Below are 110,994 nucleotides of genomic sequence, written 5' to 3' on the forward strand. Positions count from 1 at the left end.
CGGTGCTGATGCAGAGCCTGCTGTTCGGCTACGCGGTGACCTTCGACCTCAACGACGCGCCCTACGCGCTGCTCGACCAGAGCCACAGCGAATCCTCCCAGCGCCTGGCCAACCGCCTGGACGGCAGCGGCATCTTCCACCGTGTGGCGACCCTGCGCGCGCCGCGCGACATCGCCAGCGTGATCGACGCCGAGAAAGCGCTGCTGGTGATCCAGATTCCCGCCGACTTCGAAACCCGCCTGACCCGCGGCGAGCCGGCGCCGCTGCAAGTGATCCTCGACGGGCGCAACTCCACCACCGCCGGCGCCGCGGCAGCCGGGCTGGCCAGCGTGGTCAGCGACTTCAACCGCGAGCGCGGCCTGGCCCAGGCGCCGCTGAGCGTGGTCACCCGCGCCTGGTACAACCCCAACCTGGAGACGCGCTGGCCGCTGATCCCGGCGCTGATCGCCTCGCTGAGCATGCTGCAGACGCTGCTGCTCTCGGCGCTGTCGGTGGCCCGCGAGCGCGAGCAGGGCACCTTCGACCAGTTGCTGGTCACGCCCTATTCGCCGATGGAAATCATGCTCGGCAAGGCCCTGCCGCCGATCCTCATCGGCCTGACGCAGGCGTCCCTGGTGCTGCTGATGGCGCTGTTCTGGTTCCGCATCCCCATGGCCGGCTCGCTGCTCGACCTCTACGGCGGGCTGCTGATCTTCATGGTTTCCTGCGTCGGCCTGGGCCTGTCGATCTCGGCGGTGTCGCTGAACATGCAGCAGGCGATGCTCTACACCTTCGTGCTGATCATGCCGCTGATGCTGCTCTCGGGCCTGGCCACGCCGGTGCGCAACATGCCCGAGGCGCTGCAGATGGCTACGTACATCAACCCGCTGCGTTTCGCCATCGACCTGATCCAGCGCATCTACCTGGAAGGCGTGGGCCTGTTCGAGGTGGCCCATGACCTGTTGCCGATGCTGGTGGTGGCGAGCGTGACCCTGCCGCTGTCCGCCTGGCTGTTCCGCAATCGACTCGCCTGACCGGAGGCCACCATGCCGTCGTCGCCCAATCCCTACCTCCTCCTGCCGCTGCTGCTGGCGCTGGGCGCCTGCGCGGTGGGGCCGGACTACCAGGCGCCGCAGCCGCAGGCCCCGGCCGACTGGCGCGCGGCCCATGCCGGCGATGCCGCGCTGCTGGGCGCGGGGCAGGGCGGCCAGGCCATCCCGGCGCAGTGGTGGACGCAGTTCTCCGACCCGGCCCTGGACCATCTGCAACGCCGCGCCACGGCGGCCAGCCCGGACCTGCAGAGCGCCGCCCTGCGCTTCGCCCAGGCGCGCATGCAGCGGCAGATGGTCGCCGCCCAGCGCGGGGTGAACGTCGACGGCAGCGCCGACGTGCAGCGCCAACGGCAGAGCGAGCGTGGCGCCAGTGCGCGGATGATCTCCAGCCTGGCGCCGGGCGACAGCGACGAGCTGGTGAAGACCCTGGCCCAGCCCTTCACCCTCTACGAAGCCGGCTTCGACGCCTCCTGGGAAATCGACTTCTGGGGCCGCGTGCGCCGCTCCATCGAGGCCGCCGACGCCCGCGTCGAGCAGCAGCGCGCCCTGCTGGAACAGGCGCGGCTGCTGGTCGCCAGCGAAGTGGCGCGCGGTTACTTCGAGCTGCGCCGGGTGCAGCAGCAGATCGCCGTGACACAGGAAGACCTGCGCGCCACCGAGGAGTCCCTGGAACTGGTGCAGGCCCGCGCCGACGGCGGCCTGGTGGACGACTTCGACCTGGTGCGCCAGCGCAGCCAGCTGGAGGAACTGCGCTCGCGCCTGCCACAACTGCAGGCGGCCGAGAGCCAGGCGATCAACCAGCTCGGCGTGCTGGTCGGCGCGCAGCCGGGCGAACTGCAGGCGCAATTGAAGATGCCGCCCGCACAGCCCGCCGCCTTGCCCGACCTCAGCCCCGGCCTGCCCTCGGAGGTGGCGCGGCGGCGCCCGGACATCCGCGCCGCCGAAGCGCAATTGCACGCCGCCACGGCCAACATCGGGGTGGCGGTGGCCGAGCTGTACCCGAACATCCGCCTGGGCGCCAGCTTCGGCTATTCCTCCTTCGAGAGCGGCGACGTCTCCGACTGGGGCAGCCGCCAGTGGGCGGTGGGGCCGAGCCTGAGCGTACCGATCTTCGACAACGGCCGGCGCCGCTCCCAGGTGACCCTGCGCAAGCTGGAGCAGCAGGAGGCCGCGGTGAACTACCAGCAGACCGTGCTCAAGGCCTGGCAGGAAGTCGACGACGCCCTCAGCGGCTACGGCGCCGAGCGCCAGCGCAATGCCCAGTTGCAGGCACGGCTGGGCAGCGCCGGGCAGGCCTACGACATGGCCAAGGCGCGCTATGCCGGCGGCATGACCGATTTCCTGGTGGAGCTGGACGCCCAGCGCAACTACCTGCAGGCGCGTCGCGACCTGGTGGACAGCGACGGCCAGCTGCGCCTGGACCTGGTGGCGCTGTACAAGGCCCTGGGCGGCGGCGCGCCGCTGGAGGGCGGTGATTCGGTCAACGAACCTTTACCGCCTGGGCAACAGTAAGCCCCGCCGTTTCCGGTAGAATGTGCGCCGCCCGTGCCGGGGCAGGGGAATGGAGGTGGCGCGTTGCGAGGCATCTGGCTGTGCTTGGGGCTGTTGGCGTTGGCCGGTTGCGGCGAGCGTGTCGAGCGCTTCGGCGGCCCGACCATGGGCAGCAGCTATTCCGTGCAGTACCTGCCGACGGCGCAGAGCCCCGCGCCGCAGCGCCTGCAGGCGGAGGTCGAGGGCATTCTCGGCGAGCTCGACCGGCAGTTCTCCACCTACCGCGACGACTCCGAGGTCTCGCGCTTCAACGCCCTGCCGGCCGGCGCCTGCCAGGCCATGCCGATCGAGCTGGTGGAACTGCTGCGCTACGGCAACGAGCTGTCCGAGGCCAGCGCCGGCGCCTTCGACCTCACCGTCGAGCCGCTGATGAACCTCTGGGGCTTCGGCCCGCAGTCCCGTGGCGAGCTGGTGCCGGCGCCCGACGCGCTGGAGCGCGAGCGGGCGCGCGTCGGTTACCGCCATGTGCGGGTGGACGGCAGCCTGGTGTGCAAGGACGTGGCAACGCAGCTGGACTTCGACAGCATCGTCGCCGGCTACGCGGTGGACCGCGTTAGCCAGCGCCTGGTCGAGCTGGGTGTGAAGAATTACCTGGTGGAGATCACCGGCGAACTCAAGGCCGTGGGCCACAAGCCCGACGGCTCGCCCTGGCGGGTGGCGCTGGAAGTGCCCAGCGGCGAACGCGAGCGCAGCGTGGCGCGCTCGCTGGCGGTGGACGGCTACGGGGTCTCGACCTCGGGCGACTACCGCAACTATTTCGAGGAAGGTGGGCAGCGCTACTCGCACACCTTCGACGCGCGCAGCGGCACGCCGGTGCGCCACAGGCTGGCGGCGGTGACCGTGGTCGACCGTTCGACGCTGCACGCCGACGGGTTGTCGACCCTGCTCATGGTGCTGGGCCCGGACGAGGGCTACCGCTACGCCGAGCAGCACGGGCTGGCCGCCTGGTTCGTCGTGCACCAGGGGCAGGGCTTCGCCATGCGCGCCACGCCGCGCTTCGCCGAGCTCTTCCCGGACCCGGCGCGGCCCGGAAAGCCACATGAAATGTAGTGATGGCAAAATTCGCCTACCGCACGACCAAGCGCTAATGTGCAGCAATTTGTCGCGCGGCTAAGCTGCCAACATCGATTCGATCGGCTCCCGGTGCCAGGCGCGCCGGGACTTTGCCGGAAGCGCCACAGGGGCGCCCCGGCCTGTTCTGAAGGAGTACGCATGGCTGTCTACAACTACGACGTGGTGATTCTCGGCACGGGCCCGGCGGGCGAGGGGGCGGCGATGAACGCCTCCAAGTACGGGCGCAAGCTGGCGGTGGTGGACAGCCGTCGCGTGGTCGGCGGCAACTGCACGCACCTGGGCACCATCCCGTCCAAGGCGCTGCGTCACTCGGTGAAGCAGATCATCGAGTTCAACACCAACCCGATGTTCCGGCAGATCGGCGAGCCGCGCTGGTTCTCCTTCCCCGACGTGCTGAAAAGCGCCGAGAAGGTGATCAACAAGCAGGTCTCTTCGCGCACCGGCTACTACGCACGCAACCGCATCGACATGTTCAACGGCACCGCCAGCTTCGTCGATGAGCGTACCGTCGAGGTGGTGACCCCCAGCGGCGCCGTGGAGCGCCTGGTCGCCGACCAGTTCGTCATCGCCACCGGCTCGCGCCCGTACCGTCCGGCGGACATCAACTTCAACCACCCGCGGGTCTACGACAGCGACACCATCCTCTCGCTGAGCCACACCCCACGCCGGCTGATCATCTACGGAGCTGGGGTGATCGGCTGCGAGTACGCCTCGATCTTCAGCGGCCTGGGCGTGATGGTCGACCTGATCGACACCCGTGACCAACTGCTGAGCTTCCTCGACGACGAAATCTCCGACGCCCTGAGCTACCACCTGCGCAACAACAACGTGCTGGTGCGCCACAACGAGGAATACGAGCGCGTCGAGGGCCTGGACAACGGCGTGATCCTGCACCTGAAGTCGGGCAAGAAGATCAAGGCCGACGCCCTGCTGTGGTGCAACGGCCGTACCGGCAACACCGACCGCCTGGGCCTGGAGAACATCGGCATCAAGGTCAACAGCCGCGGCCAGATCGAGGTGGACGAGAACTACCGCACCTCGGTGTCGAACATCTACGCCGCCGGCGACGTGATCGGCTGGCCGAGCCTGGCCAGCGCCGCCTACGATCAGGGCCGCTCGGCTGCCGGCAACATCGTCGAGCAGGACACCTGGCGCTTCGTCAACGACGTGCCCACCGGCATCTACACCATCCCGGAGATCAGCTCCATCGGCAAGAACGAGCACGAGCTGACCGCGGCGAAGATTCCCTACGAAGTGGGCAAGGCGTTCTTCAAGGGCATGGCCCGCGCGCAGATTTCCAACGAGCCGGTGGGCATGCTGAAGATTCTCTTCCACCGCGAGACACTGGAAATCCTCGGCGTGCACTGCTTCGGCGACCAGGCCTCGGAGATCGTCCACATCGGCCAGGCGATCATGAACCAGCCGGGCGAGCTGAACACCCTGAAGTACTTCGTCAACACCACCTTCAACTACCCGACCATGGCCGAAGCCTACCGCGTAGCGGCGTTCGACGGCCTCAACCGGCTTTTCTGAAATACCCCGACCGGCGGCCTGAGCCGGCCGGGGGCGACCCGCTCAGCGATTCCCGAGCGTGGCAGTGGCCAAACCGGGAAAGTCTGTAATCAGGCTGTCCACGCCGAAGTCGGCGAGCCGGCGCATCAGCGCCGGTTCGTTGACCGTCCACACCGACACGTGCAGTCCCTGCTTCTGCGCCTTGAGCAGCCGCTCCGGGGTGCACAGCGTCCAGTTCAGCGCCAGCAGCTCGCAGCCATAGTTCGCCGCCACCTTCAGCGGGTCGAGCCAGGCGTATTCGGCCACCAGCCCGCGCGACAGGTCCGGCGTCAGCTGCTGCAGCGCGCGCAGCACGGTGCGCGAACTGGAGGTCACGGTGATGCGCTCGCGCAGGCCGAAGCGCCCGACCAACTGGTGGATGGCCTGCACGGTACGCGCCGCGCGCTCGCGCGAGGCGCTCTTCACTTCCAGCTGCCAATGCTCGAACTCGCAGCGCTCGAACAGCTCGGCCAGCCGCGGGATGGGGCAGGGGCGCACCCAGCCCGGGCCGCCCTGGCGCGCGTCGTAGGTGACCAGGTCCTCGGCCAGTTGCTCGGACACCTTGCCGCGGCGCCCGGTGGTGCGCTTCAGCGTCGGGTCGTGGATCACCATCAGTTCGCCGTCGCGGGACAGGTGCAGGTCCAGTTCGCAACGCGTCACGCCGTGTTCCAGGCAGCGCTGGAAGCTGGGCAGGGTGTTTTCCGGCGCTTCGCCTTTGGCGCCGCGATGGCCATAGATGAGAGTCACTGGGGCTCCTTGGGAGAGGAAGGGATCGGGTTCTGCGGGCGATGCGCGCGAACCGCGTCGACCACGTGATCGTATTCGAAATAGACGCTGAATTCGCGGTAGTCCCAGCGGGTGATCGGCGGGCTGCCCACGGCCGGGTGCTCCTCGTCGGGCAGGCCGAAGCGCTCCAGCACGGCGCGCCGGCTCTCGCCACGGGCGGGCAGGGCGACGCGGGCGTCGCCCTGGGCGCCGACGGGGATTTCCAGGGTGTCGGCCGCGGCCGGCAGGGCCATGCCCAGGCACAGCAGCAGGAAGAGGATGTACAGGGCCTTCATGAGTCGTTGCGGTCCTTCGCCTGGCGCCGTTCGGCCGCCTGTTTCTGCAGGATGTGCCGGGCCAGCAGCTGGCGCTGTGGCTCCTCGAGGTTCTCGAACAGGGTGCCGATCTCGTATTCGCCCAGCCCGCGCGACTCGCAATGGGTGACCCGCGCGCGCAGGCTCAGGCCCAGGGCCTGGGGCAGCAACACCAGCCTCAGCGCCAGCAGCTGGCCGGCGAGCAGGGGCTCGGGAGCGGTGAAGGCGATGCCGCCCTCGGAGAGGACCACCGGCTGCGCCGGGCCGACCTGCTCCAGCAGCCCCTGGGCGAGGGCGCCGGCCACCAGGTCCAGGCGCTTGTCGAGCAGCTTCAGGTAGCTGGCCAGGGGGCGGTCGCGCTCGGCGATCTGCCGCAGCAGGTGCTGCGCCTCCACCTCCAGCAGGTGCAGGTCGCCGAGCAGGTTGAACAGCGGCGAATCATCCTGTAACGCTTGCGCCACCTGCTCCGCGTCCTCCGCAAGAGGGCGAAATTCCAGTGCGAGGTGATCCTCGATACGGTAGTATTCGCGGCGGTCATCCGCGTCTGGAGTGGACATGGCGAACCCACGGCGGCAGTGATGGTCTGAGTGTAAAGCCGCCCGCCGTAGCTCGCCACAACGGCCTCCGCAAACCCTTGCGCGGTAGCGGACGCCGGCCGGACCGACGCCCCAATCCCCTGACAACGGCCCCACATGTTCAGACCTCTTTCCGTCTATATCGGGACGCGCTACACCCGCGCCAAGCGCCGCAGCCACTTCGTTTCCTTCATCTCCCTGACTTCCATGATCGGCCTGGCGCTCGGCGTCATGGTGATGATCGTGGTGCTCTCGGTGATGAACGGCTTCGACCACGAGATGCGCACCCGGGTGCTGGGCATGGTGCCGCACGCCACCGTCGAGGCCTACCAGCCGATTGACGACTGGCGCGGCCTGGCCACGCAGATCAAGGCGCGGCACCCCAACGTGCTGGAAGTGGCGCCCTTCATCCAGATGCAGGGCCTGCTGAGCAACAACGGCGTGGTGCAGAAGGTGCTGATCAACGCCGTGGACCCGGCCGAGGAAGGCAAGGTCTCGATCATCGGCGACTTCTTCAAGCAAGGCAGCCTGGCCAGCCTCAAGCCCGGTGAGTTCGGCATCATCATCGGCGACAAGGCCGCGGCCAACCTGGGAGTGAAGGTCGGCGACAAGGTCACCTTCGTCGCCCCCGAGGTCTCGGTGACCCCCGCCGGCATCTTCCCGCGCATGAAGCGCTTCACCGTGGCCGGCATCTTCCACGTCGGCGCCGGCGAGCTGGACGGCTACGTGGCCATGACCCACGTCGAGGACGCCGCGCGCATGCAGCGCTTCAAGGACGGCGAGGTCCAGGGCCTGCGCCTGAAGCTCGACGACCTGTTCCAGGCGCCGCGCACCGCCTGGGAAATCGCCCAGACGCTGAAGGGCAACGACTTCTACGCCCGAGACTGGACGCGCACCCACGGCAACCTCTACCAGGCCATCCAGATGGAGAAATCCATGATCGGCCTGCTGCTGCTGCTGATCGTCGCGGTGGCCGCCTTCAACATCATCTCCACCCTGGTCATGGTGGTCACCGACAAGAAGTCGGACATCGCCATCCTCCGCACCCTGGGCGCCACGCCGGGGCAGATCATGGCCATCTTCATGGTCCAGGGCAGCGTGATCGGCGTGATCGGCACCCTGATCGGCGGCGTGCTCGGCGTGCTCGCGGCGCTCAAGGTGAGCGACGCCATCGCCCTGCTGGAGCGGCTGATCGGCCACAAGTTCCTCAGCTCGGACGTCTACTTCATCGATTACCTGCCCTCGCAGCTGATGCGCGAGGACGTGATCCTGGTGTGCGCCGCCGCGCTGATCCTGAGTTTCTTCGCCACCCTGTATCCGGCCTGGCGTGCCGCCCGCACCCAGCCCGCGGAGGCCCTGCGTTATGAGTGACAAGACCGTCCTGAGCTGCCGCAATTTGCGCAAGAGCTACGAGGAGGGCCCGCAGTCGGTCGAGGTGCTGGTCGACGTGCAACTGGAGCTGTTCCCCGGCGAGCGCGTTGCCATCGTCGGCAGCTCCGGCTCCGGCAAGAGCACCCTGCTGAACATGCTCGGCGGCCTCGACATCCCCAGCAGCGGCAGCGTCTGGCTGGCCGGCGAGGAGCTGTCGGCGCTCAACGAGAAGCAGCGCGGCCTGCTGCGCAACCGCGCGCTGGGCTTCGTCTACCAGTTCCACCACCTGCTGCCGGAATTCACCGCCCTGGAGAACGTCTGCATGCCGCTGCTGATCGGCCGCACGCCGATCCCCGAGGCCCGCGAGCGCGCCGCCGCGCTGCTGGAGCGGGTGGGCCTGAAACCGCGCCTGCAGCACAAGCCGTCGGAGCTGTCCGGCGGCGAGCGCCAGCGCGTGGCCATCGCCCGCGCCCTGGTCAACCACCCGCAGCTGGTGCTGCTCGACGAGCCCACAGGCAACCTCGACCAGCACACCGCGCATTCCATCCAGGAGCTGATGCTCGAACTGTCGCAGTCGCTGCAGACGGCCTTCCTGGTGGTGACCCACGACCCGCACCTGGCGCAGCAGATGGACCGCGTGCTGCGCCTGGAGGACGGCCGCCTGATCGCTGCCTGATCGAGCCGCAGACGCCATGTTCAGACCCTTATCGATCTTCGTCGGCACCCGCTACACCCGGGCCAAGAAGCGCAACCACTACATTTCCTTCATCTCCCTGACCTCGATGATCGGCCTGACCCTCGGGGTGCTGGCGATGATCGTGGTGCTCTCGGTGATGAACGGCTTCCAGAAGGAAATGCGCTCGCGCATCCTCGGCATGGTGCCCCACGCCGTACTGCAGAACGCCGACGGCAAGCCGCTGGCTGACTGGCAGGCGGTGGCCGCCGCGGCCTCGAAGCAGCGCGAGGTGGTTGGCGCGGTGCCCTACACCGAGCTGGACGGCATGCTCTCGTTCAAGGGCATGATGCAGCCGATCGAGGTGGACGGCGTCGACCCGGCCCTGGAGCCGAAGGTCTCGATCATCGGCTCGCACATGGTCCAGGGCAGCCTGGACGCGCTGAAGTCCGGCGAGTCCGGGGTGGTGATCGGCCAAATCACCGCGCGGCGCTTCCGCGTCAACGTCGGCGACAGCCTGCTGCTGATCGTCCCCGAGTCCACCTCCGCCGCCGGCGGCGTGACGCCGCGCATGCAGCGGTTGAATGTGGTCGGGGTGTTCAAGGTCGGCGCCGAGCTGGACGGCACCCTGGCGCTGGTCCACGTCGACGACGCCGCGCACCTGCTGCGCTGGGAGCCGGGCCAGGTGCAGAGCGTGCGCATCGCCCTGAAGGACCTGTTCCAGGCGCCGGAAGTGGGACAGCGCATCGCCGCCGACCTGGGGCCGGGCTTCCGTTCGGTGGACTGGACGCACACCCAGGGCAGCCTGTTCGGCGCCATGAAGATGGAGAAGACCATGATCGGCCTGCTGCTGCTGCTGATCGTCGCGGTGGCGGCCTTCAACATCATCGCCACGCTGATCATGGTGGTGGCCGACAAGCGCACCGACATCGCCATCCTCCGCACCCTGGGCGCGACGCCGGGGCAGATCATGACCATCTTCATGGTCCAGGGCACGGTGATCGGGGTGATCGGTACCCTGGTCGGCGGCACCCTGGGCGTGCTGGCGGCGTTCAACGTCACCGCCATCGTCTCGGCCATGGAGAAGGCCCTGGGCACCCACGTGTTCAGCTCCGATGTCTACTTCATCAACTACCTGCCCTCCGACGTCCAGGTGACGGACGTGGTGCTGGTGTGCTGCGCGGCCCTGTTGATGAGCTTCCTCGCCACGCTGTATCCGGCCTGGCGCGCCGCCAGGACGCAGCCGGCCGAAGCGCTGCGCTACGAATGAACGAAGCCGCCCCGAGGGGCGGCTTCTTCGTTCCGTGGGGCACTGTCTTGCCGACTGCGCCGATCTGCTTTTCGTAGGATGGGTTGAGCTTGCGAAACCCATCGGGCCATGGTGATGGGTATCGCTTCGCTCAACCCATCCTACGGGGGCGTGTTTGCCGAAGGGGGTAGGAGCGGGCCCTGCCCGCGAAATCGCGCGCAGGGCGCGCTCCTACAGGGGAATGGCATGGGTGGGGCAGCGTAGGAGCGGATCTCATCCGCGAACCGCGCCGATACCTCCGGCTATCGCGGACAAGGTCCGCTCCTACGGGGAGGAATACCGTGGCTCCCCGCGAACTGTAGGAGCGGACTCCGTCCGCGATTTCACGCGCAGGGCGCGCTCCTACAGGGGAATGGCATGGGTGGGGCGGCGTAGGAGCGGATCTCATCCGCGAACCGCGCCGATACCTCCGGCTATCGCGGACAAGGTCCGCTCCTACAAGGGGCTCACAACCCCCGGCGCAGATTGCGCAACGCCTGGCGTCGTCGCCAGCTGCGGCCTATCCACCAGCGCCAGTAGGCCTGGGTGGCCAGGTAGCCGAGCACGCCCACCAGCAGACCGCAGATGATCGAACCGAGCAGGAACGGCTGCCAGAGCAGCGTCAGTTCGCCGCTGATCCATTCCCAGGTGAGGTTCTCCGGCAGCGTGCGCGCCGGTACGCCCATGACCCAGGCGCCCATCTTGTAGGTGCAATAGAACACCGGCGGCATGGTGATGGGGTTGGTCAGCCAGACCAGCCCCACCGAGATCGGCAGGTTGGCGCGCACCCACACCGCCAGCGTGGCGGCCAGCAGCATCTGCAGGGGAATGGGCACGAAGGCGGCGAACAGGCCCATGCCCATGGCGCGGGATACCGACCTTCGATTCAGGTGCCAGAGGTTGGGCGAGTGCAGCAGGGACCCGAAGCAGCGCAGGGACTTGTGGTTCCTGATCAGCTCGGGGTCCGGCATGTAGCGCTGGAAAAGTCGGCGCGGCATGGGGAAATCTCTGGCAGACGAACACCGGCCATTATGCCTAGCTAGATGACAGCTTCTGTTCACCAACTATGTCCATGTGTAACCGGGCGCGGTGCACCGGACTTCGCTGCCAGGGAGGCAACCCGTGCGCACAGGGATGATGGCGCTGGCCTGCGGCCTGTTGCTGCTGCGTTTCCTGCCCCAGCTGCCACCCTTGGCGGCCCTGCTGCCATTGGTCGGAATGGCGCTGCTGTGTCTGTGTCGGCGACATCACGCGGTGGCGCTTTTCCTGCTCGGCTTTGCCTGGGCCTGCCTGTTCGCCCATGACTCGTGGGAAGGGCGCCTGGCTCCCGAACTGGACGGGCGGACGCTGTGGCTGGAAGGGCAGGTTGCCGGCCTGCCGGCTACCGCGGATGGCATCGTCCGCTTCGAGCTGGAGGACGTCCAGGCGCGCCTGGAACTGCCCGGGTGCATCCGCGTGTCCTGGTATGACGGCCCGGAGGTGCGGGCCGGGGAGCGCTGGCGCCTGGCGGTCACCCTGCGTCGCCCCCATGGCCTGGCCAACGACTTCGGTTTCGACTATGAAGCCTGGCTGGCGGCCGACGGCATAGGCGCCACCGGCAGCGTCAAGGATGGCCGGCGCCTGGCCGAGGCCGCGGGTCCCATGGCCTGGCGCGAGGCCTGGAAGGACCGGCTGCTGGCCGTGGATGCCCGGGGGCGTAACGCCTACCTGGTGGCCCTGGTCCTCGGCGACGGCAGTGGCCTGGGCCGGGAAGACTGGGACATGCTGCAGGACACCGGCACCCTGCACCTGATGGTGATCTCCGGCTCGCACATCTCCCTGCTGGGCGGCTTGCTCTACGCCCTGGTGGCGGGTTTGGCGCGCCTGGGGGCCTGGCCGGCGCGCGTGCCCTGGCTGCCCTGCGCCTGTGCCGTTGCACTGGCTGGCGCCTGGGGCTATGGCTGGATCGCCGGACTGCAGGTGCCGGCGCTGCGTGCCTGCCTGATGCTCAGCATGGTGCTGCTGTGGCGCCTGCACTTTCGTCGCCAGGGCGTCTGGTTACCGCTGCTCGGCGCTCTGCTGGTGGTGCTGCTGGTCGATCCGCTGGTCAGCCTGACGCCCGGCTTCTGGCTGTCCTTCGCCGCCGTGGCGCTGCTCGTCTACGGCTTCGCCGGGCGCCTGGGGCGCGGGGCCGGCTGGCTGGCCTGGGGGCGTGCGCAGTGGCTCATGGCCCTCGGGCTGGCCCCGGTGTTGCTGGCCCTGGGCCTGCCGCTGAGTCCCGCCGGCGCGCTGGCGAACCTGATCGCGGTGCCCTGTGTCGAGTTGCTGGTGGTGCCCCTGGCGCTGGTCGGCAGCCTGCTGCTGTGGCTGCCAGTGGTGGGCGAGGGGCTGCTGTGGCTGGCGGGTGGCGTGCTCGATGTTCTGCTGGGCCTGCTCGGGCGCCTGTCGGCGTACTCGCCGGCCTGGCACCCCATGGCGCCGCCGGCCTGGAGCATCGCCCTGGCCCTATTCGGCGCGCTGCTGTGCCTGGCGCCGGCCGGGCTGCCGCTGCGTCCGTTGGGCCTGGCGTTGCTGTTGCCGATGTTCTGGCCGCATTCCAGTGCGCCGCCCCACGGTCATGCCGAAGTGCGGGTGCTGGACGTGGGCCAGGGGCTGTCCGTGCTGATCCGCACCCGTCACCACGTCTGGCTGTACGACGCCGGACCGCGCCGGGGCGATTTCGACCTCGGCGAGGTGGCGGTGCTGCCGACTCTCCGCGGCCTGGGCGTCGAACGCCTGGACGTGCTGCTGCTCAGCCACGCCGACAATGACCACGCCGGCGGTGCCCGCTCGGTGGCGGCGGCCGTGCCGGTGACGCGAATCATCAGCGGCGAACCCCGGCGTCTGCCGGGCAGCCTGCCTGCCGACCCCTGCGGCAACGAGACATGGCTGCTGGACGGCGTGCGCTTTTCCACCTGGCAGTGGCCCGGCGCGACGGACAGTAACGGCCGCTCCTGCGTGCTGCACGTCGAGGCCGGCGGCGAGAGCCTGCTGCTCACCGGCGACCTGCCGGCCGCAGGCGAGGCCGCCTGGCTGGCCAGCCATCCAGGGCTTGGCGCCGACTGGTTGCTGGCCGGCCACCATGGCAGCCGCAGCGCCTCTTCCGAGTCCTTCGTCAGGCAGCTGGCGCCCCGCGCGGCGCTGATTTCCCGCTCGCGGCACAATGCCCATGGCCATCCGTCCAGCGAGGTGCTGCAACGCTTTGCCGAGCAGGGGACGAAGGTGCACGATGTGGCCCGGGAGGGTGCCCTGCGCCTGCTCCTGGGCCAGCGTGGAGCGCTGCGCGGCGTGCGCGAAAATGCCGGATTCTGGAGGGAAAAATGAGAACGGCGACGGTCGGCGGGGCAGGGGCCCTGTGCTAGAGTGTCGCCACTTTTTTTCAGGGGATTCGCCACTGTGTGGGAACTGGTCAAAGCCGGCGGCTGGATGATGCTGCCGATCATTCTGAGCTCCATCGCCGCCACCGCCATCGTCGCCGAACGACTCTGGACCCTGCGCCGCAGCCGCATCGCCCCGCCGCAGCTGCTGGGCCAGGTGTGGAAGCAGATCAAGGACAAGAAGCTGAACAGCCAGGCGCTCAAGGAGCTCAAGGCGTCTTCCCCGCTGGGCGAGGTGCTCGCCGCCGGCCTGGTCAACTCCAAGCACGGCCGCGAGATCATGAAGGAGTGCATCGAGGAAGCCGCCGGCCGGGTGATCCACGAGATGGAGCGCTACCTCAACGCCCTCGGCACCATCGCCGCCATGGCCCCGCTGCTCGGCCTGCTGGGCACGGTGTTCGGCATGATCCAGATCTTCAGCGCCTTCATGGGCGACGGCATGGCCAACGCACCGCAGCTCGCCGGCGGCATCTCCAAGGCCCTGGTGACCACCGCCTCCGGCCTGATCGTGGCCATCCCGGCGGTGTTCTTCCACCGCTACCTGCTGCGCCGCGTCGATGAGCTGGTGGTGGCCATGGAGCAGGAAGCGATCAAGCTGGTGGAAATGGTTCAGGGCGACCGCGAGGTCGACCTCTCCGAGGATGGCAAAGCGTGAAATTCCGCCGCAGAAACGGCAGCGCCGCCCGCGATGACGTGTTCATCAACCTGGCGTCGCTGATCGACGTGATCTTCGTCCTGCTGCTGTTCTTCGTGGTCACCACCACCTTCAGCCGGCCGACGCAGCTGAAGGTCGAGCTGCCCGAGGCGGTCAGCGGCACGCCGCCGGAAGCCACCGACATCAAGCCGCTGGAGCTGGACATCGACGCCGCCGGCCACTACGCGCTGAACGGCCAGAGCCTGGTCAACGGCGACATCGCCACCCTGATGGCGGCGATGCAGAAGGAATCCGGCGGCGACAGCAACCTGCCGCTGGTGATCACCGCCGACGGCAAGGCCACCCACCAGTCGGTGGTCACCGCCATGGACGCCGCCGGCAAGCTCGGCTTCAGTCACCTGCGCATCACCACCGTCGAGGCGCAGCCGGCGGCCAAGCCCTGATGGCGTTTTCCGAGCGCCTTTTGCAGGCCTGGTACCAGGGCCACCCGGCCCTCGGCCTGCTGCGTCCGCTGGAAGCGCTGTACCGGCGGATCGCCCTGCGCAAGCGCGCCGACTACCTGGAAGGCCGCCGTCAGGCCTACCGCGCGCCGGTGCCGGTCATCGTGGTCGGCAACGTCACCGTCGGCGGCACTGGCAAGACGCCGATGATCCTCTGGCTGATCGAACACTGCCGCGCCCGCGGCCTCAAGGTCGGCGTGGTCAGCCGCGGCTACGGCGCCAAGCCGCCGAGCCTGCCCTGGCGGGTGCGCGCCGAACAGAACGCGGCGCAGGCCGGCGACGAGCCGCTGATGATCGTCCTGCGCAGCGGCGTGCCCCTGGTCATCGACCCGGACCGCCCGGCCGCGGTGCGCGCGCTGCTGGCCGAGGAACCGGTGGACCTGATCCTCTGCGACGACGGCCTGCAGCACTACCGCCTGGCCCGCGACCTGGAACTGGTGCTGATCGACGCCGCGCGCGGCCTGGGCAATCGCCGCTGCCTGCCGGCCGGCCCCCTGCGCGAGCCGGCCGAACGCCTGGAGTCGGTGGACGCGGTGCTCTACAACGGTGCCAGCAGCGATCCGGCCGGCGCCTTTTCCTTCGTCCTGCGGCCGAGCGCGCTGGTCAACCTGCGCAGCGGCGAGCGCGGCGACCTGACGCACTTCCCGCCGGGCCAGCAGGTCCACGCCCTGGCCGGCATCGGCAACCCCCGGCGTTTCTTCGCGACGCTCGAGGCGCTACACTGGCGGCCTGTTCCGCACGCCTTCCCGGACCACGCGGCCTACAGCGCCGAGCAGCTGCAATTCAGCCCGCCGCTGCCGCTGCTGATGACCGAGAAGGACGCGGTGAAATGCCGGGCCTTCGCCGCCGCCGACTGGTGGTACCTCGCGGTCGACGCGCAGCCATCCCCGGCCTTCGTCGCCTGGTTCGACGCCCAGCTCGAGCGTCTGATCGCGCGCTGACGGGTGGCGCTGCCACCCATTGCTTTCCAAGGATTCCGCCATGGACCCGAAACTCCTCGACATCCTCGCCTGCCCGCTGTGCAAGGGGCCGCTGAAGCTCACCGACGACAAGTCCGAACTGATCTGCAAGGCCGACGGCCTGGCCTACCCGGTGCGCGACGGCATCCCGGTGATGCTCGAGGGCGAGGCCCGCACCCTGAACGTCGACGAACGCCTGGACAAGTGACCGAGACCTCGCGATGAGCCAAGCCTTCACCGTCGTCATCCCGGCCCGCTTCGCCTCCACCCGCCTGCCCGGCAAGCCGTTGCAGGACATCTGCGGCAAGCCCATGGTCCAGCACGTCTGGGAGCAGGCGCGCAAGAGCGCCGCCAACCGCGTGGTGATCGCCACCGACGATGCGCACATCCTCGAGGCGGCCAACGTCTTCGGCGCCGAGGCGCTGCTGACCCGCGTCGACCACAACTCCGGCACCGACCGCCTGGCCGAGGTGGCCGATGCCCTGGGCCTGGCCGACGACGCCATCGTGGTCAACGTGCAGGGCGACGAGCCGCTGATCCCGCCGGCCATCATCGACCAGGTGGCGGCCAACCTGGCGGCCCACCCGGAAGCCGGCATCGCCACCCTGGCCGAGCCGATCCACGAGCTGGCCGCGCTGTTCAACCCGAACGTGGTGAAGGTGGTGACCGAGCTCAACGGCCTGGCGCTGACCTTCAGCCGCGCGCCGCTGCCCTGGGCCCGCGACGCCTTCGCCAAGGAGCCGGACGGCTTGCCGCAGGGCGTGCTCTACCGCCGCCACATCGGCATCTACGCCTACCGCGCGCGCTTCCTCCGCGACTTCGTCGCCTGGGGCCCGTGCTGGCTGGAAGACACCGAGTGCCTGGAGCAGCTGCGCGCGCTCTGGCACGGCGTACGCATCCACGTCGCCGACGCCCTGGAGGCGCCGCAGGCCGGGGTGGACACCGCCGAGGACCTGGAGCGCGTCAGGCGCATCCTGGGGGGCTGATGCGGGTTCTCTTCGTCTGCCTGGGCAACATCTGCCGTTCGCCCACCGCCGAGGGCGTGTTCCGCCACAAGCTGCGCGAGGCCGGGCTGGAGGCGCGGGTGACCGTCGACTCTGCCGGCACCGGCGACTGGCACGTGGGCAAGGCGCCGGATGCCCGCACTCGCGTCGCCGCCATGCGCCGTGGCTATGACCTGTCGGCGTTGCGTGCGCGCCAGGTGAGCGCTGCCGATTTCGCCGACTTCGACCTGATCCTGGCCATGGACCTGAGCAACCTGGCCGATCTCGAACGCTTACGTGGCGGTGGTCCCGCCGAGCTGGACCTGTTCCTGCGCCGCTACGCCGGCGTGCTGGACGAGGTGCCCGATCCCTATTACGGCGGCGAGGCCGGTTTCGAGCAGGTGCTGGACCTGCTCGAAACCGCCTGCGACGCCCTGCTGCTGGAAGTGAAGGGGCGCCTGTGAGCCTGGTTTTGCAGAAAGACGTTTCCCTGAAAGCTTTCAATACCTTCGGCATCGAAGCGCGCGCGCAGCTGTTCGCCGAAGCCCGCGACGACCAGGAAGTGATGCAGGGCCTTGCCCTGGCGGTGGAGCATGACCTGCCGCTGCTGGTGCTCGGCGGTGGCAGCAACCTGCTGCTGACCCGCGACGTCGAGGCCCTGGTATTGCGCATGGCCAGCCGTGGCGTGCGCATCCTCGAAGACGACGGTGATCGGGTGCGTATCGAAGCTGAGGCCGGCGAGGTCTGGGACGACCTGGTGCGTTGGAGCCTGGAGCAGGGCTTCGCCGGCCTGGAGAACCTCAGCCTGATCCCCGGCACCGTCGGCGCCGCGCCCATGCAGAACATCGGCGCCTACGGCGTGGAGCTGAAGGACGTGTTCGACAGCCTGGTGGCGCTGGACCGCCACAGTGGTGGCCTGCGCGAATTCCACCTGGACGATTGCGCCTTCGCCTACCGCGAGAGCCTGTTCAAGCGCGAGCCGGGGCGCTGGGTGATCCTGCGCGTGCGCCTGAAGCTCGCGCGCCGGGCCAGCCTGCGCCTCGACTACGGTCCGGTGCGCCAGCGCCTGGCGGAGGAGGGCATAGACGCTCCTGGCCCCGCCGACGTGGCGCGGGTGATCTGCGCCATCCGCCGCGAGAAGCTGCCCGACCCGGCAGTGCTGGGCAATGCCGGCAGCTTCTTCAAGAACCCGCTGGTGTCCGCCGCCGTGGCCGAGCGCTTGCGTGGCGAATACCCGGACCTGGTGGCCTATCCCCAGGCCGACGGCCAGGTCAAGCTGGCCGCCGGCTGGCTGATCGACAAGGCCGACTGGAAGGGCTTCCGCGATGGCGCCGCCGGCGTGCATGCCCAGCAGGCGTTGGTGCTGGTCAACTACGGTGGCGCCAGCGGGGCGCAGATCCAAGCACTGGCCGAGCGCATCCGCGAGGACATTCGGCAGCGATTCGGCGTGGAGCTGGAGATGGAGCCCAACCTCTACTGAGGTTTGCAGGCTTGAAAAAAAGGCGCTTGCCGGCAATGGCAAGCGCCTTTTTTGTCCGTGCTGCTTTTCGTAGGAGCGAGGGGGACGCCTAGTTCTTGCTCGCGAACCGCATGGCACCGCGTTTGTTCGCGAGCAAGCTCGCTCCTACGAAAAGCCATGCTCGCCTGCAACGTTGTCCGCGATAGCCGGGGGTATCGGCGCGATTCGCGGATGAGATCCGCTCCTACACTGCCCCACCACTCCATTCCCCTGTAGGAGCGCGCCCTGCGCGCGAAATCGCGGGCAGGGCCCGCTCCTACAGGTGTCGTGGGGCATGGCGTTTCCCGGTAGGAGGCTCTATCCGCCCTACGCAACCCAGGAACCATAAAAAAAGGGGATGCCTAGGCATCCCCTTTTTCAACACGCGGGCGATCAGCCGTGGTGCTTCTCCACCTCGTCGCGGTGCTGCTCGGCCTTGTCGGCTTCGACTTGCTCCTCGACGGCCTGGATGGCCTGCTCGCCTTCGGCAGCTTCGGCAGCTTCGGCAGCTTCGGCAGCTTCGGCAGCTTCGGCAGCTTCGGCAGCGGGTGCTTCGACGGCTTCGGTGGTGGCAGACGCTTCGACAGTCTCCTGGGCCGCTTCCACGACGCTTTCTTCCGCGGCGACGACGGGTTCCTCGGCGATGGCTTCCACCTCGGCGGCCTGCTCGACCACGGCGGTTTCCACTACGGCCGGAGCGGCAGCGGCGGCTTCCGCGGCTTCACGGGCCAGGCGCTCGGCTTCGCGCTGCAGGCGACGACGCTCGCGCGGATCGTTCAGGGCGCGGCCGCTGGCGTTGGCTGCCGGCTGGGCTTCGTCCTGGCTCGGCGCGGCGACAGCAGGCTCGGCCTCGGCGACCGGGGTTTCGACCACCTGGGGTTCGACGGGGGCACTTTCGACGACCGGAGCGGCCTCGACCACGGCTTCCGCAGCAGGCCGCTCGACCGGTTCGGCGGCGGCCGGGGCGGATTCGCTCGGCTGCAGGCTGAACTCGACGATCTGCTCGCCGGCGCTTTCCTCGCGGGTCTCGGTGACCACGACGGTGTCGGCGCTGGCTTCGACGGCGGCGACCGGCTCGGCGGTTTGCTCGCTGGCGGCTTCGACGACCTGCTCGGCGACCACGGCTACCGCGGCAACGCCGGTTGCGGCCAGGGCCGGGGCGGACGGCGACTCGCTGCCTTGCGGCTGCTCACCGGCCTCCGGGCCTTCCACGCCGACTTCGCGCTGACGCTCGCGGCGGTTGCTGCGGCGGCGCTGGCCACGGGAGCGGCGGCGCGGACGATCGTCATCGCTGCCTTCCTGATCGTCCTGCTCCAGCAGTTCCTCGTTGTTCGGCAGCTCTTCGGCTTCCAGCGCGGCTTCGCGGGCCTGGCGCTCCTCGCGGGGCTGGCGTTCGCCACGTTCGCGACGCTCACCACGCTCTTCGCGCGGCTGGCGTTCTTCACGGGGCTGACGCTCTTCGCCCGGCTGGCGCTCGGCACGTTCTTCGCGCGGCTGACGTTCTTCGCGGGCCGGACGTTCGGCGCGCTCTTCACGCGGCTGACGTTCCTCGCGCGGCTGGCGCTCGGCACGTTCTTCACGCGGTTGACGCTCCTCGCGGGGCTGGCGCTCAGCGCGTTCTTCACGCGGCTGGCGTTCCTCGCGGGGCTGACGCTCGGCACGCTCTTCACGCGGTTGACGTTCCTCGCGCGGCTGGCGCTCGGCACGCTCTTCGCGCGGTTGACGCTCCTCGCGCGGCTGGCGTTCGGCGCGCTCTTCACGGGGCTGGCGTTCTTCGCGGGCCGGACGCTCGGCGCGCTCTTCACGACGGCGTTCGTTGCGCTCGCCACGCTCCTCGCGGGGCTTGCGGTCGTCGTCGCGACGGCCGCCATCACGGCGACGGTTCTGCTGGCGGCCGTTGCGGCGCTCGTCCGGAGTCGAGCTGCGCTCGCTGGCGGGTTTCTCCGCGCTGATGGCCGGCTTGGCCTGTTCTTCCTTGCCGGCGAACAGGCTCACCAGCGACTTGACCAGGCCCTGGAACAGGCTCGGCTGCGGCATCGGCTTGGCGGCTTCCACCGGTTGCGGCACGGCGGCAGCCTGCTCGGCTTGTTGCGGGGCAGGAGTCTGCGGGGAGACGGTCTTCACCGCGGCTTCCTGGCGCACCAGGGTGCGGGTGGCGCTGACCGGCTGGACTTCCTCGTGCTCGACCTGGGCCATCTCGTAGCTGGTGTGGCCGACCAGCAGGTCCGGGTTGTCGTCACGCAGGCGCTGCACTTCGAAGTGCGGGGTTTCCAGATGCTCGTCCGGCAGGATGAAGATGCGCGCGCGGGTGCGCAGCTCGATCTTGGTGATGGCGTTGCGCTTCTCGTTGAGCAGGAAGGCGGCGACCTGGAAGGGCACGCGGGCGCGGACTTCCGCGGTGCGGTCCTTCAGCGCTTCTTCCTCGATCAGACGCAGGATGGCCAGCGACAGGGATTCCACGTCGCGGATGATGCCCTGGCCGTTGCAACGCGGGCAGACGATGCCGCTGGTCTCGCCGAGGGACGGACGCAGGCGCTGGCGGGACATCTCCAGCAGGCCGAAGCGCGAGATGCGCCCGACCTGCACGCGCGCGCGGTCGGCCTCGAGGGCTTCGCGCACGCGTTCTTCCACGGCGCGCTGGTTCTTCGCCGGGGTCATGTCGATGAAGTCGATGACGATCAGGCCGCCGATGTCACGCAGGCGCAGCTGGCGGGCGATTTCCTCGGCCGCTTCCAGGTTGGTCTGCAGGGCGGTTTCCTCGATGTCGCCGCCTTTGGTGGCGCGCGCCGAGTTGATGTCGATGGACACCAGGGCCTCGGTCGGGTCGATGACGATGGAGCCGCCGGAGGGCAGCTTCACTTCGCGCTGGAAGGCAGTCTCGATCTGGCTCTCGATCTGGAAGCGGTTGAACAGCGGAACGCTGTCCTGGTACAGCTTCACCTTGCTGGCGTACTGCGGCATCACCTGGCGGATGAAGTTCAGGGCTTCTTCCTGGGCGTCGATGCTGTCGATCAGCACTTCGCCGATGTCCTGGCGCAGGTAGTCGCGGATGGCGCGGATGATGACGTTGCTTTCCTGGTAGATCAGGAAGGGCGCGCCGCGCTCGCCGGAGGCTTCCTTGATGGCGCCCCACAGTTGCAGCAGGTAGTCCAGGTCCCACTGCAGCTCTTCGGAACTGCGGCCCAGGCCCGCGGTGCGGACGATCAGGCCCATGTCGGCGGGAGCGTTGAGGCCGTTCAGGGCTTCGCGCAGTTCATTGCGCTCTTCGCCCTCGATGCGGCGGGAGATGCCGCCGGCGCGGGGGTTGTTCGGCATCAGCACCAGGTAGCGGCCGGCCAGGCTGATGAAGGTGGTCAGGGCCGCGCCCTTGTTGCCGCGTTCTTCCTTCTCGACCTGGACGATGACTTCCTGGCCTTCGCTGAGCACTTCCTTGATGTTGATGCGCCCTTCGGGGCTCTTCTTGAAGTACTCGCGGGAAATTTCCTTGAGGGGGAGGAAACCGTGGCGCTCGGCGCCGAAGTCGACGAAGGCGGCTTCCAGGCTGGGCTCGACGCGGGTGATGCGGCCCTTGTAGATGTTGGCCTTTTTCTGTTCGCGCGCGCCGGACTCTATGTCCAGATCGAACAGACGCTGGCCATCTACCAGCGCTACACGCAACTCTTCGGGTTGAGTTGCGTTGATCAGCATTCTTTTCATGTAGTACCAATGGTTTCCGGGGCCACCGGAAACGGCAATCGGCACCCACGACTCTCACGGTCGGTGCTCAGGCGCGTACTCAGGAACGGCGGACCATTCCCGTGTCCAGCGACGTCCGGCCAACAACGGGCCGGGTCGCGACTACGTCTCCTGCTTGTCCTGCGAACAAGCAATCAACAGGAGGAGGAATCAGCTGTCGGAGGCGGACGAAAGAGTGCGTCTGAAACAAGGCTGTGCCAGCTACGCGGTCCGACAGTTGTGCATCTCCACCCTGCACGTTTCCTATTGAAGAAGCGGGTGCCGCTCGCAGAATCCGGGAGCGGGTTGGCTTTTCACGGCTACCGAGGCAGCCGTGCGTCATGTCTCAAGGCTCGGGTTCCGAATCGTTGCGGCGAGGGATTCATGGGTCCGTCACGGCAACGCTTCGCAGGACTGCCTCACGTCCGTTCAATGTGCTTGCAGGCAGCGGGGATGGCGATTTCGCTGACATCCGCGGGCCCGGCCACTTTTGGCGGCCTCCCGAATATAGCAGCAATGATTAAGTGCTTCAATTGAATGAAAAATTGCTATGATGAGCGGATGACGACTTCCTCCCCTCCGACTTCCGGCGTCCAGCTGCTTGAAGTCGCGCCGGAATATGCCGGCCAGCGCATCGACAATTTCCTCAGAACTCAGCTCAAAGGCGTACCCAAGACCTTGATCTATCGCATCCTGCGCAAGGGCGAGGTGCGGGTGAACAAGGGGCGGATCAAGCCCGAGTACAAGCTGCAGGCCGGGGACGTGGTGCGTGTGCCGCCGCTGCGCCTGGCCGAGCGCGACGAGCCGGCGCCGCTGGCCCAGGGGCTGCTCGAGCGCCTGGAGGCCGCCATCGTCTACGAAGACAAGGCGCTGATCGTGATCAACAAGCCCGCCGGCATCGCCGTGCACGGCGGCAGCGGCCTCAGCTATGGCGTGATCGAGGCCTTCCGCCAGCTGCGCCCGGAGGCCAAGGACCTGGAGCTGGTGCATCGTCTGGACCGCGACACTTCCGGCCTGCTGATGATCGCCAAGAAGCGCAGCATGCTGCGCCACCTGCATGATGCGCTGCGCAACGAGCACGTGGTGGACAAGCGCTACCACGCCCTGGTGCGCGGCAGCTGGCCGGCGGCGAAGAAGCAGATCCGCGCGCCGCTGCTGAAGAACAACCTGCGTTCCGGCGAGCGCATGGTGGAAGTCAACGTCGAAGGCAAGGACGCGCTCACCGAGTTCAAGGTGCTGCGCCGCTTCGGCGACTTCGCCACCCTGGTGGAGGCGCGGCCGATCACCGGGCGCACCCATCAGATTCGCGTGCATGCCAAGCACGCCGGGCATTCCATCGCCGGCGACGCCAAGTACGGCGACGACGAGTTCTCCCGCGAGATCCGCGAGCTGGGCGGCAAGCGCCTGTTCCTGCATTCCGCGCAGTTGCGTGTGCCCATGCCCGACGGCTCCACCCTGGAGCTGGACGCCGAGGTGGACGACATCTGGCGCAGCACGCTGGAGCGCCTGGATGCCTGAGTACGCGCTGCTGGTCTTCGACTGGGACGGCACCCTGGTCGACTCCGTCGGCCGCATCGTCGAGTCGATGCGGGTGGCGGCCGAGCGTTCCGGCCTGCCGCGGCGCAGCGACGAAGCCATAAAAGGCATCATCGGCCTGGGGCTGCCGGAGGCGATCCAGACGCTGTACCCGGAAGTCGACGACGAGGCGGCGCTGACAGTATTTCGCGGCGATTACGCCGAGCATTATCTGATGCTGGAGGTCGAGCCTTCTCCTTTGTTCCCCGGCGTGGCCGATGCGCTGGAGCATTTCCGCCAGTCCGGCTACCGTCTGGCGGTCGCCACCGGCAAGAGTCGCCGCGGCCTGGACCGGGTGCTGAAGGGGCAGGGCTGGGAAGGTTTCTTCGACATCACCCGCGCCGCCGACGAGTCGGCGAGCAAGCCCGATCCGCGCATGCTGCATGAGATCCTCGCGCATTGCCGGGTCGAGCCGGGTCGTGCGCTGATGGTCGGGGATGCGCCCTTCGACCTGGAGATGGCGCGCCGGGCGGGCATGGATTCGGTGGCGGTGTCCTACGGGGCGCAGCCGCTGTCCGTGTTGCGCGAATACGGCCCGCGCCTGGAAGTCGGGCATTTCAACGAATTGCGCGCCTGGCTGGATGGCCGGGTGCAGGACCTACGGATCGAGGTGAGCGAGCATGTCGGATGAGTGGAAGGCCGAGGAGCCCGGCAAGGAAGACGCGAAGAGCTGGAAACTGCTGGAGAAGGCAGTGCTGGCGGGCGTTCAGGAGCAGCGCCGGGCCCGTCGCTGGGGCATCTTCTTCAAGCTGCTGACCTTCATCTACCTGTTCGGCGCCCTGGCGCTGTTCACCCCCTTGAGCGGCCTGTCCAAGTCCGCCTCGCGCAGCGGCAGCCATACCGCGCTGATCGAGGTGAAGGGCATGATCGCCGACGACGAGCCGGCCAGCGCCGACAATGTCGTCGGGGCGCTGAAGGCGGCCTTCGAGGACAGCGGCACCAAGGGCATCGTTCTGCGCATCAACAGCCCGGGCGGCAGTCCGGTGCAGTCCGGCTATATATATGACGAGATCAAGCGCCAGCGTGGCCTGCACCCGGACGTGAAGGTCTACGCGGTGATCAGCGACCTGGGAGCATCCGGCGCCTACTACATCGCCAGCGCCGCCGATGAGATCTACGCCGACAAGGCCAGCCTGGTCGGCTCCATCGGCGTGACCGCCGCCACCTTCGGCTTCGTCGGCACCATGGAGAAGCTCGGCGTCGATCGCCGCGTCTACACTTCCGGCGAGCACAAGGCCTTCCTCGATCCCTTCCAGCCGCCCAAGGCCGAAGAGACGCAGTTCTGGCAGGACGTACTGGACACCACTCACAAGCAGTTCATCGACAGCGTGAAGAAAGGGCGCGGCGATCGCCTGAAGGACAAGGATCACCCCGAGCTGTTCTCCGGGCTGATCTGGTCTGGCGAGCAGGCGCTGCAGCTCGGCCTGATCGATGGCCTGGGCAGCACCAGCTACGTGGCGCGCGACGTGATCAAGGAAAAGGAAATCGTCGACTACACCGTGCAGGAAACGCCGTTCGACCGCTTCGCCAAGAAGATCGGCGCCAGCGTCGCCGAGCGCCTGGCGCTGTGGATGGGCTGGCAGGGGCCGGCGCTGCGCTGAGGTTCTGGGGTTCGAAACGAGCCGCTGCCTTATATATGAGGCGGCGGCTTTTTCGTTTCCGGGGCGACAGGTATCGGGATGCTCTTCGTGCTCTTCGTGGGAGCGAGCTTGCTCGCGAATAGCCTCGTGGCGGAATCCGTTCGCGAGCAAGCTCGCTCCTGCGAAGAGCTGTGCTTGCCTGCAGCGTAGGAGCGGTCAGGGAATCTGTACGCCTTCCGCCAGCAGCATATCCACCAGGCGAATCAGCGGCAGGCCGACCAGGCTGGTGCCATCCTCGCCCTCTGTCGCGCGGAACAGGCTGACGCCCAGGCCCTCGGCCTTGAAGCTGCCGGCGCAATCGAAGGGTTGTTCGGCTTCCAGGTAGCGGTGGATGCGCGCCTCGTCCAGTTCGCGGAAGTGCACGCGGAAGGGGATGCAATCCACCTGGCAGCGGCCGCTGGCGCTGTCCAGCAGGGCCAGGCCGGTGAGGAAGCTGACGCTGTTGCCGCTGGCGGCCTTGAGCTGCTCCATGGCCCGCTCCAGGGTATGCGGCTTGCCGAGGATCGCCTGGCCCTGGACGGCGGCCTGGTCCGAGCCGATGATCAGGTGCTCGGGAAAGCGCGCCGCCAGCGCCCGCGCCTTGGCTTCGGCGAGGCGGCGCACCAGTTGTTCGGCGCTTTCGCCGGGCAGCGGGCTTTCATCTATATCCGGGCTTGCGCATTCGAAGGGCAGGCGCAGGCGTTGCAGCAATTCGCGGCGGTAGGGCGAGCTTGAGGCGAGAATCAGTGGGCGCATCGGGAGTCTCCTGGGCGAAGTCCGCGATTCTAGCGAAAAGGCTGTCCATACAGCGGTTTATGCCTAATTTCCTTTGACAGGGACGGGGGCATCCCTATAATGGCGCGCTTATGTTGAATGGGCCGATACCACCTCACGTCGATCCGCGCAAATTGGTAGAGCGCGAAGCCACCCTCGAGGGTGTGCTGCCGCTCGCCAGTATGCCGCGGGTTTGCGAACAGCTGACCAGCAGCGAAGGCAACGTCCGGGCGAAGTTCTTCTTCCACCGCGACGAGCAGAAGCTGGCGGTCATGCATGTCGAAGTCGACGCGCAGGTGAGCATGGTATGCCAACGCTGCCTCGAGCCGGCGACCTTCCAGGTCACCAGCGAGTCCGACTTCGCCATCCTCTGGGAAGGCCAGTCTGCCGAAGGGCTGCCGAAGGGGTACGATGCGCTGGAAGTGGGGGAGGAACCCCTCGACCTGCCGCCTCTGGTCGAGGACGAGCTGTTGCTCGCCTTGCCCATCGTTCCGGCCCATGACCCTGAAGAATGCCAGCATCCGGCGGGATTTGCAGCAGCGCCCGAGCCGAGCGAGAACGTGGAAGAACGTCCCAACCCGTTCAGCGTACTGGCGCAGTTGAAGCGTGACCCAAACGTTTAGGAGTTAATCAATCATGGCTGTTCAGCAGAACAAAAAATCCCGTTCCGCTCGTGACATGCGTCGTTCCCACGATGCGCTCGATGCGAACGCTCTGTCCGTGGAAAAGAGCACCGGTGAAGTCCACCTGCGCCACCACGTCTCCCCGGACGGCTTCTATCGCGGCCGCAAGGTCGTAGACAAGGGCTCTGACGAGTAATCCTTGTCCGCACCAATCATCGCGATTGATGCAATGGGTGGGGACTTCGGTCCCCACTGCATTGTTCCGGCCAGCATTTCCTTCCTGGCCCAGCACCCCGCTCTGCAACTGGTCCTCGTCGGCCAGGCACCCCTTCTCGAAGAACTCTGCGCCCGCGTTCCCGCGGTCGACCGCCCGCGCCTGCACATCCAGCACGCCAGCGAAGTCATCGGCATGGACGAACGCCCGTCCCAGGCCCTGCGCAGCAAGCCCGACTCCTCCATGCGCGTCGCCCTGGAACTGGTCCGCGACGGTACGGCCCATGCCTGCGTCAGTGCCGGCAACACCGGCGCGCTGATGGCCCTGTCGCGCTATCTGCTCAAGACCTTGCCGGGCATCGACCGGCCGGCCATGGTCACCGCCGTGCCGACCCAGACCGGGCATTGCCACCTGCTGGACCTGGGGGCGAACGTCGATTGCAGCGCCGAGCACCTCTACCAGTTCGCCGTGATGGGCGCGGTGGCGGCCGAGGCGCTGGGCAAGGCCAACCCGAGGGTGGCGCTGCTCAACGTCGGCACCGAGGAAATCAAGGGCAACCAGCAGGTCAAGCTGGCCTCGACCCTGCTGGAGCAGGCGCGCGGCATCAACTACATCGGCTACATAGAAGGCGACGGCCTGTACCGTGGCCTGGCCGACGTGGTGGTGTGCGACGGCTTCGTTGGCAACATCCTGTTGAAAGCCAGCGAGGGGCTGGCGGCCATGGTGGTCAGCCGCCTGGAGGAGTTATTCGCCTCCAGCCTGTCGGCGAAGGCCATCGGCCTGGTGGCCATGCCGCTGCTGCGCCGTCTGCGCAGCGACCTGACGCCGGCCCGGCACAACGGCGCGAGCTTCCTGGGGCTGCAGGGCATCGTGGTGAAGAGCCACGGCAGCGCGGCCGAGGAGGGCATCCAGAGCGCTCTGCGCCGGGCCCTGGCGGAAATCCGCGAGAACCTGCCGCAGCGGCTCCATGGGCGGCTTGAAAGCCTTCTCTAAGTAGCTGAATAGAAAGGAAATAGAGATTTCTGGCGGTAATGGAAGTATGCTTGCGCACCGCGCTCGCAAGGCCGCCCGGCGAGATGATGTCCTCGCCCTGGCGATGTGACCGCGCGGTCGAGGCCGTCATCCAACTGTCAGTTCCATGCGCCAGGCTGCTGCTGGCGTTACCCTTCGACGAAACAGACACAAGGGACCCGTTGCAATGTCCGCATCCCTCGCATTCGTTTTCCCCGGCCAGGGCTCGCAATCCCTCGGCATGCTGGCCGAGCTGGGCGCGCAGCACGCACTGGTGCGTGACACCTTCGCCGAAGCCTCCGCGGCCCTGGGCTACGACCTCTGGGCGCTGGTGCAGGAAGGCCCGGAAGAGCGCCTGAACCAGACCGACAAGACCCAGCCCGCCATCCTCACCGCCTCCATCGCCCTGTGGCGCCTGTGGCAGGCCGAGGGCGGTGCCGCGCCGGCCTACGTCGCCGGCCACAGCCTGGGCGAGTACTCGGCCCTGGTCGCCGCCGGCAGCCTGGGCTTCGCCGATGCGGTGAAACTGGTCGAGCGCCGCGGCCAATTGATGCAGGAAGCGGTGCCCGCCGGTACCGGCGGCATGGCCGCGATCCTCGGCCTGGAAGACGCCGACGTGCTGGCCGCCTGCGCCGAAGCTGCGCAGGGTGACGTAGTCAGCGCCGTGAACTTCAACGCTCCCGGCCAGGTGGTGATCGCCGGTGCCGCCGCCGCGGTCGAGCGCGCCATCGAGGCTTGCAAGGCGCGTGGCGCCAAGCGCGCCGTGGCGCTGCCGGTCAGCGTGCCGTCGCACTGCGCGCTGATGCGTCCGGCCGCCGAGCGCTTCGCCGAAGCGGTGGAAGCCATCGCCTGGCAGGTTCCGCAGATCGCCCTGGTGCAGAACGTCAGCGCCCAGGTGCCGGCGGACCTCGACACCCTCAAGCGCGACCTTCTGGCGCAGCTGTACAGCCCGGTGCGCTGGGTCGAGACCGTGCAACTGCTCGCCGCCAAGGGCGTGAGCGATCTGGTAGAGTGCGGCCCTGGCAAGGTCCTGGCCGGCCTGAACAAGCGTTGCGCCAAGGGCGTGAACACCCACAATCTGGATTCGGCGGACGCCTTCGCGGCGGCTCGTGCGGCTCTGGCTTGAACAGGAGATAAGAGCATGAGTCTGCAAGGTAAGGTTGCCCTGGTCACCGGCGCGAGCCGCGGCATCGGCCAGGCCATCGCCCTGGAACTGGGCCGCCTGGGCGCCATCGTCATCGGCACCGCCACCAGCGCCTCGGGCGCCGAGAAGATCGCCGAATACCTCAAGGCCAACGGCATCGAAGGCGCCGGCCTGGTCCTGGACGTTTCCAGCGACGAATCCGTCGCCTCCACCCTCGAACACATCCAGCAGCACCTCGGCCAGCCGCTGATCGTGGTCAACAACGCCGGCATCACCCGCGACAACCTGCTGATGCGGATGAAGGACGACGAGTGGTTCGACGTGGTCAACACCAACCTCAACAGCCTCTACCGTCTGTCGAAAGCCGTGCTGCGCGGCATGACCAAGGCTCGCTGGGGTCGCATCATCAACATCGGCTCGGTGGTCGGCGCCATGGGCAATGCCGGGCAGACCAACTATGCCGCGGCGAAGGCCGGCCTAGAGGGCTTCACCCGCGCCCTGGCGCGCGAAGTGGGCTCCCGTGCCATCACCGTCAACGCGGTGGCCCCGGGCTTCATCGACACCGACATGACCCGCGAGCTGCCCGAAGCCCAGCGCGAAGCGCTGCTCGGCCAGATTCCGCTCGGGCGTCTCGGCCAAGCCGAAGAGATCGCCAAGGTGGTAGGATTCCTCGCCTCCGATGGTGCCGCCTATGTGACCGGCGCCACGGTACCGGTGAATGGCGGAATGTACATGAGCTGAATGTGACCTTACTCTTCGCGGATGTGTCATATGCGCTGTCTAAAATCCGTTATATAGATGCAACTGGGTTATAGACAGAACATCGTGGTGGTCGCGAAGGGGCGTCGGCGTTCAGCTTGAAATGCAGAAAACCCTTTCTATACACTTACCCGCAGCCCAGCTGTACGGATTGTCCATAGGAGTGAAAACAAGGTATGAGCACCATCGAAGAACGCGTCAAGAAGATCGTTGCTGAGCAACTCGGCGTTAAGGAAGAAGAAGTCACCAACAGCGCTTCCTTCGTCGAAGACCTGGGCGCCGACTCCCTTGACACCGTTGAGCTGGTGATGGCTCTGGAAGAGGAATTCGAGACCGAAATCCCCGACGAGCAAGCCGAAAAGATCACCACCGTGCAGGAAGCCATCGACTACATCGTTGCCCACCAGCAATAAGTAGCCGTTTCCGACGGAAGAAGCCGCACGGCCTGCAAAGGCGTGCGGCTTTTCTTTAGCATGGCGCTGGACAGCCCTGGTCGCGGTCCGGCGCCTATGCCGTGTATTCGCAAAATGAGGAAGTCGTAGTGTCGCGCAGACGCGTCGTCATCACTGGCATGGGTATGCTCTCGCCGCTGGGCGTGGACGTGCCGAGTTCCTGGCAGGGTATCCTGGCCGGCCGCAGCGGTATCGCCCCGATCGAGCACATGGACCTTTCCGCCTTTTCCACCCGCTTCGGCGGTTCGGTGAGGGGGTTCGACGTCGAGCAGTACATGTCCGCCAAGGAAGCCCGCAAACTCGACCTGTTCATCCAGTACGGCCTGGCCGCCAGCTACCAGGCGGTGCGCGATTCCGGCCTGGAAGTCAGCGACGCCAACCGTGAGCGCATCGGCGTCGCCATCGGCTCCGGCATCGGCGGCCTGACCAACATCGAGAACACCTGCCGTTCTCTGTTCGAGCAGGGGCCGCGGCGCATTTCGCCGTTCTTCGTGCCCGGCTCGGTCATCAACATGGTTTCCGGGTTCCTGTCGATCAACCTCGGTCTGCAGGGCCCCAACTACGCCATCACCACCGCCTGCACCACCGGCACCCACAACATCGGCATGGCCGCGCGCAACATCGCCTACGGCGAGGCTGACGTGATGGTCGCCGGCGGTTCGGAAATGGCCACCTGCGGCCTGGGTATCGGCGGCTTCGGCGCGGCCCGCGCGCTGTCCACCCGCAACGACGAGCCGGCCAGGGCCAGCCGCCCGTGGGACAGGGATCGCGACGGTTTCGTGCTCTCCGACGGCGCCGGCGCCGTGGTGCTGGAAGAGCTGGAACACGCCAAGGCCCGCGGCGCGCGCATCTACGCCGAGCTGGTCGGCTTCGGCATGAGCGGCGACGCCTTCCACATGACCGCGCCGCCGGAAGATGGCGCCGGCGCTGCCCGTTGCATGAAGAACGCCCTGCGCGACGCCGGCCTGAACCCGGAGCAGGTCGACTACATCAACGCCCACGGCACCTCCACCCCGGCCGGCGACATCGCCGAGATCTCCGCGGTGAAGTCGATCTTCGGCGAGCACGCCTACAAGCTATCGATGAGCTCGACCAAGTCCATGACCGGCCACCTGCTCGGTGCCGCCGGCGCGGTGGAAGCCATCTTCTGCATCCTGGCGCTGCGCGACCAGGTGGCGCCGCCGACCATCAACCTGGACAACCCGGACGAAGGCTGCGACCTCGACCTGGTGGCGAACCGGCTCAAGGAGCGCAGCATCGAAGTGGCGGTGTCCAACTCCTTCGGCTTCGGCGGCACCAACGGTTCCCTGGTGTTCCGCCGGTTCAACGGCTGATGTCCGCCTGGGTCGACGGCCAGCCAGCCGAGGCCCTGTCCGTGCGCGATCGCGGGCTGGCCTACGGCGATGGCCTGTTCGAGACCATCGCCGTGCGCGCCGGCCGGCCACGCCTGCTGGCGCGGCACCTGGCGCGCCTGGAAGAGGGCGCGCGGCGCCTGTTCCTGCCGGTGTCGCTGGCCCAGGTCGAGCAGGAACTGCTGGCCTTCGCCGCGCAGCTGGGCGAGGGCGTGGCCAAGCTGATGCTGACCCGCGGCGAAGGCCTGCGCGGTTATGCCGCGCCGGCCGATGCCCAGGTGCGGCGCATCCTTATCGGCTCACCGGCGCCGGCCTACCCGGCGGCCAATTTCGACGAGGGCATCGCCCTTTTCCCCTGCGCCACCCGCCTGGCCGAGCAGCCGTTGCTGGCTGGCCTCAAGCACCTCAACCGCCTGGAGCAGGTCCTGGCCCGCAGCGAATGGAGCGACCCGGCCTTCGCCGAGGGGCTGATGCGCGACCAGGGCGGGCGCGTGGTCGAAGGCGTATTCAGCAACCTGTTCCTGGTCCGCGACGGCCAATTGATCACGCCCGAACTGAGCCGCTGCGGAGTGGCCGGGGTGATGCGCGCCGAACTGCTGGAATGGGCGGTGGGGCAGGGCATTCCCACTGCGGTTCGGGATGTTGCCTACGCCGAACTGTTGCAGGCCGATGAGGTCTTTCTCTGCAACAGCCTCTATGGTGTCTGGCCGGTGCGTCGACTCGAAGCCCATGCCTGGCCGGTCGGGGCGATCACCCGTAAACTGCAAGCCCACTTCCGCGAACGCCTGGATTCCTGACCTGTGATGCGCAAATTGCTGGTGCTGCTGGAAAGCGGCCTGCTGTTGGCCGGGCTGTTGCTCGGCCTGGCCGGCTGGGAGCAGCGCCGGGCCCTGCAGCAGCCGCTGCAGCTGACCGAAGAACGCCTGCTGGACGTCCCTTCCGGCGCCACCCCGGGGGCGCTGCTGACGCGCCTGCAGGACGAGGAAGTGCTGCACGGCGCCTTCTGGTTGCGCCTGTACTGGCGCTTCAACCTGGCCGGGCAGGCCCTGCACAGCGGCGAATACCGGCTCAAGCCGGGGATGCGCGGCGATGACCTGCTGGAACTGTGGCGCGAAGGCGACGTGGTGCAGTACAGCCTGACCCTGGTCGAAGGCTGGACCTTCCACCAGTTCCGCGAGCTGCTGGCGCGCCAGCCCAAGCTAGAGGCCACCCTGGGCGGCCTGAGCGACGAAGAGGTGATGAAGCGCCTGGGCAAGGCCGGCGTCGTGCCCGAGGGGCAGTTCTTCCCGGACACCTACCGCTACGTCCGCGGCATGCGCGACATCGACCTGCTCAAGCTGGCCTACCAGCGCATGGAGCGCATCCTCGATCAGGAGTGGCAGGCCCGCAGCGGCGACCTGCCCTACAAGGACCCGTACCAGGCGCTGATCATGGCTTCGCTGATCGAGAAGGAAACCGGCGTGCCCCAGGAGCGCCAGCAGATCGCCGGGGTCTTCGTGCGCCGCCTGCAGAAGAACATGCTGCTGCAGACCGACCCGACCGTGATCTACGGCATGGGCGAGCGCTACAACGGCAAGATCAGCCGCGCCGACCTGCGCGAGCCCACCCCCTACAACACCTACCTGATCGCCGGCCTGCCGCCGACGCCGATCGCCATGCCCGGGCGCGAGGCGATCCACGCCGCGCTCAACCCGGCCAATGGCCAGAGCTTGTATTTCGTCGCCCGTGGCGATGGCAGCCACGTGTTTTCCGACAACCTCGACGACCACAACAAGGCGGTGCAGGAATACCAGCTGAAGCGGCGCGCGGACTACCGGTCCAGCCCCGCGCCCATTCCCGCACCGGCGCCGGCGGAGGCTCCCGAGCAACCGTCGGAGCAGCAGTAGCACAGACAGAAGGAGAGCCGAGTGAGCGGCCTGTTCGTCACCCTGGAAGGCCCCGAAGGCGCGGGCAAGACCACCAACCGCGAGTACCTGGCCGAGCGCCTGCGCGAACGCGGCGTGGAAGTGCAGCTGACCCGCGAGCCCGGCGGCACGCCGCTGGCCGAGCGCATCCGCGACCTGCTGCTGGCCCCCAGTGACGAGCCGATGGCGGTGGATACCGAGCTGCTGCTGATGTTCGCCGCCCGCGCCCAGCACATCGCCCAGGTCATCCGCCCGGCCCTGGCCCGCGGCGCCGTGGTGCTCTGCGACCGCTTCACCGACGCCACCTACGCCTACCAGGGCGGTGGCCGCGGCCTGCCGGAGTCGCGCATCGCCGAGCTGGAACGCTTCGTCCAGGGCGACCTGCGCCCGGACCTGACGCTGGTCTTCGACCTGCCGGTGGAAGTCGGTCTGGCCCGCGCCGCCGCTCGTGGCCGCCTGGACCGCTTCGAGCAGGAAGGCCGCGAATTCTTCGAGGCGGTGCGCCAGACCTACCTGCGTCGCGCCGCCGACGAGCCGCGGCGCTACCACGTGCTCGACGCCGCGCAGCCGCTGGCGCGCGTGCAGGCCGACATCGAGGCCCTGCTGCCGAACCTGCTGGAGCGCCTGCATGGCTGAGATCTACTCCTGGCAGGCCACGCTCTGGCAGCAGCTCAGCGGCCGCCCGCGGCATGCCCACGCCTACCTGCTGCACGGCCCGGCCGGCATCGGCAAGCGCGCCCTGGCCGACAACCTGGTGGCCCTGCTGCTCTGCCAGCACCCGGCCGGCGGCCGCGCCTGCGGCCAGTGCAAGGGTTGCCAACTGCTGGCCGCCGGCACCCATCCGGACTTCTTCCTGCTGGAGCCGGAAGAGCCGGAGAAGCCCATCCGCGTCGACCAGGTCCGCGAACTGGTGGACTTCGTGGTGCAGACCGCGCAGCTGGGCGGGCGCAAGGTGGTGCTGCTGGAACCGGCCGAGGCGATGAACCTCAACTCCGCCAACGCCCTGCTCAAGAGCCTGGAGGAGCCCTCCGGCGACACCGTGCTGCTGCTGATCAGCCACCAGCCCAGCCGCCTGCTGCCGACCATCAAGAGCCGCTGCGTGCAGCAGGCCTGCCCGCAGCCGAGCGCCGAGCAGAGCCGCGCCTACCTGGCCAGCGTGCTGCCCGGCGAGGACGCCGCCGCGCTCGACGAACTGCTGGTCCTGGCCGGCGGCTCGCCGCTGACCGCCCAGCGCCTGTATGGCCAGGGCGTGCGCGAACAACGCGCGCTGGTGGTGGAGGGAGTGAAGAAGCTGCTCAAGCAGCAGATCGCCCCCGGCCAACTGGCGGAAAGCTGGAACGCCGTGCCGCTGCCGCTGCTGTTCGACTGGTTCTGCGACTGGGCGCTGGGCATCCTGCGCTACCAACTGACCCGCGACGAGGCGGGGCTGGGCCTGGCGGACATGCGCAAGGTGGTGCAGTACCTGGCGGAGAAGTCCACCCAGCCCAAGGTCATGGCGATCCAGGACTGGTTGCTGGAGCACCGGCAGAAAGTCCTGAACAAGGCCAACCTCAACCGTGCCCTGCTTCTCGAAGCCCTGCTCGCGCAGTGGGCAAGCCTGCCGGGGCCGGGCTAGAATCGGCCAATCGGATCATCGCTAGGACAGCCGCATGAGCTTGCCACCGAACCTGGGACCGCGTAACGGTATCCTGTCCCTGACCATCAAGGACAAGTCCGTACTCTATGCCGCGTACATGCCGTTCATCCGCAACGGCGGGCTGTTCATCCCGACCAACAAGACCTACAAGCTGGGCGACGAGGTCTTCATGCTGCTCAACCTGATGGACGAGCCGGAGAAGATCCCGGTGGCCGGCAAGGTGGTCTGGATCACCCCGAAGGGCGCCCAGGGCAACCGCGCCGCGGGTATCGGCGTGCAGTTCAACGACGGCGACAACACCGCGCGCAACAAGATCGAGACCTACCTGGCCGGGGCGCTGAAGTCCGACAGGCCGACCCACACCATGTAATCCGCGGCAGACGTACCATCGAACGCAGGAGGCGCCCGAAGGGGCGCTTCGTCATTTCCGGAGTAGCCTTTCCATGCTCGTCGATTCCCATTGCCACCTCGACCGCCTCGACCTGGCCGCCCACGGCGGCTCGCTCGACGCTGCGCTGGACGCCGCGCGCGCCCGGGGCGTCGGGCAGTTCCTGTGCATCGGCGTCAGCGCCGACAACGCCCGGGCGGTCAAGGACCTGGCCGAGCGCTACGCCGACGTGCACTGCTCGGTGGGCGTCCACCCGCTGGACCTGGAACCCGGCGCAGCCCCGGCCCTGGACTGGCTGCTGGCCGAACTGAACCACCCGCGGGTGGTGGCCATCGGCGAGACCGGCCTGGACTACCACTACGAACCCGAAGCCGCCGAACTGCAGCAGGAAGCCTTCCGCCTGCACCTGGAGGCGGCGAAGCTCACCGGCAAGCCGGTCATCGTCCACACCCGCGAGGCCCGCGCCGACACCCTGGCGCTGCTGCGCGAGGCGGCGCTGCCCCAAGCCGGCGTGCTGCACTGCTTCACCGAGGACTGGGAAATGGCCAAGGCGGCGCTGGACATCGGCTTCTACATCTCGCTGTCGGGCATAGTCACCTTCCGCAACGCCGAAGCCCTGCGCGAAGTGGCCCGCCAGGTACCGGCCGACCGCCTGCTGGTGGAAACCGATTCGCCGTACCTGGCGCCGGTACCGCACCGCGGCAAGCCGAACCTGCCGGAGTATGTGCGCGAGGTGGCTGAGTACCTGGCTGTGCTGCGGGGGGTGAGTTTCGAGGTGTTGGCTGAGCAGACTACGGCTAATTTCAGGCGGTTGTTCCCGTTGGCGGCGTGATGCTCGGTGGTTCGTGCCACCGGCTAGCTCCATGCACGGCGAGCCCAATCGCGGACGGAGTCCGCTCCTACGACCGTGCTTTCCTGGACCCTCTGCGGACGTCTCCGGGGCGCCGAGGCGCTCTTCGTAGGATGGGTTGAGCCTTGGCGAAACCCATGCGGTCGTGGTGATGGGTATCGCTTCGCTCAACCCATCCTACGGGGTGTCATATTTGCCGGAAGGTGTAGGAGCGGACTCCGTCCGCGATTCGGCGGATAACGCCCTACGGCTTTACAGAAAGAGGGCACACAACCCCAATTATTTCACGCACATAAAAAAAACCCGGGTTCTGGGGGATGAATCCGGGTCAAGACCATTAGGAGTGTAACAATAAGGTACGCGATCCTCGGTACCTTCACTGGCGGGGCACTTGGGGGGAGATGCCGCACACCAGTAAGTTGAAGTATTGGCCAAGATGGCAGAGCTTCCACAACCACCCGGCGGTTTTTTAAACAGATTTGGAATACTGCCGCGCCCATGGCCTGCCATTTACCGCTTGCCAGCGGGGCCAGGCCCCCTGGCTCGCGGGTTGCGGCTTATTCCCGGGCCAGGGCCGAGATGATGGCCAGTGTGTCCTCTATCAGGTTTTCCGGCGTGTAGAAGTGCGGCGAGAAGCGCACCCCGGCGCCGCGCTGGATGCATACCACCTGTTCGGCCTTCAGCCGCTCGTGCAGGCGGGCGTTGTCCCAGCCGTCCAGGCTGACGGTCAGGATGCCGGCCCGGCGCTCGGGTTGCAGCGGGCTGTGCAGGCGCGCTCCGGGGATGCGTTGCAGGCCATCCTGCAAGGCCTGTACCCGTTCGGCCAGGGCTGCGCCGACCGCCGGCATGCCGAATTCCTCCAGCAGCCCCAGGCTGGCGTCCAGGGCCACGGCACCGAGCATGTTCGGGCTGCCGCATTCGAAGCGCCGTGCGCTGCGCGCCGGCTGCCAATCGGTCTGGTTGTAGTTGCCGGCGTTCTCCAGCATGTGCCAGCCGTATTCCTGCAACGACAGCAGGTCGCGCTCGGCGGCGCGGCAGTAGAACACCCCCAGGCCCTCGGGGCCGAGCATCCACTTGTGGCCGTCGGCCATGGCGAAGGCGCAGTCGTAGGCCTGGGCGTCGAAGGGCAGGGCGCCCAGTTGCTGGATGGCATCGATGCAGAACAGCACACCACGCTGGCGGCAGCCGGCGCCGAGGCGCTCCAGGTCCATGCGCAGGCCGCTGGCGTACTGCACGGCGCTGATCGACAGCAGGCGCGTGCGCGGCCCGCAGGCGGCCAGCAGGTCGGCCTCGGGATCGGCGCCTTCCAGGCTCACCTGGATGACCTCCACCCCGCGGGGTTTCAGGGCTTCCCAGACGACGCGGTTGGAGGGGAATTCCTGGTCGCTGATCACCACCTGGTCGCCGGGGCGCCAGTCGAGTCCGAAGGCCACGAAGGAAAGGGCTTCGGACGTATTCTTCACCAGGGCGACGTCGCCCGTGGTGGCGGCGCCGACCAGCTGCGCAAGGCGCTGGCGCAGGCGATTCTCCACCTGCAGCCACTGCGGATAGTCGCGCGCGCCCAGGCGGATGTTCTCGCTGGCGAAGGCGGCGACGGCGTCGGCGCTGCGCTTGGGCCAGGGCGCCACGGCGGCGTGGTTCAGGTAGCGCAGGCCGGGTTCCTGGGGAAACTCATGGGAAAGCGGATTCATAGCGGATGTTCCGTGCATTTTGTCGCTGAATAGGCATAATACGCGGCTCCGGATTTTGACTATTTTTGACCGAACAGTCTTTTTATGCAGAAAGAGCCACGCAAGGTTCGCGAATTCCGTCGTCGCGAACAGGAGATCCTCGACACCGCCCTCAAGCTGTTCCTTGAGCAGGGCGAAGACAGTGTCACGGTCGAGATGATCGCCGATGCCGTGGGTATCGGCAAAGGCACCATCTACAAGCACTTCAAGTCGAAGGCGGAGATCTACCTGCGCCTGATGCTCGACTACGAGCGCGACCTGGCGGCGCTGTTCCACTCCGAGGACGTCGCCCGCGACAAGGAACGCCTGTCGCGCGCCTACTTCGAGTTCCGCATGCGCGATCCGCAGCGCTACCGCCTGTTCGACCGCCTGGAAGAGAAGGTGGTGAAGAACAGCCAGGTGCCGGAGATGGTCGAGGAACTGCACAAGATCCGCGAATCCAACTTCGAGCGCTTGAGCCAGCTGATCAAGGAGCGCATCGCCGCCGGCAAGCTGGAAGACGTGCCCGCGTACTTCCACTACTGCGCGGCCTGGGCCCTGGTGCACGGCGCCGTGGCGCTGTACCACTCGCCGTTCTGGCGCGAGGTGCTGGAGGACCAGGAGGGCTTCTTCCAGTTCCTCATGGACATCGGCGTGCGCATGGGCAACAAGCGCAAGCGCGACGGCGACACCCCTGCCGCCTGAGCCAATGCCGGCGGCGCTTTCGGGCCGCCGCCGCGGCCCGGCGGGGATATACTGACAGAACCACTCTCCGCCGGAGTCGATCGATGATCGTCGACCGCCAGGGCAGGCGCTTCCGCAACCTGCGCGTCAGCCTTACCGCCGCCTGCAACTACGCCTGCACCTATTGCGTGCCGGACGGCAAGCGCCTGGTCGCCGCGCAGGACGAGCTGTCCGCGCAGAGCCTGGTGCGCGGCGTGGCCTACCTGATCGAGGCCGCCGGCATCGAACGCCTGCGCGTCACCGGCGGCGAACCCCTGGTCAGCCCCAAGCTCGACGAATTCCTGCATGGCGTCAGCCGCCTGGGCCTGAAGGACATCAGCCTGACCAGCAACGGCCAGCTGCTTTCGCGCAAGCTGCCGCTGCTGCTGGAATGCGGCATCCGCCGGCTGAACGTCTCCCTCGACACCCTGGACGCCGCGGCCTTCCGCGGCATCGCCCGCGGCGGCGACCTGGCCACGGTGCTCAAGGGGCTGGACGAGGCCAGCGCCGCGGGCATGAAGGTCAAGGTCAACATGGTGCCGCTGCGCGGGCAGAACCTCGACCAGGTCGTCCCGCTGCTGGATTACTGCCTGGCGCGCGGCTTCGAACTGCGCTTTATCGAACTGATGCGCATGGGCCACCTGGCCCGCGACGGCAATGCCTTCGCCAGCCAGTTCGTCGGCCTGCGGGAACTGCTCGAACTGATCGGCCGCGACCATCCCTACATCCAGGCCGACGCCCCGGTGGACGCCACCGCGCTGCGCTACGAAGTGCCTGGGCAGGGCTTCTTCGGCGTGATCGCCAACGAAAGCGTACCCTTCTGCCGCACCTGCTCGCGCCTGCGCCTGTCCTCCACCGGCTGGCTGCACGGCTGCCTGTCCTCCAGCAACCGCCATTACGTCGGCGACCTGCTCGACAAGCCGCGCCACCAGGCCCTGCCGGCCCTGCAGCGGCTACTGGTGAAGGCCCTGGCGGACAAGCAGGAAGTGGCCTTCTCCGGCGGCGTCACGGTGATGAAGATCATCGGCGGCTGAAACCCGACATTCCTCAAGCCAAGCGATCCATGCACGACTTCCCCATTTCCTATATCGAACCGGTGTTCCGCCCGCCGAGCGAGGCGCATTCGCTGATCCTGCCGGTGACCAACGGCTGTTCCTGGAACCAGTGCGGGTTCTGCGAGATGTATACGCAGCCGCAGAAGAAATTCCGCGCCCGCGACGAGGCCGAGGTGCTGGAGGAGATCCGCCGCTGCGGCGAGCGCCTGATCGTCCAGCGCGTGTTCCTCGCCGACGGCGATGCCCTGGTGCTGCCGACGCGGCGCCTGCTGAACGTCCTGCGGGCGATCCGCGAGCACCTGCCGGAGGTGCGGCGGGTGTCCAGCTACTGCCTGCCGCGCAACCTGCGCAAGAAATCGGTGGAGGAACTGAAGGAACTGGCCGACGCCGGGCTGGGCATGGCCTACGTCGGCGCCGAGTCCGGCGACGACGAGGTGTTGGCGCGGGTGAACAAGGGCGAGACCTACGCCTCGACCCTCGACGCCCTGGACAAGCTCGGCCAGGCCGGCATCAAGCGCTCGGTGATGATCCTCAACGGCCTCGGCGGCCAGGGGCTGAGCGAGCAGCACGCGGACAACTCGGCGCGGCTGATGAACGCTGCGCAGCCGGAGTTCCTCTCCACCCTGGTGGTCAGCTTCCCCACCGGGGAGCAGCGTTTCCGCGAAGGCTTCCCCGACTTCCAGCCGCTGGGCCAGGCCCAGCTGTTCGCCGAGGTCGAGCGCCTGCTGCAGGGCCTGGAGCTGCGCGACACCGTGTTCCGCAGCGACCATGCCTCCAACTACCTGGTGCTCAAGGGCGTGCTCGGCGCCGACAAGCCGCGCCTGCTGGCCCAGGTGCGCGAGGCCATCGAGCGGCCGCAGCAGGCGAAGCTGCGCCAGGAATGGCAGCGCGGCCTGTGATGGCGCGGAAGCTGCATCCGTCCGGCCAACGCCGGTTTTTCGACGCCGGCCGCGGAGAGATCGAATGCGCTACCTGTTGTTGACCCTGGCCCTGGCTGCGCTGGCCGGCTGCATGAAGCCCAGCGACATGGCCGAACGCACCGGCTACTACATGGGCGATGCCGGCTTCCTCGACCACAGCCACACCCGCCGCACGGGGAACTGGCGGGTGCAGCCGGACTCCTTCATCTACATCGCCCAGGGGCACTTCGTGCCGCCGGGGCATCCCTATGCGCGGCCCAACGTGGTGGCGGAGGAGGCCTTCAAGGGCTTCGTCGAATACTTCCCGCAGGTGCGCCGGGCCAAGGCCCCGGAGGGCCTGGACGAGGCCATGCAGGAGGCGCGGGCGGCCGGCGCCGACTACCTGCTGTACACGCGCTTCGCCCGTGGCGAGGACAATGTGGGAAACTGGGAAGAGTACGAAGACACCGACAATGACGTCGGACGTGACCGCAGCGTGATCCAGGTGATGCTGATCGACACCGGCAACCGCTTCCTGCTGGACAGCGCCACCATCCGCAGCCGCGGCGGTTTCCTGACGTTCTACGACGCCCGGCCCGAGGACCTGATCGGGCCGCCGCTGGAAGACTACGCCCGCAGCCTGCTGGGGGTGAAGGCGACCGAGGAGTTCCAATGACCGATACAGGCAAGGCCGGCGACCTGCTGGCGCAGATTCCCGCCAGCAAGGGCCTGCCGCCCGTGCACCTGTGGAACCCGCCGTTCTGCGGCGACATCGATATGCGCATCGCCCGCGATGGCACCTGGTACTACCTGGGCACGCCCATCGGGCGCAAGCCGATGGTCAGGCTGTTCTCCAGCATCATCCGCCGCGATGGCGACGACTACTTTCTGATCACCCCGGTGGAGAAGTGCGGCATCCGCGTCGACGACGCGCCTTTCGTCGCCGTGACGCTGAGCGTGGAAGGGCAGGGCGAGGCCCAGCAACTGCGCTTCACCAGCAACGTCGAGGACGAGTTCGTCGCCGGCCCCGACCACCCGATCCGCGTCGACATTGACCCGCAGACCCAGGAACCGGCGCCCTACGTGCTGGTGCGTAGCAACCTGGAGGCGCTGATCCACCGCAACGTCTTCTACCAGATGGTCGAACTGGCCGTGCCGCGGCTGATCGATGGCCAGGAATGGCTGGGCGTGTGGAGCGGCGGCGAGTTCTTCGCCATCGGCCCACAGCCGTGACCGGCGGGTCCCGGAGCGGCCGGTAGTTCGCGGAAGGTGTCGCTACAGCGGTGGGGCCTCAAGCCGCTGCGCCCGCACTCCTTGTAGGAGCGCGCCCTGCGCGCGATTCGCGGGCAGGGCCCGCTCCTACAGTCCAGCAACTGTCTTGCCGGCTGCGCCGAGGTGCTCTTCGTAGGAGCGAGCCGTGCTCGCCTGCAATGTAGGAGCGGACTCCGGCCGCGCCAGGTTTGCTCTTACGACAGGCACAAAAAAACGCCGTTTCCTGTGAGGGAAACGGCGTTCTTCATTACACGGCGGCCTTACATGTTGGGATAGTTCGGCCCGCCGGTGCCTTCCGGGGCGATCCAGGTGATGTTCTGCGCCGGATCCTTGATGTCGCAGGTCTTGCAGTGCACGCAGTTCTGCGCGTTGATCTGGAAGCGCTTGCTGCCGTCGTCGTTGCTCACCACTTCGTACACGCCGGCCGGGCAGTAGCGTTGCGCGGGCTCGTCGTAGAGCGGCAGGTTCTTGCTGATCGGCACGCTCGGATCGGTCAGCTTGAGGTGGATCGGCTGGTCTTCCTCGTGGTTGGTGTTGGAGAGGAACACCGAGGAGAGCTTGTCGAAGCTGAGCTTGCCGTCCGGTTTCGGGTAGTCGATCTTCGGCGCTTCGCTGGCCTTCTTCAGGCTGGCGTAGTCCGGGGTGGTGTCGTGCAGGGTGACCGGGATCTTGCCGCCGAAGAAGTTCTGGTCGATGAAGTTGAAGGCGCCGCCGCCGATGGCGCCGAACTTGTGGATGGCCGCGCCGAAGTTGCGGCTGCGGAACAGCTCGTCGTACAGCCAGCTGGCCTTGAAGGCGTCCACGTAGTTGCTCAGCTCGTCGCCACCTTCACGGCCGGCGGCCAGGGCTTCGGCGATGGCCTCGGCGGCCAGCATGCCGGACTTCATGGCGGTGTGGCTGCCCTTGATCTTGGCGAAGTTCAGGGTGCCCAGGTCGCAGCCGATCAGCGCGCCGCCGGGGAAGACCATCTTCGGCAGCGAGTTCAGGCCGCCCTTGCAGATGGCGCGGGCGCCGTAGGCCACGCGCTTGCCGCCTTCGAGGTACTGGGCGATCACCGGGTGGTGCTTGTAGCGCTGGAACTCGTCGAAGGGCGACAGGTGCGGGTTGCTGTAGGACAGGTCGATGATCAGGCCGACCACCACCTGGTTGTTCTCCAGGTGATAGAGGAAGGAGCCGCCCGGGTTGTCGTCGTTCAACGGCCAGCCGGCGGTGTGCACCACCAGGCCCTGGTCGTGCCTGGCCGGGTCGATGTCCCAGATTTCCTTGATGCCGATGCCGTAGTGCTGGGCGTCAGCTTCGCTGTCGAGTTTGTACTTCCTGATCAGTTGCTTGCCGATGTGGCCACGGCAGCCTTCGGCGAACAGGGTGTACTTGGCGCGCAGCTCCATACCCGGGGTGTAGTACCCTTCTTTCGGATTGCCTTCACGGTCGACGCCCAGGTCACCGGTGACGATGCCGCGGACCACGCCGTTCTCGTCGATCAGCGCTTCCTGGGCGGCGAAGCCCGGGTAGATCTCGACGCCCAGGCCCTCGGCCTGCTGGGCCAGCCAGCGGCACAGGTTGCCCAGGGAAATGATGTAGTTGCCCTCGTTGTGCATGGTCTTGGGCACGAAGAAGTTCGGCACCCTGGTGGCGGCCTGGTCGTTCTTCAGGACATAGATGTCGTCGCGCTTGACCGGAGTGTTCAGCGGGGCTTCGAGTTCCTTCCAGTTGGGGAACAGCTCGTTCAGCGCGCGGGGCTCGAACACGGCGCCGGAGAGAATGTGGGCGCCTACTTCGGAACCCTTCTCGACCACGCAGACGCTGATTTCCTGACCCGCGTCGGCGGCCTTCTGCTTCAGTCGGCATGCGGCGGACAGACCGGCGGGGCCGGCGCCGACGATGACGACGTCGAATTCCATGTATTCGCGTTCCACTTCTCGATCTCTCCTAACTCAAGGCTCTACAGGCTATTTGTTGGTATGGGGCCGGGGGCGCTACCCCGGACAGAGCGGGGCGCAATTATAGCGACAGGGCCCAGCATAGTTATACCCCCCGTTTTGGGCAATACAAACGTTTGTTTGAAATGCGCGGAAGCCTGATAGAATCGGCTTCCGCGCCTTATGAACGGGCATTCACGCGTATTGACCCGACAGGGCGATGCGGTCAAGATAGCCACGGTTTTGCGGTCGCGGTCTCGCTGGATGTAGTCGCAGATGGCGTGCACTACCGGCCAGGCCTGTCTGGCGACATTCCTATTCACCGGAGAAAAACGAGGAATCCATGAAGGTTCTTGTAGCTGTCAAACGAGTGGTTGACTATAACGTCAAGGTCCGCGTCAAGGCGGACAACTCCGGCGTCGATCTCGCCAACGTGAAAATGTCCATGAACCCCTTCTGCGAAATCGCCGTGGAAGAGGCCGTGCGTCTGAAGGAAAAAGGCGTCGCCACTGAAATCGTCGCCGTCTCCGTCGGCCCGACCGCGGCCCAGGAACAACTGCGCACCGCCCTGGCTCTGGGCGCCGATCGCGCCATCCTGGTCGAGACCAACGAAGAACTGAGCTCCCTGGCCATCGCCAAGGCGCTGAAAGCCGTGGTCGACAAAGAGCAGCCGCAGCTGGTCATCCTCGGCAAGCAGGCCATCGACAGCGACAACAACCAGACCGGCCAGATGCTCGCCGCGCTGACCGGCTACGCCCAGGGCACCTTCGCCTCCAAGGTCGAAGTGGCTGGCGACAAGGTCAACGTCACCCGTGAAATCGACGGCGGTCTGCAGACCGTTGCGCTGAACCTGCCGGCGATCGTCACCACCGACCTGCGCCTGAACGAGCCGCGCTACGCATCGCTGCCGAACATCATGAAAGCGAAGAAGAAGCCGCTGGACGTGGTGACCCCGGACGCCCTCGGCGTTTCCACCGCTTCCACCGTGAAGACCCTGAAAGTGGAAGCTCCGGCTGCCCGCAGCGCCGGCATCAAGGTCAAGTCCGTGGCTGAACTGGTCGAGAAACTGAAGAACGAGGCGAAAGTAATCTGATGGCTATCCTGGTAATCGCTGAGCACAACAACGGCGTCCTGGGCGCTGCCACCCTGAACACCGTCGCTGCCGCACAGAAGATCGGTGGCGATGTCGCCGTGCTGGTCGCCGGCCAGAACGTCGGCGCCGTGGCCGAAGCCGCCGCCAAGATCGCGGGCGTTGCCAAGGTGCTGGTCGCCGACAACGCCGCCTACGCCCACCAACTGCCGGAGAACGTCGCTCCGCTGGTGGCCGAACTCGGCAAGGGCTACAGCCACATCCTGGCCGCCGCCACCACCAACGGCAAGAACTACCTGCCGCGCGTCGCCGCGCTGCTGGACGTCGACCAGATCTCCGAGATCATCGACGTGGTCAGCGCCGACACCTTCAAGCGCCCGATCTACGCCGGCAACGCCATCGCCACCGTGCAGTCCTCGGCCCCGGTCAAGGTCATCACCGTGCGCACCACCGGCTTCGACGCCGTCGCCGCCGAAGGCGGTTCGGCTGCCGTCGAGCAGGTTTCCGGCCCGGCCGACGCCGGCAAGTCCGCCTTCGTCGGCGAAGAGCTGGCCAAGTCCGACCGTCCGGAACTGACCGCCGCCAAGATCGTGGTCTCCGGTGGCCGCGGCATGGGCAACGGCGACAACTTCAAGATCCTCTACGCCCTGGCCGACAAGCTGGGCGCCGCCGTCGGTGCTTCCCGCGCCGCCGTCGACGCCGGTTTCGTGCCGAACGACATGCAGGTCGGCCAGACCGGCAAGATCGTCGCCCCGCAGCTCTACATCGCCGTGGGCATCTCCGGTGCCATCCAGCACCTGGCGGGCATGAAGGACTCGAAAGTCATCGTGGCCATCAACAAGGACGAAGAGGCGCCGATCTTCCAGGTCGCCGACTACGGCCTGGTTGGCGATCTGTTCGAGCTCGTACCGGAGCTGGAAAAGGCCGTCTGAGCCTGAACCGCTGACGAAGGAACCCGCTCCCAGGAGCGGGTTCTTTCATTTCGGGCCCCGGGTTTCCCGTGTTCGCCGCAGGGGATGACCCACTGGTCACGAATCTTCTCCCGGTTGCGCCCAAGAGAAGGTGTCTCATCTACAATGCGCAACGTCTTCAGTACCTGAACCTGTTCTAACGGCACCTGGCAAACGAGGTTTTCATGATCATCAAACCGCGCGTGCGTGGCTTCATCTGCGTCACTACCCATCCGACCGGCTGCGAAGCCAACGTCAAGGAACAGATCGAGTACGTCGAGGCGCATGGCCCCATCGCCAACGGTCCGAAGAAGGTCCTGGTGATCGGCTCGTCCACCGGCTACGGCCTGGCCGCGCGCATCAGCGCCGCCTTCGGCGCCGGCGCCGCCACCCTGGGCGTGTTCTTCGAGCGCCCGGGCAGCGAGACCAAGGCTGGCACCGCCGGCTGGTACAACTCGGCGGCCTTCGAGAAGTTCGCCCACGCCAAGGGCCTGTACGCCCGCAGCATCAATGGCGACGCCTTCTCCGACGCGGTGAAGAAAGCCACCATCGAAACCATCAAGCAGGACCTGGGCAAGGTCGACCTGGTGGTCTACAGCCTGGCTGCCCCGCGCCGCACCCATCCGAAGACCGGCGAAGTCTTCAACTCGGTGCTCAAGCCGGTGGGCAAGGCCGTGAACTTCCGTGGCCTGGATACCGACAAGGAAGTGATCAAGGAAAGCGTGATGGAGCCGGCGACCCCCGAGGAGATCGCCAACACCGTCGCGGTGATGGGTGGCGAAGACTGGCAGATGTGGATGGACGCGCTGCAGGAGGCCGGCGTACTGGCCGATGGCGTGAAGACCACCGCCTTCACCTACCTGGGCGAAGAGATCACCCACGACCTGTACTGGAACGGCTCCATCGGCGCGGCCAAGAAGGACCTGGACCAGAAGGTCCTGGGCATTCGCGAGAAGCTGGCCGCCACCGGCGGTGACGCCCGCGTGTCGGTGCTCAAGGCCGTGGTCACCCAGGCCAGCTCGGCCATCCCGATGATGCCGCTGTACCTGTCGCTGCTGTTCAAGGTGATGAAGGAGAAGGGCACCCACGAGGGTTGCATCGAGCAGGTCGACGGCCTGTTCCGCGACAGCCTCTACGGCAGCCAGCCGCACCTGGATGCCGACGGCCGCCTGCGCGCCGACTACAAGGAGCTGCAGCCGGACGTGCAGGACAAGGTGAAGACGCTGTGGAACCAGGTGACCAACGAGAACCTGTACCAGCTGACCGACTTCACCGGCTACAAGACCGAGTTTCTGCGCCTGTTCGGCTTCGAGATCGCCGGCGTGGACTACGAGCAGGACGTCAATCCGGACGTGCAGATTCCCGGTCTGATCCAGCTTTAAGCGCTGATCTTCGCTCCGCACAGAACCGGCGCCCAGGCGCCGGTTCTGCATTTGTGTCTCAGCGAGCCGCGGTGCGCTGGGCCTTGGCCTGTTCGAGGAAGTCCAGGTAGTGGCTGGCGGTCTCTTCCGGGCGCTCGATCATCGGCACGTGGCCGCAGTCGCGCAGGATGGCCACGCTGGGATGCCTGAGCAGCGGCTTCATCACCTCGATGCTGGAAACGTCCAGCACGCGGTCGCGGTCGCCCCACAGCAGCAGGGTGGGCGCGGTGATCTTCGGCAGCTCCGGCTCCAGCGGGATGTAGCGCTCGCGCAGCTGGCCGAAGATGTAGGCGTTGAGCTGGCTGCGCTGCACCCCGCGCTCGCCCAGGTACAGTTGCAGGCGCTCGGGCATCGGCGGGCGCTGGTAGAAGACGAAGTCCATCAGCCCGGAAAAGTCCTCGGGGCGGCTCAGTACCAGCGGGTTGGGCTGCCCGCCGAGCAGGCGCCTGAACAGCTCGCTCTGTTGCGGGGCCATGATCCCGGCGTTGTCGAACAGGCCCACGGAGAAGGCCATGTCCGGGTGTCGCGCGGCCATCAGCGCGACTATCTGCCCGCCCATGGAATTGCCCACCAGGTGCAGGCGGCCGATGTCCAGGGCCTTGGCGAAGTCCACCAGGCGCTCGGCCTGGGTGCCGACGTCGTAGCTGATGGCCTGGGGCTGGCTGCTTTCGCCGAAACCGGGCAGGTCGGGGATGAGCACGTGGTAGCGCGAGGTCAGGTAGCGGGCGAAGCGCGGCCAGTTGTCCTTGTCGGCGCCGAAGCCGTGGACCAGCAGGACAGTCTCCGCCTCGCGCGGGCCGCCCTCGTAGTAGCGGATGTCCAGGCCGTCGACGCGCACGCTCTGCTCGTCCAGTCCAGCGCGGGTGCGCTCGACGAACTGGGCGCTGGCCAGCAGGGTGGAAGGGAAGGCGTAGAGCACGCCGGCGCCGGCGGCCAGCAGCAGGACGAGGGCGAGCAGGACTTTCTTCATCGGTGATCCTTGTGACCGGGGTAACGGAAATTCAGAGTCGGGACGGGAACGCGACGGTTCCCGGCATGGCGTATCCACCTGAACAGTGACATGCTGCACTGGCGTCCGAATTCGCCTAGTCTGACCCTTCGCTCAGAACTTTTTCTTACAGAAGCTAGCATGCCGTCGTCATACGCATCGCCCTCCCTTTCGCCGGTTCGCGAGGACCGCGCATGATCAGGCGCAGCCGCGTCCTGCTGGCCATGGTCGGCCTGCTGGCGCTGCATGCCCACGCCCAGAGCAGCCAGTGTTCGGTGCTGGTGGCCAGCGGCAACCCGGAATACCCGCCGTTCCTCTGGCGCGACCCGGCCCAGCCGGAGCGCCTGGTCGGGGCCAGCGCCGAGCTGCTGGAGCAGTTGGGCAAGGCCATGGGCGTGAGCATCCGCGTGCGCTACACCGGCTCCTGGGCCCGCGCCCAGGAAGAGGCGCGCCTGGGCCGCGTCGACCTGCTCGCCGGCGCCTTCCTCACGCCCGAGCGCGAGGCGATCATGGACTACATCCGCCCGGCCTTCCTCAGCACCGACAACGTGGTCTGGGTGCACAAGGGCGAAGGCTTCCCCTACGCCCGCTGGGAAGACCTGCGCGGCCACAAGGGCGGCACCCTGGTGAACAACAGCTTCGGCGCCGCCTTCGACGACTTCGCCGAGCAGCAGCTGACCCTGGAAGAGGTGCCCAGCGTGGCCCAGGCCTTCCAGAAGCTGGCCCTGGGGCGCACCGACTACGTGCTCTACGAGCGCTTCCCCGGCCTGGCCACGGCGGCCCGGCTGGGCCTGCAGCAGCGCCTGCAGCCGCTGGAACCGCCGATCTCCAGCGAAGGGCTGTACCTGACCCTGGCCCACGCCTCGCCCTGCTACGGCCCGGAACTGCGCGGACAACTGCAGGAAAAGATGACAGAATTGATCGCCGCCGGCGTACCGCAGCGCCTGTTGCAGCGCAACCTGCAGCGCTGGCAGGCCGAGCAAGCGCGGTCCGCCGCCTCTCCCACGCAGTAGAGAAGATTTCGTGAGCAAGCCAAGCATGACCCTCCCCGGGCTGTTGCTGTGCGCCCTGGCGGGATGCGCCAACGACCCGCTTCCCAACGAGCAGATGCGCCTCACCGAGCAGGCCCTGGACCAGGCCCGGGCGGTCGGCGCCACGGACGAGGTGGCCGAGTTCAAGCTGGCCGAGGACAAGTACCAGGCTGCCCGCGAAGCCATGGCCGGCGCCGCCAACAAGCGCGCCCGGCAGCTCGCCGAGCAGGCCGAGCTGGACGCGCGCCTGGCCGAGGCCAAGGTGCTGACCGGCAAGAGCGCCGCGCAACTGGCCGAGCAGGGCAAGAGCATCCAGCGCCTGCGCCGCCAGCTGGGGGAGGTGAAATGAGCCTGCGCCAGTTGATGCCGTTCGGCCTCGTCGCCGCCGCCCTGGCCCTGGTGGGCTGCACCCACGGGCAGGTCGCCGAGCAATCCCTGGAGCGCGCGCACAGCGAGTTCCAGGCGGTCAAGGACGACACCGGCGTGCTGCACAGCGCGCCGCGCGACGTGATCCGCGCCGGCGAGTCGCTGGCCCGCGCCGAGCGCCTGTCCAGCTACTGGGGCAGCAACGACGACGTGCTGCAGTACGCCTACCTCAGCCAGCGCTACAGCGAGATCGCCCGCGAGCGCAGCAACCTGACGCTGAACCAGGAGCGCCTGGCCCGCCAGCAGCTCGACCGCGAGCGCCTGCAGCTGGCCCTGCGCGAGGCCAAGCTGGCCAGCGTGCAGGAGCAGAGCAAGTGGCTGGAAGAGCAGATGGTCAGCCTGGCCACCGACCAGACCGAGCGCGGCCTGGTGCTGACCCTCGGCGACGTGCTGTTCGACAGCGGCGAGTCCGACCTCAAGCCCGCCGCCAACCGCACCGTGCTCAAGCTGGTGCAGTTCCTCCAGCTCAACCCGCGGCGGATGATCCGCATCGAGGGCTACACCGACAACCAGGGCGACGAGCAGGAGAACCAGCAGTTGTCCCGGGACCGCGCCCAGGCGGTGGCCGACGTGCTCACCGACCTCGGCGTGGACGCCAAGCGCATCCAGGTGCAGGGCTTCGGCGAGGCCTACCCGGTGGCGGACAACGCCTCGTCCCTGGGCCGCGCGCAGAACCGCCGCGTGGAAATCGTCTTCTCCGACGACAAGGGCCAGCTCGGCGCCCAGCGCTGAGCCCCCGGCGCCGGGCGGGCCGGCCCGGCGCTGCTAACCTGTTGGCAGGGCGGCATCTCGAAGCTGTTCGAGGGTCGCCTTGGCGAAAATACGCCGATGGGACCACCCCACTCCGGGGCGTCCGCCAGCAGGAACCCGCAATGCCCTTCAAACGTGAAACTCTCAAAGCCCTCGTCGCCGATGCCCAGCCGCTGACCGGCTGGGGGTTGCAGCGCTACCTGGCCGACCAGGGCCAGGTGCAGGTGCTGGACTGGGTCACCGATACAGATTCGTTGCTGCGCCAGTTGAGCGAACGCCCCGACCTCGATCTGCTGATCACCGAGATGGCCTTGCCCGGCTCGCGCGGGCGCGATGGCGTGCACTTGCTCGAATGGCTGCAGCGCAACTACCCGCAGCTCAAGGTGCTGGTCTACTCGGTGTCGGGGGCGCCGCTGATGGCGCGGGCCTCGCTCAAGTGCGGCGCCAGCGCCTATGTCTGCAAGCGCAGCCCGTTGTCGGTACTGGACGAGGCGGTGACGCGGATTCGCCAGGGGCTGACCTACACCGACCCCACCCTGCGCCCGCAGCGCCATACCGGCCAGCCGCTGAGCCCCACCGAGATCGACATCCTGCTCCGCCTGTCCCATGGCGCCACGGTAGGCGAGATCGCCGAGCGCACCAGCCGCAGCGTTTCCACCATCAGCACCCACAAGCGCAACGCCATGAGGAAGCTGGGCGTGACCAACGACGCGCAACTGGTGATCGCCGGCATGCTGGACTGGCTCGGCGAGTTCTGAGGCGCTCTGGCGCGCGGCCTGCGCCGATCATCGGCGGCGGGCTGTATCGGTATGTTTCCCTGCTACTGTTCTGGAACAGTTTCGAGTTTTTGGCTACTGTTTCGGTCCAATGCCCGAGGGATCGCCGCCATGAGCAATCTGCTTCTGTACCAACGCATCGCCCAGCAACTCGCCGAGGACATCCGCCGCGGCGTCTACCAGCCGGGCGAGCGCGTGCCCTCGGTACGCAAGCTGAGCACCCAGCTCAACGTCAGCCACGCCACCGTGCTGCAGGCCTACGCCACCCTGGAGGACCAGGGGCTGATCCGCGCGCGCCCGCAGTCCGGCTTCTACGTGCACCACACCCCGGCGCTGACCGCCTCGACCCCGGACATCGCGCGGGTCGAGCGCCCCGGCCTGGTGACCCGCAGCAGCATCATCAACCAGGTGCTGGCCGAGGCGCGCCGCGAGGGCGTGTTCCCCCTGGGCGCGGCGGTGCCGCACGTGGACTACCTGCCGGTGCGCGCGCTGCACCAGCAACTGGCCAAGGTCACCCGCTTCTCCAGCCCGCGGGCCTTCAGCTACATGTTCAGCCCCGGCTACGAGCCGCTGCGCCGCCAGGTGGCGATCCGCATGCGCGACGCCGGCGTGGTGGTCGATCCCAGCCAGGTGACCATCACCCACGGTTGCGTGGACGCCATCCACATGGCGCTGCGGGTGATGACCCGCCCCGGCGACCTGATCGCCACCGAGTCGCCCAGCTACTACGGCCTGCTGCAACTGGCCGACATCCTCGGCCTGAAGGTCATCGAGATCCCCAGCGACCCGCTCACCGGCATCAGCCTGGAAGCCCTGCAGCTGGCCGCCAACCAGTGGCCGATCAAGGCCCTGGTGCTGACCGCGCGGCTGTCCAACCCACTGGGCGGGACCATCCCCGAGGAGCGCCAGAAGCAACTGCTCAAGCTCACTTCCGAGCACAACATCGGGGTGATCGAGGACGACATCTACGGCGAACTGATGTTCGACGAGGGCCAGACCAAGTCACTCAAGGCCCACGACCGCGAGGGCAGGGTGGTGTACTGCTCGAGCTTCTCCAAGACCATCTCGCCGGGGGTGCGCATCGGCTGGATCATCGCCGAGCGCTACCAGGAGGAAATCCGCCGCCTGCAGACCTTCACCACCCACTCGGCGTGCACGGTGACGCAGATGGGCGTGGCCGCCTACCTGGAGAACGGCGGCTACGACCGCCACCTGCGCTACATCCGCCAGGAGTACCGCAAGAACATGACCGCCTACCAGCTGGCGGTGCAGCAGTACTTCCCCGAAGGCACGCAGATGACCCGGCCCAAGGGCGGCTTCATCCTCTGGGTCAGCCTGCCGGCCAAGGTGAACACCAAGGAACTGCACGTGCGCGCGCTGGAGCAGGGCATCAGCATCGCCCCGGGGCTGATCTTCAGCAACACCGAGCAGTTCAACAACTGCCTGCGCCTGACCTGCGGCATCCCGTGGAACCGCGAGGCGGAGCGGGCGATCATGACCCTCGGCATGCTGGCCTGCCAGCTGTGCCAGGAGGAGCAGATCGCTGCCTGATGCACCTGGGGTTGAATAGCGTTGATGTTTAACCCGTTTTGGCTGACGGCCTCGTCTGAAGGTTTGACTCCTTCACCGAGGCCGCCGTCATGTCGTTTCCCGTCACTTCCTTTCGTCCCGTCGCCATCGGCCTGCTGCTGGCCGTGGGCGGCTGTGGCCAGTCCACCCAGCAGCAGGCCGCCCAGCCTTCGATGACGAAACAGGCGCCGCTCGCCGACCTGGCCGCCAAGAGCGAGGCCCGCCGTGCTGCCATGCCGGCCGCCGCGCCGATGCTGGAAAGCTACGCCCTGCCCGTGGCGCCCGAGCCGTTGCCGGCCGGCTATCGCGACCAGGACCGCGAGCAATACCAGAAGCTGGCGCAGAACCCGGTGCACAGCGTCGCCGAGGCGCCGGTGTCGACCTTCAGCATCGACGTGGACACCGGCAGCTACGCCAACGTCCGCCGCCTGCTCAACGAGGGCCGCCTGCCGCCCCAGGGCGCGGTGCGCCTGGAAGAGATGCTCAACTACTTCCCCTATGCCTACGCGCCGCCCAGCGACGACAGCCCCTTCGGCATCACCACCGAGCTGGCGCCCACGCCGTGGAACCCCCACACCCGGCTGCTGCGCATCGGCATCAAGGCTTCCGAGCGCAGCGTCGAGCAACTGCCGCCGGCCAACCTGGTGTTCCTGGTGGACGTCTCCGGCTCCATGGACCGCCGCGAAGGCCTGCCGCTGGTGAAGGGCACCCTCAAGCTGCTGGTGGACCAGTTGCGGCCGCAGGACAAGGTGTCGCTGGTGGTCTATGCCGGCGAATCGCGGGTGGTGCTGGAACCCACTTCCGGCAAGGACAAGGCGAAGATCCGCGCCGCCATCGAGCAATTGCAGGCCGGTGGCTCCACCGCTGGCGCGGCAGGCATCGAACTGGCCTACCGCATGGCGCAGCAGGGCTTCATCGACAAGGGCATCAACCGCATCCTGCTGGCCACCGACGGCGACTTCAACGTCGGCGTCAGCGACTTCGAGACGCTCAAGGCCATGGCCGCCGAGAAGCGCCGCAGCGGGGTGTCGCTGACCACCTTGGGCTTCGGCGTGGACAACTACAACGAGCGCCTGATGGAACAGCTGGCCGACGCCGGCGACGGCAACTACGCCTACATCGACAACCTGCGCGAGGCGCGCAAGGTGCTGGTGGAACAGCTCAGCTCGACCCTCGCGGTGCTGGCGAAGAACGTGAAGCTCCAGCTGGAGTTCAACCCGGCGCAGGTCAGCGAGTACCGCCTGCTGGGCTACGAGAACCGCGCTCTGAAGCGCGAGGATTTCAACAACGACCAGGTCGATGCCGGCGAGATCGGCGCCGGGCATACGGTCACCGCGCTCTACGAGATCGTCCCGAAAGGGCAGAAGGGCTGGCTCGAGCCGCTGCGCTACCAGGCCGAGGCCAAGCCCGCCGGCAAGGGCGACGAACTGGCCTGGCTGCGGGTGCGCTGGCAGAAGCCGGAGGGCGGGCCCAGCCAGCTCGTCGAACGCCCGATAGCTACAACCGGCGCTACCGATCTGGCCCGGGCCAGCGACGACCTGCGCTTCGCCGCGGCGGTGGCGGCCTTCGCCCAGCAACTCGACGGCGCGCGCTACACCGGCGGCTTCGACCTGGGCGATACTCTGGCCCTGGCCCGAAGCGCGCGCGGCGAGGACCCGTTCGGCCTGCGCGGTGAATTCCTCCAGCTCGTCGAGCTGGCGCGCAGCCTGCAAACCCCCTTGGCACGGAACCCCTGACTTGACCACGGACGAAGACGACGCCGCGCTGCTGCGGCGCTACCGCAAAGGCGATGCCGAGGCCTTCGCCACGCTCTACGCGCGCCATCGCCTGGGCCTGTACCGCTTCCTCTGCGGCCTGGGCGGCGACGTCGCGCAGGCCGAGGAAGTGTTCCAGGAAACCTGGCTGAGCCTGATCCGCAGCGACAGCGAGCCCCAGGGCCGGGCCAGCTTCCGCACCTGGCTGTACCGGATCGCCCGCAACCGGCTGATCGACCACTGGCGGCGCAACGGCCGGCGCAGCGCGCAGCACGAGACTTTCGACGAACAGATACATGGCGAAGCGCTGCCCGGCGAGGCCGAGGACCCGCTGCGGCAACTGAGCCTGAGCCGCGACCGCGAGCGCCTGCAGCAGGCCTTGGAGGTATTGCCCGGCGAGCAGCGCGAAGTGTTCCTGCTGCGCGCCCACGGCGACCTGGAGCTGCAGGAGATCGCCGAACTGACCCGCACGCCCGCCGAGACGGTGAAGAGCCGCCTGCGCTACGCGTTGCAGAAACTGCGCCGGTTGCTCGCCGACCCGGCGGCGACCCAGGAGGTATCCCCATGACCCGCCATCCGCAGCGGCCGGACGCCGAGGAAGCCGAGCTGCTCGAGCATTTCCGCCGGCACGGCGGCGAGCAGCCCCCGGCTCAGCTGGACGCCCGCATCCTGGCCGCGGCCCGCGCCGCCGTGCAACCACGCGCGAGTGCCTGGCAGCACCTGGGCCGCTGGCTGTTTGGCCGGCCGCAGCGCTGGTCGGTGGCCCTGGCCGGGGTGGCGACCCTCGGCATCGGCCTGAGCCTGGCCTTGCGCACCTTCGAAGAAGCCCCGCACTACGATGCCGTCGCACCGGCCATGGCCCCGGCGCCCAAGGCCGAATCCATGGCCCGCTCCGCCCGCCAGGCCGCCCCGGCGCTGTACTCGGCGCCGGCCGCCCCCGCCGCGGCGCCGGCTCCGCAGCTGGAGCAACGCAAGCAGATGGCGGAAAGCGCGGTAGCCGCCGACGCGGCCGCGCCCATGGCCAAGCGCAGCGCCGAGCCGGTCCCGGCGGAACCGCAGGCCAGCCTGCGGCGCCTGGCCGAGTTGCAACGGCAGGGCGACCAGGCGGCCGCCAAGAGTCTGCGCGAGGACCTGCAGCGGCGCTATCCGCGACTGGATATCGACGCCGAGCTGCGGCGCCTGGAGGCCCGCCCTTGAGAGCCTGAGCGCGTCTATCGGAATTGCCTTCGGATTGATCTGAGCCTCTTGTCTTACAGATCAACTAAGGCGAGGATGACGCGCCCCTGGCCATTTGCCTGCCCCGTGATGTTGCGACGCTTCGTTCTGCTGACCCTCCTGCCGCTGTTGCTGAGCGCCTGCGGCGATGCCGACAAGACGCCACCGGCCAAGGCCGAGGCGCCCGCGGTGGCGCCTGCCGCCCCGGCGGAAAAGGCCCCGCCGCCCGAACCCGCGGCGCAGCCCAGGCCGGCGCCCGCCGCCAGCGCGAAGCCGGCCGCGCCCAAGGCGGAACTGGGCAAGCCCCTGGCCCCCGAGCGCCTGCCGGTGGCCGACGCCAAGCCGAAGAAAGCCGCCGAACCCAGCGTGAACAAGCCGCTGCCGCCCTCCAAGCTCGACCTGCGCCTGCCCAGGGACGTGCTGCACGGCCTGGAACCGGGCCGCGCCCTGCGCGAGGACCTGGACAAGCCGCTGCTGCCGCCGATGTTCGAGGAGAAGGAGAGCCCGTTCCAGGTGGGTGGCCGGTTGATCCAGCGGGAGCGGGGGGAGCGTAGCGATCCCAGTGATGACAGCTGGCATTCGGAGATTCGTGGGGCGGAGGTGCAGTTTCAGTTTCGCAATTGAGTTGGGGGGCTTTTCGTAGGAGCGAGCTTGCTCGCGAATGGTGTTTCCCGGCGGTTCTGGTGCTGGGCCTGGAGAGCGCCCTCTCCCTAACCCTCTCCCTGTGTATGGACCGGAGACATGGTAGACACCTGTTCGGAGACAAGGTGAACAGATTAGGGAAGCCGTTTGCCAGCGATGCATAGCTGCTCGCGCAGGTCGATCCTGGCAATACGGTGCGTGCTCCAGTACACGTTGTACTGTCCCTCTTCGGTAGTCGGCCGTATCGCGACCGACTCACCGATGAATGCCTTGCCTACCTGGTACGGCCGCCCCTGACAGTAAATTTCACCTTTGCCCTGGACCTTGCGCACCAGGTCCAGCTCATCGTACTGCGGAGCGGGTGGATGCTCCTGATATTCAAGCGGGCTCGGTTGATAACGCTGTTGCGGAACCTGCATGTCCAGTGCCTGGTGCGGACGCTGCTGATTGTAAAGCCCGCGCCAACGATCAAACGCCGCCTGGGCGTGGATCAAGTCATCAAAAACTCGTCCTTGCAGCAATTCGACCTTGAGCGTGCGGTGGAAGCGCTCGTCCTTGCCTTGGGTTTGCGGGTGGTAAGGGCTGGAGTGGCTGGTCCGGATACCCTGGCGCATCAACCAGACCTCCAGGGCCGTGTAATGGGCTTCGGTATCACCCCAGGGGCTGCCATTGTCCATGGTCATACGCCGCGGTAGCCCATAGCGCCTGAAGGTCGCGATGAGGTGGGCCTGCACGGTTTCCCGTCGCTCATCGCTACAACCCTGTAGGCATAGGGCATAGCGGGAGTGGTCATCAAGGATCGTCAGGGGATAGCAACGCCCTTTGGCGAGGGGAAAGTGCCCCTTGAAGTCCATCTGCCACAGATCGTTCGGGGCAACATGTTCGAAGCGTTGCCACGGCTGGCAGCGCTCGCCAGCCTCCGGTTGAATGCAGCCATGGCGGAGCAGGATCGCATGCACAGTGCTTACCGCTGGAGCATCCACCCCCTGATTGAGCAAGAGCTGCCGCAACTTGCGTGCGCCCCAGCTCGGATGCTCCTGGCGCAGAGCCACGACGTGCGCTTCGAGATCTTCCGGCGAACGGCCCGGAGAGCGCTTTGGACGTCGTGAGCGATCCTCCAGCCCCTCGCCCGCCTGACCTCGCTTCAGCCATTTGTAACCGGTATTCGGACTGATTCCGAAGCGCCGGCAAAGCTGGCGGAGGTTGGCACCCGGCGTGCTGGCCAAGGCAACGAATTCCTCGCGTACCTGCATTTTGGACACCTCCTGCCAGGGCATCTCACGCTCCTCATGCGTTTCGATGCCTCAGCATGATGTGTTCGCCATGTCTCCGAACACCTGTTCACCATGTCTCCGGTCCATACACCCTGAAGGGAGAGGGGACCGTTGGGCATAGGCTGACGTTCTGGAGTCAGCCGGCAGCATCGAAAGTTACTGGCTGAAACCTGGCCTCCTCTCGGCACGGACAAGCCCCCTCTCCCTTCAGGGAGAGGGTTGGGGAGAGGGGACGGACTTCGACATCGCTCCGGAGTGGGGCTTGACTCGGTTGTTCGCGAGCAAGCTCGCTCCTACGAAAGAAAGAAAAGCCCGTCAGAACCGATGTTCCCCGCGCTGGATCGCCCCGAACACCTCCTCATCCAGCAGCCGATAATCCACTTCCCCCGGCAACCGCACGAACAGCGCCTCGCCAACCTGCCGCGGATCGAACCCGGCGCTCTTCAGGTCCGCCTTCTTGTACTTGAAGGTCCCCGTGGTCTCCACCTGCTGCAGAAGCCGCAGGAACAGCGGCACGGCGTAGGCCGGCAGCTCGCGGTCCAGGTGTTCGGCCAGGGCCTGGCCGTCCAGCGCCTGGCCGGGCGCCAGGCGTAGTGCGGCCATGCCGCAGCGGCCGTCGGTGCCGGGGATCTCCACGCCGTAGACCACCGCGTCTTCCACGCCGGGGAAGGCGCCGAGGACGTTTTCCACCTCGGTGGTGGAGACGTTCTCGCCCTTCCAGCGGAAGGTGTCGCCCAGGCGGTCGACGAACTGGGTGTGCTTGAAGCCCAGGTCGCGCATCAGGTCGCCGGTGTTGAACCAGGCGTCGCCCTTCTTGAACACGTCGCGGTAGATCACCGCCTGGGTCTTGGCCGGGTCGGTGTAGCCGTCGAACGGCCACTTGTCGCTGATCTCGCTGATCAGCAGGCCCGACTCGCCCTTGCCGACCTTCTCCATGAAGCCCTTGGCATCGCGCAGCGGGCGGTCGTTCTCCAGGTCGTAGCGGACGATGGCGTAGGTGGCCGGGGAGAAGCCCACGGTGTTGTCGAAGTTGAAGACGTTGGTGAAGCCGATGTTGCCTTCGCTGGCGGCATAGAACTCGGTGATGCGCTCGATGCCGAAGCGCGCCTTGAACTCGCCCCAGATGGACGGGCGCAGGCCGTTGCCGATCATGCAGGTCAGGCTGTTGTCGCGCTCTTCCTCGCAGGCCGCCTGGTTGAGCAGGTAGCGGCACAGTTCGCCGATATAGCCGAAGCAGGTCGCGTTGTAATGGCGCACATCCTTCCAGAACGCCTTGGCGGAGAACTTGCGGCGCAGGGCGATGGCTGCGCCGCCGGCCAGCACCGCGCTCCAGCACACGGTGACGGCGTTGTTGTGGTAGCAGGGCAGGGTCAGGTAGAGCACGTCTTCGCGGCCCAGGCCCAGGCCGGAGTGGCCGAAGCCGCCGTAGGCCTTGATCCAGCGCCCGTGGCTCATGATCGAGGCCTTCGGCAGGCCGGTGGTGCCGGAGGTGTAGATGTAGAAGCAGGCGTCCTTCAGGCGCACCTGGGTGGTCTCGGCCAGGTTGTTGGAGGCCTGGGACTGCGCCAGGCGCATCAGGTTGGCCCAGCCCGCCGGGGCCTGGCCGGGGTCGCGCAGGGTATCGTCGTCGGCCACCCAGTACAGGCGTTCGGCGCCGCCCTGCAGGTTGGCGCGGACTTCGTCGAAGGCCTCGCGCAGTTCCTCGCCGACCACGAAGTGGCCGGGGCTGACCAGGTTCAGGCTGTGGGCCAGCACCTGGCCGCGCTGGGTGGTGTTGATCAGCGCGCCCACGGCGCCGAGCTTGGCCAGGGCGGCGAGGGTCACCAGCAGTTCGGCGCGGTTCTCCAGCATCACCGCGACCACGCTGCCGTGCTTCACGCCCTCGGCCTGGAAGGCGCGCGCCAGGCGGTTGGCCCAGCCGTTGAACAGGGCGTAGGACAGGCGCCGCGGGCCTTCCAGCAGGGCCGGGGCGTCCGGGTACAGGCGCGCCGCGCGCTCCAGGGCCCAGCCCAGGGACAGGTTCTTCTCGCGGTTGCGGATGCCGGTGTAGTAGAGCCCGCGCAGCATGCGCGGCACGCGCCCGAGGGTGGCGGGCAGGTGGGCGATGAAGCGGGTGGGGGTGATCAGGTCGGCATGGCTCATTGACGCGGGCCCTTGTTGTCGTTGTTGTCTGGCGTGTGCACGCCCGTTCGACTCTAGGACGCTGGCGAGGCTGGGGCTATGACCTTGGCGCGCGCGCCGCCGGGCAGTTCGGCAAACCGGGCAGGGCTCTTCGTAGGAGCGAGCTTGCTCGCGAACGAGTCCGGCTGCGGAATCGGTTCGCGAGCAAGCTCGCTCCTACAGGGACGGCACGCAGCCTCAATCCAGGAACAGATCGGGCACCAGTGGCCCGCCTTGAGGATCGAAGCGGTATTGCTCGAAGTCGCTCACGCCCTGTTCGCGGAGGATGTCTTCGTCGATCAGCAGGCGCCCGCTGATGCTGCGGCCCGTGCTGTCGAGAATGGCGTGGGCGGCGTCGGCCATGATCGCCGGGGTGCGGGCGCGCTTGAAGGCGTCGCGGCTGCCCAGTTCGAACTCGATGGCGGCGGTGGCGATCATGGTCTTCGGCCACAGGGCGTTGACGCTGATGCCGTACTTCCTGAACTCCTCGTGCATGCCGAGGGTGAGCATGCTCATGCCGTACTTGGTGACGGTGTAGGGGCCGTGCTGGGCGAACCATTTTTCCGCCAGGTTCAGCGGCGGCGACAGGCTGAGGATATGGCCCTGGCTCTGCTTCAGGTAGGGCAGGGCGGCCTGGCTGCAGACCATCACCGCGCGGGTGTTGATCTGGAACATCAGGTCGAAGCGCTTGGGCTCCAGGCGCTCCACGCCCACCAGCTTGATGGCGCCGGCGTTGTTGACCAGCCCGTCGATGCCGCCGAAATGCTCTGCGGCGCGGGCCATGGCCTCGCGCACGGCATTCTCGTCGCGCACGTCCAGTTGCAGGGCCAGGGCCTTGCCGCCGGCGGCCTCGACTTCCTCGGCGACGCTGTGGATGGTGCCGGCCAGCTTGGGATGGGGTTCGGCGCTTTTCGCCGCGATCACGACATTGGCGCCGTCGCGCGCGGCGCGCAGGGCGATCTCGCGGCCGATTCCGCGGCTGGCGCCGGTGATGAAGAGGGTCTTGGCATTCAGGGACATGGTTTGGCTCCGTGTTCTTGTTGTGTTCGGACTGCACCTGTAGGAGCGAGCTTGCTCGCGAATGGGGTTTCCCGGCGGTTCTGGTGCGTTGGGTTGACTCCGTTCCCTCTCCCCAGCCCTCTCCCTGAAGGGAGAGGGGGCTTGTCCGTGCCGAGAGGAGGTGTGGTTTCAGCCGGAAACCAACGGCGCTGCCGGCTGACTCCAGAACACCCAGCCCTGCCCAACGGTCCCCTCTCCCTTCAGGGAGAGGGTTAGGGAGAGGGCGCTCTTCAGGCCCAGCACCGAAGCCACCAGCAGAACCCCCATTCGCGAGTAAGCTCGCTCCTACGAAAAGCGTTTCAGGCCTCCTCGGCCTCGACCTCCACCAGCAGTTGGCGGCTCTTGACCTGTTCGCCCTTGCTCACCTGGATGCGGCGGATAATGCCGTCGACCCCGGCCTTGAGCGGATGTTCCATTTTCATCGCCTCCAGCACGAGCAGCAGCTGACCCTTGCTGACCCGCGCGCCTTCGCTGACCAGCACGTCGACGATGGCGCCGTCCATCGGCGCCTTGACCGTGCCGGACGCCGCGCCGCCCTGGGCGCCGGCGGGCTCGTGGGTGATGTCGCGCAGTTCCAGGTTGCCGCCGGCGCCATACAGCCAGATGCGTTCGCCTTGGGTGTGATGGGCGATGCGCCGGCGGATGCCGTCGATCTCCGCCACGACCCAGCGCTCGTCGATGGCGATCAGCCACAGCGCCACCACCGATTCGCCGATGTAGGCCAGCAGCTTGGGCTGCGCGCCGGGCTCCAGCACATCCAGCTCCACCGCGTGCTTCTGCTCGCCGTCGTGCAACTGGTAGCGCCAGGGCAGGCTGCCGGCGTTGCGCCAGCCGACCAGGCCGCCCTGGTGCGCGCGGGCGCTGGCCGAGGCCTGGTAGAGCAGGGCGGCGGCCAGGGCCAGTTCGCTGGGCTGCGGCGCTTGCGGGCGCAGGCTGGGGTCGTCGGCGAAGTGTTCGGCGATGAATGCCGTGGTGGCGTTGCCGGCGGCGAACTCGGGGTGCCGGAGCAGGTTGGCGAGGAAGCGCTGGTTGGCCTTCACGCCGAGCAGCACGCAATCCTCCACGGCGCGAACCAGCTTGCGCCGGGCCTCGTCGCGGGTGGCGCCATAGGCGATCACCTTGGCCAGCATGGGGTCGTAGAAGGGCGTCACCGCCTGGCCTTCCACCAGGCCGTGGTCGATGCGGATGCCGTCCAGCAGTGGCGGCTCCCAGCGCAGCACTTCGCCGGTCTGCGGCAGGAAGCCGTTGCCGGCGTCCTCGGCGTACAGGCGCACCTCGATGGCGTGGCCGCGCAGCGGGATTTCCTCCTGCTTCAGCGGCAGTGGCCGGCCCTCGGCCACGCGGACCTGCCAGGCCACCAGGTCCTGGCCGGTGACCAGTTCGGTGACCGGGTGCTCGACCTGCAGGCGGGTGTTCATCTCCAGGAAGTAGAAGGCGCCGCTGGCGTCCAGCAGGAACTCCACGGTGCCGGCGCCGACGTAGTTCACCCGCGCCGCCGCCTTCACCGCCGCCTCGCCCATGGCCTGGCGCAGTTCGGCGCCGAGCACCGGGCAGGGCGCTTCTTCGATGACCTTCTGGTGGCGGCGCTGCACCGAGCAGTCGCGCTCGCCGAGGTAGACGAGGTTGCCGTGGCTGTCGCCGAACACCTGGATTTCCACGTGGCGTGGGCGGATCACCGCCTTCTCCAGGATCAGTTCGTCGCTGCCGAAGGCGTTCAGGGCCTCGGAGCGCGCGGTGCGCAGTTGCGCGGCCAGCTCGTCGGCCGCCTGCACCAGGCGCATGCCGCGACCGCCGCCGCCGGCGCTGGCCTTGATCATCAGCGGGTAGCCGATGCGCTCGGCCTCGCGGGCCAGGGTGGCGTCGTCCTGCGCGGCGCCTTCGTAGCCGGGGATGCAGGGCACGCCGGCTTCGAGCATGGCCAGCTTGGACAGGCGCTTGCTGCCCATCAGGTGGATGGCCTCCACGCTGGGGCCGATGAAGACGATGCCGGCGGCCTCGCAGGCGCGGGCGAACTCGGCGTTCTCCGAGAGGAAGCCGTAGCCGGGGTGCACGGCGCCGGCGCCTGTGCGCTGAGCTGCGTCGAGGATGGCCGCGGCCTTCAGGTAGGACTGGCCGACCGGCGCCGGGCCGATGCACACGGCCTCGTCGGCCAGTTGCACGTGGCGCGCCTCGGCGTCGGCCTCGCTGTACACCGCCACCGTGCGGTAGCCCAGGGCCTGGGCGGTGCGGATCACCCGGCAGGCGATCTCGCCGCGGTTGGCGATGAGGATCTTGTCGAAGCTGGGCATGGATGTGCTCCTGCTGGCTTGGGTGCTGGTCGTGGGTTCCCGCGTTCGCGGGAATGACGGAGGCGTTCCGTCATCCTCGCGAACGCGGTGATCCAGCGACTACTGTGCCCAGTTGGGTTTGCGTTTCTGCACGAAGGCCAGGGTGCCTTCGGCGCCTTCCGCGCCGGTCACGGCGGCGGCGAACTGTTTTGCAGCCTCGTCCAGCAACGGGCCCAGGGCCTCGGTCTCGGTGGCCAGCAGCAGCGCCTTGGTCTGCGCATTGGCGCCGGGGGCGCAGCGGCGCACCTGCTCCAGGCATTCCGCCAGGCGCTGGCCGAGCGCATCGGCGCTGGCTTCGCTGAAGTGCACCAGGCCCAGGCGCAGCGCCTCGCGGCCGTCGAAGCGGGCGGCGCTGAGCGCCAGGCGGCGGGCCTGGGTCAGGCCGATGCGCTTGACCACGAAGGGGGCGATCTGCGCCGGCAGGATGCCCAGGCTGGTTTCCGGCAGGCCGAACTGGGCGCCGTCGGCGGCGATGGCGATGTCCGACACGCAGGCCAGGCCGAAGCCGCCGCCGAGCACCGCGCCTTCCAGCACGGCGACCAGCACCTGCGGCTGCGCCTGGGCCTCTTCCAGCAGGCCGCCGAAGGCGCGGTTCAGCGCGGCGTAGGCGTCCGGGCCGGCGGCGCGGGCGCCGGCCATGTCCTTGATGTCGCCGCCGGCGCAGAAGTGCCCGCCGGCGCCGCGCAGGACGATGGCGCGCACTTCGCGTTCATCGCGCACCGCGGCCAGCACCGCGCGCAGTTCGCCGACCATGGCCAGGCTCATGGCGTTGCGGCTGTCCGGGCGGTCGAGGGTGACGTGCAGCACGCCGCCATCGCGTTCCAGCAGCAGGGTTTCGCAGTTCGGCAATTCGCTCATGCCGGAAATCCTCGTCGATTCATCGTCTTTTCTTTTCGTAGGAGCGAGCTTGCTCGCGAACGCTTCCGCAGCGGGGCTGGTTCGCGAGCAAGCTCGCTCCTACGAGGGCGAAAGCGCTCAGCTCTTTTTCTTGCCCGGGAGGGTGCCCATCAGCTTGCAGATGATGCCGAGCATGATCTCGTCGGCGCCGCCGCCGATGGACACCAGGCGGGTGTCGCGGTAGGCGCGGGAGATCGGGTTCTCCCACATGAAGCCCTGGCCGCCCCAGTACTGCAGGCAGGCGTCGGTGACCTCGCGGGCCAGGCGGCCGACCTTGAGCTTGGCCATGGAGGCCAGGCGGGTCACGTCCCTGCCGCGGATGTACTGTTCGGTGGCCTGGTAGGTGAGGGCGCGCAGGCACTCGATCTCGGTCATCAGCTCGGCCATGCGGAAGTGGATGACCTGGTTGTCGATCAACGCCTGGCCGAAGGTCTTGCGCTCCTTGCAGTAGTCGATGGTGGCGTTGACGCAGTACTCCATGCCCTTGATCCCGCTGGCCGCGCCGAACAGGCGCTCCTCCTGGAACTGCAGCATCTGCATCATGAAGCCCGCGCCCTCGGCGCCGATACGGTTGCGCTGCGGCACGCGCACGTCGTCGAAGAACACCTGGGCGGTCTCCGAGCTGCGCATGCCGAGCTTGTCCAGGTGCGGGCTGACGCTGATGCCCTTGCTCTTCATCGGCACCATGATCAGCGACTTGTTGACGTGGGGCTTGTCGTCGGAGGTGTTGGCCAGCAGGCAGATGAAGTCGGCCGACGGCGAGTTGGTGATCCACATCTTGCTGCCGTTGATCACGTAGTCGTCGCCATCCTTGCGCGCGGTGGTCTTCAGCCCGGCCACGTCGGAACCGGCGCCGACCTCGGAGACGCCGATGCAGCCGACCATCTCGCCGGCGATGGCCGGACGCAGGAATTCCTCGCGCAGCTCGTCGGAGCCGAAGCGGGCCAGGGCCGGGGTGCACATGTCGGTCTGCACGCCGATGGACATGGGCACGCCGCCGCAGTGGATGGTGCCGAACTCTTCGGCGGCGACCACCGAGTAGCTGTAGTCCAGGCCCATGCCGCCGAATTTCTCCGGCTTGGAGATGCCCAGCAGGCCGAGGGCGCCGGCTTTCTTGAACACTTCATGGATGGGGAAGCGGCCGTCCTTTTCCCACTGGTCGACGTAGGGGTTGATCTCCTTGTCGACGAAGTTGCGGACGGTGCGGCGGAGTTCTTCGTGTTCCTGGGTGAAGAGCATTTGTTGTTTTCCTCCTGAGCCTTGGGTGTTCACTTCCCTTTCCCCTCTCCCCAACCCTCTCCCTGAAGGGAGAGGGGGCTGTTCGGAGCGGGCGGGAAGTTCGCTTTACGCCGGATCGCTTTGGCACCCTCTCCCTGGGAGAGGGCGCCTGTATCAGAACCTCGCTACCCCGAAACTGTTGCCCTTGAGCGGTCGCACCGCCGCCTCCGCGCAGATGTCCAGCAGATAGCCCAGCAGCCGGCGGCTGTCGCGCGGGTCGATCAGCCCGTCGTCCCACAGGCTGGCCGTGCCGTAGAGCGCGGTGGACTGGGCGTCGAGCTTCTGCGCGGTCATCTGTTCGAGCATGTCGAGCATCTTCGCGTCGGCCTCCTTGCCCTCCTTGGCGTGCTTTTCCTCGGTGACGATGCGCAGCACCTTGCCGGCCTGGGCGCCGCCCATCACCGCGGTGCGGCTGTTCGGCCAGGCGAAGATGAAGCGCGGGTCCAGGCCGCGGCCGCACATGGCGTAGTTGCCGGCGCCGTAGGAGCCGCCGACCACCAGGGTGAGCTTGGGCACCGTGGCGTTGGCCACCGCCTGGATCATCTTCGAGCCGTGCTTGATCACGCCCAGGCGCTCGGACTCGGTGCCGACCATGAAGCCGGTGGTGTTGTGCAGGAACAGGATCGGCGTGTTGCTCTGCTCGCACAGCTGGATGAACTGCGCCGCCTTGGCCGCGCCCTGCGGGGTGATCGGGCCGTTGTTGCCGATCAGGCCGCAGGCGTGGCCTTCGATGTGCAGGTGGCCGCAGACGGTCTGGGCGTCGAATTCGTTCTTGAAGGCGAGGAAGCGCGAACCGTCGGCGATGCGCGCGATGATCTCGCGCACGTCGTAGGGCTTGCGGGCGTCCGCCGGGACCACGCCGAGCAGTTCCTCGGCCGGGTACAGCGGCTCGTCCCACTGCCTTGCCGGGCGCGCCGGCAGCTGGGCGTTCCACGGCAGGGCGGCGAGAATCTCGCGGGCCAGGCGTACGCCGTCGGCGTCGTTCTCGGCCAGGTACTCGGCGGTGCCGGCGACCTGGGCGTGCAGCTCGGCGCCGCCCAGTTCCTCGTCCGTGGCCACCTCGCCGGTGGCGGCCTTGAGCAGCGGCGGGCCGGCGAGGAACATCTTGGCCTTGCCGCGCACCACCACCACGTAGTCCGACAGCCCCGGCTGGTAGGCGCCGCCGGCGGTGCTGGAGCCGTGCACCACGGTGACCTGGGGAATGCCGGCGGCCGACAGCCGCGCCTGGTTGGCGAAGCCACGGGCGCCTTCGACGAAGATTTCCGCCGCGTAGTTGAGGTTGGCGCCGCCGCTCTCGGTGAGGGCGATCAGCGGCAGCTTGTTCTCCAGCGCCACCTGCTGCAGGCGCAGGGTCTTCTTCAGCCCGGTGGGCGAGATGGTGCCGCCCTTGATCGCGCTGTTGCTGGCGCTGACCAGGCAGCGCACCCCGGCCACGTAGCCGATGCCGGAGATGATGCCGCCGCCGGCCTGGGTGCCGTCCTTGTCGTCGTGCAGCTTGTAGCCGGCCAGGGAGCAGAGTTCGAGGAAGGGCGCGCCGGGGTCGAGCAGCAGGTTCAGGCGCTCGCGCGGCAGCAGCTGGCCGCGCTTGTCGAACTTCGGCTTGGCCTCGGCGGCCTTGTCCAGCACCTTCTGCTCGACCTCGCGGAAGCTCGCCACGGCGGCCAGCATGGCCTCGCGGTTGCGGGCGAAGTCCTCGCCCTGGGTGTCGATTTCCGACTGGATCAGCGGCATGGCTTACTCCTGGTCCTTCAGCACGTCGGGCAGGTAGGCGCGGTGGAAGCCGTTGTAGGAACGGCTCTGCCCGGGCTTGCCCTTGCTCAGCGGGAAGGCGCGGCTGCCCTGGCTGGCGGCACCATCGATACGGATCGTGTTGCCGCTGATGAAGGCGGCGCCGGGGGAGAGCAGGAAGACGATGGCGGAGGCCACTTCCGATTCGGTGCCGATGCGCTTGAGCGGCACGTGCTCGCGCAGGGTCGGGATCACCGCCTTGAAGGCGCCCTCGTAGGTGTCCATGCCGCTGGAGGCGATCCAGCCCGGCGCCACCGCGTTGACCCGCACCCCGGCGTGACCCCACTCCACGGCGGCGGTCTTGGTGAAGTTCTCCATGCCCGCGCGGGCGGCGCCGGAGTGGCCCATGCCGGGCATGCCGCCCCACATGTCGGCGAGCATGTTGACGATGCTGCCGCCGTGCTTGCTCATGCTCTGGTTGAACACTTCGCGGGCCATGAGGAAGCCGCCCACCAGGTTGGTGCGCACCACCGCCTCGAAGCCCTTGAGGTTGATCGAGGCCAGCGGCGCGGGGTATTGGCCGCCGGCGTTGTTGACCAGGTGCCGGATCGGCCCGCGCTCGGCGAGCACCTGCGCCACCAGCGCCTTCACCGCCTCCTCGTCGCGGATGTCGCAGCTGTGCCAGCTGGCGCTGCCGCCGTCCTCGACGATCTCGCCGGCGGTCTTCTCCAGCTTCTCGGCCTTGCGCCCGACCAGCACCACGTGGGCGCCCAGGGCCGCCAGCTCATGGGCGGTGCAGCGGCCGATGCCGCTGCCGCCGCCGGTGACGATTACAGTCTGGCCGGCGAACAGGCCGGGCTTGAAGATCGAGTCGTATGCCATTGTTCTTGTCGTCCTGCTCAAGCGTTTGTTCTTGTCGTAGAAGAGCTGAGTTCATCGGCGATGTGTTTTGGCACCGCCACCGGGAATTCCAGCAACTGCTGGGCGAAGGCCTTGCCCTGCGGGTCGATGCGCAGGCTGGCCACGCCGCCGCCGCCCAGGGCGTGCTCCAGCAGGAAGTTCAGGCTGTGGCTGGCCGGCAGGTACCAGCGGCTGACGCGGCCCAGCTGCGGGTCCAGCACGTGCTGCATCCACTCGGCCACCGCGCCTTCGCTCAGCGCCTCGGCGATCCACGGCAGGTATTCGGGCTTGCGCGCCATCACGCCGATGTTGCTGTGGTCGCCCTTGTCGCCGGAGCGCGCCACCGCCAGCTTCACCAGCGCCACGCTGGCCGTGGCCTGGCCGTTGGCGGCAGGGGCTTGCGCGGCCTCGGCCAGGTCCGCCGGGTCGAAGTGCTCCAGCTGCGGCAGGACGACGGCATGGCTGTCCTCGCCGATGCGCACCGCCAGTTGGCAGCGCGCCTTGTCCACCAGGAAGGAGAACAGGCGGATCACCGGGTAAACCGTGGGCCGCCCGCCGACGATGCCGGTCAGGCCCGGGGCCATGCCGGTGGCGGCCTGGGCGATTTCGCGGGAGAACAGCACCAGCGCCTCCTTGCGGGCGTGGCGCACGGCGAGCTTGACCACGATCTCGCGGCTGTCCTGGCGGCGGCCGTGGGGGCCGTAGGTGGCTTCGCTGCCGAGCAGCTCGATGCTCGTTTCGCGGTAGGGGCCCCAGCCGCGTTCGGCGAACATCTCCTCGGTCCTGGCGATGATCGCCCGGCTCACGCGCTCGGCCTTCTTCACTGCGTCGATGCCGGCGATCAGGCAACTGGCGGTGCAGCGGAAGCCGTCGGGGTAGGTGGCGCTGACCTTGTACTGGCCGGTGGGCGGCAGGCCGCGGGCGCCGCTGAGGGCGACGCGGTCGGCGCCGGCCTGGCGCAACTGCACGCCGGTGAAGTCGCAGACCACGTCGGGCAGCAGGTAGGCGCGCGGGTCGCCGATCTCGTAGAGCATCTGCTCGCCGACGCTCAGCGGGGTGACCAGGCCGCCGGTGCCCTGCGGCTTGGTGACCACGAAGTCGCCGCTGGCCTGCACTTCGACGATGGGGAAGCCGATGTGCTCGTAGTCCGGCACGCTTTCCCAGTCGGTGAAGTTGCCGCCGGTGCACTGCGCGCCGCATTCGATGATGTGCCCGGCCAGCGCGGCCTGGGCCAGTTTGTCGTAGTCGTTCCAGGCCCAGCCGAACTCGTGCACCAGGGCGGCGCTGACCACCGCGCTGTCCACCACGCGGCCGGTGATGACGATGTCCGCGCCCAGCGCCAGCGCTTCGACTATGCCGGGCGCGCCCAGGTAGGCGTTCATCGATACGCACATCGGCGGCAGCGGGGCGCCGCTGAACATTTCCACGGTCCCGGCCTTGGCCAGTTCGCCGGCCTGGGGCTGCAGGTTGTCGCCTTCCAGCACGGCGATCTTCAGCTGCACCCCGGCCTTCTCGCAGGCGGCCGCCAGGGCCTTGGCGCAGGCCTGCGGGTTGACCCCGCCGGCATTGCTGATGACGCGGACGCGCTTGCCGGCGATCTCGCCCAGCAGCGGCGCCAGCACTTCGACGAAGTCGGTGGCGTAGCCCGCCTCGGGGTTCTTCAGGCGCGCGCCGGCCATGATCGACAGGGTGATTTCGGCCAGGTAGTCGAACACCAGGTAGTCCAGCTCCGCGCCCTTCACCAGCTGGGCGGCGGCGCTGCAGGTGTCGCCCCAGAAAGCCGAGGCGCAGCCGATGCGTACGGTCTTGGTCATTGTTCTGCCCGTGACGGTCGAGAGGTGTTTCGACATTACCAAGCAAGCGCTTGGTTGAAAAGAGGGCATAAGCGCCAGACAACCCAACCAAGTGATGGCCAAGCGCTTGCTTGGTTGCCGCCGCAGGCATACATTTCACCTGTATGCACAAGTACTTGCGTGGCGATCATGGAATCGCCCTGAACAGTGGCGGCCGGATGGCGGACGAGGGGAGAGCAGAGCGTGGATGACCAGAAAGCGCGCGAAGTGATGCTGGAGCTGGTGGCGAACGGGCAGGTCACCGACCCGGAGAGCGCCCGCGGCAAGCTGCTGCAGACCGCCGCCCACCTGTTCCGCGCCAAGGGCTACGAACGCACCACGGTGCGCGACCTGGCCGGCGCCGTGGGCATCCAGTCCGGCAGCATCTTCCACCACTTCAAGAGCAAGGACGAAATCCTGCGCTCGGTGATGGAGGAGACCATCCTCTACAACACCGCGCTGATGCGCGCCGCCCTGGCCGACGCCGAGGACCTGCGCGAGCGCCTGCTGGCGCTGATCCGCTGCGAGCTGCAATCGATCATGGGCGGCACCGGCGAGGCCATGGCGGTGCTGGTCTACGAGTGGCGCTCGCTGTCGCCGGAGGGCCAGGCCTACATCCTCGGCCTGCGCGACATCTACGAGCAGATGTGGCTGGACGTGCTCGGCGAGGCGCGCGCCGCCGGCTACTGCGAGGGCGACCCGTTCATCCTGCGGCGTTTCCTCACCGGCGCGCTGTCCTGGACCATGACCTGGTTCCGCCAGGACGGCAGCATGACCCTCGACGACCTGGCCGAGCAGGCCCTGCTGCTGGTCTACAAGGCCGCCTGATCAGCCCAGGCCCAGGTGCAGCGGGTAGCTCAGCAGCAGCAGGTGCACGCTGTTGACCACCCCGTGCAGGAGGATGGGCACCAGCATGCGCCCGCTGAAGTGCAGCGCCAGGCCGTAGCCGAGCCCGGCGATGCCGGCCACCACGGCGAACTGGCCGCTGAAGGGCAGGTGCGCCAGGCCGAACAGCAGGCTGCTGACAATGATCCCGGCGGGGGCGCCCAGGCGCTCCACCAGCGAGGTCTGCAGCAGGCCGCGGAAGATCAGTTCCTCGGTCAGGGCGATCACCGCGAAATTCACCAATAGCCAGATCCACAGGCCGTCGGGCCATTTCGGCCGCCACACCACCAGGCCCAGGGCGGTGGCCAGCAGCGGCACGGCGAACAGGGTGGCGACCACGGTGATGCCGGCATAGTCCGGCGAGGCCCCCGCCAGCGGCGGCCGGCGCAGCCACCAGGCGAGCAGGGTGACGCCGGCCAGCGCCTTGTCCCAGGACAGGCGCAGCGCGTAGGCCGGGGCGTCGGCGGAGAGCTGCCGCGGCGGCCAGAGCGTCCACGACTGGGTGCCGGGCAGCAGGTGCGCGGCCAGGGCGAAGCTCGCCAGCAGGCACACCGGCCACCAGAGCAGCCAGGGCAGGCGTTGTTCGCCGTAGAGTGTCCAGGCGACGAAGAGTGCGCCTATCAAGAGCCCCAGGGGTTGGACGAATCCGAGGGCGAAACCGCCGAGCAGGAGCAACCCTGGCAGCAGCGGGAGTAGCTTCCTGAGCATCGTGTCCTCCATCCACCGGCCGCAGTCTAGGCAATTCGCCCAGCCTGATCCATGCCTGCGGCGGTGAATGAGGGAAATGACCTCGGGCGCCGGGGCGGCCGGCGGCGCTCAGCGCTTGTCGTCGCGGGCGTCCTGGGCGTCCATTTCGGCGTTGCGCTGATGGATGCGCTTGAGCTGCTCCTCGGTCAGCGGCAGCTTGCGGGCGCTGTCGCGCAGCAACAACAGGCCGCCGAGGATGGAGCCCAGGGCGAGGACGATGATCAACCAGGCGTACCAGGGCATGGCGTTCTCCTTGGGATGCGAGCTTTCACCATAAACCCGCGCGCCCGGCTTGTCAGTGTGTGGCGGTGGTCGGACGCAGGCTTGTTGCCGGCGTATGACCTTCCCGTGAAGGATGCGTGGCGCGCGACCGTTGTCACATGATGGCAATCTGGACCTGATTGACTGGCGGGCATTTCAGCCAGCGGAGTCCGCCGATGACCACCAGCGCCCTGCACGCACTCCTGCGCGCCGTGGAACCGCTGCAGGCGCAGATGAGCCTCAGCGACGTCGCCGACCGCCTGCTCACCGCCGAGCACCGCGCCTTCCTCTCGCTGCCGGTGGTGGATGGGCAGGGCCGCCCGCTGGGTCTGATCAGCCGCTACATGCTGCAGGACATCTTCATGCAGCGCTTCGGCCGCGACCTCTGGGGCCGCCGCCCGGTCAGCGAGATGATGAACGCAAGCCCGCTGCGGGTGGACATCGAGTGGAGCCTGGAACAGGCGGCGCAGCAGGTCACCGCGCAACTGAAGTACCCGATCACCGAGGACTTCATCCTGGTCGACGGCGAAGGCGCCTACCTGGGCCTGGGCACCGTGCTCGACCTGCTCAAGGCCATGGAGGCGCGCATCGCCCAGCGCAACCGCGTGCTGCGCAGGGCCCTGGTCGACCTGCGGGAATCCCAGGCGCAGCTGGTGCAGTCGGAGAAGATGGCCTCCCTGGGGCAGATGGTCGCCGGCGTCGCCCACGAGCTGAACACCCCGCTGGGCTACGTGCGCAACAACCTGGAGCTGATCCGTGAGCAGTTCCTGCCGCTGCTGCAACTGGCCGAGAGCCAGGCCGAGCTGGCGGACTGCCTGAACGATGCAGCCTGCGACGAGGCGCGCCTGGCCCGCGCCCTGCAAGCCGCTGGGCAGGCCCGTGCGGAGGCGCCCCTGGAGCAACTGCTGGGCGACCTCGACCAGCTGTTCGGCGACACCACCTACGGCCTGGCGCAGATCGGCGAGCTGGTCGGCGGGCTCAAGGACTTCGCCCGCCTGGACCGCGCCATGAGCGAGGAGGTGGACCTCAACGAGTGCGTGAAGAGCGCGCTGCTGATCGCCCGCAACAGCATCAAGGACAAGGCCGAGATCATCCGCCAGCTCGGCGAGCTGCCGCCCATCGCCTGCGCGCCCTCGCAGATCAACCAGGTGCTGCTCAACCTGTTCACCAACGCCGCCCAGGCCATGGACGGCTACGGCCACATCCACGTCAAGACCTGGGCCGACGAGGCGGCGGTGTACGTCTCGGTGCAGGACAACGGCAAGGGCATGCCCGCCGAGGTGCTGGCGCGCATCTTCGACCCCTTCTTCACCACCAAGCCGCCGGGCCAGGGCACCGGCCTGGGCCTGTCGATCAGCTACAAGATCGTCCAGGACCACGGCGGCAGCATCCGCGTCGCCTCCGAGCCGGGGCGCGGCACGCGATTCCTCATCCGCCTGCCGCGCGCGCAGGCCAGCGACCTGAAACGGAGTGCCTGACATGACCCAGCCGCTCAAGGCCCTGCCGCAGTCCGGCCAGGCCCAGCCCACCGGCCTGACCCGCATCCTCTTCGTCGACGACGAGGAGCGCATCCTGCGCAGCCTGGCGATGCAGTTCCGCCGGCACTACGAGGTGTTCACCGAGAGCGACCCGCGGCGCGCCCTGGAGCGCCTGCGCAGCGAGCCGGTGCAGATCCTCGTCAGCGACCAGCGCATGCCGCAGATGAGCGGCGCCGAGCTGCTGGCCCGGGCCCGCGAGATCGCCCCGGACTGCCTGCGCATCCTGCTCACCGGCTATTCCGACCTGGACGCGGCGGTGGAAGCGCTGAACAACGGCGGCATCTTCCGCTACCTGACCAAGCCCTGGGACCCGCAGGAAATGGCCTTCACCCTGCGCCAGGCGGCGGAGATCGCCGGGCGCCAGGCCGCCGCGCCCGACCTGCAGGCCATCAGCCGGCTGGCCGCGCCGCTCAACGTCTTGCTGCTGGACGACGACGCCGACACCCTGGCCAGCGTCGGCGACTTCTGCGCCGCCGGCAACCACCAGCTGCACCGCGCGCGCAACCTGGCCGAGGCGCTGCTGCGGCTGAACGCCGAGCCCATCGACATCCTGGTCAGCGACCTCAAGCTCGCCGGCGAGGACACCGCGCCGCTGCTCAAGTCCCTGGCCCAGGCCCACCCGCGCCTGCTCAGCCTGGTGGTGACGCCGTTCCGCGACACCCAGGACCTGCTGGCGCTGATCAACCAGGCGCAGATCTTCCGTTACCTGCCCAAGCCGATCCGCCGGGGCCTCTTCGAAAAGGGCCTGAAGGCCGCCGCCGAACAGGCCCAGCTGTGGCGCGCGCAACCGCAGCCGCAGGTGGCGCGCCTGGCCGAGGCGCCGCGCGAGGAGCGCGAGCGGGAGAAGGTCGGCAGCCTGCTGGGCATGCTCGGCCGCCTGCGCGAGCGCCTGAGCGTATAGGACGGGCAACGCGTCGCCGGAAGCTGCCGGCGGCGGCGCTTTCTGCGACAATGCGCGGCGTTTTTCAGAATCCCCCCGCGAGAGAGCCCATGTCCGTCTGCCAGACCCCGATCATCGTCGCCCTGGATTTCCCCACCCGCGAGGCCGCCCTGGCGCTGGCCGACCAGCTCGACCCGAAACTGTGCCGGGTGAAGGTGGGCAAGGAACTCTTCACCAGTTGCGCCGCGGGTATCGTCGAGACGCTGAACGGCCGCGGCTTCGAGGTGTTCCTCGACCTGAAATTCCACGACATCCCCAACACCACCGCGATGGCCGTGCGCGCCGCCGCCGAGATGGGCGTGTGGATGGTCAACGTGCACTGCTCCGGCGGCCTGCGCATGATGGCGGCCTGCCGCGAGACCCTCGACGCCTTCGATGGCCCGAAGCCGCTGCTGATCGGCGTGACCGTGCTGACCAGCATGGAGCGCGAGGACCTGGCCGGCATCGGCCTGGACGTCGAGCCCCAGGAGCAGGTGCTGCGCCTGGCCGCTCTGGCGGAGAAGGCCGGCATGGACGGCCTGGTCTGCTCGGCCCAGGAAGCCCCGGCCTTGAAAGCCGCGCACCCGGCCCTGCAACTGGTCACCCCGGGCATCCGCCCGGCCGGCAGCGCCCAGGACGACCAGCGCCGCATCCTCACCCCGCGCCAGGCCCTGGACGCTGGCTCCGACTACCTGGTGATCGGCCGCCCGATCAGCCAGGCCGCCGACCCGGCCGCGGCGCTGGCGGCGATAGTCGCTTCCCTGGCTTGAATGAGGGGGCTGTTCGTGCCACCGGGGTGTCCGGCGTGGTTGATGAACCAATCGCGGACGGAGTCCGCTCCTACGTCCGTGCTTCCCTGAACCCATCCTACGAAAAGCCGAGCTTCCTGGAACCGTAGGAGCGGACTCCGTCCGCGATTCTGACTTCCAGAGAAACCTCCGAGTGCACCGGAGTGCCCCTTCAGAAGGCCGAACGAAACCCCCGCTCAGGAGGTCATGCGACATGGATGTCGCGAGAGCCCCGCGGGCTACAGGGACGTACGCTCGGGGGGGGACGCCTAGTTCGGGCCTCCGTGGCGGGGGAATTCGTGAGGGTAGCCCGACTCTGTCGGGCCCGTATGTTGGGGCAAGCCTTTTTGGTTCCTTTTTGCGGGGGTGGCCTTCCACCGTTTGACAAAAGGGACTCGCCCGAGGGGGCGAAACAAGAAACATCCGAACACTCGGTGCGGCGCGCTACACCAAGCCCCCAAGTCTCTGGGTTCCCGCGTTCGCGGGAATGACGAGGTTGGGAGGATGACGCCTGACCGACACATCGCCCAGGACAGCCCCCTCTCCCTTCAGGGAGAGGGTTGGGGAGAGGGCGCTCTTAACCCCAGCACCACAGCTCCCGGCAACCCCCCCTTCGCGAGCAAGCTCGCTCCTACAAGTGCCAAGTCCCCCCCCTCAACGCACCAAAACCTCCCGCGGTCGCTCCACCCACCGCGCCCGCAGCGCGTCATACCCCCAGTTGAAGGCAATGGTGTACGGCAGGAAAAACAGAATCAGCCCGATATCCAGCACGAACGCCTCCACCAGACCGATACCCAGCCACCAGGCCGCCAGCGGCACCAGCATGAAGATCAACCCCAGCTCGAACAGCGAGGCGTGCAGCACGCGCACCGGCAGGGTGCGGGCGAACTGCAGGCGCCGCTGAGCGCGGTCGAACAGGGTGTTGTAGACCATGTTCCACAGCGTGGCGATCAGCGAAAACATCAGCGTCAGGGCGCCCATGTGGCCCAGCGGCTGGTCCATCAGCCAGGCCAGGGTCGGGGCGCAGATGGCCAGGGCGATGAATTCGAAGAGCAGGGCGTGGAACAGCCTTTCCTTCAGCGTCTTTTGCATGCTCATGGGTTTTCTCCAGATAAAGAGGGGCCCCACCGGGCCGGCTGGCGGCTATTCTCATCGGTTGAAGGGTTGTTTCGAAGTTGGCTAGCATCGGGAAAACCGATGGACGAGGCCCCCCCATGCAATATTCCCCCGAATCCCTCCAGGCCTTCGCCGAGGCCGCCTGCCTGGGTTCCTTCAGCGCCGCCGCGCGCAAGCTGGGCAAGAGCCAGTCCACCGTCAGCGAGGCCATCGCCCGCCTGGAGATCGACCTGGGCCTGGAACTGTTCGACCGCAGCGCGCGCCAGCCGAAACTGACCGAGGCCGGCAAGGCCCTGCTCGGGCGCGTCGAGGAAGTGCTGATGGCCAACGACCGCCTCGGCCAACTGGCCGGGCAGCTCTCGGCGGGGATGGAGCCGCGGCTGACCCTGGCGATGTCCGACACCTACCAGTCCGAACCCTTCGAGAAACGCCTGGCGGAAATCGACCGGCACTTCCCCGACCTCGAGTTCGAATGGCTGATCGCCGAGCACGGCGATGTCATCGACCTGGTCGGCCAGGGCCGCGCTTCCCTCGGCCTGCTCGCCGCGCAGCCGAACTACCCGCCGGACATCGGCTCGGCCACCCTGGGCGAATGCGCCGAGTTCGGCCTGTTCGTCAGCCGCGCGCACCCGCTGGCGCAGTTGGAGAAGGTCGAGCGCAACGACCTGCTGGGCCACCGCAACCTGCGCCTGAACACCTTCATCGACGACGCCGAGCCGCCTCTGGGCGGGCGCTTCTGGTCGGCGCCGACCTACCTGCTGCTGCTGGACATGGCGGTGCTCGGCTTCGGCTGGGTGGAGCTGCCGACCTGGATGAACCAGCGCTTCGCCAACGGCCGCCTGCACCCGCTGCAGGTGCCCGGCTGGCCGCGCAGCGTGGCGGTCGACGTGGTCTGGTCGCGGCAGCGCAGCCTGGGCCCGGCGGCGCGCTGGCTGGTGGAACGGCTGCTGGCCAGTTGAGCCGGCCCCGTCACAGTTTGTGGCGAAGCGGCCTGTTCGCTGCCGCGGCGGGCCAGTAGGATCGGACTTTTCGTCTGCACGGCACGAGGTGAGGATGCGCGGCAAGCTGGAGCAATGCCTGGAAGCGGTGGACCGGATCCTGCTGGGCAAGCAAGTCCAGGTGCGCCTGGCCATGACCTGCCTGCTGGCCCGCGGGCACCTGCTGATCGAAGACCTGCCGGGGATGGGCAAGACCACCCTCAGCCACGCCCTGGCGCGGGTGCTGGGGCTGAGCTTCCAGCGCATCCAGTTCACCTCCGACCTGCTGCCCGGCGACGTGCTCGGCACCTCGGTGTTCGACAAGGACACCGGGCAGTTCGTCTTCCACCCCGGGCCGATCTTCGCCGAGCTGGTGCTGGCTGACGAGATCAACCGCGCCACGCCCAAGGCGCAGAGCGCGCTGCTGGAGGCCATGGAAGAGGGCCAGGTGACCATCGAGGGCGCCACCCGGCCGCTGCCCGAACCCTTCTTCGTGATCGCCACGCAGAACCCGGTGACCCAGGGCGGCACTTTCGCCCTGCCCGAATCCCAGCTCGACCGCTTCCTCATGCGCCTGTCCCTGGGCTACCCGGGGCGCGCGGCGGAGAAGGCCCTGCTGCTGGGCGAGGCGCGCCGCGACCTGCTGCCGCGCCTGGAGCCGATCCTCACCCCCGCCGAGCTGGCGGCGCTGCAGGCCGAAGTCCCCAAGGTCCACGTCAGCGACGCCCTGGTGGACTACGTGCTGCGCCTGGCCGAAGCCACCCGCAGCCAGCCGGCTTTCGCCCTCGGCCTGTCGCCGCGCGGCAGCCTGGCGCTGCTGGCCGCGGCGCGCGCCTGGGCCCTGCTGGCCGGGCGCGACTACGCCATCCCCGAGGACGTCCAGGCGGTGCTGCCGTCGGTGGCCGGGCACCGCCTGCGCGACCAGGCCGACCCTTCCGGGCACGGTGGCGGCGCCCTGGTGCAGTGGCTGCAGCGCGAAGTCCCGGCGCTGTGAGCGGGGCCCGGCCATGCTGGTGAAGGTCCGCCCGCTGTGGCAGAGCTGGATCGCCCGGCGCATCCCGCCATCGCCCTCGCTGCAACTGAACCAGCGGCGCATCTTCATCATCCCCTCGGGGCAGGGCGTGGCCTTCGGCGTCGCCGTGGTCCTGCTGCTGCTCACCGCCATCAACTACCAGAACAGCCTGGCCTACGGCCTGACCTTCCTGCTGCTGTCGCTGTTCATCGTCGCCATCCTGCACACCTACCGTAACCTCGGCGGCCTGCGCCTGACCGCGCTGGGCGCGCTGCCGGTGTTTGTCGGCGAGCAGGTCTGCTTCCGCGTGCGCCTGGAAGGCGAAGGGCGCGAACGCCGGGCCATCGGCCTCGGCTGGTCGGAACAGGCGCTGCAGTACGCCGACGTGCGCGCCAATGGCGCCGAGGAACTGCTGCTGACGTTGCCGGCCGAGCGCCGCGGCTGGCTGCGCCCGGGCCGCCTGCGGGTGGAGAGCCGCTTCCCCCTGGGCCTGCTGGTGGCCTGGAGCTGGCTCGACCTGGACCAGGCCGGCCTGGTCTACCCGCGCCCGCTGCCCGCCGACCTGCCCCTGGAAGGCGGCCGCGCCGACGAGCACGATGAAGGCCTGCGCGCCACTGGCAGCGGCGCCGACGACTTCCAGGGCCTGCGCCCCTACCAGAGCGGCGACTCGCGCCGGCGCCTGCACTGGAAGGCCTACTCCCGCGGCCAGGGCCTGTTGGTGAAGGACTTCGCCGCGCTCAGCGGGCGCGACCTCTGGCTGGACTTCGAGCTGCTCGGCGGCGACGTCGAGACGCGCCTGTCCTGCCTCTGCCACTGGGTGCTGCAGTTGTCCCTGCGCGGCCAGAGCTTCGGCCTGCGCCTGCCCGGCGTGCAGCTGCCGCTGGCCAGCGGCGATGCCCACCGCGGCGCCTGCCTGCGCGAGCTGGCGCTGTTCGGAGTACGGCCGTGAGCCAGCGGCCGATCCCGCGCATCGCCCTGACCTGGCTGCTGGTGGCCCAGGCCCTGGTGATACTGCCGCACCTGGAGCACCTGCCCTTCTGGGTGGTGGGCTTCTGGCTCGGCTGCGCGGCCTGGCGCGTGCAGGTCTACCGCATGCGCGCGCGCTACCCCAACGGCCTGGCCAAGCTGGCCCTGGTGATCGCCGCGGGCATCGGCGTGTGGCTGTCGCGCGGCTCGCTGATCGGCCTGGACGCCGGCGTGGTGCTGCTGATCGCCGCTTTCGTCATCAAGCTGGTGGAGCTGAAGACGCGCCGCGACGCCCTGGTGCTGATCCTGCTCGGCTTCTTCGCCGTGGCCACCAGCTACCTGTTCGACGCCAGCCTGCTGGCCGCGGCCTTCAGCCTGCTGCCGGTCACCGCGCTGCTGGCGGCGCTGATCGGCCTGCAGCAGAGCAGCTTCGCCGAAGGCCCCTGGCGCACCCTGCGCCTGGCCGGCGGCCTGCTGCTGCAGGCGCTGCCGCTGATGCTCCTGCTGTTCCTGCTGTTCCCGCGCCTGGGCCCGCTGTGGTCGCTGCCGCTGCCCGGCGGCCAGGCCACCACCGGGCTCAGCGACTCGATGATGCCCGGCGACTTCGTCGAGCTGAGCCAGTCCACCGAGCTGGCCTTCCGCGTCAAGTTCGACGACGCCGCGCCACCCCAGGAGCAGCTCTACTGGCGCGCCCTGACCCTGGAGAATTTCGACGGCCAGCGCTGGACGCAGTCCTGGCAGGGGCGCAGCGAACGGGCGCCGGACTGGCGCAGGCAGGGGCCATCGCTGAGCTACCAGGTGATCATGCAGCCCAGCTCGCGGCCCTGGCTGTTCACCCTCGACGTCGCCGAGGGCGGCCCGGACGATGCGCGCATGATGAGCGACTTCCGCCTGGAGCGGCGGCGCCCGGTGCAGGACGTGCTGATGTACCGCGCCAGCTCCTGGCCCCGGGCCCTGCGCGAGCCGGACAGCAGCGCCACGGCGCTGCGCCGCGACCTGCAGTTGCCGGCCCGCGGCAACCCGCGCTCGCGCGCCTGGGCCGCAGAGCTGCGCGAGCGCTACCCGCAGCCGGAGGCGCTGGTGCAGGCGGTGCTGCGCCACTTCCACGACCAACCCTACGCCTACACCCTGCGTCCGCCGGCCACCGGCGAGGAGCGCATCGACGGCTTCCTGTTCGACACCCGCCGCGGCTTCTGCGAGCACTACGCCGGGGCCATGACCTTCGTCCTGCGCGCGGCGGGCATCCCGGCGCGGGTGGTCACCGGCTACCAGGGCGGCGAGCTGAACCCGGCCGGCGACTACCTGCTGGTGCACCAGTTCGACGCCCACGCCTGGGTCGAGTACTGGTCGCCGGGCGCGGGTTGGCGCAGCGTCGACCCGACCTTCCAGGTCGCCCCCTCGCGCATCGAGCGCGGCCTGCAGGCGGCGCTGGCGGAGGAGGGCAGCTTCCTCGCCGACTCGCCCTTCGCCCGCCTGCGCTATGGCGGTTTCGGCCTGCTCAGCCAACTGCGCCTGAGCTGGGATAACCTCAACTACGACTGGCAGCGCTGGGTGCTGGGCTACCAGGGCGAGCAGCAGGCGGGCCTGCTGCGGGCCTGGTTCGGCGATCGCGACAGCCTCTGGACCGGCGTGCTGCTGGTGGGCGGCGGGGCGCTGTCGCTGGGCCTGCTGGCGCTGCTGCTGTTCAAGCCCTGGCGGCGGACGCGGGATGTGCAACTGCGCAGCTTCGAGCGCTTCGAACAACTGTTGGCCGGCCAGGGCCTGCAGCGCCACGCCGGCGAAGGGCCGCGCGCGTTCGCCGAGCGGGCGATGGCTGCGCTGCCGGCCCAGGCCGCGAGCATCCAGGCCTACCTGGCGGCGTTCGAACGCCAGCGCTACGCCGGCGCCGGTTCCGCGCCGCAGGAACTGCGCGAGCACCTGGCGCGGCTGCGCCGGCAACTGCCCTGGCGGCTGGCCCGGCGCGGCCGCTGAAATACCATGCGACCATCGGCCACGGGCGGCGGCTTGCCGCCGATGCGCCGCCAGCTAACCTCATAGATTCCAGGCCCCGACGGACGGAGTTCGCCGTGTCATCCTTCAGCGACTATCTGGTTTCCCATGTGATCGAGCAGGAGGTGGCCTTGTTCGCGGCCTCCGAGCGCCTGCGCGCGCGCTCCGACAGCGAGGCGCTGCACGACCTGCGCATCGCCGTGCGGCGCCTGCGCAGCCTGCTGCATCCGGCCCAGGGCATGCCCGGCATCGACGAGATCGAGGCGGCGCTGAGCGAACTGGGCCGCCTGAGCGGGCCGCTGCGCGACCTCGAAGTGCTGCTGCCGGTGCTGGAAGCCGAAGGCCTGGAAAAGGCCGCCGCATTGCGCCGGCCGGCACTGACCTCCGGCTACCTGGCGCTGCTCGCCAGCCCGCAGTGGGACCGGCTGATGCGCCTGCTCGACGGCTGGCCGATGCTCTGGCGCACCGCCGAACGCCACGGCGTGCTCGAAGGCCTGCACGCCCAGGTGCGCAAGCGCCTGGCCAAGCAGTGGCACAAGCTGCGCATCGCCCTGAAGGACCCGGCCCACGACCGCCATCGCCTGCGCCTGCTGATCAAGCGCGTGCGCTACGCCCTGGAGGCCTACCCGAAGGATTCGCCCTTGCCGCAGAAGGTGCTGGCGCCGCTGAAGGAGGCCCAGTCCATCCTGGGCACCTGGCACGACTACGAGCAGTGGCTGATCCGCAGCGAGCGCGAACTCGACCTGATGCCCCTGCAGCCGCACTGGAACGCCCTGCACGACCTGGCCGAGCGGGATGCCGACGAGAGCCTGGAGCGGTTGCTCAAGGCGTTGGGCTGAGCGCCATCCGCCGTTTTCAGCGACGGATAATCGCGGACGGAGTCCGCTCCTACGGTTCAGGGAAGCACGGTCGTAGGAGCGGACTCCGTCCGCGATTGGTTCATCAACCACGCCGGACGCCCCGGTGGCACGGCCGACGGCGTATAGCCGCGAACGGTTATACGCCCTACGCGCCAGGATGACTCCGAACTCCCCATCCGCTCCGGACAGCCCCCTCTCCCTTCAGGGCGGGGCGCGCAGCCGAGGGTTGGGGAGAGGGCGCTCTTAAAGCCCTGCACATATGCCCCACGACCAACCCTACTCCCATGTATGAACGAACATTCGCCCCTTGAGTGGACCCGCGTTCAGCCCTAAGGATGGTTGCCAGCCCCGCCGCCTTTCCCCCTAAGATGCCCCCTGACCCACTCAGCAGGAGGCGACGATGACCTTTCCCGAACTCATCCAGGCGGTGCGCAGTGCACCCACGAGCGTGGTGATCCCGGCGCAGTGGGGCCAGGGGCGCGCCAGCTTCGGCGGCCTGGTGGCGGCCATGGCCTACGAGGCGATGGCCGGCGTCGCCGAGGCCGGGCGGCCATTGCGCTCGCTGGCCGTCACCTTCGTCGGCCCGGTGGAGCCGGAAGTGCCGGTGAGCTTCCAGGCCGAGGTGCTGCGCGAGGGCAAGGCGGTCAGCCAGGTGTTCTGCCGCGCCGTGCAGAACGGCCAGGTGCTGACCCTGGCCCAGGCCAGCTTCGGCCTGCCGCGCGAGTCGGTGGTGCAGGTCGAGGGCCTGCCGGCGCCGGCCTTCAAGGCGGTGGACGACTGCCAGGAGCTGCCTTTCATCCGCAAGCTGATGCCCGAGTTCACCCGCCACATCGCCATGCGCTGGGCTGTGGGCGGCATGCCCTTTTCGTCGAGCACTTCACGGGAGATGGGTGGCTGGATGCGCTTCCGCGGCGATGGCGTGGGCGACGAGCCGATGGAGGTCAGCCACCTGCTGGCGCTGATCGACGCCTGGCCGCCGGCGACCCTGCCGATGCTCAAGACGCCGGCGCCGTCCAGCTCGCTGACCTGGACCATCGAATTCGTCCAGCCGCAACCGGCCCTGCCGGCCAACGGCTGGTGCCAGTACCTGGCGACCATCGAACACGCCCGCGACGGCTACGGGCACATCGCCGCCCAGTGCTGGACGGCGGACGGCCAACTGCTGGCGATCTCGCGGCAGACCGCGACCATCTTCGGCTAGGGCTCAGCGCCGACGGTTACGCCAGGCGCGCCACCAGGCGCCGCTGAGGACGAAGCGCGGGAAGGTGACGAACTGCTCGGCGAGCAGGCGGCTCACGGCGTCCTTGCGGTCGCTGAACGGCTCGGGGGGCTGTTCTTCCAGCTTGTGTCCGCGGCCCTGGATGGCCAGCGCCGCGACCATGCCGATGACGCCCAGCAGGATGCTCCCCAGGCTCAGCTTGAACAGCCCGCCCAGCAGCACCAGGGCGGCGACCACGAACAGCGGCACCGCCACCAGGTGCAACGCCAGGTTGGTCGGGTTGCGGTGATTGGCGGCATAGCCCTGCCATTGCCAGGCGAACAGGTTGGGATGACGTTTGCCCATAGGCGGACTCCTTTTCCGGTCTTGCCCGTTTTCACGGACGCTTGCACAAAGTCTAGGTCCGCGGCGGGTGGGCGGCGAATGACTATCGCCTATGGCTTCGATAGCCGGAAACGGCGCGGCCCGGACAGTGCCGGGCCGCGTTGCAGGGCGGAGGGGCTACAGGCGCAGCTGGCGGATCGCCCGGCTCAGCTCGCCGGCCAACTCGGCCAGCTCGTGGCTGGTGCCGGCCGAATCCACCGTCTGCTGCACGGTCAGCTCGGTGACGTCGCGGATACCCACCACCGAGCGCGTCATCTCCTCGGCCACCTGGCTCTGCTGCTCGGCGGCCACGGCGATCTGCGTGTTGCTCTCGCGCATCAGCGCCACCGCCCCGGCGATGGCCGCCAGCGCCTCGCCGGCTTCCTGGGCCTGCTCGACGCAGCCGTCGGCCTTGAACGAGCTTTCCTGCATGAATTCCACGGCGTCGCGGGTGCCGGACTGCAGCGCGTTGATCATCTGGGTGATCTCGTCGGTGGAGTCCTGCACGCGCTTGGCCAGGTTGCGCACCTCGTCGGCCACCACGGCGAAGCCGCGGCCCATCTCGCCGGCGCGGGCGGCCTCGATGGCGGCGTTGAGGGCGAGCAGGTTGGTCTGCTCGGCGATGCCATGGATGACGCTGACCACGCTGCTGATCTTCTGGCTGTCCTCGGCCAGCTGCTGGATCATCTGCGCGGTCTGCTGCACGCCCTGGGACAGCCCGGCGATGGACTCGCCGACGCGGCCCACCACCTGCTGGCCGGCGCCGGCCAGGCGGTCGGCTTCCTGCGACTGGTCGCGGGTGTCGGCGGCGTGCTGGGCGATGTGGTGCACGGTGGTGGACATCTCGTTGATCGCGGTGGCGGCCTGGTCGGTCTCGCTCTGCTGGCCGAGCATGCCCTGGCGCACCTGGCCCATGCTCTGGGCGAGGGTGCGCGCGCCTTCGTCGAGGCGCCCGGCGGCCTGGGCCACGGTGCCGACCACGCGCTGGTAGCCGGCCTGCATGGCGTTGAAGGCAGTGGCCATCTGGCCCACCTCGTCGCGGCTGTCCAGCGGCACGCGGGCGGAAAGGTCGCCGCTGCGCTCCACGTGCTGCATCACGTCGCGCAGCTTCAGCAGGTGGGTGAGGATGAAGCGGATCAGCAACTGCGAGGCGGCCAGCAGGGCCATCATCAGCACCAGCACCGCGCCGGCGTAAGCCAGGGCGCGCTCGCTGAACACCTGCCAGAGGTCGGCCCCGGGGGCCAGCACCGCGATGCGCTGGCCGTCGCCGGCATCCCGCACCCAGGCGCCGGCCAGCGGGCCGAGGCGGCTGGAGGCGCCGCCCAGGTCGACCCAGCCGTTGCCGCGAGCCAGCGCGCCGGTGTCCACGCCCGGCAGTTGCGGGGCGCTGCCGCTGGCGAAGCTCAGCAGGTTGTCGGCGCTGGGCAGCGCCGTGCCGGCCGGCCAGTTCTGCAGCAGCCGGGCCTGGACCTCGGCGCCCTGGCGGGCGGCCTGGTTGCGTGCGTCCACTTCCTGGTGCATGGAGAACAGCACGAGCAGCAAGGTGGTGAAGAAGGCGACCGCGTTCACGGCCCAGAACTTGTACTTCAGAGAGATATCGCGGATCCAGGCGCCCATGGGGATGCTTCTTGTAGTGGGAATGATGGCTTTTGGCCTTCATTCTCGTTGAAGAGAAGAAGTCTGTCTTGATGAGGGTCAAGACAGCTTCGCCTCCCAGGTTAGCGTCGCTTTCCGGACATTCTTGAGGGGTATTCGTCAGCCTTGTTCGGCAATTTCCGACAGGCCGAAGAAGCGCCGGGCGCAGGCCGTGGTATGGGCCGCCAGGTCGTCTTCCGTCTCGCCGCGATGCAGGGCGGTGACGCGCAACACCTCGGGGAGGAAGGCCGGCTCGTTCTGCCCGTGCTTCGGCTTGGGCCGCAGGCTGCGCGGCAGCAGGTAGGGGGCGTCGCTCTCCAGCATCAGGCGGCCGCGGGGGATCTCCCGCACCAGTTCCTGCAGGTGGGTGCCGCGGCGTTCGTCGCAGATCCAGCCGGTGATGCCGATGTGCAGGTCGAGATCGAGATAGTTGTAGAGCGTGCGCCGCTCGCCGGTGAAACAATGCACCACGGCGGCGGGCAACTGGTCGCGGAAGCCCTTGAGGATGGCCAGCAGGCGCTCGCCGGCGTCGCGCTCGTGGATGAACACCGGGCGCTGCAGCTCCACGGCCAGGGCCAACTGCTCCTCGAAGGCCTTTTCCTGTTGCGGTCGCGGCGAGAAATCCCGATTGAAGTCAAGGCCGCACTCGCCGACCGCGCGTACCCTGTCTTCCGCCAGCAGGCCCCGCAGGGTGGCGGCGCTGGCGCTGTTCCACTGCGAAGCATCGTGCGGGTGGACACCGGCGGTGCAGAACAGCCGCTGGCCGCTTTCGTCGCGTTCGCGGCACAGGCGCAGGGCGGCTTCGCTCTCGTCGAGGCTGGTGCCGGTCAGCACCATCTGCACCACGCCGGCGCCGATGGCCTGCTCGATGACCGCCGGCAACCGGTTGGCGAAAGTCGGATGAGTGAGGTTGACGCCAATGTCGATCAGTTGCATGGTTCACCGGGGTCTGAAGATGTTTGATCACGAACCGCGTTGCTGCGTCAAATGGCGCCAGGTTAGGCGCGGGACGCCGGGAATGGTGCCCCCTTGCCAAGTCCCGCAACGACGCATGGCGCCATTTGCCGCGCAACCCGAAGGGACGGGCCTGTTTTTGTGCGGTACGTCGTTGCTCGTCGTTTATTTGGAATGACCAAACCGCTCTCCTCGCGCCTAGTCCCGCACAAAAACAGGCGCCGTCGCGGTCGTGATCAAACATCTTCAGACCCCTGTGGATTCGGGCGGGCAGCATAGCAGAATCCCCTGTTTTCTTAAGAAAGTCTTAAAAAACAGCCTGTTGAATGCACTTGTGAAAGTGCTTCGGGAATTTTGGATTGGCATCAGTCTCTGCTTGTGAGACGCTCGCGCCCCTTTTTTCGGGGCCGGGAACTTGCGGAGGGCGCCGCTTTCTTAGGACCTCGTTTACGATCTCGCGAGCTAGAGCAGAACAAGGCAAAAACAGGCGAGGAAGCGCAGTTTAGATTTCTAAATGAGCATTACTCGCCTGTTTTTAACGCAGTTATGCCGACGCGCAGCAGATCGTAATCAGGTTCTCAGTGGACCGCCGGTGAATGACCAATCCTTGGAGACCTGGATGACGCGACTGCTGCTGCTCTCCCTCTGCCTGCTGGCACTGCTGCCGCAGCCGGCGGCCGCGCGCCTGACCAGCCAGCCGGACAACTGGCAGCGCGAGAGCGCCGACACCCGCGACCTGGCCAGCATCCGCAGCAGCGGCGTGCTGCGCGTGCTGGTCAACCAGAGCCGCAACAGCTCCGGCGAGATCAAGGGCGAGCCCATCGGCGTCGAGTACAACCGCCTGCGCGCCTTCGAGCAATACCTCAACGACAACGCCCCCGGGCGCAAGCCGCTCACCCTGAAGTTCATTCCCAAGGCCAAGGACCAGTTGCTGGCCGCGCTGCTGCGTGGCGAAGGCGACCTGGTCGCCCCCGGCGAGGTGCTGGTGGCCCGCGACGGCCAGGACGTCGCCGCCAGCCTGCCGTGGCGCCAGGATGTGCCGCTGGTGCTGGTCTCGCGCCAGGGCAACAAGCGCTACGCGCGCCTGGAACAACTGGCCGGCAAGCGTATCGCCCTGGCCCCCGGCAGCGCCGCCGGCGAGGCCATCGGGCAGGTCAACGAGCGCCTTGCGCAACGCCGCCTGGCGCCCATCGGCATCGACTGGGTGGACCCGTCCCTGGCGGTGGAAGACGTGCTGGAGATGGTCCAGGCCGGCATCTATCCCTGCACCGTGGTGGAACAGCCGATCGCCGAGCGCTGGGCCAAGGTGTTCAAGAAGATCCGCATCGACCGCCATCTGGTGCTCGACAACCGCCAGAACATGACCTGGTACGTGCGCCGCGACGCCTCCATGCTGCACGCCAGCGTCGACCGCTTCCTCAAGGACTACCACGCCCCGGCGGAGCAGGACGGCAACTTCCAGCGCCTGTACCGCCATGCCTACCAGGTGCGCAACCCGCTGGAGAAGGGCGACCGCAAGAAGCTCGAAGCGGTGCGCCCGACCCTGCAGCGCTTCGCCGAGCAGTACCGCCTCGACTGGCTGGCCCTGGCCGCGGTGGCCTACAAGGAATCCAACCTCACCCCCGGCGCCCGCGGCGCGTCCGGCGCCACCGGGCTGATGCAGGTCACCCCGGCGGCGGCGCGCAGCGTCGGGCTGCGCTCGGTGGAGGGCAAGGAGAACAACGTACAGGCCGCCAGCAAGTACCTGGCCATGCTGCGCCGCAGCTACTTCAATAGCCCGCGCATGGACGAGCACGAGCGCCTGGGCTTCATCCTCGCCGCCTACAACGTCGGCGCCGAGCGCGTCCAGGGCCTGCGCGCCCAGGCCCGCCGCCAGGGCCTGAACCCGGACCGCTGGTTCTTCCAGGTGGAGCGCGTGGCGGCCCAGGAAGTGGGCATGGGCGTGGTGAACTACGTCAGCAGCGTCAACAAGTACTATCTTGCCTATCAGCGGGAGCGTGATGGGTTGGAGTCCCGGCAGCGGGTAGCTTCCGTCCAGAAGTGATCGGTCGTTTCGATATTTTTTAGCGTGTTTTTGCGCTTTTTATATCGAATCGATGATCTATATTGCTGCTCAAGCAACGACGGTTGCCTCACCCACTTTCCTCTGCACAAGGATGCACCATGAACGCTCTCGTCAAATCCGTCCTGTCCACCAACGCCGGCGTCGGCCTGGCCGTGCTGCGCATCACCACCGGCCTGACCTTCATGGCCCACGGCTCGCAGAAACTCTTCGGCCTGTTCGGCGGCCCGGGCCTGTCGGGCATGGCCCAGTGGCTGGAATCCCTCGGCGTGACCCCCGGCTACCTGATGGCCACCCTGGCGGGCAGCGCGGAGTTCTTCGGCGGGCTGTTCCTGGTGCTCGGCCTGCTGGTGCGCCTGGCCAGCATCCCGCTGATCGTCGCCATGCTGGTGGCCGTGTTCAGCGTGCACATCGCCAACGGCTTCTTCATCACCAACAACGGCTTCGAATACGCCTTCACCCTGATCATGATCAGCGTGGCCCTGCTCATCAGCGGCGCCGGTCCCTTCTCGCTGGACCGCAAGCTCTCCAGCTGAGCGATCCCGCAGCCATGAAAAAGGCGGATGCCCAGCGGCATCCGCTTTTTTTATTTTCATTGTGCTTCAGCCCAGCAGGTGCTGCACGCCGCTGTTGATCAGGCCGCCGCCGACCAGCAGGAAGACGAACAGCCCGGCGCCCAGCAGCAGCGGTTTGGGGCCTTCGCGGCGCAGGTCGCCGAGGCGGGTGGCCAGGCCCAGGGCGGCCATGGCCATGCCCAGCAGCACGTCGTCCAGCTGTTGCAGCGGCGCCAGCCAGGCGTGCGGCACCAGGCCCAGCGAACGCAGGCCGGTGACCAGCAGGAAGGCCACGGCGAAGCCGGGGATGTGCAGGCGGCGCCGGCCTTCGCCGGCTGCCTCGTCGCTGGCGGCGAAACGCCCCAGGCAGAGCAGCGCCGGGGCCAGCAGCAGGACGCGGAGCATCTTGCTGATCAGCGCGGCGTCGGCTGCGGCCGGGTCCATGGCGCGGCCGGCGGCGACCACCTGGGCCACCTCGTGGATGGTCGAGCCGCTGAAGATGCCGAAGGCCTTGGCGCTGCCGAACAGGTTCGGCAGGTGGGCGAACAGCAGCGGGTGCAGGAGCATGGCCAGGGTGCCGAACAGCACCACGGTGGCCACCGCCACGGCGGTGTGCTCGGCGCGGGCGCGCAGCACCGGGCTGCTCGCCATGACCGCGGCGGCGCCGCAGATGGCGCTGCCGGCGCCGATCAGCAGGGCGCTCTCGCGCGGCAGCTTGAGCCAGCGCACGCCGACCCAGCCGGCGACCAGCAGGGTGCTGGTGACCATCAGCACATCGATCACCAGCGCCGCCGGGCCGAGGTCGGCGATGTCCTGGAAGGTCAGGCGCAGGCCGTAGAGCACCACGCCCAGGCGCAGCAGTTGCTGGCGCGACAGCTCGACGCCGGGGCGCAGGCCGCCGAAACGGGCCAGGCCGAGGTTGCCCAGCAGCAGGCCGAGGAGGATGGCCAGGGTCAGGCTGCCGAGGCCGAGATGGCTGATGGCGGGGATGCGCACCAGCAGGTTGGCGGCGCCGGCGATCAGCAGGCAGAGCAGGGCGCCGGGGACCAGGTAGGGCGTGCGGCGCAGGCGGGTAAGCATGACGGGCTCCTTGTGTAAGGTGCTGCCATGGTGCGCGGCGGGCGCTTAGTGTAAAAACGGATTGTTCTTATTGGATCAAACGGTTTTATCGATATGGGCCCGCGAATCACCCTGCGCCAGCTCGCCACCTTCACCGCCATCGCCGAGCACGGCAACGTGACCCAGGCGGCAGCGGCCATCGCGCTTTCGCAGTCGGCGGCCAGCCAGGCGCTGCAGGAACTGGAGCGCACCCTGCAGACGCGCCTGTTCGACCGCAGCGGCAAGCGCCTGGCGCTCAACGACAACGGTCGCGCCCTGTATCCCCGGGCCTGCGCCCTGCTGGCCCAGGGCGCCGAGCTGGAGACGCTGTTCCAGCACGCGCCGGTGCAGCTGGCCCTGGGCGCCAGCCGCAGCATCGGCGGCTACCTGCTGCCGCGGGTGATGGCCGGGTTTCTCGCCGAACTGCCGGACAGCCGCCTGCAACTGCAGGTGGCCAACAGCCGCGAGATCCTGGCCGCGCTCTGCGAGTTCCGCCTGGACGTGGCCTACATCGAGTCGCCCATCCAGCATCCCCAGGTGCAATTGTTGCCGTGGATCGAGGATGAGCTGTTGCTGGTCGCGGCGCCCGAGCATCCGCTGGCGCGGGCGGCGCAGGTGACCTTCGAGCAGTTGGCGGCGACACGCTGGATCCTCCGCGAGGCCGGCTCCGGCACCCGGGTGACCTTCGAGCAGCAGGTGCTGCCGCGCCTGGGCAGCCTGGCGGCGCCGCTGGAGGTGAGCAACGCCGAGGCGATCAAGCACCTGGTGGCCAGCGGGGCCGGCATCAGCTGCCTGTCGCGGCGGGTGGTGGCCGACGAGTTGGCCAGCGGCGAGCTGGTCGCCCTGGACAATCCCCTGGGGCCGCTGCGGCGCACCTTCTTCCGCGCCCTGCACGTGGACAAGTACCCGACCCAGGGGCTGCGCCGCTTCCTCGATTACGCCGAGGCGTGGGCCGTGCTCAATCGCTGAGCGCCCGTTCGCCGTCCAGGGGCCAGCGGCCGATGGCCCGGTAATGCACGCCGTGGGGGCCGTTCTCAGAGCTGTACAGCACCAGTTCGCGGGCTGGCCAGGCGAATTGCGCCTCGGCATCGGGCGCATGGCGGCAGTGACGGGCCAGGGTCAGGTGCGGGCGGAAGGGCCGCCGCTCGATCTCGAAACCGCTGACCTGCAGGGCATCTTGCAGGGTCTGGACCAGGCTGGGCAGCGCCGGCGGGATGGTCGTCGGCGCCAGGTGCAGGATGCCGTTGCGCCAGCGTTCCAGGCGATCCAGCAGCAGTTCGAAGGGTGTGCGCGGCAGGCTCGCGCCCAGGTCTAGCAACTCGGCCTTGCGGGCGCGCGGTACCGAGCCGAGGAAGGCCAGGGTGAGGTGCAGGTTGGCCGCCGCCACCGGCTGGCCGTCGATGGCCAGGCCGTCGCGCCAGGCGGCCAGGGGCGCGCGGATTTCCTCCGGACAGGGCAGGGCGAAGAACAGGCGCAGGGGTGGGGTGCTCATCGGGGCTCTCTCGTCGGCCGGAAGTCGCCTTGACAGTATCGCCGGGGCTTCTCTAGGATGCCGCACAGCGCCGATTTAAGTAGCAACTTGCGGGGCGCTGATGCCTCAGGGGCATCGAAATACCGCTAAAGCGCTGGTTCGGTGTGCCTCTCGCCGCGTCCAGCAGGACCCCAGAGGCGGAGACATGACACCATGACCTGTCCCAATCCCCAGGTGCGCCTGGCCCCCATCACTACCGGCCTGTTGCGGCGCAACCCGCGCATCCTCCTGTGCGGCCATCACCAGCCCACCCTGGTTCGCTACCTCGAAGGCTGGCCGAAGCGCTGGCAGGGCTCGCGCACCTTCCTCATCCAGTTCGCCGCCGACCTCGCGGAAATCGCCCGCTTCCCCCGCGACCATTTCGACTTCGCCGTGATCCAGTCGCCGCGTGCCGAGGAACTGCAGCCGCTGGTCCACGAGCTGACCCGCGTCGCCCGCCAGGGGCTGATCACCCGGCGGCCGCCGGTGTTCTGAGGCCGCGATAGCCGGAACCTCCGGCGCGATTCGCGGATGAGATCCGCTCCTACGCTGCCCCGCCCGCGCCATTCCCTTGTAGGAGCGTGCCTTGCGCGCGAAATTGCGGGCAGGCCTGCGGCCCCCTCACCCTAACCCTCTCCCGGAGGGAGAGGGGACCGTTCGGAGTACATGGGTGTTTCGGCGTTAGCCGGCTAGCTCAGGGATCGCCGGCTGAAACCAGGCCTCCTCTCGGCACGGCCTAGCTCCCTCTCCCTCCGGGAGAGGGCTGGGGTGAGGGGAAAGCCCGCGCGCCGATGTCATTCCCCTGTTGGAGCGCGCCCTGCGCGCGATTCGCGGGCAGGGCCCGCTCCTACAGTCTGCAATGAGGCACGGAGTTTCCCCATAGGAGCGGACTCCGTCTGCGATTGGCTTCCCCGGCCACGCCGGATGCCCCGGTGGCACGAACAGCCCCCTCTCCCGCTTGCGGGAGAGGGCTGGGGAGAGGGTGCTCTTAACCCCGACTGCCGGCGTTATCCGCCGAATCGCGGACGGAGTCCGCTCCTACGACCGTGCTTCCCTGCGCCCTACGGTGCTGGGCGCCAAACTCCGCTTTTGGTCGACAGGAAAATTATGCCGCGTTATCGATTCCGATAACTTTGCTTGCCTGGCTTTATCGGCGGGCAGCTATCGACCTGGCCAGGAGCCGCCTGCGCGATTGACCGAGGGAAAGAAAATGATCGAGGCCCAAGCGTTCAACAGCGTCTTCGATGCCATTGCAGACACCACCGCCGAGGCGGAAAAGCTGCGCCTGCGCGCGACCCTCCTGCAGGCGATCCAGAAGGAGGCGGCCAGTTGGGATGGCACTGACCGCAGCCGCGCCAAGCGTCTGGGTATCACTGCACCGCGCTATACCCTGCTCAAGCGCGGCCAGTTGGGTGAGTTCAGCCTGGATGCCCTGGTTGTGCTCGCCGTTCACGCCGGATTGTCCATCGGCCTGACCATAGAACATCAGGTGGCGTGATCGTCCCCGGTGAGCAAGTTGCGTAGGGCGTACAACCGTTCGCGGTTGTACGCCGCTTCACCTTCCTTGTCGGCAACTCCGTGGTTGAGCCGGGCGCGGTTTCGAGGGCGGCTCCGTGCTTGGCAGCGAGCGGGATGGGACCAAGGTCAAACGGCGGATAACGCGGAGCGTTATTCGCCCTACGTACCGTGCCCGCGCATCCCCTGGCGCCGAACCCTGTAGGAGCGAGCTTGCTCGCGAACAACCTCAGGCACGCGGCCCGTTCGCGAGCAAGCTCGCTCCTACGAAAAGACGCCGCTCCGTAGGATGGGTGGAGCGAAGCGATACCCATGCTGCCGTGCCATCGATGGGTATCGCTGCGCTCAACGCCATCCTACGAACAGGTCCGGTGTTCAGCGGGTGGGAACGGTGTTCAGCTGTGGCCATTGCCGGTAGGGCACCCAGAGCATGCCTTGCCAGTGCAGCACCGTCAGGGCCTGGGTGGGGCCGTGGAGGGTTTCGCGGCGGGGTTGGCGGGTGTCGTGGCGGTAGCTGTCGCGCAGGGCTGGGACCACCTCCTGGGTGATCCATTGGCGGATGCAGCGGTTTTCCGGGTGGAAGTAGTGGATCAGCGTGGCGTACACGGCGGATTCGCTGAGCAGCAGTTCGTCCTCGTAGTCGCCATTGCCGCCGCGCAACCAGGCGCGGCGGTACTGGTCGTCGTCCAGGTTGCGCTGCACGCGCTCTTCCAGCATCGGCACGCCCATCAGCCGGCCGAGGTCGCGGGTGCTGAACCAGCATTGGTCTTCCAGCAGCAGGGCTCGCAGCTGGCGCTTGTGGCGGGTGAACAGGGTGGGGATCAGGACCTCTTCAGACATGGCGCACCTCCGGGGAAGAGGGTAGGCAGAGTGAAGCGCCTTCGTGAAGGTAAAGAGAGAAAGGCATATCCATTTCCTCAATGGAGTACATCGCCACTTTCGGGAGCAGTTTTGCCGCTATGTGAAGCGTTTCTTAGGCGCTGGTGTATAGTAAAATTTAATGTTGTGCTTGGTATAAAGATGAGCGGAGGTGATTTCACTGCTCATCGGAATTTACTATTTTATTTGATTTACATCTAACAGCTTCAGTATGTTCTTGAATAGCTTTTGGGTCGCTATGGCGTCACCCAAGGCTGTATGTCTTAGCTTCGAGGGTGGGGTGACTCCGAAGTGATCAAATGCACCGTCAGAGGTGAGCGCTGAGTCCGGTATCTTTCCCTGCGAATTCAGTATATAAAGCAGTGTGTGCGTATCTACCGCGCGATGAGAAATGCCTGGTATCTCATCAAGATTGGCATCAAAAGCTAGTTTTTTTAAAAAAGAAATATCGAAGCCAATATTGTGGCCTATAAGAGTGATTTTTTTGTTGGAGAAGTTATTTTTTATGTATTGAGATAGGTTTCTAACGGCCTTCTCTGGAGAGATAGCGTTAATTTCCCACTCGCTGGAGAATTTCTTGAAATTATCCTTTGCATATTCGGACCAAATTATATTTTTTGACTTTATGTATGCATGGAAAGGTTCTATTTTATCGTCAAGCGGAACAAGTCCTATTTCCAGGACGCTGTGCTTGTTGGGGTTGATCCCACTAGTTTCTAGGTCAAGGATTGCTAGGTTTGTCATTTTCTTTCGTGTCGCTATTTTTGGGGAAATTTAAAACTGAGTATGCTTCGGTGACTACTGTGTTTCCGAACATTTTCCAATTGAACTCGTAGCCTCCCGAAAATCCCCACACTAGAAATATTGATACTGGAATTATGAGTATCTGTAGCGGGAGATTCGTATCAACTGTATGGCACGAAACCCTACTTAGGATAAAGGAAATTGCTAGTCCTGCCAAGTCTAACCAAAATAGAAAGGCGCTAGTTATCGTTATGGAGCGATGTAAAGTATATTTATTTTGATATGTTGATATTAGAGAGTTTGGAATGCTTCTAGCTATTAGATTTTTAGCTACAGGAAAGAATTGCTCCCAAGGAAGTACGTTATCTGATCTTGAAAGTTTTTTGCTTGATTGAATAAAAAGCTCTTCAAGTTTCTGATCGTATTTTTCTTTCGGGCGAGGTGGGCGTAGTATTAAAGAAAGTCCAATTCTTTTCCAAAACCAAATTTTTTCATCGGAATCTTTTGAGCTGTATCGAGAGAACCATTGTGTGATGTGCCCGAATACATACCAGCTGAGGAGTAGTGGTATTAAAGTTCCAAAGCCATTTTCAGTAAATGTAATTCCTATTATTTCTACAATTTTCTTGATTGTTAGAATTGGGAAGTTTGAGGAGATTAATATTGTTGGAATGTTTCCTAGGGATGCTAGCCATATCGCGAAGAAGAGAGTAATTATGGCACCAGGGATGATTATTCCAAATAGTTCATAGCTTAAGTTGGTTAGTTTTCCTATTAATTCACCCAATTAGTATGCTCCTTATAAAAAGCCCCGCACAAGGCGGGGCTTTTGTCTTTCTAATCACTGCCCCAAAATTCCATTTCGAGTATCAGCGTTTCTAATGGTCTTGACTTGCTGCTTTGCTACTACTTCCGTCAGTCCCAGCTCAGCGCGCCGCCGGTCTGGTACTCGATCACGCGGGTCTCGAAGAAGTTCTTTTCCTTCTTCAGGTCCATGATTTCGCTCATCCACGGGAACGGGTTGGTCGTGCCCGGGTATTCTTCCTTCAGGCCGATCTGGGTCAGGCGGCGGTTGGCGATGAATTTGAGGTAGTCCTCCATCATCGCCGCGTTCATGCCCAGGACGCCGCGCGGCATGGTGTCGCGGGCGTATTCGATTTCCAGCTGGGTGCCCTGCAGGATCATCTGCGTGGCTTCGTCCTTCATCTGGGCATCCCACAGGTGCGGGTTTTCGATCTTGATCTGGTTGATCACGTCGATGCCGAAGTTCAGGTGCATGGATTCGTCGCGCAGGATGTACTGGAACTGCTCGGCGGTGCCGGTCATCTTGTTGCGGCGGCCCATGGAGAGGATCTGGGTGAAGCCGCAGTAGAAGAAGATGCCTTCGAGCACGCAGTAGTAGGCGATCAGGTTGCGCAGGAACTGGCGGTCGGTTTCCGGGGTGCCGGTCTGGAACTGCGGGTCGGAGATCGAGCGGGTGTACTTCAGGCCCCAGGACGCCTTTTTCGCGACGCTCGGGATCTCGTGGTACATGTTGAAGATTTCGCCTTCGTCCATGCCCAGCGACTCGATGCAGTACTGGTAGGCGTGGGTGTGGATCGCCTCTTCGAAGGCCTGGCGCAGGATGTACTGGCGGCATTCGGGGTTGGTGATCAGGCGGTACACGGCCAGCACCAGGTTGTTCGCCACCAGGGAGTCGGCGGTGGAGAAGAAGCCGAGGTTGCGCATGACGATGCGGCGCTCGTCCTCGGACAGGCCGTCCTTGCTCTTCCACAGGGCAATGTCGGCGTTCATGTTCACTTCCTGCGGCATCCAGTGGTTGGCGCAACCATCCAGATACTTCTGCCAGGCCCAGTCGTACTTGAAGGGTACGAGCTGGTTGAGGTCGGCGCGGGCGTTGATCATCTGCTTGTCGCCGACCTGCACGCGGGCGGAGGCGCCTTCGAGGTCGTCCAGGCCTTCCTGGATGTCGAGGGCGTCGAGGGCCTGCTTGGCGCGGGCGACCGCGTCGGAGTCGCTGGCGGAGACGGCGCGGGCTTCTTCCACGGAGCCGGCGGCTTCGTCGTCCAGCTTGTCGGCGGCCTGGGCGGCGGCTTTGGCCACGGCCGGGGCGGCCTTGGCTTCGGTGGGGTCTTCTTTGTCGAATTCGTCCCAGCTCAGCATTGGTTCCTCTCCTGGTCTGGTTGCGTGATGGGGGGCACGCTAAAGCTTGCTTGGCTTCCCTTCTCTGGGTTCCCGCGTCCGCGGGAATGACGAGGGGAAGCTGTTATGTCTGGGGGAGGAGGGGACAAGAGCCCCTCTCCCTAGCCCTCTCCCTGAAGGGAGAGGGGATATCCGTGCTGCGTGGAAACGCGGCCCTCGGGCGAGGGCCGCTGCTTCCTTACTGGCAGGCTTCGCAGTCCGGGTTATCGATGCTGCAGGCTTGCGGCACCGGAGCCGGTTTCGGCTCGGCCGGGGCGGCTTGCAGGCCCTCGTCGATCACCGAGCTCACGGCGTTCAGCTTGCCGGTGTTGATGGTGGACTTCTCGGTGCTGGTGGCGGCCAGGGCGCGGAGGTAGTAGGTGGTTTTCAGGCCACGGTACCAGGCCATGCGGTAGGTCACGTCCAGCTTCTTGCCCGAGGCGCCGGCGATGTAGAGGTTCAGCGACTGGGCCTGGTCGATCCACTTCTGGCGGCGGCTGGCGGCGTCGACGATCCACTTGGTCTCCACTTCGAAGGCGGTGGCGTACAGGTCTTTCAGATCTTGCGGGATGCGCTCGATCTGCTGCACGGAGCCGTCGTAGTACTTCAGGTCGTTGACCATGACCGGGTCCCACAGGCCGCGGGCTTTGAGGTCGCGCACCAGGTAGGGGTTGATCACGGTGAACTCGCCGGAGAGGTTCGACTTCACGTAGAGGTTCTGGTAGGTCGGCTCGATGGACTGCGACACGCCGGTGATGTTGGCGATGGTCGCGGTCGGCGCGATGGCCATGATGTTCGAGTTGCGGATGCCTTTCTGTACGCGCTCGCGCACCGGGGCCCAGTCCAGGCTCTCGCTCTGGTCGACTTCGATGTACTTGGCGCCGCGGGCTTCGATCAGCAGCTTCTGCGAGTCGATCGGCAGGATGCCTTGCGACCACAGCGAGCCGGCGAAGGTCTCGTAGGCGCCGCGCTCCTCGGCCAGGTCGCAGGAGGCCTGGATGGCGAAGTAGCTGATGGCTTCCATGGACTTGTCGGCGAAGTCGATGGCGGCGTCGGAGCCGTAGGCGATGTGCTGCAGGTACAGGGCGTCCTGGAAGCCCATGATGCCCAGGCCCACCGGACGGTGCTTGAGGTTGGAGTTCTCCGCCTGGGGCACCGAGTAGTAGTTGATGTCGATGACGTTGTCGAGCATGCGGACCGCGGTCTTCACGGTGCGGCCGAGCTTCTCGACGTCCAGCTTGCCGTCGACGATGTGGTTGACCAGGTTCACCGAGCCCAGGTTGCAGACGGCGATCTCGTCCTTGTTGGTGTTCAGGGTGATCTCGGTGCACAGGTTCGAGCTGTGCACCACGCCCACGTGCTGCTGCGGGCTGCGCAGGTTGCACGGGTCCTTGAAGGTCAGCCACGGGTGGCCGGTCTCGAACAGCATGGAGAGCATCTTGCGCCACAGGTCCTTGGCCTGGACGACCTTGTGCAGCTTGAGCTTGCCGTACTGGGTCAGGGCTTCGTAGTACTCGTAGCGCTCTTCGAAGGCCTTGCCGTAGAGGTCGTGCAGGTCGGGGACGTCGGCCGGGGAGAACAGCGTCCAGGTGCCGTCTTCGAACACGCGCTTCATGAACAGGTCGGGAATCCAGTTCGCGGTGTTCATGTCGTGGGTGCGGCGGCGGTCGTCACCGGTGTTCTTGCGCAGCTCCAGGAACTCTTCGATGTCCAGGTGCCAGGTTTCCAGGTAGGCGCACACGGCGCCCTTGCGCTTGCCGCCCTGGTTCACGGCCACGGCGGTGTCGTTGACCACTTTCAGGAACGGGACCACGCCCTGGGACTTGCCGTTGGTGCCCTTGATGTAGGAGCCCAGCGCGCGCACCGGGGTCCAGTCGTTGCCCAGGCCGCCGGCGAATTTCGACAGCATGGCGTTGTCGTGGATGGCGCTGTAGATGCCCGACAGGTCGTCCGGCACGGTGGTCAGGTAGCAGCTGGACAGCTGCGGACGCAGGGTGCCGGCGTTGAACAGGGTGGGGGTCGACGACATGTAGTCGAAGGACGACAGCAGGTTGTAGAACTCGATCGCGCGTTCTTCCTTCTGCGGCTCTTCGATGGCCAGGCCCATGGCCACGCGCATGAAGAATACCTGCGGCAGTTCGAAGCGGATGCCGTCCTTGTGGATGAAGTAGCGGTCGTACAGGGTCTGCAGGCCCAGGTAGGTGAACTGCTGGTCGCGCTCGTGGTTCAGCGCGGCGCCCAGTTTGGCCAGGTCGTAGCCCTTGAGCTTGGAATCGAGCAGTTCGAACTCGACGCCTTTCTCGATGTAGGCCGGCAGGGCGCGGGCGTACAGCTCGGCCATTTCGTGATGGGTGGCGCTCTCGACCACGCCGAGGAAGCCCAGGGCTTCGGCGCGCAGGGTGTCCATCAGCAGGCGGGCGGTGACGTAGGAGTAGTTCGGCTCGCGTTCCACCAGGGTGCGGGCGGTCATCACCAGGGCGGTGTTGACGTCCTTCTCGGCCACGCCGTCGTAGAGGTTCTTCAGGGTTTCGCGTTCGATCAGCCCGCCATCGACTTCGGCCAGGCCTTCGCAGGCTTCGCGGATGATGGTCTGCAGGCGGCCCATGTCCAGCGGCTGGGTGCTGCCGTCGGCCTTGGTGATGCGGATGCTCGGGTGCGGCTGGGCGACTTCGCCGGCGGCGCTGGCGGTCTTGCGCTCGTTGGCGCGGGCTTCGCGGTAGATCACGTAGTCGCGGGCGACTTTCTGCTCGCCGGCGCGCATCAGGGCCAGTTCGACCTGGTCCTGGATTTCTTCGATGTGGATGGTGCCACCGGAGGGCATGCGGCGCTTGAAGGTCGCAGTGACCTGCTCGGTCAGGCGCGCGACGGTTTCATGGATGCGCGACGAGGCGGCAGCGGTGCCGCCTTCCACGGCGAGAAACGCCTTGGTGATGGCTACGGTGATCTTGTCATCGGTGTAGGGAACTACGGTGCCGTTGCGCTTGATCACGCGCAGCTGGCCGGGCGCGGTGGCGGCCAGATCCTGGGCGGATTCGGCTGCCTGCGGCGCTGCGGCCTGCGGGTTCTCGCGAGTGGTGTCGGTCTGCATGGGGGGTTGTCTCCACATTCTCTTAGTGGGTTCTGTCACTGGCGCCGGGGGCGCCGCTCCGGAAAAACAGCAATAAAGAGCGTGTGCGTCCGGCGGGGCCGGCCGCATGAAAACTTGCGTAACAGGGGAAGGGGACTCAAGCGCCTCCCTGGCCCAAGTCGGGTGTCCGGCTTTACGGGCCGGAACCACAATACCTAGTGGTGTTGACCGATCGGTTGCAACACCCGTACCGCATGGCCATCGACATCGATCACTCCTTTGCGGCCTACGCCGCGTCGGACTTCCGTACGCCTGGATGCAGCTGCTGGGGGAACCGGAGGAGCCGTGGAAAAGGCTCGCGACCTCATGCTTCTTCTTGTGTCCGGTTCCAGGTTGCGGACCCAACATGTAGGGGTTATCCGCAACGGGGATACAAGATAATGCGCTATGGGAGGCTTTGCAAGGCGGGAGGCTGGGGGAAACCTGTGGATAAATTGTGGGTGGCGTGTGCGTGATCGCGTAGGGATCGCGCCAGGCCGCACCGCTGCTGATTTTCACCGTTCGTCATGAGCGACTGACAGATTCAGGAGTTGGCCTGAGGCTGTCAGGGTGTGAACCCTACCACAATATCTTGTGGTCCTGCCCCATCGCGTTCCGCCCGTGCCATGGCGCGGCTTCCTGGCTACAATGCGGCACGTCCCGCCTGCCTCGCGGCGGTGCGCGGCGGACCCGTTCAGGTGCATTGGGAGGCGGTGTGGAGCAAGAGGCGCGAATCCTCATTGTCGAGGACGACCAGCGGTTGGCCGAGCTGACCCAGGACTATCTGGAAAGCAACGGCCTGAAGGTGGGCGTCGAGGCCGATGGTGCCCGCGCGGTGGACCGCGTGCTGGCGGAACGGCCGGACCTGGTGGTGCTGGACCTGATGCTGCCCGGCGAGGACGGCCTGTCGATCTGCCGGCGCCTGCGCCCGGACTACGACGGCCCGATCCTGATGCTCACCGCGCGCACCGACGACATGGACCAGATCCAGGGCCTGGAGATGGGCGCCGACGACTACGTGTGCAAGCCGGTGCGCCCGCGCCTGCTGCTGGCGCGCATCCGCGCCCTGCTGCGGCGCAGCGAGGGGCCGGACGAGGCGCCCGCGGCGGGCAGCAAGCGCCTGACCTTCGGCAAGCTGGTGATCGACAACGTGATGCGCGAGGCCTGGCTGGACGAGCAGACCATCGAGCTGACCAGCGCCGAGTTCGACCTGCTGTGGCTGCTGGCCGCCAACAGCGGGCGCATTCTCTCCCGCGAGGAGATCTTCAACTCCCTGCGCGGCATCGAATACGACGGCCAGGACCGCTCCATCGACGTGCGCATCTCGCGCATCCGCCCGAAGATCGGCGACGACCCCATGCACCCGCGGCTGATCAAGACGGTGCGCAGCAAGGGGTACCTGTTCGTTGGCGAGCAGTAGGGGGCTTGCGCTGATTCGCTGCCTGGCGTCGGGTTCGTGCGTTGCTGCGGCTGTTCATTGGGTTCCCGCGTGCGCGGGAATGACGGGGGTGGGTTCGGTGTTTCCCGCACCCTGCGCAGCAACCCCCCGGCATCCAGACTCCCCGGCGTCATTCCCGCGCACGCGGGAACCCAGCGACTTCACCCCGGCCCATGAACCCGGCACAGGGCTTCGCCGATGAAATCCATCTTCCTGCGCATCTACGGCGGCATGCTGCTGACCCTGGTGCTGGTCGCCGTCCTCGGCGTGCTGACCCTGCACCTGGTCAACGAGGTGCGCGGCGATCGCTACCGCGAGGAGCTGGCGCGCGGCACCTTCCGCCTGATGGCCGACGAGATGGCGGGCATGGAGGAGGTGGACCGCAAGCGCGCGCTGCTGCAGTGGAGCCGCCTGATGGGCATCCCGCTGAGCCTGCAGAAGCTCGACGCCCTGGGCATGGACGGCCGCGACCGCGCGCGGCTGATGAACGACCAGGTGCTGGTGGAGGCCGACGGGCCGCACCAGGTGCGCATCCATACCCAGGTCAGCCTGCAGGAGGGCCTGGTGCTCACCGGCGAGGTGGAGCAGGTCAGCGAGCAACTGGCGCGGGCCACCATCTATATGCTGATGGACGAGCTGCGCCGCTTCCCCGCCAGCGAGCAGCCCTACCACCTGGCGCGCATCGTGCGCGACAAGCGCTTCGGTTTCGACGTGCACCTGCTGCGCCTGAAGGAGATCGATCTGGACGACGACCAGAGCCGCCGGGTGGAGGAGGGCGACACCGTGCTGGCGCTAGGCAAGAACGGCGACTCCATCCGCGTGGTGGCCGGCATCGTCGACACGCCCTGGGTGCTGGAGCTGGGGCCGATCTACCAGATGAACCCCTATCCGCCGCAACTGCTGTTGCTGATCGCCGCCGTCGGCCTGTCGCTGATCGGTCTCACCCTGTACCTGCTGATCAGCCGCCTGGAGCAGCGCCTGCGCGGCCTGGAGTCGGCCGCCTCGCGCATCGCCCGCGGCAGCCTGGACACCCGGGTGGAGGAACGCGGCAGCGACTCGGTGGGGCGCCTGGCCGGCACCTTCAACCACATGGCCGAGCAGATCCAGCGCCTGATCAGCGTGCAGCGCGAGCTGGTCCGCGCGGTGTCCCACGAGCTGCGCACACCGGTGGCGCGGCTGCGCTTCGGCCTGGAGATGATCGAGTCCGCCGAGGACGACAAGACCCGGCGCAAGTACCTGGAGGGCATGGACGGCGACATCCAGGACCTCGACCAGTTGGTGGACGAGATGCTCACCTACGCGCGCCTGGAGCAGGGCTCGCCGGCGCTGACCTACCAGAGCGTGGAGCTGGGCGAGTTGGTGCGCCAGGTGGTGGCGGAGATCGCCCCGCTGCGCGGCGAGGTGCAGGTGACCTGCGAGGCCGGCGCGCTGGTGCCCTTCGACCAGGGTAGCTGGATCGAGGCCGAGCCACGCTACCTGCACCGCGCCCTGCAGAACCTGCTGAGCAACGCCATCCGCTACGCCGAGACGCGGGTGCGGGTGAGCTACCGGGTCAGCCTGGACCGCTGCCAGGTGGATGTCGAGGACGACGGCCCGGGCGTGCCGGAGGACCGCTGGGAGCGCCTGTTCACGCCATTCTTCCGCGTCGACGACAGCCGCACGCGGGTCACCGGCGGGCACGGCCTGGGGCTGTCCATCGTGCGGCGGATCATCCGCTGGCACGGCGGCCGGGTGTCCATCGCCCGCAGCCAGGCCCTGGGCGGCGCCTGCTTCACCCTGGCCTGGCCGCGGCGCCAGGCGCCCAAGGAATAGCCCGCGGCGGGTGAGGGTGGACGTTCTGCAGATTTATATTATATGTTTTCATATATTGTAATTTCGTAGAGCGTACCCATGCCCGCCACCCCAGCCATCGACCTGCAACGCCTGCGCCGCTCCGCCGACCAGGCCGGGCGCCTGCTCAAGGCCCTGGGCAACCCCGACCGCCTGTTGCTGCTGTGCATGCTGTCCCAGGAGGAGCTGCACGTCGGCGCCCTGGAGGAGCGGGTGGGCGTCGGCCAGCCGACGCTGTCCCAGCAACTGGGCGTGCTGCGCCGCGAAGGTCTGGTGGCGACGCGCAAGGAGGGCAAGCAGGTGTACTACCGCATCAGCAGCCCGCAGGCGCTGGCGGTGATCCAGACTCTCTACCGATTGTTCTGCGCAGAGGATGCCGAATGAACATCGACTGGAATGCCTTCACCCCCTGGAGCGCCCTGGCCGGCGGCGCGCTGATCGGCCTTTCCGCCGGCCTGTTCGCCCTGCTCAACGGCCGCGTGGCCGGCATCAGCGGGTTGCTCGGCGGCCTGCTGGCCAGGGGCGGCGTCGGCGGCGAGCGCCTGGCGTTCCTCCTCGGGCTGCTGCTGGCGCCGCTGTTGTGGCTGGCCTTCGGTCCGCTGCCGGCGCTGCACTTCGACAGCGCCTGGCCAGCGCTGCTGCTGGCCGGGCTGCTGGTGGGGCTGGGCAGCCGCTATGGCGCCGGCTGCACCAGCGGCCATGGCGTGTGCGGCCTGGCGCGGCTGTCGCCGCGGTCGCTGCTGGCCACGCTGTGCTTCATGGCCAGCGGCTTCGCCACCGTCTTCTGCATCCGCCACCTGCTGGGAGCCTGAGCATGGCCCGCCTGAGCGCTTTCCTCTGCGGCCTGCTGTTCGGCCTCGGCCTGCTGCTGGCCGGCATGGCCGACCCGGCCAAGGTGCTGGCCTTCCTTGACCCGGCCGGGGCCTGGGACCCGTCCCTGGCGCTGGTGATGGTCGGCGCCATCCTCACCGCCTTGCCGTTCTTCGGCCTGGCCCGCGGCAAGGCGCACGGCCTGCTCGGCGGCGCCATGCAGTTGCCGACGCGGCGCGACCTGGACCGCCGCCTGGTGCTGGGCAGCCTGGTGTTCGGCGTTGGCTGGGGCATCGCCGGCATCTGCCCGGGGCCGGCGCTGGTCGGCCTGGGCGCCGGCCACTGGCAGGCAGCGCTGTTCGTGCTGGGGATGCTGGCCGGCATGGCGGCGTTCGAATGGCAGCAGCGGCGCAAGGGCGCGGGGACATGAAGCCGTGCCTTAGACGCAGCGCCGCCCGCCGCCTACGCTACCCGGAGATTCCCCTGCGAACCGAGGCCCCATGTCCGACCTGAACGACCCCCGCGTCTTCTTCGCCGCCGAGCGCACCCTGCTGGCCTGGAACCGTACCGCCCTGGCGCTGATCGCCTTCGGCTTCGTGGTGGAGCGCACCGGCCTGCTGCTGCGCCTGATGCACGCCGGCCTGGAGACCGCGGCGGCGCTGCGCATGTCGTTCTGGGTGGGGCTGGGCTTCATCCTGCTCGGCTGCGTGGCCGCCTGCAGCTCGGCGCTGCAGTACCGCAACGTGGTGCGCGGGCTGAAGCCGGTGGAGATTCCCGAGGGCTACCGGGTCAACGCCGGGCCCTGGCTCAACCTGACGGTGGCCGGCCTGGGCCTGCTGCTGACGCTGTACCTGGCGTTGTAGCCTTGCGGAAAAATTGACCTTCAGGTCAATAAATGCAGAATGCTGGCGTGCCCATCGGCACCGACGCCCGTGGCCAAGCCCATGGCGTTGCCCTTAATGGGTATTGCTGCGGCGCGGGTATCGTTATGTAATTTTTGATATAACGATTCTCCGGCAGCGGGCCCCGGACAGACCGGGGCCCTCCAGCGTCGCGCCGTGGCATCCGTCAGGAAGGAACACCGAGAATCACATGGGAAGCCTTGATCACCGCCGTGGCCTTGACGCCGGCCGCCAGCCCCAGTTCGGCGACGGCGTCGCGGGTGACCACCGCCACCACTTCGCTGCCACCGCCAAGGTCCAGCACCACCTCGGCGTTCACCGCGCCGTCGGCCACCGACTTCACCGTGCCGGCCAGGCAGTTGCGCGCCGACAGGCGAATGCCCTCGGCATCGGTCATCAGCATCACCCAGGGCGCCTTGACCAGCGCCACCACGTCCTTGCCCTGGGCCAGGCCGAGGCTCTTCACGCTTTCCTCGGTGACGATGGCCACCAGGTCGTTGCCGCCGGGCAGTTGCACCACCACCTCGGCATTCACCGCGCCGTTGCGCAGTTGCTTGACCGTGCCGCGGAACACATTGCGCGCGCTGACTTTCATGTCTTTCTCTCCTTGGATCCAGTGAGGTCAGGAAGGTATAGCAGAGCCGGCGGGCCCTTCGAAGCAGAACGACAGCCAACCACTGGAGCACATCGATGAAACAGACATTCGCCCGCCTTTCCCTGGCCCTGGCGGCCTGCCTGGCCACCCACGCGGCGCTGGCCGACGAGGTGCAGGTCGCGGTCGCGGCCAACTTCACCGCGCCCATCCAGGCCATCGCCAAGGACTTCGAGAAGGACACCGGGCACAAGCTGGTGGCCTCCTTCGGCGCCACCGGGCAGTTCTACGCGCAGATCAAGAACGGCGCGCCCTTCGAGGTGTTCCTCGCCGCCGACGACAGCACCCCGGCCAAGCTGGAGCAGGAGAAGGCGGTGGTCCCCGGCTCGCGCTTCACCTACGCCATCGGCAAGCTGGCGCTGTGGTCGCCGAAGGACGGCTACGTCGATGCCAAGGGCGAGGTCCTGAAGCAAGGCGGCTTCCAGCACCTGTCCATCGCCAACCCGAAGACCGCGCCCTACGGCCTGGCCGCCACCCAGGTGCTGGACAAGCTCGGCCTGAAGGACAAGCTGACCGGCAAGATCGTCGAGGGCCAGAATATCGGCCAGGCCTACCAGTTCGTGTCCAGCGGCAATGCCGAACTGGGCTTCGTGGCGTTGTCGCAGATCTACAAGGATGGCAAGGTGACGGCCGGTTCGGCCTGGATCGTCCCGGCCGACCTCTATGAGCCGATCCGCCAGGACGCGGTCATCCTCGAAAAAGGCAAGGACAACGCCGCGGCCAAGGCCCTGGTGGACTACCTGAAGGGGCCGAAGGCGGCAGCGGTGATCAAGGCCTACGGCTACGAGCTGTAAACAGGGAAAACGATGCACCTGACCGCGGCGGACCTCACGGCGATCCGGCTCACCCTCGAGCTGGCCACCGTCAGCACCCTGATCCTGTTGCTGCTGGGCACCCCCATCGCCTGGTGGCTGGCGTGCACCCGTTCGTGGCTCAAGGGCCCGCTGGGTGCGCTGGTGGCCCTGCCACTGGTGCTGCCGCCGACGGTCATCGGCTTCTACCTGCTGGTCACGCTGGGCCCCAACGGCCCGGTGGGCCAGCTCACCGACGCCCTCGGCTGGCAGCGCCTGCCGTTCAGCTTCGCCGGGCTGGTGGTGGGCTCGGTGATCTACTCGCTGCCCTTCGTGGTGCAGCCGCTGCAGAACGCCTTCGAGGCCATCGGCACGCGCCCGCTGGAGGCCGCGGCGACCTTGCGCGCCGGGCCCCTGGACACCTTCTTCAGCGTGGTCCTGCCGCTGGCGCGGCCGGGCTTCGTCACCGCCGCCATCCTCGGCTTCGCCCATACCGTGGGCGAGTTCGGCGTGGTGCTGATGATCGGCGGCAACATCCCCGGCCAGACCCGCGTGGTCTCGGTGCAGATCTTCGACCACGTCGAGGCCATGGAGTACGCCCAGGCGCACTGGCTGGCCGGCGGCATGGTGGTGTTCTCCTTCTTCGTGCTGCTGGCGCTGTACTCCACGCGCCGCAGCCACTCGGCCTGGAACTGAGATGCCGGCAGACATCCAAGCGCGCTTCCTGCTCGAATACCGCAGCTTCACCCTGGACGTCGACCTGCGCCTGCCGGGCCGCGGAGTGACCGCGCTGTTCGGCCACTCCGGCTCCGGCAAGACCACCGTGCTGCGCTGCGTGGCCGGCCTGGAAAGGCCGCGCGAGGCGCGCCTGGTGGTCAATGGCGAAACCTGGCAGGACAGCGCCCAGGGCCTGTTCCTGGCGCCGCACAAGCGCGCCATCGGCTATGTGTTCCAGGATGCCAACCTGTTCGAGCACCTGTCGGTGAAGCGCAACCTGCGCTATGGCATGAAGCGCGTGCCGGCGCGCGAGCACCGCGTAGCCATGGACCAGGCCTGCGAGCTGCTGGGCATCGGCCACCTGCTCGAACGCATGCCGCGCCACCTGTCCGGCGGCGAGCGCCAGCGGGTGGGCATCGCCCGCGCGCTGCTGACCAGCCCGCGCCTGCTGCTGATGGACGAGCCGCTGGCGGCCCTGGACCTCAAGCGCAAGGCGGAAATCCTGCCCTACCTGGAACGCCTGCACGACGAGCTGGACATCCCCATCCTCTACGTCAGCCACTCGCCGGACGAAGTGGCGCGCCTGGCCGACCACCTGGTGCTGCTGGAAGCCGGCCGCGCGCTGGCCAGCGGCGCGGTGGGCGAGACCCTGGCGCGCACCGACCTGCCCACCTCGCTGCTGGAAGACGCCGGCGTGGTGATCGACGGCCAGGTACTGGGCCACGACGCCGAATACGGCCTGCTCGACCTCGGCCTGCCCAACTGCGGCGAACGCATCCGCCTGGCCCATGGCCCGCTGCCGGTGGGCAAGGCGCTGCGCATCAAGGTGCAGGCCCGCGACGTCAGCCTGACTCTGCAGCGCCCGCAGCAGAGCAGCATCCTCAACCTGCTGCCGGCCACGGTGACCGAGCTGGCTCCCACGGATACGCCGGCGCATCTGCTGGTGCGGCTGGATGTGGGGGGGAATCCGTTGTTGGCGCGGATTACCCGGTATTCCTGCGAGCAACTGGGGTTGCGGGTGGGGCAGGGGGTGTGGGCGCAGGTGAAATCGGTGGCGGTGTTGGCCTGAGGGCCGGATGGCTTTATGGCTTTATGGCTTTATGGCTTTATGGCTTTTCGTAGGAGCGAGCTTGCTCGCGAACAAATACGGTGCCATGCGGTTCGCGAGCAAGCTCGCTCCTACGAAGAGCATCCTGGCGCGGCCCGGTGGCTTTTGGGCTTTGGGGTGGCTCCGCTCCCTCTCCCTGAAGGGAGAGGGGGCTTGTCCGTGCCGAGAGAGGGAATGGTTTCAGCTGGAAATCATTGGAGTTGCCGGCTGACTCCAGAACATCCAACCCTGCCGAACAGTCCCCTCTCCCTTCAGGGAGAGGGTTAGGGAGAGGGGCTCTTGGCTCTTGGCTCTTGACTCCAACAGCCCCCACTCCAGACCTAGAACAACGGCAACGTATAGCTCACGATCAACCGGTTCTCATCCTGATCCCGCTGCGTCGCCGTGCCCGAGCCGCTGACCGGCAGGCCGCTGCGCATGGTGGCGTTCTTCCAGGCCAGGCCCAGGCCCTTGAAGGTGCCCTCGGGGACCACGTAGCCCACCGCGATGTCGCGTTCCCATTCGCCCTGGTCGCCGCGGCCGGTCCTGATGTCGTCGGCGTTGAGGTAGAGCACGCTGAAGGTCAGGCCCGGCACGCCGAGCTTGGCGAAGTCGTAGGCGTAGCGGCCGATCCAGGTGCGCTCGCCGGCGTGGTTGAACTTCAGCAGCTGGGCGTCGGTGTGCAGGTAGGTGCTGGTGCCTTCGCCGTCGCCGCGGTTCAGGTAGGGGAAGTCGCTGTCGCCGGTGAGCACCTGGTAGCCGGCGCCGATGCTGTGGCCGGCGAGGCTGTAGGTGAGCAGGCCGCTGTAGACGTTGTTGTCCACCTCGCCCTTGGTCACGCCGCTGCCGTAGTAGCCGCTGCTGACGTAGCCGTCGGCGCGGCCGGAGGTGCTGCCGTTCTTGCCGTCGGAATCGCTGATGAACACCCGCAGGTCGGTCTTCAGGGTGCCCGGGCCGACCGCCCAGTTGTGCGTCAGCCCGAGGAAGTGCTGCTGGTAGAAGTCGGTCAGCTGGCCGTAGTAGTACTGCAGCGTCAGGTCCTTGGTGGCCTTGTAGTCGCCGCCGGCGAAGTAGAACTTGTTGCTGTCGCGGGAGCTGGCGCTGCTGCCGTTGGCGCCGGCGATGGACATGCTGCGCCAGTCGGTGGAGTTGCGGCCCTTGGTGTGGGTCAGCTGGCCGCCGATCAGCGTCAGGTCCTTGAACTCGTTGGAGGTGACCTGGCCGCCCTCGTAGGTCATCGGCAGCAGGCGCGCGTCGTTGTAGACCACCACCGGCAGCTTGGGCTGCAGGGTGCCGTAGCGGAATTCGGTCTTCGACACCTTGGCCTTGGCGGTCAGGCCCAGGCTGCTGAATTCGTCCACCGCGCTGCCGTCGCTCTCCAGCGGGAAGATGGTGCCGGGCTGGCGGTCGATGCCGCTCTTGCCGGACCGGCCGCCGCCGTCCAGGCGCAGGCCGAGCAGGCCCAGGGCGTCGACGCCGAAGCCGACGGTGCCCTCGGTGAAGCCGGAGGCATAGTTGAGCATGAAGCCCTGGCCCCATTCTTCCTGCTTGCTGGGCGAGGCGGGGCCGTTGCGGTTGTCGGTGTTGATGTAGAAGTTGCGCAGGCCGAGGCTGGCCTTGCTGTCTTCGATGAATCCGCCGGCGCTGGCCTGCTGGGCGAGGACGCCCGCGGCGATCGCCAGGGCGAGGGTGGATCGCTTCATTGTCATGCTCCTTGGTCCGTTCTTTTTCTATGTATGTGGCCGGGGTGGCGCCGTCCGCGCCGGCCAAGGTAGCCGCGGCTGATGTCCATCGCTATATGTTTTTGTATATAGCGATAGGCGCAAGACGCGATTGCCGTGACGATGACGCGGTCAGGCAAAGGCTAGGGTCGGTCGCTGGACGCGGTGCATGAGGCCAAATTCTGACTTTCCAGTCAATGGCCGCGATGCCGCACCTTGGCGGCGGAGCGCTAGGCGACCGCCACCAGGCTCAGCAGGCGTCCGTCGAACAGCGCGTACTGCGCCTCCAGCTCGCGGCCGTGGTGCCATTCCGCGGACAGGTCGCAGAGCAGGCGCAGGCGCGCGCGGCCTTCGGCGTCCCAGGCCAGCAGTTCGGCATCCTCGAAGTAGAAGCGCCGGCCCACCAGAGGGTAGAGGGCCTTGAACAGGCTTTCCTTGAGCGAGAAGGTCAGGGTCACGCCCAGGCCGACCTGCTCCGGCGCCAGGCGTTCGCGCTCGGCGGGGGTGAGGATTTCCTCCAGCAGGCGGCTGGCGCGGGCGTCGTCCAGCAGCGTCTCGACGTCCAGGCCGAGGCTGCGCCAGGCGTCGCGGCGGGCCACCACGGCGGCGGCCCAGTCGTCGCCATGGGTGATGGAGCCGACCAGCCCGCCCGGCCAGATCGGCGCGCGGTCCGGCGCCAGGCCCGGCGTCTGCGGCAGGCCGGTCAGGCGCTGGATGCCGGCGCGGGCGCACAGGCGCCCGGCGAGGAATTCGGCGCGGCGCTTGGCCACCGCGCGGCCGATGTTCGGCGGCAGGTCCACGCCGTGGCGGCCGAAGGCCTGGGCGTCGAGCTTCTGCGGCTGGAAGCGGCAGCTGTGGAGCAGGGCGCCGGGCAGCGCCTGGGGCAGCGGCCAGTGCGCCTGGGGCGGGGTGAGGAAGTCGTCGGTGTCGGGCATGGCGGGGATTCTGCCCGGCCGCCGGACGCGGTGCCAGTGGATTCGTGTGGCGAGTGACCGCCCAGTCGCGTCCGGGCGGTCACGCGGCGTTTACATTCGCTTGCAAAGGCTTACCGAAGCGCTACGGATCGGCGGCCGGGGAATTTGCCACACTGCGCCTCGCGTTCCTTTGCCGGAACGCAGGTGAGGTTGTTGTCGGAGCCGCGCGCTCCGGCCTTTTCACAGATCGTGGCGGGAGCCCCTTTTCGGGCTCCCGTTTTTTTTGCCCGGCCAAACGCCAACACCCCCGTAGGATGGGTTGAGCGAAGCGATACCCATCGCCCTTCAGTCGGCCTTCTGCTGGAAGATGTCCTTGAGGAAGGCCTGCAGGTCGGCCCAGGACTTCTGGTCG

At 67.5% G+C, this 110,994-nt stretch carries 107 protein-coding genes (2 of these 107 running past the window's edge); 72 read left to right on the top strand and 35 right to left on the bottom strand.

Annotated features, from left to right (window positions below; all coding sequences use genetic code 11):
* The 4 genes from ACTWJ5_RS09380 to sthA all read left to right on the top strand — a co-directional run.
* Window positions 1–1,013: the 3' portion of an ABC transporter permease gene (locus tag ACTWJ5_RS09380; RefSeq protein ID WP_249919263.1), read on the top strand. 103 nt of this gene lie to the left of the window's left edge; the window shows 1,013 of its 1,116 coding nt (coding positions 104–1,116); the start codon falls outside the window, past its left edge; its stop codon occupies window positions 1,011–1,013.
* 12 nt (window positions 1,014–1,025) lie between these two features.
* Window positions 1,026–2,543, top strand: coding sequence for an efflux transporter outer membrane subunit (locus ACTWJ5_RS09385; RefSeq protein WP_444438274.1), 1,518 nt, complete (start codon window positions 1,026–1,028; stop codon window positions 2,541–2,543).
* Between the two features lie 63 nt (window positions 2,544–2,606).
* On the top strand, window positions 2,607–3,632 hold the full coding sequence (locus ACTWJ5_RS09390; protein ID WP_074979881.1) for an FAD:protein FMN transferase: 1,026 nt from the start codon (window positions 2,607–2,609) through the stop codon (window positions 3,630–3,632).
* Between the two features lie 162 nt (window positions 3,633–3,794).
* The gene (gene sthA / locus ACTWJ5_RS09395; RefSeq protein WP_009621380.1) at window positions 3,795–5,189 is read left to right on the top strand and encodes a Si-specific NAD(P)(+) transhydrogenase; all 1,395 of its coding nucleotides are present in this window, start codon (window positions 3,795–3,797) and stop codon (window positions 5,187–5,189) included.
* Between the two features lie 42 nt (window positions 5,190–5,231).
* Here the strand turns inward: sthA and ACTWJ5_RS09400 are convergent, their stop codons facing one another.
* Genes ACTWJ5_RS09400 through ACTWJ5_RS09410 form a run of 3 tightly spaced genes read right to left on the bottom strand, consistent with a single transcriptional unit; the run spans window position 5,232 to window position 6,843 of the window.
* Window positions 5,232–5,954 carry a glycerophosphodiester phosphodiesterase gene (locus ACTWJ5_RS09400; protein WP_009621382.1) on the bottom strand — a complete coding sequence of 241 codons (723 nt, stop codon included), beginning with the start codon at window positions 5,952–5,954 and terminating at the stop codon, window positions 5,232–5,234.
* The gene (locus tag ACTWJ5_RS09405; RefSeq protein ID WP_253410001.1) at window positions 5,951–6,268 is read right to left on the bottom strand and encodes a phosphodiesterase; all 318 of its coding nucleotides are present in this window, start codon (window positions 6,266–6,268) and stop codon (window positions 5,951–5,953) included. Before ACTWJ5_RS09405 ends, ACTWJ5_RS09400 begins: the two co-directional genes overlap by 4 nt.
* A complete protein-coding gene (locus ACTWJ5_RS09410) occupies window positions 6,265–6,843 on the bottom strand; it encodes a PilZ domain-containing protein (protein WP_253410000.1) in 579 nt (192 codons plus the stop codon). The genes ACTWJ5_RS09405 and ACTWJ5_RS09410 overlap by 4 nt, the downstream gene beginning before the upstream one ends.
* Before the next feature lie 135 nt (window positions 6,844–6,978).
* Here ACTWJ5_RS09410 and ACTWJ5_RS09415 point away from each other — a divergent pair, with 135 nt between their 5' ends.
* From ACTWJ5_RS09415 to ACTWJ5_RS09425, 3 genes are read left to right on the top strand one after another with little or no spacing between them, the layout of a single operon-like run.
* A complete protein-coding gene (locus ACTWJ5_RS09415; RefSeq protein WP_253409998.1) occupies window positions 6,979–8,232 on the top strand; it encodes a lipoprotein-releasing ABC transporter permease subunit in 1,254 nt (417 codons plus the stop codon).
* The gene (gene lolD / locus ACTWJ5_RS09420; RefSeq protein ID WP_253390406.1) at window positions 8,225–8,908 is read left to right on the top strand and encodes a lipoprotein-releasing ABC transporter ATP-binding protein LolD; all 684 of its coding nucleotides are present in this window, start codon (window positions 8,225–8,227) and stop codon (window positions 8,906–8,908) included. The genes ACTWJ5_RS09415 and lolD overlap by 8 nt, the downstream gene beginning before the upstream one ends.
* Window positions 8,909–8,924: 16 nt before the next feature.
* Window positions 8,925–10,175 carry a lipoprotein-releasing ABC transporter permease subunit gene (locus ACTWJ5_RS09425; RefSeq protein ID WP_249919271.1) on the top strand — a complete coding sequence of 417 codons (1,251 nt, stop codon included), beginning with the start codon at window positions 8,925–8,927 and terminating at the stop codon, window positions 10,173–10,175.
* A 485-nt stretch (window positions 10,176–10,660) separates the two neighbouring features.
* Here the strand turns inward: ACTWJ5_RS09425 and ACTWJ5_RS09430 are convergent, their stop codons facing one another.
* Complete coding sequence (locus ACTWJ5_RS09430; RefSeq protein WP_444438279.1) at window positions 10,661–11,191, bottom strand: DUF2062 domain-containing protein; 531 nt, start codon at window positions 11,189–11,191, stop codon at window positions 10,661–10,663.
* Between the two features lie 136 nt (window positions 11,192–11,327).
* Between ACTWJ5_RS09430 and ACTWJ5_RS09435 the strand changes: the two genes are divergently transcribed.
* The 8 genes from ACTWJ5_RS09435 to murB all read left to right on the top strand — a co-directional run bounded on the left by ACTWJ5_RS09435 (window position 11,328) and on the right by murB (window position 18,165).
* Window positions 11,328–13,535 carry a DNA internalization-related competence protein ComEC/Rec2 gene (locus ACTWJ5_RS09435; protein ID WP_444439564.1) on the top strand — a complete coding sequence of 736 codons (2,208 nt, stop codon included), beginning with the start codon at window positions 11,328–11,330 and terminating at the stop codon, window positions 13,533–13,535.
* A gap of 72 nt (window positions 13,536–13,607) precedes the next feature.
* Entirely contained in the window at window positions 13,608–14,243 is a 636-nt protein-coding gene (locus tag ACTWJ5_RS09440; RefSeq protein WP_009621398.1) for a MotA/TolQ/ExbB proton channel family protein, read from the top strand.
* On the top strand, window positions 14,240–14,686 hold the full coding sequence (locus ACTWJ5_RS09445; protein WP_249919273.1) for an ExbD/TolR family protein: 447 nt from the start codon (window positions 14,240–14,242) through the stop codon (window positions 14,684–14,686). Before ACTWJ5_RS09440 ends, ACTWJ5_RS09445 begins: the two co-directional genes overlap by 4 nt.
* Window positions 14,686–15,684 carry a tetraacyldisaccharide 4'-kinase gene (gene lpxK, locus ACTWJ5_RS09450; protein ID WP_301500382.1) on the top strand — a complete coding sequence of 333 codons (999 nt, stop codon included), beginning with the start codon at window positions 14,686–14,688 and terminating at the stop codon, window positions 15,682–15,684. The genes ACTWJ5_RS09445 and lpxK overlap by 1 nt, the downstream gene beginning before the upstream one ends.
* A 40-nt stretch (window positions 15,685–15,724) precedes the next feature.
* Complete coding sequence (locus ACTWJ5_RS09455; RefSeq protein ID WP_009621404.1) at window positions 15,725–15,910, top strand: Trm112 family protein; 186 nt, start codon at window positions 15,725–15,727, stop codon at window positions 15,908–15,910.
* Window positions 15,911–15,923: 13 nt separating this feature from the next.
* Window positions 15,924–16,688: a 3-deoxy-manno-octulosonate cytidylyltransferase gene (gene kdsB, locus ACTWJ5_RS09460; RefSeq protein ID WP_444438282.1), complete on the top strand. Its 765-nt coding sequence runs from the start codon at window positions 15,924–15,926 to the stop codon at window positions 16,686–16,688.
* Complete coding sequence (locus ACTWJ5_RS09465; protein ID WP_444438284.1) at window positions 16,688–17,149, top strand: low molecular weight protein-tyrosine-phosphatase; 462 nt, start codon at window positions 16,688–16,690, stop codon at window positions 17,147–17,149. The genes kdsB and ACTWJ5_RS09465 overlap by 1 nt, the downstream gene beginning before the upstream one ends.
* Entirely contained in the window at window positions 17,146–18,165 is a 1,020-nt protein-coding gene (gene murB / locus ACTWJ5_RS09470; RefSeq protein ID WP_444438286.1) for a UDP-N-acetylmuramate dehydrogenase, read from the top strand. Before ACTWJ5_RS09465 ends, murB begins: the two co-directional genes overlap by 4 nt.
* Window positions 18,166–18,576: 411 nt before the next feature.
* On the opposite strand, the gene rne is transcribed toward murB, so the two are convergent.
* Window positions 18,577–21,879 (bottom strand): ribonuclease E, encoded by a 3,303-nt coding sequence (gene rne / locus ACTWJ5_RS09475; RefSeq protein WP_444438288.1) that lies wholly within the window; start codon window positions 21,877–21,879, stop codon window positions 18,577–18,579.
* Between the two features lie 579 nt (window positions 21,880–22,458).
* Between rne and rluC the strand changes: the two genes are divergently transcribed.
* Genes rluC through sppA form a run of 3 tightly spaced genes read left to right on the top strand, consistent with a single transcriptional unit; the run spans window position 22,459 to window position 25,073 of the window.
* Window positions 22,459–23,415: a 23S rRNA pseudouridine(955/2504/2580) synthase RluC gene (gene rluC, locus ACTWJ5_RS09480; protein ID WP_058488936.1), complete on the top strand. Its 957-nt coding sequence runs from the start codon at window positions 22,459–22,461 to the stop codon at window positions 23,413–23,415.
* Window positions 23,408–24,103, top strand: a complete 696-nt coding sequence (locus tag ACTWJ5_RS09485; protein WP_444438291.1) for an HAD-IIIA family hydrolase — start codon at window positions 23,408–23,410, stop codon at window positions 24,101–24,103. The genes rluC and ACTWJ5_RS09485 overlap by 8 nt, the downstream gene beginning before the upstream one ends.
* Window positions 24,093–25,073 carry a signal peptide peptidase SppA gene (sppA, locus tag ACTWJ5_RS09490; RefSeq protein ID WP_444438293.1) on the top strand — a complete coding sequence of 327 codons (981 nt, stop codon included), beginning with the start codon at window positions 24,093–24,095 and terminating at the stop codon, window positions 25,071–25,073. Before ACTWJ5_RS09485 ends, sppA begins: the two co-directional genes overlap by 11 nt.
* Window positions 25,074–25,268: 195 nt before the next feature.
* Here the strand turns inward: sppA and ACTWJ5_RS09495 are convergent, their stop codons facing one another.
* The gene (locus ACTWJ5_RS09495) at window positions 25,269–25,847 is read right to left on the bottom strand and encodes a Maf family protein (protein ID WP_444438295.1); all 579 of its coding nucleotides are present in this window, start codon (window positions 25,845–25,847) and stop codon (window positions 25,269–25,271) included.
* A gap of 110 nt (window positions 25,848–25,957) precedes the next feature.
* Between ACTWJ5_RS09495 and ACTWJ5_RS09500 the strand changes: the two genes are divergently transcribed.
* The 13 genes from ACTWJ5_RS09500 to ACTWJ5_RS09560 all read left to right on the top strand — a co-directional run bounded on the left by ACTWJ5_RS09500 (window position 25,958) and on the right by ACTWJ5_RS09560 (window position 36,180).
* The gene (locus ACTWJ5_RS09500) at window positions 25,958–26,488 is read left to right on the top strand and encodes a YceD family protein (protein ID WP_058488940.1); all 531 of its coding nucleotides are present in this window, start codon (window positions 25,958–25,960) and stop codon (window positions 26,486–26,488) included.
* A 13-nt stretch (window positions 26,489–26,501) separates the two neighbouring features.
* A complete protein-coding gene (rpmF, locus tag ACTWJ5_RS09505) occupies window positions 26,502–26,684 on the top strand; it encodes a 50S ribosomal protein L32 (protein WP_009621425.1) in 183 nt (60 codons plus the stop codon).
* Between the two features lie 3 nt (window positions 26,685–26,687).
* Window positions 26,688–27,695 carry a phosphate acyltransferase PlsX gene (gene plsX, locus ACTWJ5_RS09510; RefSeq protein WP_074979852.1) on the top strand — a complete coding sequence of 336 codons (1,008 nt, stop codon included), beginning with the start codon at window positions 26,688–26,690 and terminating at the stop codon, window positions 27,693–27,695.
* A gap of 205 nt (window positions 27,696–27,900) precedes the next feature.
* Window positions 27,901–28,839: an ACP S-malonyltransferase gene (fabD, locus tag ACTWJ5_RS09515; protein WP_444438298.1), complete on the top strand. Its 939-nt coding sequence runs from the start codon at window positions 27,901–27,903 to the stop codon at window positions 28,837–28,839.
* Between the two features lie 15 nt (window positions 28,840–28,854).
* On the top strand, window positions 28,855–29,598 hold the full coding sequence (gene fabG / locus ACTWJ5_RS09520; protein WP_009621431.1) for a 3-oxoacyl-ACP reductase FabG: 744 nt from the start codon (window positions 28,855–28,857) through the stop codon (window positions 29,596–29,598).
* A gap of 194 nt (window positions 29,599–29,792) precedes the next feature.
* Window positions 29,793–30,029: an acyl carrier protein gene (acpP, locus tag ACTWJ5_RS09525; protein WP_007160597.1), complete on the top strand. Its 237-nt coding sequence runs from the start codon at window positions 29,793–29,795 to the stop codon at window positions 30,027–30,029.
* A gap of 128 nt (window positions 30,030–30,157) precedes the next feature.
* Window positions 30,158–31,402 (top strand): beta-ketoacyl-ACP synthase II, encoded by a 1,245-nt coding sequence (gene fabF, locus ACTWJ5_RS09530; protein WP_074979846.1) that lies wholly within the window; start codon window positions 30,158–30,160, stop codon window positions 31,400–31,402.
* A complete protein-coding gene (pabC, locus tag ACTWJ5_RS09535) occupies window positions 31,402–32,217 on the top strand; it encodes an aminodeoxychorismate lyase (protein ID WP_444438302.1) in 816 nt (271 codons plus the stop codon). The genes fabF and pabC overlap by 1 nt, the downstream gene beginning before the upstream one ends.
* 6 nt (window positions 32,218–32,223) lie before the next feature.
* Complete coding sequence (gene mltG / locus ACTWJ5_RS09540; protein ID WP_444438304.1) at window positions 32,224–33,306, top strand: endolytic transglycosylase MltG; 1,083 nt, start codon at window positions 32,224–32,226, stop codon at window positions 33,304–33,306.
* Between the two features lie 21 nt (window positions 33,307–33,327).
* The gene (gene tmk / locus ACTWJ5_RS09545; protein WP_116424860.1) at window positions 33,328–33,960 is read left to right on the top strand and encodes a dTMP kinase; all 633 of its coding nucleotides are present in this window, start codon (window positions 33,328–33,330) and stop codon (window positions 33,958–33,960) included.
* The gene (locus tag ACTWJ5_RS09550) at window positions 33,953–34,939 is read left to right on the top strand and encodes a DNA polymerase III subunit delta' (RefSeq protein WP_074979836.1); all 987 of its coding nucleotides are present in this window, start codon (window positions 33,953–33,955) and stop codon (window positions 34,937–34,939) included. The genes tmk and ACTWJ5_RS09550 overlap by 8 nt, the downstream gene beginning before the upstream one ends.
* 34 nt (window positions 34,940–34,973) lie before the next feature.
* On the top strand, window positions 34,974–35,330 hold the full coding sequence (locus tag ACTWJ5_RS09555) for a PilZ domain-containing protein (protein WP_009621447.1): 357 nt from the start codon (window positions 34,974–34,976) through the stop codon (window positions 35,328–35,330).
* A gap of 73 nt (window positions 35,331–35,403) precedes the next feature.
* Window positions 35,404–36,180 carry a TatD family hydrolase gene (locus tag ACTWJ5_RS09560; RefSeq protein ID WP_074979834.1) on the top strand — a complete coding sequence of 259 codons (777 nt, stop codon included), beginning with the start codon at window positions 35,404–35,406 and terminating at the stop codon, window positions 36,178–36,180.
* A gap of 575 nt (window positions 36,181–36,755) precedes the next feature.
* Here ACTWJ5_RS09560 and ACTWJ5_RS09565 read toward each other — a convergent pair.
* Window positions 36,756–37,889 (bottom strand): aminotransferase class V-fold PLP-dependent enzyme, encoded by a 1,134-nt coding sequence (locus ACTWJ5_RS09565; protein ID WP_253390419.1) that lies wholly within the window; start codon window positions 37,887–37,889, stop codon window positions 36,756–36,758.
* 84 nt (window positions 37,890–37,973) lie between these two features.
* On the opposite strand from ACTWJ5_RS09565, the gene ACTWJ5_RS09570 reads away from it, so the two are divergent.
* From ACTWJ5_RS09570 to ACTWJ5_RS09590, 5 genes are all read left to right on the top strand, one after another.
* Window positions 37,974–38,612, top strand: coding sequence for a TetR/AcrR family transcriptional regulator (locus ACTWJ5_RS09570; RefSeq protein WP_009621451.1), 639 nt, complete (start codon window positions 37,974–37,976; stop codon window positions 38,610–38,612).
* Between the two features lie 83 nt (window positions 38,613–38,695).
* Entirely contained in the window at window positions 38,696–39,664 is a 969-nt protein-coding gene (locus ACTWJ5_RS09575; RefSeq protein ID WP_116424858.1) for a GTP 3',8-cyclase MoaA, read from the top strand.
* 29 nt (window positions 39,665–39,693) lie between these two features.
* Complete coding sequence (locus ACTWJ5_RS09580) at window positions 39,694–40,584, top strand: radical SAM protein (RefSeq protein WP_116424857.1); 891 nt, start codon at window positions 39,694–39,696, stop codon at window positions 40,582–40,584.
* Window positions 40,585–40,648: 64 nt separating this feature from the next.
* On the top strand, window positions 40,649–41,260 hold the full coding sequence (locus tag ACTWJ5_RS09585) for a DUF4823 domain-containing protein (RefSeq protein ID WP_058071007.1): 612 nt from the start codon (window positions 40,649–40,651) through the stop codon (window positions 41,258–41,260).
* A complete protein-coding gene (locus ACTWJ5_RS09590) occupies window positions 41,257–41,817 on the top strand; it encodes a DUF1285 domain-containing protein (protein WP_444438310.1) in 561 nt (186 codons plus the stop codon). The genes ACTWJ5_RS09585 and ACTWJ5_RS09590 overlap by 4 nt, the downstream gene beginning before the upstream one ends.
* A 299-nt stretch (window positions 41,818–42,116) precedes the next feature.
* Here ACTWJ5_RS09590 and ACTWJ5_RS09595 read toward each other — a convergent pair whose 3' ends face one another.
* Entirely contained in the window at window positions 42,117–43,772 is a 1,656-nt protein-coding gene (locus ACTWJ5_RS09595; RefSeq protein WP_444438312.1) for an electron transfer flavoprotein-ubiquinone oxidoreductase, read from the bottom strand.
* 346 nt (window positions 43,773–44,118) lie between these two features.
* On the opposite strand from ACTWJ5_RS09595, the gene ACTWJ5_RS09600 reads away from it, so the two are divergent.
* The 3 genes from ACTWJ5_RS09600 to fabV all read left to right on the top strand — a co-directional run bounded on the left by ACTWJ5_RS09600 (window position 44,119) and on the right by fabV (window position 47,197).
* Window positions 44,119–44,868, top strand: coding sequence for an electron transfer flavoprotein subunit beta/FixA family protein (locus ACTWJ5_RS09600; protein WP_253390422.1), 750 nt, complete (start codon window positions 44,119–44,121; stop codon window positions 44,866–44,868).
* Window positions 44,868–45,797 (top strand): electron transfer flavoprotein subunit alpha/FixB family protein, encoded by a 930-nt coding sequence (locus ACTWJ5_RS09605; RefSeq protein ID WP_009621464.1) that lies wholly within the window; start codon window positions 44,868–44,870, stop codon window positions 45,795–45,797. Before ACTWJ5_RS09600 ends, ACTWJ5_RS09605 begins: the two co-directional genes overlap by 1 nt.
* Window positions 45,798–46,000: 203 nt before the next feature.
* Window positions 46,001–47,197, top strand: coding sequence for an enoyl-ACP reductase FabV (gene fabV / locus ACTWJ5_RS09610; RefSeq protein ID WP_444438314.1), 1,197 nt, complete (start codon window positions 46,001–46,003; stop codon window positions 47,195–47,197).
* Window positions 47,198–47,255: 58 nt separating this feature from the next.
* Here fabV and ACTWJ5_RS09615 read toward each other — a convergent pair whose 3' ends face one another.
* Window positions 47,256–48,206 (bottom strand): alpha/beta fold hydrolase, encoded by a 951-nt coding sequence (locus ACTWJ5_RS09615; RefSeq protein WP_253409965.1) that lies wholly within the window; start codon window positions 48,204–48,206, stop codon window positions 47,256–47,258.
* A gap of 212 nt (window positions 48,207–48,418) precedes the next feature.
* Here ACTWJ5_RS09615 and ACTWJ5_RS09620 point away from each other — a divergent pair, with 212 nt between their 5' ends.
* The 9 genes from ACTWJ5_RS09620 (at window position 48,419) to ACTWJ5_RS09660 (ending at window position 56,369) form a co-directional block, all read left to right on the top strand.
* Entirely contained in the window at window positions 48,419–49,237 is an 819-nt protein-coding gene (locus ACTWJ5_RS09620; protein ID WP_253390424.1) for a substrate-binding periplasmic protein, read from the top strand.
* A gap of 25 nt (window positions 49,238–49,262) precedes the next feature.
* The gene (locus tag ACTWJ5_RS09625; RefSeq protein WP_074979810.1) at window positions 49,263–49,604 is read left to right on the top strand and encodes a DUF4398 domain-containing protein; all 342 of its coding nucleotides are present in this window, start codon (window positions 49,263–49,265) and stop codon (window positions 49,602–49,604) included.
* Complete coding sequence (locus ACTWJ5_RS09630) at window positions 49,601–50,413, top strand: OmpA family protein (RefSeq protein WP_444438317.1); 813 nt, start codon at window positions 49,601–49,603, stop codon at window positions 50,411–50,413. The genes ACTWJ5_RS09625 and ACTWJ5_RS09630 overlap by 4 nt, the downstream gene beginning before the upstream one ends.
* Before the next feature lie 140 nt (window positions 50,414–50,553).
* On the top strand, window positions 50,554–51,189 hold the full coding sequence (locus ACTWJ5_RS09635) for a response regulator transcription factor (protein ID WP_074979806.1): 636 nt from the start codon (window positions 50,554–50,556) through the stop codon (window positions 51,187–51,189).
* A 129-nt stretch (window positions 51,190–51,318) separates the two neighbouring features.
* Window positions 51,319–52,758 (top strand): aminotransferase-like domain-containing protein, encoded by a 1,440-nt coding sequence (locus ACTWJ5_RS09640; protein WP_043267229.1) that lies wholly within the window; start codon window positions 51,319–51,321, stop codon window positions 52,756–52,758.
* A gap of 89 nt (window positions 52,759–52,847) precedes the next feature.
* Window positions 52,848–54,512: a vWA domain-containing protein gene (locus tag ACTWJ5_RS09645; RefSeq protein ID WP_444438319.1), complete on the top strand. Its 1,665-nt coding sequence runs from the start codon at window positions 52,848–52,850 to the stop codon at window positions 54,510–54,512.
* A 1-nt stretch (window position 54,513) separates the two neighbouring features.
* Window positions 54,514–55,098, top strand: a complete 585-nt coding sequence (locus ACTWJ5_RS09650) for an RNA polymerase sigma factor (RefSeq protein WP_116424847.1) — start codon at window positions 54,514–54,516, stop codon at window positions 55,096–55,098.
* Complete coding sequence (locus tag ACTWJ5_RS09655) at window positions 55,095–55,727, top strand: hypothetical protein (protein ID WP_116424846.1); 633 nt, start codon at window positions 55,095–55,097, stop codon at window positions 55,725–55,727. Before ACTWJ5_RS09650 ends, ACTWJ5_RS09655 begins: the two co-directional genes overlap by 4 nt.
* Window positions 55,728–55,835: 108 nt before the next feature.
* Complete coding sequence (locus ACTWJ5_RS09660) at window positions 55,836–56,369, top strand: hypothetical protein (protein ID WP_258872501.1); 534 nt, start codon at window positions 55,836–55,838, stop codon at window positions 56,367–56,369.
* Between the two features lie 152 nt (window positions 56,370–56,521).
* Here ACTWJ5_RS09660 and ACTWJ5_RS09665 read toward each other — a convergent pair whose 3' ends face one another.
* From ACTWJ5_RS09665 to ACTWJ5_RS09705, 9 genes are all read right to left on the bottom strand, one after another.
* Complete coding sequence (locus tag ACTWJ5_RS09665; protein WP_444436198.1) at window positions 56,522–57,664, bottom strand: IS481 family transposase; 1,143 nt, start codon at window positions 57,662–57,664, stop codon at window positions 56,522–56,524.
* A gap of 312 nt (window positions 57,665–57,976) precedes the next feature.
* Complete coding sequence (locus ACTWJ5_RS09670) at window positions 57,977–59,803, bottom strand: long-chain-acyl-CoA synthetase (RefSeq protein WP_444438322.1); 1,827 nt, start codon at window positions 59,801–59,803, stop codon at window positions 57,977–57,979.
* A 216-nt stretch (window positions 59,804–60,019) separates the two neighbouring features.
* Window positions 60,020–60,841, bottom strand: coding sequence for an SDR family oxidoreductase (locus ACTWJ5_RS09675; protein ID WP_253409952.1), 822 nt, complete (start codon window positions 60,839–60,841; stop codon window positions 60,020–60,022).
* Window positions 60,842–61,179: 338 nt separating this feature from the next.
* The gene (gene atuF, locus ACTWJ5_RS09680) at window positions 61,180–63,168 is read right to left on the bottom strand and encodes a geranyl-CoA carboxylase subunit apha (protein ID WP_444438325.1); all 1,989 of its coding nucleotides are present in this window, start codon (window positions 63,166–63,168) and stop codon (window positions 61,180–61,182) included.
* Window positions 63,169–63,267: 99 nt separating this feature from the next.
* Entirely contained in the window at window positions 63,268–64,065 is a 798-nt protein-coding gene (atuE, locus tag ACTWJ5_RS09685; protein WP_253409947.1) for an isohexenylglutaconyl-CoA hydratase, read from the bottom strand.
* Window positions 64,066–64,182: 117 nt separating this feature from the next.
* Window positions 64,183–65,343 (bottom strand): citronellyl-CoA dehydrogenase, encoded by a 1,161-nt coding sequence (gene atuD / locus ACTWJ5_RS09690; protein ID WP_444438327.1) that lies wholly within the window; start codon window positions 65,341–65,343, stop codon window positions 64,183–64,185.
* A gap of 153 nt (window positions 65,344–65,496) precedes the next feature.
* On the bottom strand, window positions 65,497–67,113 hold the full coding sequence (gene atuC / locus ACTWJ5_RS09695; RefSeq protein ID WP_444438329.1) for a geranyl-CoA carboxylase subunit beta: 1,617 nt from the start codon (window positions 67,111–67,113) through the stop codon (window positions 65,497–65,499).
* 3 nt (window positions 67,114–67,116) lie between these two features.
* Window positions 67,117–67,992: an SDR family oxidoreductase gene (locus tag ACTWJ5_RS09700; RefSeq protein WP_444438331.1), complete on the bottom strand. Its 876-nt coding sequence runs from the start codon at window positions 67,990–67,992 to the stop codon at window positions 67,117–67,119.
* A 17-nt stretch (window positions 67,993–68,009) separates the two neighbouring features.
* Entirely contained in the window at window positions 68,010–69,824 is a 1,815-nt protein-coding gene (locus ACTWJ5_RS09705) for an acyclic terpene utilization AtuA family protein (protein ID WP_444438333.1), read from the bottom strand.
* Between the two features lie 222 nt (window positions 69,825–70,046).
* Here ACTWJ5_RS09705 and ACTWJ5_RS09710 point away from each other — a divergent pair, with 222 nt between their 5' ends.
* On the top strand, window positions 70,047–70,670 hold the full coding sequence (locus ACTWJ5_RS09710; protein WP_009621522.1) for a TetR/AcrR family transcriptional regulator: 624 nt from the start codon (window positions 70,047–70,049) through the stop codon (window positions 70,668–70,670).
* Here ACTWJ5_RS09710 and ACTWJ5_RS09715 read toward each other — a convergent pair whose 3' ends face one another.
* Together ACTWJ5_RS09715 and ACTWJ5_RS09720 are read right to left on the bottom strand one after the other, a co-directional pair.
* Window positions 70,671–71,435: a CPBP family intramembrane glutamic endopeptidase gene (locus ACTWJ5_RS09715; protein ID WP_009621524.1), complete on the bottom strand. Its 765-nt coding sequence runs from the start codon at window positions 71,433–71,435 to the stop codon at window positions 70,671–70,673.
* Window positions 71,436–71,543: 108 nt separating this feature from the next.
* Window positions 71,544–71,717, bottom strand: coding sequence for a DUF2897 family protein (locus tag ACTWJ5_RS09720; RefSeq protein ID WP_074979780.1), 174 nt, complete (start codon window positions 71,715–71,717; stop codon window positions 71,544–71,546).
* 194 nt (window positions 71,718–71,911) lie between these two features.
* Here ACTWJ5_RS09720 and ACTWJ5_RS09725 point away from each other — a divergent pair, with 194 nt between their 5' ends.
* The 3 genes from ACTWJ5_RS09725 to pyrF all read left to right on the top strand — a co-directional run bounded on the left by ACTWJ5_RS09725 (window position 71,912) and on the right by pyrF (window position 74,962).
* On the top strand, window positions 71,912–73,213 hold the full coding sequence (locus ACTWJ5_RS09725) for a sensor histidine kinase (RefSeq protein WP_261746637.1): 1,302 nt from the start codon (window positions 71,912–71,914) through the stop codon (window positions 73,211–73,213).
* Window position 73,214: 1 nt separating this feature from the next.
* Window positions 73,215–74,174 carry a response regulator gene (locus ACTWJ5_RS09730; protein ID WP_444438337.1) on the top strand — a complete coding sequence of 320 codons (960 nt, stop codon included), beginning with the start codon at window positions 73,215–73,217 and terminating at the stop codon, window positions 74,172–74,174.
* Window positions 74,175–74,263: 89 nt separating this feature from the next.
* Window positions 74,264–74,962: an orotidine-5'-phosphate decarboxylase gene (pyrF, locus tag ACTWJ5_RS09735; RefSeq protein WP_074979772.1), complete on the top strand. Its 699-nt coding sequence runs from the start codon at window positions 74,264–74,266 to the stop codon at window positions 74,960–74,962.
* A gap of 672 nt (window positions 74,963–75,634) precedes the next feature.
* On the opposite strand, the gene ACTWJ5_RS09740 is transcribed toward pyrF, so the two are convergent.
* Window positions 75,635–76,078 carry a multidrug/biocide efflux PACE transporter gene (locus ACTWJ5_RS09740; protein WP_074979770.1) on the bottom strand — a complete coding sequence of 148 codons (444 nt, stop codon included), beginning with the start codon at window positions 76,076–76,078 and terminating at the stop codon, window positions 75,635–75,637.
* A gap of 116 nt (window positions 76,079–76,194) precedes the next feature.
* Between ACTWJ5_RS09740 and ACTWJ5_RS09745 the strand changes: the two genes are divergently transcribed.
* The 6 genes from ACTWJ5_RS09745 (at window position 76,195) to ACTWJ5_RS09770 (ending at window position 83,101) form a co-directional block, all read left to right on the top strand.
* Window positions 76,195–77,055: a LysR family transcriptional regulator gene (locus ACTWJ5_RS09745; protein WP_444438339.1), complete on the top strand. Its 861-nt coding sequence runs from the start codon at window positions 76,195–76,197 to the stop codon at window positions 77,053–77,055.
* A gap of 94 nt (window positions 77,056–77,149) precedes the next feature.
* Window positions 77,150–78,067, top strand: coding sequence for an AAA family ATPase (locus ACTWJ5_RS09750; RefSeq protein WP_043267198.1), 918 nt, complete (start codon window positions 77,150–77,152; stop codon window positions 78,065–78,067).
* Between the two features lie 13 nt (window positions 78,068–78,080).
* The gene (locus ACTWJ5_RS09755) at window positions 78,081–79,034 is read left to right on the top strand and encodes a DUF58 domain-containing protein (RefSeq protein WP_061561146.1); all 954 of its coding nucleotides are present in this window, start codon (window positions 78,081–78,083) and stop codon (window positions 79,032–79,034) included.
* Window positions 79,031–81,022 (top strand): transglutaminase TgpA family protein, encoded by a 1,992-nt coding sequence (locus ACTWJ5_RS09760; protein WP_444438342.1) that lies wholly within the window; start codon window positions 79,031–79,033, stop codon window positions 81,020–81,022. Before ACTWJ5_RS09755 ends, ACTWJ5_RS09760 begins: the two co-directional genes overlap by 4 nt.
* 95 nt (window positions 81,023–81,117) lie before the next feature.
* On the top strand, window positions 81,118–81,879 hold the full coding sequence (locus ACTWJ5_RS09765; protein WP_444438343.1) for a CHAD domain-containing protein: 762 nt from the start codon (window positions 81,118–81,120) through the stop codon (window positions 81,877–81,879).
* Between the two features lie 421 nt (window positions 81,880–82,300).
* Window positions 82,301–83,101, top strand: a complete 801-nt coding sequence (locus ACTWJ5_RS09770; RefSeq protein ID WP_074979760.1) for an acyl-CoA thioesterase — start codon at window positions 82,301–82,303, stop codon at window positions 83,099–83,101.
* Window positions 83,102–83,104: 3 nt separating this feature from the next.
* Here ACTWJ5_RS09770 and ACTWJ5_RS09775 read toward each other — a convergent pair whose 3' ends face one another.
* The 3 genes from ACTWJ5_RS09775 to ACTWJ5_RS09785 all read right to left on the bottom strand — a co-directional run bounded on the left by ACTWJ5_RS09775 (window position 83,105) and on the right by ACTWJ5_RS09785 (window position 86,053).
* Window positions 83,105–83,464, bottom strand: a complete 360-nt coding sequence (locus tag ACTWJ5_RS09775) for an Mpo1-like protein (RefSeq protein ID WP_074979758.1) — start codon at window positions 83,462–83,464, stop codon at window positions 83,105–83,107.
* A gap of 156 nt (window positions 83,465–83,620) precedes the next feature.
* Entirely contained in the window at window positions 83,621–85,099 is a 1,479-nt protein-coding gene (locus tag ACTWJ5_RS09780; protein WP_249919308.1) for a methyl-accepting chemotaxis protein, read from the bottom strand.
* A gap of 138 nt (window positions 85,100–85,237) precedes the next feature.
* Complete coding sequence (locus tag ACTWJ5_RS09785) at window positions 85,238–86,053, bottom strand: TatD family hydrolase (protein WP_301500689.1); 816 nt, start codon at window positions 86,051–86,053, stop codon at window positions 85,238–85,240.
* A gap of 637 nt (window positions 86,054–86,690) precedes the next feature.
* On the opposite strand from ACTWJ5_RS09785, the gene ACTWJ5_RS09790 reads away from it, so the two are divergent.
* Both ACTWJ5_RS09790 and ACTWJ5_RS09795 read left to right on the top strand, forming a co-directional pair.
* A complete protein-coding gene (locus tag ACTWJ5_RS09790; RefSeq protein WP_444438347.1) occupies window positions 86,691–88,115 on the top strand; it encodes a transglycosylase SLT domain-containing protein in 1,425 nt (474 codons plus the stop codon).
* 119 nt (window positions 88,116–88,234) lie between these two features.
* Window positions 88,235–88,669 (top strand): DoxX family protein, encoded by a 435-nt coding sequence (locus ACTWJ5_RS09795; protein ID WP_116424826.1) that lies wholly within the window; start codon window positions 88,235–88,237, stop codon window positions 88,667–88,669.
* Window positions 88,670–88,735: 66 nt separating this feature from the next.
* Here the strand turns inward: ACTWJ5_RS09795 and ACTWJ5_RS09800 are convergent, their stop codons facing one another.
* On the bottom strand, window positions 88,736–89,767 hold the full coding sequence (locus tag ACTWJ5_RS09800; protein ID WP_444438349.1) for a YeiH family protein: 1,032 nt from the start codon (window positions 89,765–89,767) through the stop codon (window positions 88,736–88,738).
* A gap of 93 nt (window positions 89,768–89,860) precedes the next feature.
* Between ACTWJ5_RS09800 and ACTWJ5_RS09805 the strand changes: the two genes are divergently transcribed.
* Window positions 89,861–90,754, top strand: a complete 894-nt coding sequence (locus ACTWJ5_RS09805; RefSeq protein WP_253409934.1) for a LysR family transcriptional regulator — start codon at window positions 89,861–89,863, stop codon at window positions 90,752–90,754.
* Here the strand turns inward: ACTWJ5_RS09805 and thpR are convergent.
* Window positions 90,744–91,277, bottom strand: coding sequence for an RNA 2',3'-cyclic phosphodiesterase (gene thpR / locus ACTWJ5_RS09810; RefSeq protein WP_444438351.1), 534 nt, complete (start codon window positions 91,275–91,277; stop codon window positions 90,744–90,746). The genes ACTWJ5_RS09805 and thpR overlap by 11 nt on opposite strands.
* A gap of 192 nt (window positions 91,278–91,469) precedes the next feature.
* Between thpR and ACTWJ5_RS09815 the strand changes: the two genes are divergently transcribed.
* Window positions 91,470–91,790, top strand: coding sequence for a hypothetical protein (locus ACTWJ5_RS09815; protein ID WP_009621564.1), 321 nt, complete (start codon window positions 91,470–91,472; stop codon window positions 91,788–91,790).
* Between the two features lie 715 nt (window positions 91,791–92,505).
* Window positions 92,506–92,793 (top strand): helix-turn-helix domain-containing protein, encoded by a 288-nt coding sequence (locus ACTWJ5_RS09820; protein WP_074979744.1) that lies wholly within the window; start codon window positions 92,506–92,508, stop codon window positions 92,791–92,793.
* Window positions 92,794–93,185: 392 nt separating this feature from the next.
* Here the strand turns inward: ACTWJ5_RS09820 and ACTWJ5_RS09825 are convergent, their stop codons facing one another.
* The 5 genes from ACTWJ5_RS09825 to ACTWJ5_RS09845 all read right to left on the bottom strand — a co-directional run bounded on the left by ACTWJ5_RS09825 (window position 93,186) and on the right by ACTWJ5_RS09845 (window position 99,702).
* Window positions 93,186–93,650, bottom strand: coding sequence for a BRO-N domain-containing protein (locus ACTWJ5_RS09825; RefSeq protein ID WP_444438353.1), 465 nt, complete (start codon window positions 93,648–93,650; stop codon window positions 93,186–93,188).
* A gap of 216 nt (window positions 93,651–93,866) precedes the next feature.
* Window positions 93,867–94,433 (bottom strand): 3'-5' exonuclease, encoded by a 567-nt coding sequence (locus ACTWJ5_RS09830; RefSeq protein WP_444438355.1) that lies wholly within the window; start codon window positions 94,431–94,433, stop codon window positions 93,867–93,869.
* A complete protein-coding gene (locus tag ACTWJ5_RS09835; protein ID WP_444438357.1) occupies window positions 94,411–95,220 on the bottom strand; it encodes a hypothetical protein in 810 nt (269 codons plus the stop codon). Before ACTWJ5_RS09835 ends, ACTWJ5_RS09830 begins: the two co-directional genes overlap by 23 nt.
* 128 nt (window positions 95,221–95,348) lie before the next feature.
* A complete protein-coding gene (locus tag ACTWJ5_RS09840; protein WP_074979739.1) occupies window positions 95,349–96,596 on the bottom strand; it encodes a ribonucleotide-diphosphate reductase subunit beta in 1,248 nt (415 codons plus the stop codon).
* A gap of 217 nt (window positions 96,597–96,813) precedes the next feature.
* Window positions 96,814–99,702, bottom strand: coding sequence for a ribonucleoside-diphosphate reductase subunit alpha (locus ACTWJ5_RS09845; protein ID WP_249919317.1), 2,889 nt, complete (start codon window positions 99,700–99,702; stop codon window positions 96,814–96,816).
* Between the two features lie 733 nt (window positions 99,703–100,435).
* On the opposite strand from ACTWJ5_RS09845, the gene ACTWJ5_RS09850 reads away from it, so the two are divergent.
* The 6 genes from ACTWJ5_RS09850 (at window position 100,436) to ACTWJ5_RS09875 (ending at window position 104,661) form a co-directional block, all read left to right on the top strand.
* The gene (locus ACTWJ5_RS09850; RefSeq protein ID WP_444438360.1) at window positions 100,436–101,140 is read left to right on the top strand and encodes a response regulator; all 705 of its coding nucleotides are present in this window, start codon (window positions 100,436–100,438) and stop codon (window positions 101,138–101,140) included.
* 216 nt (window positions 101,141–101,356) lie between these two features.
* Window positions 101,357–102,970 (top strand): ATP-binding protein, encoded by a 1,614-nt coding sequence (locus ACTWJ5_RS09855; RefSeq protein ID WP_301502508.1) that lies wholly within the window; start codon window positions 101,357–101,359, stop codon window positions 102,968–102,970.
* A 78-nt stretch (window positions 102,971–103,048) separates the two neighbouring features.
* A complete protein-coding gene (locus ACTWJ5_RS09860) occupies window positions 103,049–103,372 on the top strand; it encodes an ArsR/SmtB family transcription factor (protein ID WP_444438362.1) in 324 nt (107 codons plus the stop codon).
* The gene (locus ACTWJ5_RS09865; RefSeq protein ID WP_116424768.1) at window positions 103,369–103,800 is read left to right on the top strand and encodes a YeeE/YedE family protein; all 432 of its coding nucleotides are present in this window, start codon (window positions 103,369–103,371) and stop codon (window positions 103,798–103,800) included. The genes ACTWJ5_RS09860 and ACTWJ5_RS09865 overlap by 4 nt, the downstream gene beginning before the upstream one ends.
* Before the next feature lie 2 nt (window positions 103,801–103,802).
* The gene (locus ACTWJ5_RS09870) at window positions 103,803–104,228 is read left to right on the top strand and encodes a DUF6691 family protein (protein ID WP_256514773.1); all 426 of its coding nucleotides are present in this window, start codon (window positions 103,803–103,805) and stop codon (window positions 104,226–104,228) included.
* 70 nt (window positions 104,229–104,298) lie between these two features.
* On the top strand, window positions 104,299–104,661 hold the full coding sequence (locus tag ACTWJ5_RS09875; RefSeq protein WP_009621770.1) for a YidH family protein: 363 nt from the start codon (window positions 104,299–104,301) through the stop codon (window positions 104,659–104,661).
* Between the two features lie 205 nt (window positions 104,662–104,866).
* Here ACTWJ5_RS09875 and ACTWJ5_RS09880 read toward each other — a convergent pair whose 3' ends face one another.
* Window positions 104,867–105,295, bottom strand: a complete 429-nt coding sequence (locus tag ACTWJ5_RS09880) for a TOBE domain-containing protein (protein WP_043270708.1) — start codon at window positions 105,293–105,295, stop codon at window positions 104,867–104,869.
* A gap of 95 nt (window positions 105,296–105,390) precedes the next feature.
* On the opposite strand from ACTWJ5_RS09880, the gene modA reads away from it, so the two are divergent.
* From modA to modC, 3 genes are read left to right on the top strand one after another with little or no spacing between them, the layout of a single operon-like run.
* Window positions 105,391–106,146, top strand: coding sequence for a molybdate ABC transporter substrate-binding protein (gene modA, locus ACTWJ5_RS09885; protein ID WP_301502514.1), 756 nt, complete (start codon window positions 105,391–105,393; stop codon window positions 106,144–106,146).
* Window positions 106,147–106,158: 12 nt separating this feature from the next.
* Complete coding sequence (modB, locus tag ACTWJ5_RS09890) at window positions 106,159–106,839, top strand: molybdate ABC transporter permease subunit (RefSeq protein ID WP_444438366.1); 681 nt, start codon at window positions 106,159–106,161, stop codon at window positions 106,837–106,839.
* 1 nt (window position 106,840) lies between these two features.
* The gene (modC, locus tag ACTWJ5_RS09895) at window positions 106,841–107,929 is read left to right on the top strand and encodes a molybdenum ABC transporter ATP-binding protein (RefSeq protein WP_116424764.1); all 1,089 of its coding nucleotides are present in this window, start codon (window positions 106,841–106,843) and stop codon (window positions 107,927–107,929) included.
* 359 nt (window positions 107,930–108,288) lie between these two features.
* Here the strand turns inward: modC and ACTWJ5_RS09900 are convergent, their stop codons facing one another.
* The 3 genes from ACTWJ5_RS09900 to ACTWJ5_RS09910 form a co-directional block, all read right to left on the bottom strand.
* On the bottom strand, window positions 108,289–109,656 hold the full coding sequence (locus ACTWJ5_RS09900; protein WP_444438368.1) for an OprD family porin: 1,368 nt from the start codon (window positions 109,654–109,656) through the stop codon (window positions 108,289–108,291).
* Window positions 109,657–109,898: 242 nt separating this feature from the next.
* Window positions 109,899–110,603, bottom strand: coding sequence for a 4'-phosphopantetheinyl transferase family protein (locus ACTWJ5_RS09905; RefSeq protein ID WP_074980369.1), 705 nt, complete (start codon window positions 110,601–110,603; stop codon window positions 109,899–109,901).
* Window positions 110,604–110,927: 324 nt separating this feature from the next.
* Window positions 110,928–110,994: the 3' portion of a dienelactone hydrolase family protein gene (locus tag ACTWJ5_RS09910; RefSeq protein WP_074980370.1), read on the bottom strand. 728 nt of this gene lie beyond the right edge of the window; 67 of the gene's 795 nt are visible here — the last part of the coding sequence; the start codon falls outside the window, past its right edge; its stop codon occupies window positions 110,928–110,930.

Source organism: Pseudomonas sp. A6, assembly GCF_052367875.1.
Lineage (GTDB): Bacteria > Pseudomonadota > Gammaproteobacteria > Pseudomonadales > Pseudomonadaceae > Pseudomonas > Pseudomonas citronellolis.

Coding starts and splice junctions, on each gene's coding strand:
- ACTWJ5_RS09385 (WP_444438274.1), top strand. CDS start 1,026: ATGCCGTCGTCGCCCAATCCCTACCTCCTCCTGCCGCTGCTGCTGGCG.
- sthA (WP_009621380.1), top strand. CDS start 3,795: ATGGCTGTCTACAACTACGACGTGGTGATTCTCGGCACGGGCCCGGCG.
- ACTWJ5_RS09405 (WP_253410001.1), bottom strand. CDS start 6,268: ATGAAGGCCCTGTACATCCTCTTCCTGCTGCTGTGCCTGGGCATGGCC.
- ACTWJ5_RS09410 (WP_253410000.1), bottom strand. CDS start 6,843: ATGTCCACTCCAGACGCGGATGACCGCCGCGAATACTACCGTATCGAG.
- ACTWJ5_RS09415 (WP_253409998.1), top strand. CDS start 6,979: ATGTTCAGACCTCTTTCCGTCTATATCGGGACGCGCTACACCCGCGCC.
- lolD (WP_253390406.1), top strand. CDS start 8,225: ATGAGTGACAAGACCGTCCTGAGCTGCCGCAATTTGCGCAAGAGCTAC.
- ACTWJ5_RS09425 (WP_249919271.1), top strand. CDS start 8,925: ATGTTCAGACCCTTATCGATCTTCGTCGGCACCCGCTACACCCGGGCC.
- ACTWJ5_RS09430 (WP_444438279.1), bottom strand. CDS start 11,191: ATGCCGCGCCGACTTTTCCAGCGCTACATGCCGGACCCCGAGCTGATC.
- ACTWJ5_RS09435 (WP_444439564.1), top strand. CDS start 11,328: ATGATGGCGCTGGCCTGCGGCCTGTTGCTGCTGCGTTTCCTGCCCCAG.
- lpxK (WP_301500382.1), top strand. CDS start 14,686: ATGGCGTTTTCCGAGCGCCTTTTGCAGGCCTGGTACCAGGGCCACCCG.
- ACTWJ5_RS09455 (WP_009621404.1), top strand. CDS start 15,725: ATGGACCCGAAACTCCTCGACATCCTCGCCTGCCCGCTGTGCAAGGGG.
- kdsB (WP_444438282.1), top strand. CDS start 15,924: ATGAGCCAAGCCTTCACCGTCGTCATCCCGGCCCGCTTCGCCTCCACC.
- ACTWJ5_RS09465 (WP_444438284.1), top strand. CDS start 16,688: ATGCGGGTTCTCTTCGTCTGCCTGGGCAACATCTGCCGTTCGCCCACC.
- rne (WP_444438288.1), bottom strand. CDS start 21,879: ATGAAAAGAATGCTGATCAACGCAACTCAACCCGAAGAGTTGCGTGTA.
- rluC (WP_058488936.1), top strand. CDS start 22,459: ATGACGACTTCCTCCCCTCCGACTTCCGGCGTCCAGCTGCTTGAAGTC.
- ACTWJ5_RS09485 (WP_444438291.1), top strand. CDS start 23,408: ATGCCTGAGTACGCGCTGCTGGTCTTCGACTGGGACGGCACCCTGGTC.
- sppA (WP_444438293.1), top strand. CDS start 24,093: ATGTCGGATGAGTGGAAGGCCGAGGAGCCCGGCAAGGAAGACGCGAAG.
- ACTWJ5_RS09495 (WP_444438295.1), bottom strand. CDS start 25,847: ATGCGCCCACTGATTCTCGCCTCAAGCTCGCCCTACCGCCGCGAATTG.
- ACTWJ5_RS09500 (WP_058488940.1), top strand. CDS start 25,958: ATGTTGAATGGGCCGATACCACCTCACGTCGATCCGCGCAAATTGGTA.
- rpmF (WP_009621425.1), top strand. CDS start 26,502: ATGGCTGTTCAGCAGAACAAAAAATCCCGTTCCGCTCGTGACATGCGT.
- fabD (WP_444438298.1), top strand. CDS start 27,901: ATGTCCGCATCCCTCGCATTCGTTTTCCCCGGCCAGGGCTCGCAATCC.
- fabG (WP_009621431.1), top strand. CDS start 28,855: ATGAGTCTGCAAGGTAAGGTTGCCCTGGTCACCGGCGCGAGCCGCGGC.
- acpP (WP_007160597.1), top strand. CDS start 29,793: ATGAGCACCATCGAAGAACGCGTCAAGAAGATCGTTGCTGAGCAACTC.
- pabC (WP_444438302.1), top strand. CDS start 31,402: ATGTCCGCCTGGGTCGACGGCCAGCCAGCCGAGGCCCTGTCCGTGCGC.
- mltG (WP_444438304.1), top strand. CDS start 32,224: ATGCGCAAATTGCTGGTGCTGCTGGAAAGCGGCCTGCTGTTGGCCGGG.
- ACTWJ5_RS09550 (WP_074979836.1), top strand. CDS start 33,953: ATGGCTGAGATCTACTCCTGGCAGGCCACGCTCTGGCAGCAGCTCAGC.
- ACTWJ5_RS09555 (WP_009621447.1), top strand. CDS start 34,974: ATGAGCTTGCCACCGAACCTGGGACCGCGTAACGGTATCCTGTCCCTG.
- ACTWJ5_RS09560 (WP_074979834.1), top strand. CDS start 35,404: ATGCTCGTCGATTCCCATTGCCACCTCGACCGCCTCGACCTGGCCGCC.
- ACTWJ5_RS09565 (WP_253390419.1), bottom strand. CDS start 37,889: ATGAATCCGCTTTCCCATGAGTTTCCCCAGGAACCCGGCCTGCGCTAC.
- ACTWJ5_RS09570 (WP_009621451.1), top strand. CDS start 37,974: ATGCAGAAAGAGCCACGCAAGGTTCGCGAATTCCGTCGTCGCGAACAG.
- ACTWJ5_RS09575 (WP_116424858.1), top strand. CDS start 38,696: ATGATCGTCGACCGCCAGGGCAGGCGCTTCCGCAACCTGCGCGTCAGC.
- ACTWJ5_RS09580 (WP_116424857.1), top strand. CDS start 39,694: ATGCACGACTTCCCCATTTCCTATATCGAACCGGTGTTCCGCCCGCCG.
- ACTWJ5_RS09585 (WP_058071007.1), top strand. CDS start 40,649: ATGCGCTACCTGTTGTTGACCCTGGCCCTGGCTGCGCTGGCCGGCTGC.
- ACTWJ5_RS09590 (WP_444438310.1), top strand. CDS start 41,257: ATGACCGATACAGGCAAGGCCGGCGACCTGCTGGCGCAGATTCCCGCC.
- ACTWJ5_RS09600 (WP_253390422.1), top strand. CDS start 44,119: ATGAAGGTTCTTGTAGCTGTCAAACGAGTGGTTGACTATAACGTCAAG.
- ACTWJ5_RS09605 (WP_009621464.1), top strand. CDS start 44,868: ATGGCTATCCTGGTAATCGCTGAGCACAACAACGGCGTCCTGGGCGCT.
- fabV (WP_444438314.1), top strand. CDS start 46,001: ATGATCATCAAACCGCGCGTGCGTGGCTTCATCTGCGTCACTACCCAT.
- ACTWJ5_RS09615 (WP_253409965.1), bottom strand. CDS start 48,206: ATGAAGAAAGTCCTGCTCGCCCTCGTCCTGCTGCTGGCCGCCGGCGCC.
- ACTWJ5_RS09620 (WP_253390424.1), top strand. CDS start 48,419: ATGATCAGGCGCAGCCGCGTCCTGCTGGCCATGGTCGGCCTGCTGGCG.
- ACTWJ5_RS09625 (WP_074979810.1), top strand. CDS start 49,263: ATGACCCTCCCCGGGCTGTTGCTGTGCGCCCTGGCGGGATGCGCCAAC.
- ACTWJ5_RS09630 (WP_444438317.1), top strand. CDS start 49,601: ATGAGCCTGCGCCAGTTGATGCCGTTCGGCCTCGTCGCCGCCGCCCTG.
- ACTWJ5_RS09635 (WP_074979806.1), top strand. CDS start 50,554: ATGCCCTTCAAACGTGAAACTCTCAAAGCCCTCGTCGCCGATGCCCAG.
- ACTWJ5_RS09640 (WP_043267229.1), top strand. CDS start 51,319: ATGAGCAATCTGCTTCTGTACCAACGCATCGCCCAGCAACTCGCCGAG.
- ACTWJ5_RS09645 (WP_444438319.1), top strand. CDS start 52,848: ATGTCGTTTCCCGTCACTTCCTTTCGTCCCGTCGCCATCGGCCTGCTG.
- ACTWJ5_RS09655 (WP_116424846.1), top strand. CDS start 55,095: ATGACCCGCCATCCGCAGCGGCCGGACGCCGAGGAAGCCGAGCTGCTC.
- ACTWJ5_RS09660 (WP_258872501.1), top strand. CDS start 55,836: ATGTTGCGACGCTTCGTTCTGCTGACCCTCCTGCCGCTGTTGCTGAGC.
- ACTWJ5_RS09665 (WP_444436198.1), bottom strand. CDS start 57,664: ATGCCCTGGCAGGAGGTGTCCAAAATGCAGGTACGCGAGGAATTCGTT.
- ACTWJ5_RS09670 (WP_444438322.1), bottom strand. CDS start 59,803: ATGAGCCATGCCGACCTGATCACCCCCACCCGCTTCATCGCCCACCTG.
- ACTWJ5_RS09675 (WP_253409952.1), bottom strand. CDS start 60,841: ATGTCCCTGAATGCCAAGACCCTCTTCATCACCGGCGCCAGCCGCGGA.
- atuF (WP_444438325.1), bottom strand. CDS start 63,168: ATGCCCAGCTTCGACAAGATCCTCATCGCCAACCGCGGCGAGATCGCC.
- atuE (WP_253409947.1), bottom strand. CDS start 64,065: ATGAGCGAATTGCCGAACTGCGAAACCCTGCTGCTGGAACGCGATGGC.
- atuD (WP_444438327.1), bottom strand. CDS start 65,343: ATGCTCTTCACCCAGGAACACGAAGAACTCCGCCGCACCGTCCGCAAC.
- atuC (WP_444438329.1), bottom strand. CDS start 67,113: ATGCCGCTGATCCAGTCGGAAATCGACACCCAGGGCGAGGACTTCGCC.
- ACTWJ5_RS09700 (WP_444438331.1), bottom strand. CDS start 67,992: ATGGCATACGACTCGATCTTCAAGCCCGGCCTGTTCGCCGGCCAGACT.
- ACTWJ5_RS09705 (WP_444438333.1), bottom strand. CDS start 69,824: ATGACCAAGACCGTACGCATCGGCTGCGCCTCGGCTTTCTGGGGCGAC.
- ACTWJ5_RS09715 (WP_009621524.1), bottom strand. CDS start 71,435: ATGCTCAGGAAGCTACTCCCGCTGCTGCCAGGGTTGCTCCTGCTCGGC.
- ACTWJ5_RS09720 (WP_074979780.1), bottom strand. CDS start 71,717: ATGCCCTGGTACGCCTGGTTGATCATCGTCCTCGCCCTGGGCTCCATC.
- ACTWJ5_RS09725 (WP_261746637.1), top strand. CDS start 71,912: ATGACCACCAGCGCCCTGCACGCACTCCTGCGCGCCGTGGAACCGCTG.
- ACTWJ5_RS09730 (WP_444438337.1), top strand. CDS start 73,215: ATGACCCAGCCGCTCAAGGCCCTGCCGCAGTCCGGCCAGGCCCAGCCC.
- pyrF (WP_074979772.1), top strand. CDS start 74,264: ATGTCCGTCTGCCAGACCCCGATCATCGTCGCCCTGGATTTCCCCACC.
- ACTWJ5_RS09740 (WP_074979770.1), bottom strand. CDS start 76,078: ATGAGCATGCAAAAGACGCTGAAGGAAAGGCTGTTCCACGCCCTGCTC.
- ACTWJ5_RS09745 (WP_444438339.1), top strand. CDS start 76,195: ATGCAATATTCCCCCGAATCCCTCCAGGCCTTCGCCGAGGCCGCCTGC.
- ACTWJ5_RS09750 (WP_043267198.1), top strand. CDS start 77,150: ATGCGCGGCAAGCTGGAGCAATGCCTGGAAGCGGTGGACCGGATCCTG.
- ACTWJ5_RS09755 (WP_061561146.1), top strand. CDS start 78,081: ATGCTGGTGAAGGTCCGCCCGCTGTGGCAGAGCTGGATCGCCCGGCGC.
- ACTWJ5_RS09770 (WP_074979760.1), top strand. CDS start 82,301: ATGACCTTTCCCGAACTCATCCAGGCGGTGCGCAGTGCACCCACGAGC.
- ACTWJ5_RS09775 (WP_074979758.1), bottom strand. CDS start 83,464: ATGGGCAAACGTCATCCCAACCTGTTCGCCTGGCAATGGCAGGGCTAT.
- ACTWJ5_RS09780 (WP_249919308.1), bottom strand. CDS start 85,099: ATGGGCGCCTGGATCCGCGATATCTCTCTGAAGTACAAGTTCTGGGCC.
- ACTWJ5_RS09785 (WP_301500689.1), bottom strand. CDS start 86,053: ATGCAACTGATCGACATTGGCGTCAACCTCACTCATCCGACTTTCGCC.
- ACTWJ5_RS09790 (WP_444438347.1), top strand. CDS start 86,691: ATGACGCGACTGCTGCTGCTCTCCCTCTGCCTGCTGGCACTGCTGCCG.
- ACTWJ5_RS09795 (WP_116424826.1), top strand. CDS start 88,235: ATGAACGCTCTCGTCAAATCCGTCCTGTCCACCAACGCCGGCGTCGGC.
- ACTWJ5_RS09800 (WP_444438349.1), bottom strand. CDS start 89,767: ATGCTTACCCGCCTGCGCCGCACGCCCTACCTGGTCCCCGGCGCCCTG.
- ACTWJ5_RS09805 (WP_253409934.1), top strand. CDS start 89,861: ATGGGCCCGCGAATCACCCTGCGCCAGCTCGCCACCTTCACCGCCATC.
- thpR (WP_444438351.1), bottom strand. CDS start 91,277: ATGAGCACCCCACCCCTGCGCCTGTTCTTCGCCCTGCCCTGTCCGGAG.
- ACTWJ5_RS09815 (WP_009621564.1), top strand. CDS start 91,470: ATGACCTGTCCCAATCCCCAGGTGCGCCTGGCCCCCATCACTACCGGC.
- ACTWJ5_RS09820 (WP_074979744.1), top strand. CDS start 92,506: ATGATCGAGGCCCAAGCGTTCAACAGCGTCTTCGATGCCATTGCAGAC.
- ACTWJ5_RS09825 (WP_444438353.1), bottom strand. CDS start 93,650: ATGTCTGAAGAGGTCCTGATCCCCACCCTGTTCACCCGCCACAAGCGC.
- ACTWJ5_RS09830 (WP_444438355.1), bottom strand. CDS start 94,433: ATGACAAACCTAGCAATCCTTGACCTAGAAACTAGTGGGATCAACCCC.
- ACTWJ5_RS09840 (WP_074979739.1), bottom strand. CDS start 96,596: ATGCTGAGCTGGGACGAATTCGACAAAGAAGACCCCACCGAAGCCAAG.
- ACTWJ5_RS09845 (WP_249919317.1), bottom strand. CDS start 99,702: ATGCAGACCGACACCACTCGCGAGAACCCGCAGGCCGCAGCGCCGCAG.
- ACTWJ5_RS09855 (WP_301502508.1), top strand. CDS start 101,357: ATGAAATCCATCTTCCTGCGCATCTACGGCGGCATGCTGCTGACCCTG.
- ACTWJ5_RS09860 (WP_444438362.1), top strand. CDS start 103,049: ATGCCCGCCACCCCAGCCATCGACCTGCAACGCCTGCGCCGCTCCGCC.
- ACTWJ5_RS09865 (WP_116424768.1), top strand. CDS start 103,369: ATGAACATCGACTGGAATGCCTTCACCCCCTGGAGCGCCCTGGCCGGC.
- ACTWJ5_RS09870 (WP_256514773.1), top strand. CDS start 103,803: ATGGCCCGCCTGAGCGCTTTCCTCTGCGGCCTGCTGTTCGGCCTCGGC.
- ACTWJ5_RS09875 (WP_009621770.1), top strand. CDS start 104,299: ATGTCCGACCTGAACGACCCCCGCGTCTTCTTCGCCGCCGAGCGCACC.
- ACTWJ5_RS09880 (WP_043270708.1), bottom strand. CDS start 105,295: ATGAAAGTCAGCGCGCGCAATGTGTTCCGCGGCACGGTCAAGCAACTG.
- modA (WP_301502514.1), top strand. CDS start 105,391: ATGAAACAGACATTCGCCCGCCTTTCCCTGGCCCTGGCGGCCTGCCTG.
- modB (WP_444438366.1), top strand. CDS start 106,159: ATGCACCTGACCGCGGCGGACCTCACGGCGATCCGGCTCACCCTCGAG.
- modC (WP_116424764.1), top strand. CDS start 106,841: ATGCCGGCAGACATCCAAGCGCGCTTCCTGCTCGAATACCGCAGCTTC.
- ACTWJ5_RS09900 (WP_444438368.1), bottom strand. CDS start 109,656: ATGACAATGAAGCGATCCACCCTCGCCCTGGCGATCGCCGCGGGCGTC.
- ACTWJ5_RS09905 (WP_074980369.1), bottom strand. CDS start 110,603: ATGCCCGACACCGACGACTTCCTCACCCCGCCCCAGGCGCACTGGCCG.